General features: G+C 43.5%; 77 protein-coding genes and 1 pseudogene. 39 read left to right on the top strand and 39 right to left on the bottom strand.

The annotated features are described in order from the left end of the window. Window positions 1–45: 45 nt before the first annotated feature. Window positions 46–1,211, bottom strand: a protein-coding gene (locus W293_RS0105595; protein ID WP_156915601.1) for an IS3 family transposase whose coding sequence is annotated in 2 segments (ribosomal slippage) — window positions 46–953 and window positions 953–1,211 — 1,167 coding nt in all. Because the reading frame shifts where the segments join, the coding sequence is not laid out codon by codon here. Window positions 1,212–1,410: 199 nt separating this feature from the next. Between W293_RS0105595 and W293_RS0105605 the strand changes: the two genes are divergently transcribed. From W293_RS0105605 to W293_RS0105615, 3 genes are all read left to right on the top strand, one after another. Then, on the top strand, window positions 1,411–2,127 hold the full coding sequence (locus tag W293_RS0105605; RefSeq protein ID WP_010197939.1) for a response regulator: 717 nt from the start codon (window positions 1,411–1,413) through the stop codon (window positions 2,125–2,127). A 229-nt stretch (window positions 2,128–2,356) separates the two neighbouring features. Continuing rightward, window positions 2,357–4,045, top strand: a complete 1,689-nt coding sequence (locus W293_RS0105610) for an ATP-binding protein (RefSeq protein ID WP_025651492.1) — start codon at window positions 2,357–2,359, stop codon at window positions 4,043–4,045. A gap of 160 nt (window positions 4,046–4,205) precedes the next feature. After that, entirely contained in the window at window positions 4,206–4,385 is a 180-nt protein-coding gene (locus tag W293_RS0105615; RefSeq protein ID WP_025651493.1) for a hypothetical protein, read from the top strand. A gap of 45 nt (window positions 4,386–4,430) precedes the next feature. On the opposite strand, the gene W293_RS0105620 is transcribed toward W293_RS0105615, so the two are convergent. Next, window positions 4,431–5,948, bottom strand: a complete 1,518-nt coding sequence (locus tag W293_RS0105620) for an ATP-binding protein (protein WP_051395165.1) — start codon at window positions 5,946–5,948, stop codon at window positions 4,431–4,433. Window positions 5,949–6,434: 486 nt separating this feature from the next. Between W293_RS0105620 and rpsP the strand changes: the two genes are divergently transcribed. From rpsP to rplS, 4 genes are all read left to right on the top strand, one after another. Further along, window positions 6,435–6,704 carry a 30S ribosomal protein S16 gene (gene rpsP, locus W293_RS0105625; RefSeq protein ID WP_025651495.1) on the top strand — a complete coding sequence of 90 codons (270 nt, stop codon included), beginning with the start codon at window positions 6,435–6,437 and terminating at the stop codon, window positions 6,702–6,704. A gap of 173 nt (window positions 6,705–6,877) precedes the next feature. Continuing rightward, window positions 6,878–7,411 carry a ribosome maturation factor RimM gene (rimM, locus tag W293_RS0105630; RefSeq protein ID WP_025651496.1) on the top strand — a complete coding sequence of 178 codons (534 nt, stop codon included), beginning with the start codon at window positions 6,878–6,880 and terminating at the stop codon, window positions 7,409–7,411. A gap of 147 nt (window positions 7,412–7,558) precedes the next feature. Beyond that, a complete protein-coding gene (trmD, locus tag W293_RS0105635; protein ID WP_025651497.1) occupies window positions 7,559–8,329 on the top strand; it encodes a tRNA (guanosine(37)-N1)-methyltransferase TrmD in 771 nt (256 codons plus the stop codon). Between the two features lie 199 nt (window positions 8,330–8,528). Continuing rightward, a complete protein-coding gene (rplS, locus tag W293_RS0105640; RefSeq protein WP_025651498.1) occupies window positions 8,529–8,957 on the top strand; it encodes a 50S ribosomal protein L19 in 429 nt (142 codons plus the stop codon). 282 nt (window positions 8,958–9,239) lie between these two features. On the opposite strand, the gene W293_RS0105645 is transcribed toward rplS, so the two are convergent. After that, window positions 9,240–9,797, bottom strand: a complete 558-nt coding sequence (locus W293_RS0105645; RefSeq protein ID WP_025651499.1) for a DUF4442 domain-containing protein — start codon at window positions 9,795–9,797, stop codon at window positions 9,240–9,242. 553 nt (window positions 9,798–10,350) lie between these two features. Here W293_RS0105645 and W293_RS0105650 point away from each other — a divergent pair. Together W293_RS0105650 and uvrC are read left to right on the top strand one after the other, a co-directional pair. Then, window positions 10,351–11,877 carry a DUF3360 family protein gene (locus W293_RS0105650; RefSeq protein ID WP_025651500.1) on the top strand — a complete coding sequence of 509 codons (1,527 nt, stop codon included), beginning with the start codon at window positions 10,351–10,353 and terminating at the stop codon, window positions 11,875–11,877. Between the two features lie 160 nt (window positions 11,878–12,037). Beyond that, a complete protein-coding gene (gene uvrC / locus W293_RS0105655) occupies window positions 12,038–13,882 on the top strand; it encodes an excinuclease ABC subunit UvrC (protein ID WP_025651501.1) in 1,845 nt (614 codons plus the stop codon). Window positions 13,883–13,966: 84 nt separating this feature from the next. On the opposite strand, the gene W293_RS0105660 is transcribed toward uvrC, so the two are convergent. From W293_RS0105660 to lgt, 3 genes are all read right to left on the bottom strand, one after another. Beyond that, window positions 13,967–14,539: a dihydrofolate reductase gene (locus W293_RS0105660; protein WP_025651502.1), complete on the bottom strand. Its 573-nt coding sequence runs from the start codon at window positions 14,537–14,539 to the stop codon at window positions 13,967–13,969. 63 nt (window positions 14,540–14,602) lie between these two features. Further along, entirely contained in the window at window positions 14,603–15,490 is an 888-nt protein-coding gene (locus tag W293_RS0105665; protein WP_025651503.1) for a thymidylate synthase, read from the bottom strand. A gap of 91 nt (window positions 15,491–15,581) precedes the next feature. Beyond that, window positions 15,582–16,466: a prolipoprotein diacylglyceryl transferase gene (gene lgt / locus W293_RS0105670; protein WP_025651504.1), complete on the bottom strand. Its 885-nt coding sequence runs from the start codon at window positions 16,464–16,466 to the stop codon at window positions 15,582–15,584. Between the two features lie 303 nt (window positions 16,467–16,769). On the opposite strand from lgt, the gene W293_RS0105675 reads away from it, so the two are divergent. The 3 genes from W293_RS0105675 to W293_RS0105685 all read left to right on the top strand — a co-directional run bounded on the left by W293_RS0105675 (window position 16,770) and on the right by W293_RS0105685 (window position 21,220). Then, window positions 16,770–18,401 carry a DUF4139 domain-containing protein gene (locus W293_RS0105675; protein WP_025651505.1) on the top strand — a complete coding sequence of 544 codons (1,632 nt, stop codon included), beginning with the start codon at window positions 16,770–16,772 and terminating at the stop codon, window positions 18,399–18,401. Between the two features lie 488 nt (window positions 18,402–18,889). Further along, window positions 18,890–19,708 (top strand): NRDE family protein, encoded by an 819-nt coding sequence (locus tag W293_RS0105680; protein ID WP_025651506.1) that lies wholly within the window; start codon window positions 18,890–18,892, stop codon window positions 19,706–19,708. Window positions 19,709–20,125: 417 nt separating this feature from the next. Further along, window positions 20,126–21,220 carry an NAD(P)-dependent alcohol dehydrogenase gene (locus W293_RS0105685; RefSeq protein ID WP_025651507.1) on the top strand — a complete coding sequence of 365 codons (1,095 nt, stop codon included), beginning with the start codon at window positions 20,126–20,128 and terminating at the stop codon, window positions 21,218–21,220. 151 nt (window positions 21,221–21,371) lie between these two features. Here the strand turns inward: W293_RS0105685 and W293_RS0105690 are convergent, their stop codons facing one another. Then, window positions 21,372–21,893 carry an RNA pyrophosphohydrolase gene (locus W293_RS0105690; RefSeq protein ID WP_025651508.1) on the bottom strand — a complete coding sequence of 174 codons (522 nt, stop codon included), beginning with the start codon at window positions 21,891–21,893 and terminating at the stop codon, window positions 21,372–21,374. A gap of 512 nt (window positions 21,894–22,405) precedes the next feature. On the opposite strand from W293_RS0105690, the gene W293_RS0105695 reads away from it, so the two are divergent. Together W293_RS0105695 and W293_RS0105700 are read left to right on the top strand one after the other, a co-directional pair. Next, complete coding sequence (locus W293_RS0105695) at window positions 22,406–22,819, top strand: OsmC family protein (protein ID WP_025651510.1); 414 nt, start codon at window positions 22,406–22,408, stop codon at window positions 22,817–22,819. A gap of 14 nt (window positions 22,820–22,833) precedes the next feature. Next, window positions 22,834–23,259, top strand: coding sequence for an MAPEG family protein (locus W293_RS0105700; RefSeq protein ID WP_025651511.1), 426 nt, complete (start codon window positions 22,834–22,836; stop codon window positions 23,257–23,259). Between the two features lie 47 nt (window positions 23,260–23,306). Here the strand turns inward: W293_RS0105700 and W293_RS0105705 are convergent, their stop codons facing one another. The 7 genes from W293_RS0105705 to W293_RS0105735 form a co-directional block, all read right to left on the bottom strand. Beyond that, window positions 23,307–24,326, bottom strand: coding sequence for a tRNA dihydrouridine synthase (locus W293_RS0105705; RefSeq protein WP_025651512.1), 1,020 nt, complete (start codon window positions 24,324–24,326; stop codon window positions 23,307–23,309). A 64-nt stretch (window positions 24,327–24,390) separates the two neighbouring features. Continuing rightward, the gene (locus W293_RS0105710) at window positions 24,391–25,890 is read right to left on the bottom strand and encodes a UvrD-helicase domain-containing protein (RefSeq protein WP_025651513.1); all 1,500 of its coding nucleotides are present in this window, start codon (window positions 25,888–25,890) and stop codon (window positions 24,391–24,393) included. Between the two features lie 171 nt (window positions 25,891–26,061). After that, window positions 26,062–26,919 carry a twin-arginine translocase subunit TatC gene (tatC, locus tag W293_RS0105715; RefSeq protein ID WP_025651514.1) on the bottom strand — a complete coding sequence of 286 codons (858 nt, stop codon included), beginning with the start codon at window positions 26,917–26,919 and terminating at the stop codon, window positions 26,062–26,064. Continuing rightward, entirely contained in the window at window positions 26,919–27,617 is a 699-nt protein-coding gene (gene tatB, locus W293_RS0105720; protein ID WP_025651515.1) for a Sec-independent protein translocase protein TatB, read from the bottom strand. The genes tatC and tatB overlap by 1 nt, the downstream gene beginning before the upstream one ends. A 62-nt stretch (window positions 27,618–27,679) precedes the next feature. Next, window positions 27,680–27,949 (bottom strand): Sec-independent protein translocase subunit TatA, encoded by a 270-nt coding sequence (gene tatA, locus W293_RS0105725; protein ID WP_025651516.1) that lies wholly within the window; start codon window positions 27,947–27,949, stop codon window positions 27,680–27,682. 235 nt (window positions 27,950–28,184) lie between these two features. Beyond that, complete coding sequence (gene hisIE, locus W293_RS0105730) at window positions 28,185–29,039, bottom strand: bifunctional phosphoribosyl-AMP cyclohydrolase/phosphoribosyl-ATP diphosphatase HisIE (protein ID WP_025651517.1); 855 nt, start codon at window positions 29,037–29,039, stop codon at window positions 28,185–28,187. Window positions 29,040–29,192: 153 nt separating this feature from the next. Next, a complete protein-coding gene (locus W293_RS0105735; RefSeq protein ID WP_025651518.1) occupies window positions 29,193–29,636 on the bottom strand; it encodes a thioesterase family protein in 444 nt (147 codons plus the stop codon). 638 nt (window positions 29,637–30,274) lie between these two features. On the opposite strand from W293_RS0105735, the gene rpmI reads away from it, so the two are divergent. The 5 genes from rpmI to W293_RS0105760 all read left to right on the top strand — a co-directional run bounded on the left by rpmI (window position 30,275) and on the right by W293_RS0105760 (window position 35,697). Continuing rightward, window positions 30,275–30,472 carry a 50S ribosomal protein L35 gene (gene rpmI / locus W293_RS0105740; protein ID WP_025651519.1) on the top strand — a complete coding sequence of 66 codons (198 nt, stop codon included), beginning with the start codon at window positions 30,275–30,277 and terminating at the stop codon, window positions 30,470–30,472. Between the two features lie 123 nt (window positions 30,473–30,595). Continuing rightward, the gene (rplT, locus tag W293_RS0105745; RefSeq protein WP_025651520.1) at window positions 30,596–30,952 is read left to right on the top strand and encodes a 50S ribosomal protein L20; all 357 of its coding nucleotides are present in this window, start codon (window positions 30,596–30,598) and stop codon (window positions 30,950–30,952) included. A gap of 357 nt (window positions 30,953–31,309) precedes the next feature. Then, the gene (gene pheS, locus W293_RS0105750) at window positions 31,310–32,365 is read left to right on the top strand and encodes a phenylalanine--tRNA ligase subunit alpha (protein ID WP_037026232.1); all 1,056 of its coding nucleotides are present in this window, start codon (window positions 31,310–31,312) and stop codon (window positions 32,363–32,365) included. Window positions 32,366–32,469: 104 nt separating this feature from the next. Then, window positions 32,470–34,881: a phenylalanine--tRNA ligase subunit beta gene (gene pheT, locus W293_RS0105755; RefSeq protein WP_025651522.1), complete on the top strand. Its 2,412-nt coding sequence runs from the start codon at window positions 32,470–32,472 to the stop codon at window positions 34,879–34,881. A gap of 516 nt (window positions 34,882–35,397) precedes the next feature. Next, window positions 35,398–35,697 (top strand): integration host factor subunit alpha, encoded by a 300-nt coding sequence (locus W293_RS0105760; RefSeq protein WP_010197859.1) that lies wholly within the window; start codon window positions 35,398–35,400, stop codon window positions 35,695–35,697. A 180-nt stretch (window positions 35,698–35,877) separates the two neighbouring features. On the opposite strand, the gene W293_RS0105765 is transcribed toward W293_RS0105760, so the two are convergent. Continuing rightward, window positions 35,878–36,234, bottom strand: coding sequence for a hypothetical protein (locus W293_RS0105765; protein WP_025651523.1), 357 nt, complete (start codon window positions 36,232–36,234; stop codon window positions 35,878–35,880). 538 nt (window positions 36,235–36,772) lie between these two features. Between W293_RS0105765 and W293_RS0105770 the strand changes: the two genes are divergently transcribed. Further along, on the top strand, window positions 36,773–37,657 hold the full coding sequence (locus W293_RS0105770) for a neutral zinc metallopeptidase (protein WP_025651524.1): 885 nt from the start codon (window positions 36,773–36,775) through the stop codon (window positions 37,655–37,657). 128 nt (window positions 37,658–37,785) lie between these two features. Here the strand turns inward: W293_RS0105770 and W293_RS0105775 are convergent, their stop codons facing one another. The 3 genes from W293_RS0105775 to trxA form a co-directional block, all read right to left on the bottom strand. Continuing rightward, complete coding sequence (locus tag W293_RS0105775) at window positions 37,786–38,022, bottom strand: glycine zipper 2TM domain-containing protein (RefSeq protein ID WP_025651525.1); 237 nt, start codon at window positions 38,020–38,022, stop codon at window positions 37,786–37,788. Between the two features lie 298 nt (window positions 38,023–38,320). Further along, a complete protein-coding gene (gene rho, locus W293_RS0105780; protein ID WP_025651526.1) occupies window positions 38,321–39,589 on the bottom strand; it encodes a transcription termination factor Rho in 1,269 nt (422 codons plus the stop codon). A gap of 537 nt (window positions 39,590–40,126) precedes the next feature. After that, window positions 40,127–40,453 carry a thioredoxin gene (gene trxA, locus W293_RS0105785; protein WP_025651527.1) on the bottom strand — a complete coding sequence of 109 codons (327 nt, stop codon included), beginning with the start codon at window positions 40,451–40,453 and terminating at the stop codon, window positions 40,127–40,129. 460 nt (window positions 40,454–40,913) lie between these two features. On the opposite strand from trxA, the gene W293_RS0105790 reads away from it, so the two are divergent. Together W293_RS0105790 and W293_RS0105795 are read left to right on the top strand one after the other, a co-directional pair. Then, window positions 40,914–41,627: an RluA family pseudouridine synthase gene (locus W293_RS0105790; RefSeq protein WP_025651528.1), complete on the top strand. Its 714-nt coding sequence runs from the start codon at window positions 40,914–40,916 to the stop codon at window positions 41,625–41,627. Between the two features lie 77 nt (window positions 41,628–41,704). Continuing rightward, window positions 41,705–43,288, top strand: a complete 1,584-nt coding sequence (locus W293_RS0105795) for a flavin-containing monooxygenase (protein WP_025651529.1) — start codon at window positions 41,705–41,707, stop codon at window positions 43,286–43,288. 61 nt (window positions 43,289–43,349) lie between these two features. Here W293_RS0105795 and W293_RS0105800 read toward each other — a convergent pair whose 3' ends face one another. From W293_RS0105800 to W293_RS0105810, 3 genes are all read right to left on the bottom strand, one after another. After that, on the bottom strand, window positions 43,350–44,291 hold the full coding sequence (locus W293_RS0105800) for a D-2-hydroxyacid dehydrogenase (RefSeq protein ID WP_025651530.1): 942 nt from the start codon (window positions 44,289–44,291) through the stop codon (window positions 43,350–43,352). A 309-nt stretch (window positions 44,292–44,600) separates the two neighbouring features. Then, a complete protein-coding gene (locus tag W293_RS0105805; RefSeq protein ID WP_025651532.1) occupies window positions 44,601–45,557 on the bottom strand; it encodes a response regulator in 957 nt (318 codons plus the stop codon). A gap of 83 nt (window positions 45,558–45,640) precedes the next feature. Next, window positions 45,641–47,953: a sensor histidine kinase gene (locus W293_RS0105810; RefSeq protein WP_025651533.1), complete on the bottom strand. Its 2,313-nt coding sequence runs from the start codon at window positions 47,951–47,953 to the stop codon at window positions 45,641–45,643. A 925-nt stretch (window positions 47,954–48,878) separates the two neighbouring features. Between W293_RS0105810 and rapA the strand changes: the two genes are divergently transcribed. Then, the gene (gene rapA, locus W293_RS0105815; protein ID WP_051395144.1) at window positions 48,879–51,767 is read left to right on the top strand and encodes an RNA polymerase-associated protein RapA; all 2,889 of its coding nucleotides are present in this window, start codon (window positions 48,879–48,881) and stop codon (window positions 51,765–51,767) included. Window positions 51,768–52,157: 390 nt separating this feature from the next. Continuing rightward, window positions 52,158–53,060, top strand: coding sequence for an acyl-CoA thioesterase (locus W293_RS0105820; protein WP_025651536.1), 903 nt, complete (start codon window positions 52,158–52,160; stop codon window positions 53,058–53,060). Window positions 53,061–53,145: 85 nt separating this feature from the next. On the opposite strand, the gene mutY is transcribed toward W293_RS0105820, so the two are convergent. The 5 genes and pseudogenes from mutY to W293_RS0105840 form a co-directional block, all read right to left on the bottom strand. Then, window positions 53,146–54,384 (bottom strand): A/G-specific adenine glycosylase, encoded by a 1,239-nt coding sequence (gene mutY / locus W293_RS0105825; protein WP_025651537.1) that lies wholly within the window; start codon window positions 54,382–54,384, stop codon window positions 53,146–53,148. 67 nt (window positions 54,385–54,451) lie between these two features. Further along, window positions 54,452–55,390, bottom strand: coding sequence for a GIY-YIG nuclease family protein (locus W293_RS16140; RefSeq protein ID WP_037025955.1), 939 nt, complete (start codon window positions 55,388–55,390; stop codon window positions 54,452–54,454). A gap of 24 nt (window positions 55,391–55,414) precedes the next feature. After that, window positions 55,415–56,371 carry a ribosome biogenesis GTPase YlqF gene (ylqF, locus tag W293_RS0105835; protein ID WP_025651538.1) on the bottom strand — a complete coding sequence of 319 codons (957 nt, stop codon included), beginning with the start codon at window positions 56,369–56,371 and terminating at the stop codon, window positions 55,415–55,417. A gap of 124 nt (window positions 56,372–56,495) precedes the next feature. Beyond that, window positions 56,496–56,660, bottom strand: a pseudogene (locus tag W293_RS17205) (DUF2339 domain-containing protein); the annotation flags it as partial. Window positions 56,661–56,668: 8 nt separating this feature from the next. Beyond that, a complete protein-coding gene (locus W293_RS0105840) occupies window positions 56,669–57,214 on the bottom strand; it encodes an HNH endonuclease (protein WP_025651539.1) in 546 nt (181 codons plus the stop codon). 154 nt (window positions 57,215–57,368) lie between these two features. Here W293_RS0105840 and W293_RS16145 point away from each other — a divergent pair, with 154 nt between their 5' ends. Then, on the top strand, window positions 57,369–60,395 hold the full coding sequence (locus tag W293_RS16145; RefSeq protein ID WP_025651540.1) for an ATP-binding protein: 3,027 nt from the start codon (window positions 57,369–57,371) through the stop codon (window positions 60,393–60,395). After that, on the top strand, window positions 60,392–62,272 hold the full coding sequence (locus W293_RS0105850) for a response regulator receiver domain (RefSeq protein ID WP_025651541.1): 1,881 nt from the start codon (window positions 60,392–60,394) through the stop codon (window positions 62,270–62,272). Before W293_RS16145 ends, W293_RS0105850 begins: the two co-directional genes overlap by 4 nt. On the opposite strand, the gene W293_RS0105855 is transcribed toward W293_RS0105850, so the two are convergent. From W293_RS0105855 to W293_RS0105865, 3 genes are all read right to left on the bottom strand, one after another. After that, complete coding sequence (locus tag W293_RS0105855) at window positions 62,265–63,434, bottom strand: DNA cytosine methyltransferase (RefSeq protein WP_198015423.1); 1,170 nt, start codon at window positions 63,432–63,434, stop codon at window positions 62,265–62,267. The two genes, W293_RS0105850 and W293_RS0105855, sit on opposite strands and share 8 nt — an antisense overlap. A 151-nt stretch (window positions 63,435–63,585) precedes the next feature. Next, a complete protein-coding gene (locus W293_RS0105860; RefSeq protein WP_025651543.1) occupies window positions 63,586–66,690 on the bottom strand; it encodes a DUF2339 domain-containing protein in 3,105 nt (1,034 codons plus the stop codon). Between the two features lie 188 nt (window positions 66,691–66,878). After that, complete coding sequence (locus W293_RS0105865; protein ID WP_025651544.1) at window positions 66,879–67,619, bottom strand: dienelactone hydrolase family protein; 741 nt, start codon at window positions 67,617–67,619, stop codon at window positions 66,879–66,881. 161 nt (window positions 67,620–67,780) lie between these two features. Between W293_RS0105865 and W293_RS0105870 the strand changes: the two genes are divergently transcribed. Both W293_RS0105870 and W293_RS0105875 read left to right on the top strand, forming a co-directional pair. Further along, complete coding sequence (locus W293_RS0105870; RefSeq protein WP_025651545.1) at window positions 67,781–68,377, top strand: YcgN family cysteine cluster protein; 597 nt, start codon at window positions 67,781–67,783, stop codon at window positions 68,375–68,377. Window positions 68,378–68,422: 45 nt separating this feature from the next. After that, a complete protein-coding gene (locus W293_RS0105875; RefSeq protein ID WP_025651546.1) occupies window positions 68,423–69,220 on the top strand; it encodes a hypothetical protein in 798 nt (265 codons plus the stop codon). A 33-nt stretch (window positions 69,221–69,253) separates the two neighbouring features. Here W293_RS0105875 and W293_RS0105880 read toward each other — a convergent pair whose 3' ends face one another. Then, entirely contained in the window at window positions 69,254–70,537 is a 1,284-nt protein-coding gene (locus W293_RS0105880; protein WP_025651547.1) for a DUF4105 domain-containing protein, read from the bottom strand. Window positions 70,538–70,793: 256 nt separating this feature from the next. Here W293_RS0105880 and W293_RS0105885 point away from each other — a divergent pair, with 256 nt between their 5' ends. The 5 genes from W293_RS0105885 to W293_RS0105905 all read left to right on the top strand — a co-directional run bounded on the left by W293_RS0105885 (window position 70,794) and on the right by W293_RS0105905 (window position 78,467). Further along, window positions 70,794–71,693, top strand: coding sequence for a CBS domain-containing protein (locus tag W293_RS0105885; RefSeq protein WP_025651548.1), 900 nt, complete (start codon window positions 70,794–70,796; stop codon window positions 71,691–71,693). A 537-nt stretch (window positions 71,694–72,230) separates the two neighbouring features. Continuing rightward, on the top strand, window positions 72,231–73,805 hold the full coding sequence (gene lnt, locus W293_RS0105890; protein ID WP_025651549.1) for an apolipoprotein N-acyltransferase: 1,575 nt from the start codon (window positions 72,231–72,233) through the stop codon (window positions 73,803–73,805). A gap of 139 nt (window positions 73,806–73,944) precedes the next feature. After that, the gene (locus W293_RS0105895; protein WP_025651550.1) at window positions 73,945–74,370 is read left to right on the top strand and encodes a hypothetical protein; all 426 of its coding nucleotides are present in this window, start codon (window positions 73,945–73,947) and stop codon (window positions 74,368–74,370) included. A 323-nt stretch (window positions 74,371–74,693) separates the two neighbouring features. Next, a complete protein-coding gene (locus tag W293_RS0105900; RefSeq protein WP_025651551.1) occupies window positions 74,694–76,256 on the top strand; it encodes a peptide MFS transporter in 1,563 nt (520 codons plus the stop codon). A 393-nt stretch (window positions 76,257–76,649) separates the two neighbouring features. Continuing rightward, window positions 76,650–78,467, top strand: coding sequence for an aminopeptidase P family protein (locus W293_RS0105905; RefSeq protein ID WP_025651552.1), 1,818 nt, complete (start codon window positions 76,650–76,652; stop codon window positions 78,465–78,467). A gap of 257 nt (window positions 78,468–78,724) precedes the next feature. Here W293_RS0105905 and W293_RS0105910 read toward each other — a convergent pair whose 3' ends face one another. From W293_RS0105910 to W293_RS0105920, 3 genes are all read right to left on the bottom strand, one after another. Continuing rightward, the gene (locus W293_RS0105910; protein ID WP_025651553.1) at window positions 78,725–79,585 is read right to left on the bottom strand and encodes a hypothetical protein; all 861 of its coding nucleotides are present in this window, start codon (window positions 79,583–79,585) and stop codon (window positions 78,725–78,727) included. Window positions 79,586–79,713: 128 nt separating this feature from the next. Beyond that, window positions 79,714–81,090 carry a beta-ketoacyl-ACP synthase II gene (fabF, locus tag W293_RS0105915; RefSeq protein ID WP_025651554.1) on the bottom strand — a complete coding sequence of 459 codons (1,377 nt, stop codon included), beginning with the start codon at window positions 81,088–81,090 and terminating at the stop codon, window positions 79,714–79,716. Window positions 81,091–81,184: 94 nt separating this feature from the next. Beyond that, a complete protein-coding gene (locus tag W293_RS0105920; protein WP_025651555.1) occupies window positions 81,185–82,567 on the bottom strand; it encodes an anhydro-N-acetylmuramic acid kinase in 1,383 nt (460 codons plus the stop codon). A 224-nt stretch (window positions 82,568–82,791) separates the two neighbouring features. Here W293_RS0105920 and tyrS point away from each other — a divergent pair, with 224 nt between their 5' ends. The 4 genes from tyrS to W293_RS0105940 all read left to right on the top strand — a co-directional run bounded on the left by tyrS (window position 82,792) and on the right by W293_RS0105940 (window position 86,013). Next, window positions 82,792–84,003 (top strand): tyrosine--tRNA ligase, encoded by a 1,212-nt coding sequence (gene tyrS / locus W293_RS0105925; protein ID WP_025651556.1) that lies wholly within the window; start codon window positions 82,792–82,794, stop codon window positions 84,001–84,003. A gap of 94 nt (window positions 84,004–84,097) precedes the next feature. Beyond that, entirely contained in the window at window positions 84,098–85,225 is a 1,128-nt protein-coding gene (locus W293_RS0105930; protein WP_025651557.1) for an ImmA/IrrE family metallo-endopeptidase, read from the top strand. After that, window positions 85,225–85,770 carry a DUF4411 family protein gene (locus W293_RS0105935; protein ID WP_025651559.1) on the top strand — a complete coding sequence of 182 codons (546 nt, stop codon included), beginning with the start codon at window positions 85,225–85,227 and terminating at the stop codon, window positions 85,768–85,770. The genes W293_RS0105930 and W293_RS0105935 overlap by 1 nt, the downstream gene beginning before the upstream one ends. A gap of 15 nt (window positions 85,771–85,785) precedes the next feature. Then, window positions 85,786–86,013: a DUF1653 domain-containing protein gene (locus W293_RS0105940; RefSeq protein ID WP_025651560.1), complete on the top strand. Its 228-nt coding sequence runs from the start codon at window positions 85,786–85,788 to the stop codon at window positions 86,011–86,013. An 84-nt stretch (window positions 86,014–86,097) separates the two neighbouring features. Here W293_RS0105940 and W293_RS16150 read toward each other — a convergent pair whose 3' ends face one another. From W293_RS16150 to W293_RS0105955, 3 genes are all read right to left on the bottom strand, one after another. After that, window positions 86,098–86,856: an alpha/beta fold hydrolase gene (locus W293_RS16150; RefSeq protein ID WP_277235977.1), complete on the bottom strand. Its 759-nt coding sequence runs from the start codon at window positions 86,854–86,856 to the stop codon at window positions 86,098–86,100. A gap of 255 nt (window positions 86,857–87,111) precedes the next feature. Continuing rightward, window positions 87,112–88,083, bottom strand: coding sequence for an alpha/beta fold hydrolase (locus tag W293_RS0105950; RefSeq protein WP_025651561.1), 972 nt, complete (start codon window positions 88,081–88,083; stop codon window positions 87,112–87,114). A 77-nt stretch (window positions 88,084–88,160) separates the two neighbouring features. Beyond that, entirely contained in the window at window positions 88,161–89,072 is a 912-nt protein-coding gene (locus tag W293_RS0105955) for an ABC transporter substrate-binding protein (RefSeq protein ID WP_051395157.1), read from the bottom strand. A gap of 177 nt (window positions 89,073–89,249) precedes the next feature. On the opposite strand from W293_RS0105955, the gene W293_RS0105960 reads away from it, so the two are divergent. After that, a complete protein-coding gene (locus W293_RS0105960) occupies window positions 89,250–89,918 on the top strand; it encodes a hypothetical protein (RefSeq protein ID WP_025651563.1) in 669 nt (222 codons plus the stop codon). 24 nt (window positions 89,919–89,942) lie between these two features. Here W293_RS0105960 and W293_RS0105965 read toward each other — a convergent pair whose 3' ends face one another. Both W293_RS0105965 and upp read right to left on the bottom strand, forming a co-directional pair. Then, entirely contained in the window at window positions 89,943–90,695 is a 753-nt protein-coding gene (locus W293_RS0105965) for an SDR family NAD(P)-dependent oxidoreductase (RefSeq protein WP_025651564.1), read from the bottom strand. Between the two features lie 113 nt (window positions 90,696–90,808). Continuing rightward, window positions 90,809–91,456 carry a uracil phosphoribosyltransferase gene (gene upp, locus W293_RS0105970; protein ID WP_025651565.1) on the bottom strand — a complete coding sequence of 216 codons (648 nt, stop codon included), beginning with the start codon at window positions 91,454–91,456 and terminating at the stop codon, window positions 90,809–90,811. Between the two features lie 311 nt (window positions 91,457–91,767). Here upp and W293_RS0105975 point away from each other — a divergent pair, with 311 nt between their 5' ends. Beyond that, window positions 91,768–92,424, top strand: coding sequence for a DNA glycosylase (locus W293_RS0105975; protein WP_051395158.1), 657 nt, complete (start codon window positions 91,768–91,770; stop codon window positions 92,422–92,424). Window positions 92,425–92,466: 42 nt separating this feature from the next. Here the strand turns inward: W293_RS0105975 and W293_RS0105980 are convergent, their stop codons facing one another. After that, entirely contained in the window at window positions 92,467–93,348 is an 882-nt protein-coding gene (locus W293_RS0105980) for an IS982 family transposase (protein ID WP_025651136.1), read from the bottom strand. Window positions 93,349–93,352 lie beyond the last annotated feature (4 nt).

Consider the following 93,352-nt stretch of genomic DNA (forward strand, 5'->3'; position numbering starts at 1 on the left):
TGACCCCTGCCGTCAAATCCGTACAGTTAAACTTGGGAGATTTAATTACGCAGCTTGACGATAATAATCAAACCACACCTGTCTTGGCGATTTATAGCCCAAGCTCTTTTGAGTTCTCGTTTGGTTGTAATATAGTTCAATATATCCAATGATATCGGTAATGGCGGCAAATCTAGTTTTATAGTCTTGGTGATACACCAGCTCGTTCTTTAATATGCCCCAGAAGCTTTCTATGGGTGCGTTGTCAAAGCAGTTGCCTTTAGCACTCATTGAGCCTGTAAACTGATGCTGCTTGATGATTTTGTGATAAGCGTGGCTACAGTACTGACTGCCTCTGTCAGAATGCACAATCAGCCCTTTGCCTGGTCGTCTGTTCTTGATTGCCATATTTAGTGCACGACAGACTAAATCAGCAGTCATGCGTTTATTAATGGCGTAGCCAACCAGCTCTTTGGTGTATAGATCTTTGACCCCTGCTAAGTACAGCCAGCCCTCATTTGTCCAGATATAAGTAATGTCACTGACCCAAGACTCATTAGGACGCTTGGCATCAAACTGCTGATCGAGCACGTTTGGATAAACCAGCTTGTTGTGATTAGAGTCGGTGGTCACTTTAAAGCGCTTATGACGTCGGCATTTGATGCCGTGCTCTTCTTTGATGCGTCTCACCATGTATAGGCTAATGTCATGGCCTCGCTCACTTAGATGCGCATGCAGACGCTCATATCCATAGCGCTCCTTTGTTTCACTGTGCGCGGCTTTAACCAGCAGCTCAGACTGGTTGCGATGTATCTGTTGATCGCTGATATCACGACTCAGCCAGTCGTAGTAGCTAGAATGCTTAACCTTTAGTACACGGCACATAGCTGTGATACTAAATATCTGCTGGTTATCCTTAATAAAGGCGTACTTTACTAACTGTTTTTCGCGAAGTACGCCGTGGCCTTTTTTAATATCTCTCGCTCCTCCTCGGCAACTTTAAGTTGTCGCTTGAGCTGCTTTATTTCTTGAAGCGCTGTCATAAGATCAGGATCATATTGTTCTGTGCCGATAAGCTTGCCTTGATTGGCTTTGTTATGCCAATTTGATAGCGTTTGCATGGCAATGCCAAGCTGCTTTGCGGTAGCCGAGATATTGCCATTATTGTCTGATATCTTCTTGACAGCTTCTGCTTTAAATTCGTCACTGTAGGTTCTTACTTTCTTGGTCATGATAAACTCCGATTAATACGCTTAGTTTACCAAGTTTATCTCTACGGTTTCTTCAGCATAGCTCAGACTGTTTAATAGTATACTGTCCTACCAAGTTTGTAACAGCTATACCAACATCAATGGTGCCACTCAGTGGCGCTATTAATTTACCGCTCTTACTTTTACTGCTTTTAAATTAGATGTATTAGAGGATATAACAATGACAACGACTGAAGAAGACAACACCCCCCGAATTTTGATTGTTGAGGATGATGAGCGTCTGGCCATGTTAACCCAAGATTACTTGGTTAAAAACGGTTTAGAAGTGGCAATTGAGACTGATGGCAATCGCGCCATTCGCCGCATTGTCAACGAACAACCAGATTTGGTCGTGCTTGATGTCATGCTTCCTGGTAGCGATGGACTGACAGTTTGCCGTGAGGTACGCCCGCACTACCAGAACCCTATCTTGATGCTGACTGCTCGTACTGAAGATATGGATCAGGTACTGGGTCTTGAGATGGGTGCCGATGATTATGTCGCCAAACCTGCTCAGCCGCGCGTATTGCTTGCTCGTATCCGCGCTTTGTTGCGTCGCTCGGAAAATGCCCCATCAGAAGATGTACCACAGCGCCTAGAGTTTGGTGAATTGGTCATCGACAATGGTGGTCGTTCAGTCAATCTAGGTGATGAGTTGGTTGATTTCACCAGTGCTGAATATGATTTGTTGTGGTTGTTGGCTTCTAATGCTGGCCGTATATTGTCGCGCGAAGATATCTTTGAGCGTCTACGCGGTATCGAATATGACGGTCAAGACCGTTCTATCGATGTGCGTATCTCGCGTATTCGTCCAAAAATCGGTGATGATCCAGAAAATCCAAAACGTATCAAAACCGTTCGCAGTAAAGGGTATTTGTTCGTTAAAGAAGGCAACTAAGTCAATTTTGCTTCGGCAATGGCTTATTGCTCATTAGCGTGACCAAAGAAACCAGCAACCATGCTGGTTTTTTTGTGGCTAAATTTTAATTTTTGAACTTAAATGCTGTGTTATGTGGTTTAATTGAGCGATAATTATCGCTGTGAATTAAGTAAGCATAAGCTAAATAGTGCAGCAAATATTCAGCATTCATTAATATTTTTTCTTCATTAGGTTGGTCACGGCACGTATGTCATTAGTCTCTTCTTTAAAACATAGTATTTTTGTCCGTATTTATGCTGGACTACTTATCGTTTGTTTGTGTGTGGCACTATTCGCTCAATTATTGATGGATACCATTAATAAAGAGCGCGTACAATCCTACCGTGAAAACATGGCAAAGGGTGCTTTTCATCTGGTCAGTGAAGGGGTTGCGCATCAAGATAATGAGATGCAGCGTGACTATTGGCTGTCTGATGCTAGTAGCTTATTTGGCTCGACTTTTAGTATTGTGCCCATCGAAAAAATTGATTTTAACGCCAGTGAGTTGCGTCGTTTTGACAATGGCAATACCGTCGTGCGTTATATGACTCAACCTGTCTACGCAGATGTTTACTATCGTCTACCTGATAACAAAAGCGTGTTGACCGCTAGAGTCACGCAAGTCACTGAGCAGCAAGTGCGCGCCATTGCTGTATTCCTATTGGATGATTTGTCCTATCATATGACGCTGTCGGATAAACGTGCTCGCTTGGCTGAGCTGGAAGAGAAGTTTTCTTTTCCTTTAGCGTTCAAAGCAGTCAATACGCTAGAGTTGGACACGGATCAAATGGCGCGTTTGCGCCGTGATGAAGTGGTTATCTTATTGCAAGATACTAATAGTAGTAAGAGTAACTCATCTATCAAAGTCATTGTGCCCTCTGAAATCAACGACATGGCGATTTTGATTGGACCGGTGCCCTTATTTAATTGGTTCCCGCTCAATTTGATTATCAGTATGATTTTGATCAGTATGTTTTTGATCAGCTTGGGCGTCTATGCACTTATTTTCCCACTTGAGCGTAAACTGCAGTTGATTCAAGTCGGTGTCAATGAGGTGAGTCAAGGTAACCTTGATATTCAAGTACAGGTCATTGGACAAGATGAAATTGCTCGTTTGTCAGCGACTTTTAATGCGATGACCGCGCATATTAAGCGTTTGATTGAGTCGCAGCGCGAGCTGACGCGCGCAGTATCGCATGAGCTGCGCACGCCAGTGGCACGTATACGCTTTGCCGTCGATATGTTGGCTGATACCGATGATGAAGACTCGCGGTTTATGCAGCGTGATTATATCGATGAGGATATTGAGTCGCTTAACGGTCTCATTGACGAGATTTTGACTTACGCTAAGCTAGAAGAAGGGTCACCAAAACTCGATCTAGAACCCGTAAATCTCAAAGAGTTGCTCGAACAGATTGAGCGTGAAACCAATGCCTTGGGCAAACCTATCAAGATAGTGACCAACTTGCCCAACGCTAAAGTAACGGCGGTTGCCGATAGACGTTATCTACACCGTGTCATTCAAAACCTTGCGGGTAATGCTTTACGCTATGCAGAAACCACGATTATCATCAGTGCGGGCATCAGAAAAGGCAACGCTTTCGTCAGTGTAGAGGATGATGGCCACGGTATTCCAGAAGCCGATCGCGAAAAAGTTTTTATCCCATTCTCACGCTTGGATGATAGCCGTACACGGGCATCTGGTGGCTATGGCTTAGGGCTGTCGATTGTGTCGCGTATTGCTTTTTGGTTTAATGGTAGTATGAAGGTCGATGAAAGCCGTGAGCTTGGTGGTGCCAGATTTGTCATGACATGGCCTATCAAACCCTTGACTCAAGTGCTTGCCGCTGACCAGTTAACCCAAGAAAAGAGCGATCGTGATTTTGGCACTGAATAAGGTAAAATACTATTTCATGTCCGCAGCATGAAAAATACTTTCGCCAGTACAAAACAGATTAAGCGCTCAATATATAACGGATTAAGTTGAGAAACATTGGTTTGAACAGCCAATTTTTAATATTCAGTCTTATAAGTTGGAAACTAGAGGAGGGCAGAGGATGCCATATTTATTTGGTGGTTTGGTAGTACTGAATGCGTTGACGCTGGGTTATTATTTATTCTTGCAGCAGCCAACCATGACTCAAACGCTAAAAGCCGCGCAGGATGACATTACTCAGCCATTAGCGTTTACTAATAGCGCTGCGTACATTCCCCCCGTTATCGGTGCGCGTGAATAATTGTCATTGCTTAAATACTGAGACAGTTAAATAGTTACAGCGACTTTAAAGACGATTTTGCCATCGTCTTTTTTCAGCTTCTTTATTAGGTATATGATCTGCCATTTTTGCTTTGTCTGAATGAGCTGCTTCTATATTTTCTGTTAGTGTTTGCTCTCCTGCCACCTTGGATAATAGGGGAATACGCACACAGACTTGTAGGCCGCCATCAGGATGATTGATGGCCTCAACCGTACCATGATGCAAGTGGGCGATACGATCAACAATAGCCAGACCTAGACCACTACCTTGCGTGGTTCGCGCTGTTTCACCACGTTCAAAGGGCTGCATGATGCGCTCTAATTGATCTTCTTCTACTCCATCACCGCAGTCCCGTACACATATCATCAGCTGCTCTTGGGCTTGCTTATTAACTTCATTTTCAGACACCACGTCGCTGTCTTCTACGTCAGCTGTTTCTATGAAAGTCGGCACGACCGTTGCTGATAAATAAATAGGCGGCTTGCCATAACGATTGGCATTGTTGACCAGATTAATGACCAAGCGCTTAATGGATAATGGACGCACTGGCACAACCTTGTGACAATCCGATTGATAAATAAATTCCATGGGCGCGAATTGCACCATAATTTCATTAAATATCGTGTCCAAATTGGTCAAGCGCACTGGCTCATCCGAGCCGTCTTTCATAAATGAGATAAACTGCTCCAAAATGGCATCCATATCCTCAATGTCATAAATCAACCCTTCACGAAAAAAATCGTCCGGTAGCATTTCAGCGGTCAAGCGCATACGAGTCAACGGTGTACGCAGGTCATGTGAGATACCAGCAAGCATGATGGTACGTTCTTTTTGCGCTTGATTGAGCGTGGTAAATAAGCGGTTGAATGCCATATTTACCTGACGTATCTCTGTAGGCCCTTTTTGCGTTGGTAAGGATGTTGCGTGACCCAGTCGAATATAGTTGGTGGCCGCACGCTGTAAATACCTTAAAGGACGGTTTAATTGCCGTGCTAACAAAATAATGGTTAGCAGCGATAATATAGGTAATCCAATGAGGAATAGTACTAACAATCCTGGACTATATTGCGAATAATAAACCACGGGTTCGCGAATCCAAAAACTGGTGTCACGACTGTCTTGTACCCACAGCTGCGGGGTTGGTTTGAACTTGAAATACACTTCCACTGGTCGACCTAACTGTGCCCCTATTTCGCGTTGTAATACATCGGTAAAAACACCCGCAAAGGCTTTATCTGCTACTTGCGGGAAGTCACTGGGGTTATCAACCACCACCACGTGCGAATGCTGATATATCCATTGCCGCACCTCGGGGCTATCCTGCCAGTCTTTATTGACGCTATTCATCAAACGTAGCTCGCTGGTCAGATAGCGCGCATGATTTTTGAGCTCTGGCAAATAAAGACTGCGCCAAAAGAACACAATCGATAAGCCGACACTGATAATGACAATAAAAGCCACCATTAAGGTAGTCAGCCAACTGTTGGAATAAGAGCGTGGCAACCAACCTTTACGAGGTATTTTAGGGTTTGGGGTGGTCATATGCATCCAAGGTATAGATAAATAATAGGGTGATAAAATAGTGCCACGTCACAAAAACTGTAGCTCGTTTAGATTATCAAGTAAGCAAGCACATTGCTGGCGTTACGGTCTATTGTATACTGTTTTTATTGGGCTGTTATGAGTAGAAATAGAGCAGCACAATCAAGTAATCAAGTTACATGGATTTACTATGCACAATTTGAACACTTTGATTTGGCTAAGTCGTCCAAAATCACAACCTCACTAAGTACGATCTATAAAAGCTAGTTTTAATATTTTAGTTTTAATATTTTAGCGATTTGATACGGTCAGAAGCAGGGTATTAAGACTTTATAATCATGGGCAATTATTAATTTCAATTTACATACAAGCATATTTAAGCTATTGTTAATAAATAATTAAATAAGCATAGTTTATGTTTTCAATAAAATAAGACTGTGCTATAATTATGCCCTTTTTGGTATACCTGCGAAAGAGAGAATTCACATGGTTGTTATTCGTTTAGCACGGGGCGGTGCCAAGAAACGCCCATTTTATCAAGTAGTTGTTGCTGATCAACGCCGCGCGCGTGACGGTCGCTACATTGAAAACATCGGCTTTTTTAACCCACTCGCTAAAGAGTCTGAAGAAGCAGTACGTCTGAACATGGAAGCGTACAATGCGTGGATCGCCAAAGGTGCACAACCTTCTGATCGCGTTGCTTCATTAGCAAAAGCTTACAACAAGTCTACAGCTCAAACTGAAGCAACTGCTTAAGTTTTTCTTGCTGTTACTGAAATGCTGATAGTGTGATTATGGGCATAGCTCAGTAGACTTTAGAAGATATAGCGTAACTGGTCTGACCAGGGTGCGCGATTAACTGTTTATCGCTTTTGATTGCGTTTATCGCTTTTGATTGAAATGTTTTAATCATTGTTAGGTTAGCCGTTATGTCATCTATTCCAAACGCTAGTGCTCTTATGAAAATCGGTCAGCTTAAGAAGCCTTATGGCATCAAAGGTTGGCTTTGGGTATTTAGCGATACGGATGATCGTACGGCCATATTCGCCATGCAGCCGTGGTGGATGAAAACCGCTACTGGCATGAAACCTCTGACTGTGAAAGCTTGGCGTGAACAAGGCACAGGAATCGTGGCTCAATTTGAGCAGGTTCCTGATCGCAATGTTGCGGAGACTATGAATGGGGTAACCCTTTGGGTCGAGCAAGACGTCTTGCCAGAAACAGCGGAAGATGAATATTATTGGTCGGATTTGGTCAGCTTGCGCGTGATGAACGAGCAAGATGAGTATCTAGGCAATATCGCTGAAATGTTTGAAACCGGTGCCCATGACATCATGCGCGTGGCGCCTAATTCAGACAGTTTAGATAAAGAAGAACGCCTGATTCCATGGCATAAGCAAACCGTGATGCAGGTCGATATGACTGCGAAAACGGTGCTTGTGGCATGGCCAAGTGATTATTAATAATAAGCAATAATTAATCAGTAATGGTTAATAAGGTCTTATTAAGACAAGCTTTGCTGATATAAGTTTCGGCTTTATCGCTGAGCATCGTTAATAGTTACACCGATTCATTTAGCTTTTATTAGCCATTGTGCAAGTAGACATCAGATGTATTTTGCCGTCATTAGTATTTTTCCTGAGATGTTTGCTTCGATTCGTGAGTTTGGTATCACGGGTCGGGCAGTCACACAGGAGCAAGTGACGATTGAATGTATCAACCCGCGTGATTATACCACTGATAACTACCGCCGTATTGATGAACGCCCGTATGGTGGCGGTCCTGGGATGGTGATGATGGCTGAGCCATTATCAATAGCTATCGAGGATGCGCGCTTGCGAGCGGGTCAACATGGCTGCCGTGTCGACAGTGAGCATTGTCCGGTGATTTATATGTCGCCACAAGGACAGACGCTTAGCGAAAGTAGTGTGGTCAGTATGACTGAGTATGATGGCATGATTATATTATGTGGTCGTTACGAAGGTATTGACGAGCGCTTACTGGCGCAGTATGTCGACTTGGAAGTGTCGTTGGGTGATTACGTATTGACTGGTGGTGAGCTGCCAGCCATGGTGATGATGGATAGTGTGATACGTCGTCTGCCTGATATTATGGGTGATGATCAATCAGCTGAGCAAGACTCGTTCGTCGATGGCTTGCTTGATTGTCCACACTATACCAAGCCGCATGAGTTTGCGGGTATGGCGGTTCCTGAAGTATTACTTTCAGGACATCATGCCAATATCGCTAAGTGGCGCTTTAGTCAGCAAGTCAGTCGCACGCAAGCGCGTCGTCCCGACTTATGGCAAGCGTTCACCCCAACAGTAGAGCAAGCGAAATGGCTAAAAGCATTGGCAAAAGCAGATAAAAAGCCACGTTAATAGCGGTCAAAAACATAAACAGTTAAGCAATAAAATTTTGAGCAATAATAAAACGAGTCATAGCATAATGGCCGTTGGTTATAATCCATTTACGTTGTAGTTGTTATTAATACAAGATGTTGATAATAGCTATGATTAATTATTACAAACAGGTGATATGCGTTAAGCCTCTATTATCTAATGTGAGGAGATAACTCTCATGAGCAACAAGCATCCATTGGTTCAGGTCATCGAAAATGCTCAATTGATTGAGCGCCCAAGCTTTGCACCCGGCGATACCGTTGTGGTTCAAGTTAAAGTACGTGAAGGTGAGCGTGAGCGTCTACAGGCTTTTGAAGGCATTGTAATTGCTAAGCGTAACCGTGGTTTAAACTCAGCGTTTACCGTACGTAAAATCTCAAGCGGTGTTGGTGTTGAGCGTGCATTCCAATTGCATTCACCAATCATTGACAGCATTGAAGTGAAACGCCGTGGTGCGGTTCGCCGTGCGAAACTGTACTACTTACGTGAGCGCTCTGGTAAATCAGCCCGTATCCGCGAAAAGCTTGCTCCGCGTGCACCTAAAGTTGTCAAAGCAAAAACTGACGCTCGCGTTCCTGATGCAGTTGAAACTGCACCAGGTATTTAAGCAAAAGCTTGCCATCTTTAGTTGGCTGTATGATTTACAGTTGGCTAAAGTAAGGTAATAGTAGATACAAGCCCTTATTCATAGGTTTATCATATAAATAAGCGGGCCATACCAAAAAAGACAAAACCCCAATCTATGCACATGCTGGATTGGGGTTTTTGTATGTAGGGTTTGCAAATGTATGTAAGGTTCACAAAAATTATCAGTAGTTGCTTAACGGTCAACTAATCTTTTAAGCAACCAATTTAGCTGATAAGCAAATAAGAACTGCCTAAGTGCTGCCTAAGTATCGAGCACATCCATACGACTGCTTTGATTCTTTGATTTGCTGTGTTTGCGCAAGCGTATATAAATAGTCTTGGTGACAGTAGCGATCAACTTCTGCTGATCATCAAAGATATCCGCCTGATAGTCACGAAATACAGCATCACCGTCCTTGGCCAGTTCTTGAATAGTGATGAGTTCGGTGCTAGGAATTTTCATTCGGGTAATTACTTTACTGTTACCTGGTGCGACAAAATCGATATGTGAGCTTTTGTCCCACACCACATAACTACTGCCCAACTGGTGCATCAGCATCAGCATATAAAAGGGATCTACCATCGAATATAAGCTGCCGCCGAACTGGGTGCCGACGATATTCTTATTCAGGGCATTTAGCCCCATGCTGACCACGCACAAACCTTGATCGAGATTGATATGCTCAATTTTGATACCCGCACCAACATAAGGCGCGTAAGTATTGATGCGCAGTTTAAGTAAATGCGGTGCCAGTAGCGGCATGATGTTTTTTTTAGCCTTACGCTTTAGGGTCTCAAGGTTTTTTGGTAATAAACTCATAGATATGTCCTGTTGCCTTTTTCAATCTTGCCTGCTGGGCCATTTTTAGTTTATGAATTATTTTATCAAAAACGCATAAGCACCTGACAAGGGCAGGTTTGCTATTGATTCATAGCCATGCAAAAGATATTTATCATAGTAAAAAACCCCAACAGTCACCAGCGTTAAAGCGTAACTGATAGACGGATTTTCTACTATCTAAAAACCAATTTTACCCAGTAAATTCTTAATTATAGTGCAGTAGATAAGTGACAGAGTTTTTAAAGCCAATTTTTCATCTTAAAATATATCATAAGTACTCGATTATTTTCTATTAGTACGTTCGTTACACAATATCATACTTTTTTATTTTATCTCTTCATCACATGGTTATGTTCATCATCATATGCCATTAATAATGATACAAATGGTCTCTTTTAAACAATAAAAACTCGCATTATGGCGGTCGATGACTTACAATACCCGCAAATTTGCTTTGACCGATTGGATTTATCAGGCACTAGCCAAATAAATCGGTAGGGCATAAACCTATCAGTCGACATAAGGAAGTGTGATGAGTGACCTCCAGATTCCCGTTTCAGGGTCCGATGCGCAACCGCCAAATTCGTCCGATCACCACAACGACCTATCAGGCAGCTATGTTGATTTGCATAAGCCAAGCTCAAGCTTTGATAGCCGTGATGATTATCTCAATCATGAACTACAGATTATGCAGCCAAAACGCTGGCGCATGAACTTGCCGTTCCGTGATTATCGTTTTGAGTATGAAGATACCATTCCGGCGATGGCAGCGACCATTGGTAAAGTGGTTATGGTGGGCGCTATTGCCGCCACTTTTGCAGGGCCACTTGGGTTAAGCGATGCTTTTGTCCTAGAAAACGTCCGTTATGAGCTATTGATTGTCTCGTTCTTCGTTATTTTATTCTCAGGATTTCTGCTACCGACCGCCAACCTTGCTGGTACGCATGGTCCACTGATTCCGCTCATCCCTATCGTGGTTGCCGCTGGTGGGCATCCGATGGCTTTTGGTCTGCTCATCGGTGCTTTTGGCTTATTACTGGCGATTAGCAAAGGGGGGAGTCTACTGGCAAACTTGACCAGTAAAGGTGTGTGCGGTGGTTTATTGCTTTATCTAGGCTTTATTGGTACTACCTCACAAGTCAAAAACCTCTTTGCTTGGGCAGAAGGCATCGGCATGGCGCATATTGCCTTCGTAGTGATTTTATTGACCATTATACTGTATGCGGTGTTAGAGAACTTCCAAAAGCGTTGGCTGGCAGTGCCACTTAGCTGCTTGTTAGGTGGTGGAGTAGCCTTTGCCATGGGCGCACCCTTTGCTTTTGAAACAGGGCCAGGCTTACCAAATATGAGCCCAATGTATTGGTGGGGTGAAGATACAGGTTGGATGCTTGGTCTGCCAACCGTTGAAAGCTTTATCGTGGTGCTACCGTTTGCAGTATTAGCAGTGGCGATGTGGTCGCCAGATTTTTTAGGGCATCAGGTGTTCCAAAAAATCAGCTATCCAAAACGCACTGAGCGTGTGTTAATGGATATCGATGATACGATGACCAGTGCCTCTATTCGTCAGGTGGCAGGCTCAGTATTGGGCGGTGCAAACTTTGCCTCATCATGGGGTACATATATTGTGCCAGCAGCGATTGCTAAGCGTCCTATTCCTGCAGGTGCCGTATTGACAGGGTTGTTCTGTGTTATCGCAGGTATCTGGGGCTATCCAATGGACTTGGCTATTTGGGAGCCCGTGATGTGTGTGGCACTGATTGTCGGCGTTTTTATTCCGTTACTTGAGGCAGGTATGGAGATGACACGCGAAGGAAAAACCACGCAGTCTGCTGCGATTGTCGTCTTTGCATCGGCACTGGTGAATCCTGCGTTTGGTTGGTCGATTACCCTTGTGCTTGATAATCTAGGGTTAATTGGTTCTAAAGAACGTAGTGCGAATTTATCAAAGATGAGCCGTTGGATTATTCCTGTGATTACTTTTGTGATATTGACTGGCGTGATGGCTATTGTCGGTATGTTACCGGGTATTCCAGCGCTAATGTCTAATTTTCGCCACTAGCAGCGCTTTATAAAATACAAGTAGCATTTTAAACTATAGAAAAAGTCAGCTTGGTGCTGGCTTTTTTTCTGTCTGACGTTACACTGATAGTTGCCTTGCAAAACTTTCGCTATCGCCCCATAAACAGCTATATATCAGTATCTTGAGAGCAATAAATTCTATGGTAACCGTCTCAGAAACAAGTCCCGTCGATGATAAAAAAGCCCGTCTAAAGCATTTGATTCAGCGCCTGCCAAATTTGCCAGGTGTTTATAAAATGCTGGGTAAGAATGGCGATATTTTATATGTCGGTAAAGCCAAATCGCTTAAAAGCCGCGTCAACAGCTACTTCGCTAAGACGATTGACCACCCAAAAACACGGGCATTGGTGGCGCGGATACATAATATAGAGACAATCATTACCCGTAGTGAGACCGAAGCGCTACTACTCGAGCAAAACCTGATTAAAGAGTACCGTCCACCTTATAACGTGCTACTGCGTGATGACAAATCTTATCTGTATGTGTTTATTTCAGCGGATAAGCCTTATCCACGGCTGGCGTATGGACGCGGTAAGGGCAATCACCAAAAAGGTCGCTTCTTTGGGCCTTTTCCCTCTGCTCACGCGGCAAAAGAGACATTGGTTTTGATGCAAAAAATGTTTCAGATGCGCCAATGTACCAATACCTTTTTCAAGCAACGTAAGCGCCCTTGTCTTGAGTATCAGATTAAGCGTTGCCGTGCGCCCTGCGTGGGCTTGGTATCGCCAGAAGAATATGCAGAGGATGTGAATAACACCATTCGCTTTCTCAAAGGCGACTCTAGCGACATTCATAGTGCTTTGATTGAAAAGATGGAAGGTGCCGCCGAAGAATTAGACTTTGAAAAGGCGGTCTTTTATCGTGACCAGCTGTCTATGCTGCGTGAAGTCCAAGCTAAGCAAGCCGTTTATACTGTGCAGGGCGAGGCCGATGTGATTGCTATTGCCAGTCAGGCAGGCATGACCTGTGTCAACGTACTGACCGTCCGTGGCGGGCGTGTGCTTGGCGGTAAGAACTATTTTCCTGACGTCGATAGTAGCGAGCCGCTTGCTGATAATTTATCTGCCTTTATTACCTCGTTCTACTTTCAGGTGACGGATGACTTGCCAGCAGAAATTATGTTAACTCATGAGCTACCTGATCAAGTTGCAGTGAGTGAAGCGCTGGCCAGCCATTTTGGTAGCAAAGTCGTCATCAAAACCAACGTACGTGAACATCGTGCCGAATGGTTAGATTTGGCAAAATTGAACACGAATAATGCGCTTAAGACTAAGTTGGGTGATTATTTAGAGCTGCATTCGCGCTTTGGCGCATTGAAAGACGTATTGGCCGATGTCACTGAGCGAACGATTGATAGAATTGAATGCTTTGATATCTCGCATACGATGGGTGAGGCGACCATCGGTAGCTGCGTTGTCTTTGACCAAGGTGGATCACGTCGCCGTGATTATCGTCAGTATGCCATCCATGATATTGTCGGTGGCGATGACTATGCCGCGATGAAGCAAGTGCTGACACGGCGTTATAAGAAGCAGCCGCTGCCTGATTTATTGCTGATTGATGGTGGTAAAGGTCAACTTGGCATCGCTAAAGAGGTATTGACCGAGTTGGGTATTCTTAATGATACGCTGCTCATTAGTGTGGCAAAAGGTGAGGGGCGTAAGGCCGGACTTGAAGTATTGCACTTTATCGATCATGAGCCGCTTGATTTGCCAATGGATAGCAAGGCGTTGCATTTATTGATGCACGTTCGTGATGAAGCCCATCGTTTTGCCATCACAGCGCACCGTAAGAAGCGTGATAAGCGCCGTTCATCATCAGTGCTAGAGGTCATACCGGGGCTGGGTGAAAAGCGTCGTCGTGACTTGCTGAATCACTTTGGCGGAATTCAGCAATTGCTTGGAGCATCACAACAAGAGCTGGCAGGTGTGCAGGGGATTGGTCCCATTTTGGCGAAAACGGTTTATAAAGTATTGCATGAGTAATCTGATTGATCGTAAAAAAGGGCTGTCCTAGAAATATCTAAGACAGCCCCAATTTTTCAGTCATTTCTAATGAGTGAGCGACAGTTATTCAGCAGCTTTTATTTTATAAGTCACAAATCTAAAATCTAAATCACTCTTTTCATCGTGCATCTGCTCAGACTCTTCTGCCACTGTAAAGTCAGTTGGTATTTTAGGATAAAAGGCTTCACCATCAGCGATTTCGGTATCTACATGAGTCAGCTCAATGCGATCGGTATACATCATCGCTTCTTTAAATACCCGCTCACCGCCAATGACCCAAATCGTATCAAGGTGCGCACCATGTGCCAGACTTGCCGCCTGCGTTAAGGCATCATCTAAATTATGTACGACATAAGCGTTGTTTTTGCCCACAAGGCCTTGTTGATCAGCATAATCCATCTGAGTGCTGATGATAAAGCTTACCCGCTTTGGCAACGGCTTGCTGCCCATTGACTCAAAAGTCTTACGCCCCATAATAACGATACCTTGAATAGCGCCATCGTTATCTTTGGTCGTCATTTTTTTAAAGTGCTGCAAGTCTGCTGAGATATGCCACGGCAGTGCATTGTCTTTACCGATACAACGATTGCTACTGATAGCAGCAATTTGGGCGACTTCAGTGTGGGCATAACTCATAAGGTATCCTTTTTATTATCTCTAAAATGCTATTCTTATTTAAAATATTCAGTCAGACAAATGCTATACAGCAACCTTTGCTTTGATAGCAGGATGCGACTTGTAGCCATCGACGGTGATATCTTCATATTTAAAAGCAAAAATATCATCAACCTCAGGGTTAAGTGTTAATGTTGGAAGTGTATAGAGCTCACGTGTCAGTTGCAGCTCGACTTGCTCACGGTGGTTTTGGTAAATATGACAATCGCCACCCGTCCAGATAAATTCACCAACCTCTAGTCCGCAAACTTGCGCGACCATATGGGTCAACAGCGCATAGCTAGCGATATTGAACGGCACACCGAGGAATAAATCCGCTGAGCGCTGATAGAGCTGGCAGGACAGTTTATTGTCCGCGACAAAGAACTGAAATAGTGTGTGACAAGGTGGCAAAGCGACTTGCTCTGCTTCACCGGGATTCCAGCCGGAGACGATCAAGCGTCGTGAATTGGGATTGGTCTTGATTTGCTCAACGACTTGGGTGATTTGATCGACACCATCGTTATTATAGCTGCCATCGTCACGCTTACTCGCGCCATAATTGCGCCACTGATGACCATAAACGGGCCCTAAATCCCCAGCAGGACGCTTAAAGCGCGCCGTCTGCTCAGCCGTTGCCCATTCATTCCAAATACGCACGCCATTTGCTTGCAAGTAATCAACGTGAGTACTACCGCTTAAAAACCATAATAGCTCATAAACGATAGATTTGAAGTGGACTTTTTTGGTGGTTAATAATGGGAATCCTGATGCTAAGTCAAAACGCAGTTGCGCGCCAAAGTGACTTAGCGTACCAGTACCGGTACGATCGCCTTTTTCAGTGCCTTCACTCATAACCTGACGCAGCAAATCCAAGTAGGCTTGCTCATTTTTACTCTGCTTGTGGTGACTAATGGAGTTGCTAGTGCTCATAAAGTTACTCTTCTACGCTGCTAAAACGCATCATTGATATAGTGATTAACAGGGTTTTTGGGGCAAAGTACTGCTTTATACAAAATAATGCTTAATAAGCCGCTTGCTTACCCCAGTCATAGATACCGCGTTTGTAAGCATAAATCAGTAGGATGAAGCCTGCAATAATCATCGGTGCGCTGAGTATTTGACCTTTGGTCATCCAACCTAACAACACAAACCCTTGGTCAGCATCTGGCTGGCGGAAGAATTCGATGATAAAGCGGCTAATGCCATAACCCAACAAGAATACAGCCGTCGCAGCCATACGCGGGCGCGGCTTCGATGAATACCACCATAAGAAAAGGAACAATAGCAGTCCTTCTGCTAAGGCTTCGTATAACTGCGATGGGTGGCGCGGCAATAAATACTGTCCATTTACCTCAAGCATCAATTCTTGTAGCTCAGGATTGGTCTGTAATTGCTGCATATCAAAGGCAGCCGCTTGCGGGAAATACGTCAGCCAGTTATAGCCGCCATCAGAGACACGGCCCCACAGCTCCCCATTGATATAGTTGCCGATGCGACCGAACAGTAAGCCCGTCGGTACACAAGGAACGATAAAGTCAAAGACTTGAAAAGGTGTCTTCTTATATTTACGGGCGAAGAACCACATACCGAGCATCACGCCGATGAAACCACCGTGGAATGACATACCGCCTTCCCAAACCTTGAGAAGGTACGCCGGATTTTGCAACAGCTCGCCGAACTGATAAAACAACACATAACCGATCCGACCACCTAAAATGACACCAAGCGCGCCATAAAAGACCAAATCAGAGACCATATCGGTGGTCCAACTGTCGCGTTTGGTACTGCGATACCATGCTAGACCGAACGCCGCGGCAAAGGCCAATAAATACATCAGTCCGTACCAGTGTACTTCTACCGGACCCAAGGACAGCGCGACAGGGTCATATTGCGGATGAATCATCATAAGGATATCATTATTATTGATAATAGAATGTGGGTCATAATAGCAAAAATAGTTTGTTAGGCATACCAAATTACTATTAGGCGAATCCCATCGTAACAACTTATCTGCTACTGGTAACATCTAGAAAGAAAGATAGAAAACCGCTAAGATATAAAAAAGCTCCTTGAGAAAAGTGCTTTAAGAAATAATGCTTAGAATAACGATTATAATAAATATAGCATCATGTTTAATAAAGCGTTACAGAGCATGGGCTTGCGCTAATGAAACCTATTAATGGATTAAACGTACTTTTAAGGAATGATTATGCAAGCTGATTTATCCAAAGTGGCAATATCATCTAAGTTGATTGCTAAAACGCGGTTAATGTCGCTGAGTTTATTTGGCATAGCGGCTTTAAGTGTGACTCCTGCTCAGGCAGCCAATAGCAGTATTGAGCAAGTGACGATTTATCAAGGCTTAGCCAGTGTCACCCGTGCGTTACCCATTACTAATAGTGGCGAGCAAACACTGGTTTTTTCTTGTTTATCCCCTTATATCGATAAAGACAGCCTGAGTGTGCAAGCGGCTAATGGCGTTAATATTGGCGAAGTTAGCATTGAAACCTTAAGCGCTGAACAAGCGGCGCAGTGTCAATATCAAGGTGATGCCAACGTACAGACGCAGCAGAATAATTTGGACGCGATTAATGCGGAGTTAGAGGCGGCACGCTTAGCAAAAGCCTACTTGCAAAACCTTACCAAGGTCACGCAAATGAGTACAGAGGGTAGCCTTGCCGATAATGCGCGTGAGGTAGAGACGCAAGCGGCCAGTATCAATAAAAGAATTTTGAATATTCAGCAGCGCCAAGCGCGCGCGCAAGATACGCTGAACCAGCTGATGGCTGGCAGTACAACTCAAGCACAGGATAGTGTGACGCAAGTGAGTGTGCGCGTCGCAAGTCGTTCGCCAAGCAGCGTCAAGCTGCATTATCAAGTGCGCGGCGCCAGTTGGGAGCCGACCTATCAAGCACGTCTCAACACGGAGAGCAAACAATTAAACATCATCGCCTCTGCCGTTATTGCCCAGCAAACAGGGGAGAATTGGCTAAAGGTTCCTTTGGTATTAAGCTCAGTTAATCCCACTCAAACTACGACCAGCCAACTACCAAGAGTCGAGCGCTTGTCATTATATGAAGAACAGCCAAATAGTAAATTGTCACGCTATGCACAGCCTATGATGGAGTCTGCTCCAGTCGTTGTTGTAGGTAGTGATAGCTATGGCGGAGCAGGGGCTGCAGAGATGCCACCGCTACCGAGCTTTAGCGTGAGCAGTCAGAATAAAAACGGCATCACCGAATATCGACTGCCGCAGCGTATTAGTATTCCAAGTGATGGCAGGCGGGTACGGACGGTTATTGATGAGCAATCAGGCAGTAGCAAGCTGTGGATTCGTAGTACCCCGAGTGTGGAAGCCGCTGGCTACTGGTACGCATCCGCACCGTTTTTGACTCCGGCTTGGGTCGATGGCTCTTTGCAATTGTACCGTGATGACAACTATGTCGGGCAATCGCGCTATAGCTACCAGAATCTAAAAGAGCAGGGTATTGGTTTTGGCATCGATCCCAGTATGCTGGTCAAGCAACTCACTGATGAAGACAAACAAGGTGATAAAGGCGTGTTTAATCGTCAGCAAACCAGAACGACCATCCAAGCCTATCAGTTCACCAACCAGCACAATCGTAGCGTGCATTTACAAGTTTTGGGTAGTGAGCCGGTTAGTAGTGATGACAGTATCAAAGTCACTGCGATGCACACCCCAGCAGTGAGCCAAAAAGACTGGAATGACAATAAAGGTATGGTCGCTTGGGAGTTTGATTTGCCGAGTAAACAGTCGCAAGTGATGCAGTCTACTTATCAAATTAGCTATCCGGCTGATAAGCAGTTAAACACCAATTAATGCTAAATAAGAACTAGGGTCTGTTGAACATTCAAATAGTAGGACTGCTGATCGCTAAAATCGTCCCAAACCTTTTATCAAATCAGGCGTAAACCGACGATAATGTCGAGACCTTAGCTAGGTTTACAACAACGTTTGGGATGATTTTAGTATCAGCCCCAAGTATACAAGCAGGGGCAGGGCTATTTTTTGCCAATACATGGCGAAATTGTCTAACCTAGAACGACTAGTCGTCAAAAATTTCACTGCGTATTGTCTAAAAAATAGACGCTGCCAGTACCACATTTGAATGTTCATCAGACCCTATATAATCGATTCAATTGAAAAAAATATAATACCGATGGGAGTGCTGTTAGGATAAATTTTTTGAAGCCTCTGGAGTGCGAAGCGCACAGCAAGCTAGGAAAATTTATACCAGCAGGACGCTATTTTGAACGACCCTTTTTGATATCGGAACGATTATATAATAATCATATAAAAGGAATGCTATGTGTATCGTCGCCATTGCTTGGCAATTATTTGATGAGCTACCTTTGGTTTTATTGTCCAATCGCGATGAGTTTTTGCAGCGCCCAACCGAGCCGTTACATCAATGGGCTGATCACCCTATCTATGCCGGACGCGATAAACAAAGCGGCGGTACTTGGTTAGGTATCTATCAAAAGTCATATGACGATTTATATGAGCAAAACGGACGTTGGGCAGCGGTATTGAACTTTCGCGATGGCGTGCAGGCAAGTAATGACGAACGCTCACGTGGTGAACTGGTCACCGATTTCTTGACCAGTACGCTAAGCCCAATAGAGTTTGCACGGCAAATCAGTTTGCAAGACTATGCTGGCTTCAATTTAATTATAGGTGATGCGACCCAAGCGGTCCTCGTTAATAATCGTGGTCATGCTCCCACGCCCTTACATGCAGGATTGCACGTTATCTCTAACGGTCAGCCAGAGGATAGCTGGTTCAAAACTGAGCGCCTACGTGGCAGACTGCGGCAAGAAGTATTGCCCTTGATTGCTGAGAATAGCTCACCTGCATACTGGCAACAGGCGGCCTTTGAGGTGCTGTCAGATAATATCAAAGCACCAGCGGACAAGCTGCCAGATACTGGCATGACCAATGAGATTGAGCAAACCTTGTCTTCTATTTACATCGAGCCTGTCGCTTTTGGCGATAGTGCTAAGAACGTACCAACTTATGGCACTCGCACTCAAAGTATCTTAACGTTGCGTGATGAGGATAAAGGCTCAAATTTTACAGCTCAGATTGTCAGTCGCGAGTACCCACACTCAGCAGTTGGTGAATAAAACAATCACTTATTTTCAGTCATATGCACCCTTGTTCTCACACGAACCAGTAGGCAATTTTAAAAACCCTAAAGTAATTGTGGTTTTTGCTTTAAAGTGTCGCGCTTATGGCTTACACTCACTGAGTAGGGGCTTAGAATTTACTGCTAGTATCTAATGCAATTACTGACTATTAAATGACAGTCAGGGCGTGTTTTCAATTCATTCAATACTCATCTAGATGGGCTAAAAATGGATAAACCTTGCCAAACATTGTCAAATAGCTGGTTAATATCCCGATATTATCTACGCTATTTTTCTTGTTTGACGGCAATTGATCTCATTTTTATCACCATTTTTGAAATGAAGACACGCCCTAGTATGAATCAAATAAGTGTCAAAACAGTGTGAAAACAGTGTCAAAACAAGGAGTGTGACATGAGTATGATGAAATCACTAATATTTGTTGCGCCAGGTAAAATTGAAATTGCAGAGAAGAAAATTCCCGATGTTGGGCCCAATGACGCTCTTATAAAAATCACTACAACGACCATTTGCGGCACCGATATTCATATTTTTAAGGGTGAGTATCCCGTTGCTCAAGGGTTGACCATTGGTCATGAGCCAGTCGGTATTATCGAAAAGCTCGGTAGTGCGGTGATGGGTTATGAAGAAGGTCAACGAGTGATTGCTGGCGCGATTTGCCCAAGTTTTACTTCTTATGCCAGCCAAGATGGCTTTCCTTCACAAGATGGTGGTTACATCGGACCAGACGGGACTTGTCCTTGTCATGGTTATAAAGCGACTGGCGGATGGCGCTTCGGTAATATCATCGATGGCACGCAAGCCGAATACGTTTTAGTACCCGATGCGCAGGCCAACCTAGCGCCTGTGCCTAATGGGCTGACTGATGAGCAAGTGCTGATGTGCCCAGACATCATGTCTACTGGTTTTAAGGGTGCTGAAAATGCCAATATCAAAATTGGCGATATCGTGGCTGTATTTGCGCAAGGTCCAATTGGATTGTGCGCCACTGCTGGTGCCAAGCTGAGAGGGGCGTCTACCATTATCGCTATTGATGGCAATAACGAGCGCTTAGCGATGTCTAAGAAACTGGGGGCCGATATTACCCTCAATTTTAACGAAGTGGATATCGTTGACGAGATTATGAAAATTACTGCGGGTCGCGGGGTTGATAGCAGTATCGAAGCATTGGGCTTACAATCTACCTTTGAACAATGTCTGAAAATTTTAAAACCAGGCGGTACGCTATCAAGCCTTGGCGTTTATTCAGAAGACTTAAGCATCCCCATGTCACACTTTGCAGCAGGTCTTGGTGATCATACTATCCGCACCGCCTTGTGCCCGGGTGGTAAAGAACGGATGCGTCGTCTATTAAATGTGGTGGAGTCAGGGCGTGTCGATTTATCTGAGATGGTCACACATACCTACGCGCTAGACGATATTGTTGCAGCCTATGACTTATTTATGCATCAACGTGATGGCGTACTAAAGGTTGCCATCAAACCATAAATCTAGGGCGTGTCCTCATTTTCATCACCATTTAGATTGTTATCAGTTGAATTGAGGACACGCCCTAGCTATTTTAAATACAAAAAATCCTGCATCCATAATAGATGCAGGATTTTTTGTATTTACTACCAAACAAACAATAAACCAGAGGCTAGGTAAGAAGCAAATGGTTGGTCTGCTCAGGGATAATCAGTTCTTGTTTAAGCGGTAATTCACGTGCCAGCTCTTGCAAAGCACGACGGTATACCCCGCGTTTAAAGTGAATCACTTGTCCGAGTGGATACCAGTAGCTGACCCATTGCCAATGGTCAAATTCCGGTTTTCCCTCATCAAAGCGGATATGTTGAGTATTTGGCTCATCTAAGCGCAGCAAAAACCACTTTTGTTTTTGCCCAATACACAAAGGGTGCTGTCCATGACGCACATAGCGTTTCGGCAGCCGATAACGCAACCAATCTTGCGTGACTGCCAATAAATCTACATGACGCGGATGTAAACCGACCTCTTCCCAGAGCTCGCGATACATTGCATCCATCGGCGTCTCCCCGCGGTCGATACCGCCTTGAGGAAACTGCCAAGCGTTGTGACCAATACGTTTTGCCCACAGAACTTGCCCTTGTGTATTTGCCAAGATGATGCCGACATTGGCGCGAAAGCCGTCTGCATCTATCATGACTAACCCTTTTTAATTTGTCTAAAAATAGCTTATTTCAACATGACACAACGATAGCAATCATAATTATTATAGGGTGACAGTTATCAATATCAGGTAAAAATAAGATTCATTACCGTTATTAAACCAAGAAACAACCCAAATGTGTAACAGTATTTTGCTATAAAATGTTTCACGAGTTTAACCCTTTAAAATCAGACAGTTATAAATGGATTTTTGTAGGTAAGTTTTAGACGCCATAACGATAAATATAAGTTATATTTAAAAAAGCATATTCAGAGCAGAACGATAAATCTCACTAACCAAAGTGAACACTCAAAAATAGACTCATCAAACGCTCAGGGTAATAATCTAAGACAGTGGCTTTTTAAAATCTCGTTTTAGCTTATGCTACACTAGGGCGTGTCCTCAATCTGAACCCTAAATGGTAAGTGGGCTAATCTCAAGCAAAAATAAAATATTCAGCCAATAAAAAACGTTTAAATCACACATTAAAATAAGGGTAATCTAACATGTCAGAGTCAAAAGCAAGCGTTACGTGGCAAGAAAATAAAGCCTTTATGGGCGTGTCCCCATCGGGACATAACGTTCAAATCGATGCCGATAAAGAGAAGGGTTCCAGTCCCATGGAGCTAATCCTACTAGGGCTAGGTGGTTGTGCGAGCTACGATGTGGTAGCGATTTTACAAAAGTCACGTCAAGCAGTGACAGACGTGCGTTGTGAGCTGACAGCTCAGCGTGCTGAAACCGTCCCAGCGGTATATACTGATATTCATATGCATTTTGTGGTGACTGGTCAAGATATCAAAGATAAACAAGTTGAAAAGGCGATTCATTTATCAGCAGAAAAATACTGCTCGGCCAGTAGAATGTTGGTACAAGGTGGGGTGAATATTACCCATGATTTTGAAGTGATTGCAGGGTAGGGGCAAATAGACTAATGAATGCACTCTTTGGGTTGATCCCTAATACCGCAGCGTCAGCGATTTGGGCGATGGTGGTGGCAAGCCTGTTACCACTCGCGATGGCACTGACTGCGAAAGCCATTGGTGGCTTTAACTTGGCTGACAATGCGCATCCGCGTGACTTTTTACACAGTACGACTGGCGCAGCAGCACGTGCTAATGCCGCTCAGCAAAACAGCTATGAGACATTACCCGTATTTTTGGCAGCGGTATTGGTGGCGATGTTGTTCTTTGTACCGCAATCAATTATCAACACGCTGGCTTGGCTTTATGTGCTGATTAGGGTTGGCTATTGCGTGGCATATATTACTAATTTGGCAACGTTTCGCTCGATACTTTGGGTATTATCAATTGCCTGTTGTTTGATGCTTTTTTATCTGGCCATTCGGGTAAGCGTCTAGCGTTCGTTTTTTATCAAAAGACCAGTTTAGAATAAAGGCAGGTATTATTATCGGACACTCATTCGTAGTGCGCTAATAATAGCTGCTTTATTTTTTTCTCGCTTTATACGGTCCCACAATATCTTTGCCTCGCTATAGCCTTTGGTGAGCATCGCTAACCACTGCTTATAACGTCCGACCAATACCACATCGCTTTTTGCGGCACCTTCTAAAAACTTAATCTGATGCCCGATTAAGTCTTCCCAGACTAAGGCGGTCAATGTTTCTGCATCATTATTATGGCCATCAACCTGCGCAATCAAATCGGGACGAGTAACCGCGCCGCGACCTAACATCAAATGATTGGTCCCCGCTTGCGTCATACAATTCTGTGCATGCTCGGCGTTCCATATTTCACCATTGGCAATGACGGGAATATTAAGCGCATTAAAACTTTGAATCTTGTCCCAGTAAGCGGGCGGTTTATAGCCTTGGGTTTTTGTTCGTGCGTGAATGGTTAGCCAGTCTGCACCACTTGTAGCAATTGCAGCTTTGATGTCATCCATACGACTGGTGTCGGTATAGCCCAAACGTATTTTGGCTGAGACTGGAATGTCAGTAGGTACGGCTGTTCTTACTGTGTTGATTATCTCGTACATGACTTCAGGTTCATCAAGCAGCACTGAGCCACCACGATGGCTATTTACCGTTTTAGCCGGACAACCAAAGTTAATATCAATGGCCGGCGCCCCAAGCTCGGCAGCATAAGCGGCATTGTCAGCCATCAACTGCGCGTCACTACCGAGTAGCTGAATATGAATCGGCGTACCGGATGCAGTTTTGGCATCATAATGCAGCTCTGGCACGTACTTATAAAACACATGCGCGGGCAAGACAGTTTGGGTGACGCGAATAAATTCACTCACTGACCAATCATAAGGACGACCTAAATCTGTCGCAATTTGCGTTAGAATTTGCCGCATCAACGGATCGGTCAAGCCTTCCATTGGCGCGAGCAGGCGAACGGGATTAGCAAATAACTGTTGTATGGTGTTTTGGCGTGTCTGAAGTTGCTGATTATGATTCATGATCGGAGAGTCAACATTATAAATTGAGAATGACAAAGGCGATAAAGTGTGAGCTCGAGCAACATTAAGTATTGCCAAAAATCACTTTTTTACCCGTCTGCAATCCTGATATCAAGTCTTTGATATGATGGATGTCCAAATTACTTTGCGCGCGTGTGCAAGCGACATAGAGCAAACGCAATTCTTCTGGGCTGATTTTGACCGCATTAGTGGTCACATCATAATAAAAGTCATCATCTAATTGCACCTTTCCCCATTCAAGACCTTTCGCTTTATGCGCGGTTGAGATGACATAGTCAGCATTTTCAATACTGGATAAGCTGTTGACGGCTTGGCTCAAAACATTGGTGCCATGGTCGTCGACCAGTTTAACCAAGGTTTTAAGGTCACTGCCTTCGTTGGTTTCAGAGTATTCTTGTACGTCACCCCAATTATAAAAATATGCGAGCTCGGGCACGCCATACGCCGATTTACCATTTTTTAAGTTCTCGGCTGCCTGACAGAACTTAAGCATGCGATCGGTATCCGCTTGTAGTGCCACTCGGTGACCGAGTTTAAGACCAGTCAATAGCTGCGACATTGCTGCCGCATTGGTACGACATAGGATGGCATCTTTTTTACTGTGTACCATGCCTTTTTCGGTAGAAGACTGCTTATTGGGGTTGCCTTTTAACGGTACGTCTTCTTGCAAGGCTTTGAGCAAAGTATTGGCAATCTCAGCAATCGGTTCACCAAAGCGAAACGACTGCGTCAACAAGGTCTGCGGCAATGGCAGCTTTTTCATCGCATTGACCGCGCCGCGCCACTCATAAATCTGCTGATGGGCGTCGCCGACATAAATCACCTGCCGTGGCTGCTGGGTCAAAATCCCCATCATTAAGGGGTCGGCATCTTGCGCTTCATCAAACAAGATGAAATCCGCAGGAATACTGGGCTTGGATAATGCCCATAATTTAAGATAGATATCATGCCCAATACCAGCCGGATGGCGCGCATCAATCGATTGTAGCCAGCGTTGCTCAACGGCGGGGTAGAGCATCTCGCGCAGCTGCTCGGCATCAGAATCATCGAGCCAACTTGGAAATTCAATATGCCGTGGTGCAGGATAACTGGCATGCGTACTACAAAAATTGTTCACCGCATCACTAACGAAGCGCGACAAGCGTGCTGGCGTGAGGGTGATATATTTATTAACCCCATCCATTTGCCGACGTACTTGCACCGGTTGTAAGCCCAAATCATCACCCAGACGTTTGGGTGAAAAGCGTGGCAACGACAGTTTGGCGGTAATATCACGGGCGACATGACGATAGGCGAGTGAGTGAAAGGTACGGCAATCCACGTGACCGGGGAATTTTTGCCGCGCATCGTTGGCAATCGCCTTGTTAAAGGCTAGATATAAGCCGCGCCCACGTAAGCGTTCACCGATCAGCTTCAGCGTCGTTGTTTTACCTGCGCCTGCATAAGCGACCACTTTAAATGACTTGTGATCCATTGCCATATTAAGCGCGCTCAGCTGCTCATCAGTGGGATCGCTCATATAAGCTGGCATAGATGCGGACATAATAAAACTACCTAAAAGACTAAAAGTGAGTAAAAACCATGGGGGTAAAAAAAGCCACTGGATAAACAATGGCTGGCGGACAATGATGACGCTTAGTAAGGCTAATAACTACTAAGCTAATAAATGGGGTAGAGGACAGTCGAAAACAATTACTATAGGGGCTGTGTTTTTTTACTCGTTATCTACGGCTGCCGAATCAGAATTAGGCTTTTCTTTGATTAAGATTTTTGCTAATAGCAGCCCTAACTCAAACAATAGCCACATGGGAATGGCGAGTAACAACATCGACACACCATCAGGCGGTGTAACGACTGCTGACACGGCAAAACAACCCACAATAATATAGCGACGTTTCTCTTCTAGGCTTTGAATGGAGACAATGCCCACCAATATCAACAGTAAGGTCACCACTGGAATCTCAAAAGTCAGGCCAAACACCATAAACAGCTTAAGTGCAAAGCTTAAATAACTGTCGATATCCGTCATCGGCAAGACATTCTGCGGCGCAAACATGATAAAGAATTTCAACACGCCTTTGAGCACGATAAAGTAAGAAAAAGCCACACCCGCATAAAATAAAAAAATTGATGACGCAAGCACAGGAATCGCGATTTTTTTCTCTTTTTTATACAACCCCGGTGCGACAAATGACCAAATCTGATACAAAATATAGGGCATGGCACAGAAGGCAGCGACAAAAACGGTCAGGCGTATCGGCGCCATGAAATTGGAGGTGATATCCGTGGCAATCATGGTCGAATTGGCGGGTAGCTGAGCGACCAATGGATCGGATAAAAAATTATAGAGCTCGCGCGAAAACCCAACTAACGCTAAAAATATGACCAACACTGCCACGCATATTTTGATTAAATGCGAGCGTAGCTCAATCAGATGCTCAGTGATTGGCATATCAGCGAGTGAGGCTAATATGTCATTAGAGTCCTCATCAATCGCGGTATCAGCTACTTGCTCTCGGTCTGCGTCAGCGACTTTTTCTTGGCGACTCTTTTTGCGTTTAAATAAACCCACTAATCAGTCTCCTGCTTATTAACAGAAAGCTGTTTGTTTAAAGCGCTGTCTAAAGGCCGGTTTAGTAACATATCTGCTTTATAGTTTGGTAAATAGGGCGCTGCAGGTAAGCGTCGTGCCTTATCATAAGCGCCCAAACGAAACCACATGTTTTCCCATGGCTTGGTGGTGATGGCTTGAGTAATTGGTTGAGTATTAGCAATAGAGGCAGTTTTTGAGGTTTCGTCGTCAGTAGCGTGTTTCAGCAATTGCTCAGAATCTGTTGCTGTTTCGTCCTGACCGTAGGCGTAGTCGAATACCTTGGGCGTGATAGATGGCGTGTTTTTTTGACCGCTAGCATCTTGCTGGTGATTGCTTTTGTCATTATTAGCATGGTCAGCGTCTGGGTCATGCGCAGCTTTTAGAGTCTGGTTCTGTGAAGACTCAAACTCTTGCATACTGCCGCGCATTTCTGCCATCTCACGCCGCATCTCCGCCTCAGTCTCACGGATTTTAGCCAGCTCTTTTTGCATTTGTTGCCGCGTTTCAGCCAAGTCAAGCTCAGCCTCTATTTCAGACTGTAACGTAGAGACCGTACGGCGAATTTTAGCATACCATTGCCCAGCAGTACGCGCTGCTTGGGGCAGTTTTTCTGGACCCAAGACAATTAAGGCAATAACGCCAAAGAGCAGTAATTCAGAAAACCCAATATCAAACATAATGGTTGATTATCACTATCTAGATGCTAGCAGTATTATACCCAGCACTATACTCGGTATTATCAATGGTGCTTATCGTCAACAGGCACAGTGTCAATATCGCTATCTTTCACTTTATTGGTTGCGGCGCGATCTGTTGGGTGTGCATTGCCATCATGATCGAGAACCACCTGTTTTTTGGCATGCTCTGCATTTTCGTCTTTGACTGCCTCTTTAAAGCCTTTAACAGCACCGCCCAAATCCTTGCCTGCATTTCTAAGCTTTGAGGTGCCAAATACGACCACCACTACCACCAATAATATCAGCCAATGCGTAATGGAAAAACTGCCCATAATGGTATCCTTAATGTCTTGGTTGCGATATCTATATATGAATGCCTTTATTTTATAGAATATAGGTCTATTAAACAAAAAATATAGACGTAAGATGCGAAGCTAAAAAGAGCTATATTATAACCTACCATTGTGACAAAAAGGTGAAAGGTGACAAAAAGGTGAAAGCAATAATAATCAAACAAGGAAGATGCTTATTCTAGAGTTCCACAAGTTATCTTTGTGATTTCACAAGTTATCGAGCCGCTTTTTCATCGATGCCTGATAGTCCAAAGCGTCGTCCCAGCTCATTCAACACCGCGTCCGACTCTATATCGAACCATGCCAGCCCAACCAAAGTATGAAACCAAACGTCGGCCACTTCGTAGATAAGCTCGTGCCGCGCTTCGTCATATTGCGCTTTGTCCGTATTTTCATCACAATGGGCAAAATCTTTGGCAGCGATGATACTCTCTGTGCTTTCTTCGCCCACTTTTTCTAGGATTTTATTCAACCCTTTTGCGTATAAGCTTGCCACATAAGAGCTGTCAGCGTCTGCTTGCTTGCGCTCTGCCAATACCTTATCAAGCTGTTGCAAAATAGAGGTATTGTCCGTTTGGGTATTATGATTTTCAGCGGCGTTATTAGCATTATCCGCATTAAGCGCAGCAGTATCGTGGTTGTGATCAGTAGCGCTGGCGGTTTTATCTGATTGATAAATATCTGCAGGGTCTTTTAATACCTTATCGACAGTTTGCCATTGCGGCGTTTGCCCAGACAAATCCAAACGCTGATAAAAGCAAGACTCGCGACCCGTATGGCAGGCGATACCCCCAGCTTGAGTCACGCTCAACACAATCACATCGGCATCACAATCTAAGCGAATATCATGGACTGTCTGAGTATGTCCTGATGACTCGCCTTTATGCCATAACTTGGCACGCGAACGTGAAAAATACACGGCGGTTTTTGTTTGTGCCGTTAATTGAAGCGCTTCAGCATTCATCCACGCCATCATCAAAATGCGCCCCGACGCATGGTCTTGAGCAATCGCAGGAATCAAACCATCAGCGTTAAACTTTATGGCAGTTAGCCAAGCAGGTAAAGTCATAATCTGTCTGTCGTCTTATAATTAGGAAGTGGTCAATAATTAAGTGGTCAGCAATAAAAGTCAATATCAGTATTGGCTATCTACTGATAAGATAAATAAATAGCTTGCGTCTATTGATGGACTACGTAAATTGATGGGTTATATCAGTGTTTATCAGAGCTCGAACAACTGCGGATACAAGGCTTTTTTAATCGTATTATCCAGCGTGGTTACTTTATTAAGGCGAAAGTCATAATTGACAAAATGCTGTCTGGCCTTTGCCACTATTTCGCCATTGTGCATGCGTGTGGCTTTGAACACGATATTGCCGCCATTATCATAAAGTGGCTCAACGCCCACCTCAAACAAAAGCTCTTCACGCGCCCGTACACAGCTGAAAACATTCAGCTGTAACTCATTAATAATCAAGCCTTGATGATCAGCGTTAATCTCTTTAATACCTTTGGCGTATAAAAAACGCTGCATAGCTTCCGTCAGCAAACCGGTCAATGACTCTAGGGCTAAATGTTGACCCATATCAATTTCGGTATTGCGCACGCGCATCACCGTTTCAAACACAAATATTCCGTCATCAAAGTTTAATTCTTGGTTTGACAACGCTTTCTCCTAGAATGATTGTCCATAATCAATTTTTTGAGCGCTTGGCAAGCGAGCTTAGGGCGTGTCCTCAATTCAAGCGCTTGTCTCTAAATGGGCTAAAAATGGCTAAATTTTGCCAAACATCGTCAAATAGCTGATTAATATCCTGATATTATTTTCGCTATTTTCCTCATTTGACGGCAATTTATCTCATTTTTATGACCATTTCTAAAATGAGGACACGCCCTAGCAGTCCAAAAGCAACGAGCCGCGTATAATCCAAGACAAATATAGGCGATAAATGGCGTCGTTTATCGTCGCTTTAAGGTATAGCGCCGCTTAGTCTCTACTTAAGCACAGCTCAAGCTGACATTCAATCTATTTGCAAAAAAAATCATGATTTATTAGGGTCTATTGAACATTCAAATGTGGCACTGGCAGCGGCTATTTGTGAATGTTCAATAGACCCTAATAATAACCAGATAGAACCTATTAAGGTAGGGCCAAAACTTTCCTTGGCAAAACAGCGCACTATCTGCTAGAATAGCGCCTCCCACCTCGAGGCAAATAGAGGTTTAGTGGTTGTTTTTAAAGCCACTATTCGTTATTGACTATTTGACGACCAGGTTCTATTAAAGACAAAGAGGCAAATCATCATGAAAAATAAGATGAAAACCAGAAGCGGTGCAGCTAAACGCTTCAAAAAAACAGCGAATGGCTTTAAGCGTAAGCAAGCCTTCAAAAGCCATATCTTGACCAAGAAATCAGCTAAGCGTATTCGCCAGTTGCGCGGTCTAAAGATGGTGGACAAGTCTGACGAAGCAGCAGTTCGTCGCATGTGCCCATACCTCTAGTCGACTATCGTCATCTATTTTTAATTAGAATATATGACTTTGCAATCTGACAACGATGTCTGTTATTTACTAACATTCATTTCATAACATCGTTAATCGCTTAACAATATCTTGGAGTAATTTATGGCCCGTGTAAAACGTGGTGTACAGGCGAATCGTCGTCACAAAAAAATCTTGAAGCGCGCAAAAGGCTACTACGGTGCCCGTTCACGTGTTTACCGAGTAGCGGTACAAGCAGTGACCAAAGCTGGTCAATATGCTTATCGTGACCGTCGCAACAAAAAACGTACTTTCCGTCGTCTTTGGATTGCACGTATCAATGCTGGTGCACGCTTAAACGGTTTAAGCTACAGCCGCTTTATCAATGGCATGAAATTGGCTAACATCACTGTTGATCGTCGCGTACTTGCTGACATCGCTATGCATGATGCAGCAACTTTCACAGCCTTGGTCGAAAAAGCAAAAGCAGCCCTAGCATAAATATTAACTGTCCTTTAGGCATGCCGCTTGTTAAGTGATTATCTATAGTTACTTACTCATAAGGGATTATCTAAATGGATAGGACTAATATTGATTAATAGGTCGATATTAATAAAAGCTACCGCTGGTCGGTGGCTTTTTTTATATTAAATTATTTTACGGTCGGTTTTATTACCGTTATGATGCAAAACGCTTTTAGGGAAGTTGCACTTTTCATTGTCTAAATATTCAAGCCATTTCTGTAACACGTCTTTAATTTACAATGAATGGGTAAATGGTTTGCAATATTTGGTCAAATCTCTACAATTATAAATCACTATTACTAATAGTCCGTTTAAATCAGGAAGAATGCGTCTTATGACTACCCCTGCTGCTACCACCGATTTGTCGGCGCTACCGACCTTGTCTACAGAGCTCAGCGAGCTAACTGAAGCTCAGCTCACTGAGCTGGCCAGTGCTGCTGAAGCGTTGATCCTACAAGTAACTGATGTACGTGCGCTGCAAGATTTGCGCGTACAATTGACAGGCAAAAAGAGCCCGCTAACTGGCTGGTCAAAGCAGATGGGTAAACTCAGTAGCGATGACAAAAAAACCTATGGCGGCTGGTTACATCAAGTCCGTAGCCGTATTCAAGATGCATTGACGGCGCAGCAGCAGCAGCTAGAAGTGGCTGCACTAAATGCTAAGCTTGCAAGCGAAAGCATTGATATCACTTTGCCTGCTCGCGGTGGCCAAAAAGGTCACTTGCATCCAGTAACGATGATTACTCAGCGTATGCAGCAGTACTTTATACAAGCAGGTTTTAATGTCGCAACTGGCCCTGAAGTTGAAAGCGATTATTATAACTTTGAAGCGCTTAATATCCCTTCGCATCACCCAGCACGGGCGATGCACGATACCTTCTACTTCGATGCGCACTATCTATTGCGTACGCATACCAGTCCCGTGCAAATTCGTACCATGGAAAAGAATGAACCTCCGATTCGTATCATCTGTCCAGGTCGCGTTTATCGTAATGATTCGGACCAAACCCATTCGCCGATGTTTCATCAGTTAGAAGGTTTAATGGTTACTGAATCGAGCACTTTTGCTGAGCTAAAAGGCTTGATTAGTGAGTTCTTAGAAGCGTTCTTTGCTAAAGAATTGACTGTTCGTTTTCGTCCGTCATTTTTCCCATTCACTGAGCCTTCTGCTGAAGTCGATATCCTCGATGATAATGGTAAATGGCTTGAGGTCATGGGCTGCGGTATGGTACATCCACAAGTGCTAACCAACTGCGGTATTGATAGCGATAAATACACCGGCTTTGCTTTTGGTATGGGTATTGAGCGCTTTGCGATGCTGTACTACGGCATTGACGATTTGCGCCTGTTTTTCCAAAACGACGTACGCTTCTTAAAACAGTTTGGCTAGAGCGCTCCTTGTTCATATAAAAAGTGCTCCTTGTTAATACAACAAGTTGATTCGCCAACCTTTAATCCAAAATCTTTATTATAAAATTCTGATCCGAGATATTTATGAAAATTAGCGAACAGTGGCTACGTCAGTGGGTAAATCCAAACAATAGCAGTGAGCAATTGGCTGAACAACTTACCATGGCAGGGCTTGAGATTGACGATCGCTTTGCGGTTGCCCGTGCCTTTAGTGGTGTGGTCGTCGGTGAAGTCATCAGCGTCGAGCAACATCCAGATGCTGATAAACTGCGCGTTACGCAGGTGAATATTGGTGCCGCTGAGCTGTTACAAATCGTTTGCGGCGCGCCCAATGTCTACGTCGGTATGAAAGCACCTGTTGCGACCGTTGGGGCAGTGCTCCCAAGCGATGACAAGAAAGGCTTTAAAATTAAAAATGGCAACCTGCGTGGTGTCGACTCTAACGGTATGCTCTGCGGTGCTTCTGAAATTGATTTGGTGGACGATATCGATGGCCTGCTTGAGCTACCAGCTGATGCACCAGTCGGTATGGATATCCGTGAATATTTAGGTCTCGATAACCAAATACTGGATATCTCTATCACCCCAAACCGTGGCGACTGCTTCAGCGTACGCGGTATTGCGCGCGAGATATCGGTTATCAACGATTTACCGATGCAGCAGCCTAAAATTCCTGCCAACGTGGCAGTTACTGATAACGTTTCTACTACTACGCCAGCTGTCACAGTTAGTGCAGTTGAAGCGTGCCCGCGCTATTTACTACAATCAATCAGTAATATTGATCGTAGCATCGACACCCCAAGATGGATGCAAGATGCGCTAATACAGTCAGGATTACGCTCGCATAACTTCTTGGTTGACGTGACCAACTATGTATTGATGGAATTGGGTCAGCCGCTACACGCGTTTGATGCTGATACCATTGAAGGCGATATCGTGGTACGTTTGGCACAGCCTAGCGAGACCCTCACTTTATTAAATGAGCAAACCATTACTCTAACGGGTGATGAGTTGGTCATTGCTGATGATAAAGGTGCACTTGCGCTTGCCGGCATTATGGGTGGTCAACGTAGCAGTGTCACGGATAGCACCACCAATATTGTTGTAGAAAGCGCTTTCTTTAGTCAGCTTGCTATTGCCGCTCGCGCCCGCCGTTTTGGTTTGCATACCGATGCCTCACAACGCTTTGAGCGCGGGGTAGACTTTGAATTACCAGAGCTTGCTTTGGCACGCGCTGTTGATTTGATTACCAGTGTCACTGGTGGTCAAGCCGGGCAAATAGTAAAAGCAGAAAGTAATGAAAACCTGCCAGCACGTGCGCCCATTACCTTGCCAATCTCTAAAGTACGCGATGTCATCGGTATTGAGATTGAACCAGCAGTGATGGTACGTATCTTAACCCAATTGGGCTTTGAGGTAGAGCAGCAAGCGGACAGCCTGATTTGTACGCCGCCATCGTATCGCTTTGATATGAGTATTAAGGAAGACTTAATCGAAGAGATTGCCCGTATTTACGGTTATGACAATATTCCGAGTGTGTTGCCGCATTTGCAAGTCAGCATGGATTATGACGATACTGCGGACTTAACGCATGAAATGAAGCTGGCCTTGGTCAATAATGGCTATATGGAAGCCATTAGCTTTAGTTTTAGTGATGCAAAAATAGAAGCCTTGCTCGATGATAAAGCGCTTGGAGAAGTGTTGGCACTGGCCAATCCTATCTCTAGCGACTTGGCGGTGATGCGCCGTACTTTGCTATCAAGCTTATTGCCTTGTGTACAATATAACCTCAATCGTCAGCAGCCACGTGTCCGTTTCTTTGAAACGGGTCTTAGCTTTGTCGGTCAAAGTATTGGCGAATTGGTACAAACGCCAAGTATTGCATTGGTCGCAGTGGGTGACATTTGGGACGAGCAAGCGTATCAAAACCGTGCGTTAGACTTTTATGACCTCAAACACGACATCGAACAATTGCTACCAGCGCAAATCGATAGCGCCCGCATCCGCTATGAGCGTAGTGCGCTTGCCTTCTTGCATCCGGGTCAAAGCGCAAAACTCTATATCGATAATGAGTATGTCGGCTGGTTGGGTCAATTGCATCCTAACACCGCTAAGCAGTTAGATTTGCCAGCTACGTGGGTGGCTCAATTATCACTTGCGCCGCTACTAACACTTGCTCGTGAACAAGATGCGATTACCACGCCAAGTAAATTCCCACAAGTACGTCGCGATATTGCTATCTTAGTAGATAGCGATATTAGCTTGCAGACCTTAGAGTCGACGATACGCACGGCAGCAGGTGAGCTATTGACTGACCTATGGTTGTTTGACGTCTATCAAGGCGACAATGTACCAACTGGGCAGCGTTCATTGGCTTTTGCTTTGGTATGGCAGGATAGGTTACAGACCTTGTCTGATGAAGCAGTCAAAACCGCGACTGACAAAGTGGTACGAGCTTTAACTGAGCAACATGCTGCGAAGTTGCGTGACAGCTAGCATTTAGCATTAATAGTAGAGCATGCTCTGTAGCCTTTATAATTGTGAGGCTATAGGGCATTGCTATTTATAGCGTTTTTTGTCTTATCGATAGATTTTATTTGTAAAAAAAGTTAAGTGGTTATTAATAAAGGATTTTAATGCAGACTTTATTAAAAAGACGGTAAAAAACCTTTATAATGACTAGGGTCTGTTGAACACTCAAATATTAGGACTGCTGATCGCTAAAGTCGCATCAAACTAGGCGTAAACCGACGATAATGTCGAGACCTTAGCTAGGTTTACAACAACGTTTGGGGTGATTTTAGCATCAGCCTTTTAGGGCAGGGCTATTTTTTGCCAATATCTGGCGAAATTGTCTAACCTAGAATAACTAGGCGTCCAAAATTTCACTGCGTATTGTCTAAAAAATAGCTGCTGCCAGTGTCATATTTGAATATTCAACAGACCCTAAGATTAACCTGATACCGCTAATCCATGATATTCGACATCACGACATAGCATAGGAGTCGTACTGTGAGCACCTTAACCAAATCTGACATGATTGAGCATTTGATGAGTCATCTGAACCTGACACGCCAAGAAGGCCGCTGTTTGGTAGAGAATTTTTTTGATGAATTGTCAGAGAGTTTGATTGATGGCAACGAGGTCAAGCTTTCAGGCTTTGGCAACTTCGAGCTTAAAGATAAAAGCAGCCGTCCAGGACGTAACCCTAAGACAGGGGAGCCCGTGGCAGTATCAGCACGTCGTGTGGTCACCTTTAAAACAGGGCAAAAATTTCGTCAACAGGTTGATGAGCGCCTATTTGATGAGTAGTAAATAGCAGCTACTGAGTCCTACCTAACGCTTGCCATTGCGAGATCTTATAATATCGCGATGTTGTTAAAACTGACATGAGTGCTCTATAGTTGTAAATATACTAAATAGCAGACATAAAAAAAGAGAGCATAGGCTCTCTTTTTTTACTACAGTATGTTTACCGTCGAGACGATAAAATTACTGAGCTGGCTCTTCAACAACAACTTCGTCAGATGCTGCAACAGCAGTATCAGTTTCGCTAGCTACGTCTACGCTAGTAGTAGTACCGTCTACAGGAACTTCAGCGTCCATTTCGTCAGTAGCAGTTGCAGCTTGTGCATCAGCGATGTCAGCTTCAGCGCCGGCAACAGCAGCTTCAGCATCAGCAGTAACTTCGCCTTCAGCAGCAGCTTCGTTTAGCTCTTCAGAAGCATCTTGCACTTCTTCTTGCGCGTCAGATAAATCTTCAGCAGCGTTTTCTTTGTTGCTATCACAGGCAGTAAGGCCCATAGTTGCAGTCATGATACCAGCTAGAGCAAGTAATTTAAGTTTCATATGGTTTTCTCCGGAAAAATGAAATGAGCAGTAGCAGCGACAAAGGTTGAATGTCCGAGATGTCTCAGAATTCAACTAGTCTTAGTCACAGCTACTCAGCTTCCACGCATTCTATATGTTTTCTTTTCAAATGAAAAGACCTTGTACAATTGAGTAACAATAAAATTGTAAAAAGTATTTTACATAGCTCATCTAATATAATTTTTAATACAACAACTTCAATGAATCTACGTATAATTAACCAAAACCAAGCTGTTTTTAGACCCAATAAACGTCCATTATTGTTTAATATTTTCTTTTAAATATATACGCTTAGACGGATTACCTTAAATAGTACAGGCATAAAATTAATGTCTTATTAAGGCTAGGTAAATATTGTTAAGGATAGGTAAGTATTGCAAAAAGAAATGATAAAAATAGGACCAAGCTTTAGATAACTAACAAGCATGGTTGTAGCAAAAGCGATTCAAAAATTATATAACATGAATAACTATCCATACGAATAGCAGGATGTATCGTATGTTTCTGGAGTAAGATTATGAAATGGCAAGGCAGACGAGGCAGCTCCAACGTACGTACGAGTAGCGGCGGTGGCAAGATGATCGGTGGTGGTATTGGCGGTATTATTATCGCGGGTATTTTGTGGTTAGTGTTTGGGGTCAACCCCATGACAGCCTTACAGACGGGTCAAGTAGTGGCTGGTGGTAGTAGTACCTCGACTGAGCCGGCGACCAGTGATGACCGTGATACACAGTTTGTGAAAGTCGTGCTCGCTGATACAGAAGAAGTGTGGCATCAAATATTTAATGAGGGCGGTAGTACTTATCAGGAACCGTCGTTAATTCTTTTTAATGGACAAGTCAGTTCAGCCTGTGGCAGTGCCACGGCAGCGACAGGACCTTTTTATTGTCCAGGTGACCAGACGGTTTATTTAGATACGTCTTTTTTCGTAGAGATGCGTCAAAATCTAGGCATCGCAGGTGATCAGCAAGACTCTGGTGGTCAAGATAATGAAGGTAAGGCAGGTGACTTTGCCCAAGCCTATGTGATTTCACATGAAGTCGGCCACCATGTACAGACACTATTGGGTATTACTCAGCAGGTCAGTGAAGCCAGTCGTCAAGTCACGCGTGCAGAAGCCAATAAGCTCTCCGTGTTACAAGAACTACAAGCTGATTGCTTCGCAGGGGTATGGGCGCAGCGTAACCAAGCGCGTGTCCAGTTCTTAGAAGCAGGCGATATAGATGAAGCCATCAATGCTGCCAGCCAAATCGGTGATGATCGTCTGGCACGTGCTAGCGGTGGAGCGGTAGTTCCTGATAACTTTACTCATGGTACCAGTCAACAGCGCGTTCAATGGTTCACTCGTGGTCTAGAGAGTGGCAGTGTGCAGACTTGTGATACCTTTAGTGGCGCATTGTGAGATAGTAGCGCGTTGTAAGAATATTCTTAAAGTCATCAATGATCTATTAGACACAAAAAAGCCTGCAATGATTTGCAGGCTTTTTATTCTTACCGCTATCGCTTAATAGCTTCGATATTTATAACCAATTATTTGGTTTGGTCATAGATGTAACCACCAGCACCACCAAGTGCTGCACCAGCTAGTGCGCCACGTGCGATATCTTTGCTATCGCCTTTGCTTCTGATAAGGGCACCAGCAGCAGCGCCAGCAGTCGCACCTTTTACAGTGTTGCTTGCATTGCCGTATGGACCTGAGTTACAACCAGTCATGATTAGTGCTGAGCTAGTAATAGCTGTCATTGCAAATGTTTTAGCAAATTTCATAATGTCACCTGTTAAGTTGTTAAATTAAAAATACAATATACACGATATTTTTGAATACGTTTTACTACTTTTCATAGTAGTCGTTTAATACCTTTCTAGTCGTGGTAAAAACGCTAACCTTTGCAAATAGAGTGTAAAAGATGTTGCTTCACTGTATCGATGGTAGTGCTTTTGATGAGGTTTATTGTATTTGATTCGATAATACGCTAACTGTTTTCATCTCTATTACTTATGTGAGTCATAAAAAAGACCGCTTATAAGCAAGCGGTCTTTTTGTATAATAGCAACGATAAGACGATTAGTTTTGAGATTTACGTTTCATTTGCTCAAAGAACTCGTCATTGGTTTTCGCTTCTTTTAAGCGATCCAATAAAAATTCAGTGGCTTGTACACCATCCATCGGCTGCAGCAATTTGCGTAAAATCCAAACCTTACGTAGTTTGTCTTCGTCTAGCAAACGCTCTTCGCGGCGAGTACCAGATTTTTTGATATTAATCGCAGGGAAGACACGCTTTTCAGCCAAGTCACGCTCAAGCGTAATCTCTTGGTTACCAGTTCCCTTAAATTCTTCAAAAATGACGCTATCCATCTTACTACCAGTATCAATCAGCGCACTGGCAATAATGGTCAAGCTGCCGCCTTCTTCAACGTTACGCGCTGCACCGAAGAAACGCTTCGGACGCTCAAGGGCGTTGGCGTCTAGACCACCGGTCAATACTTTGCCTGATGACGGGATAACGGTGTTATAGGCGCGAGCAAGACGGGTGATGGAGTCAAGTAAGATGACCACATCTTGCTTATGCTCAACCAAACGCTTGGCCTTTTCGATGACCATTTCCGCCACTTGTACGTGACGTTGTGGCGGCTCATCAAAGGTTGAAGCAACCACTTCACCGCGTACCGTACGTACCATCTCGGTGACTTCTTCTGGACGCTCATCAATCAATAGAACAATGAGATAACACTCAGGGTTATTGCGAGTAATTGACTGGGCGATGGTCTGTAGCAGCATCGTTTTACCCGCTTTTGGCGGTGCAACGATGATAGAACGCTGCCCTTTACCGATCGGGGCAATCAGATCAATGATACGACCAGTCAAGTCTTCGGTTGTACCGTTACCCAGCTCAAGCTTTAACTGCTCAGTCGGGAATAGTGGGGTTAAGTTCTCAAAGATGAGCTTATGACGTGAGCGATCTGGCGTATCAAAGTTGATTTCGCCGACTTTTAATAGCGCAAAATAACGCTCAGAGTCTTTTGGTGGGCGGATAGTGCCAGCGATACTGTCGCCCGTTTTTAGGCTAAAGCGACGGATTTGACTTGGGCTGACATAGATATCATCAGGGCCTGCCAAATAAGAGCCTTCAGATGAGCGTAAAAAGCCAAAACCATCAGGGAGAACCTCAAGCACACCATCACCGTAGATGGCTTCACCGTTACGAGCATGGGTTTTTAGGATAGCAAAGATAATGTCTTGTTTACGGCTACGTGCCATATTATCAAGGCCCATTTCTTTGGCGATGGCCAATAGCTCAGCGATTGATTTTTTCTTTAATTCAGTTAGATTCATAGATAGGTCATTAGCAATTGATCAGATGAGAGATGCCATTAGCAGCACAAATCACGACAGTGATTAAAATAACGGTAATATGATGATATGGGTGTGTGCACAGCGCTGTAGTTTATGTAGTTTTGGTTTTATATGTCTGCTTATGTACGCATTGTCATCATTGGATGCAAGGTAATAAGAAATAAGGATAAAAAAGGCTACATAAGAGTCTGCGTCAAAAACTCAATATCAGTAATTGCGTTTAGTCATTTTGTTCAGCAATGGTGTTTATAATGACGATTGTGTTTTTGTTGATAAACACGAGGAGAATAGCGACAAGATACTTAGGAAAACAGTTGGTTTTCTCTTGTCAGCAGACTATACGGTCTTCACAATAGCGTTGTCAATAAATTTTGCCAAAAAAGTCGTATAATTGCACTTTTTGCATAAAAAATAAGCAAAAAAGCCATTATCTTGTATAGATAACGGCTTTTTTAATCGATCTGACCATCTATATGCTGACTAGTGTTTAAGTGATTTAAGACCAGCAAGGATCATTTATAGATGCTTATCTAGTACTTTAGCCAATTCAGCTTTTGGTTGTAGGCCCATGACTGAGTCAACTTTTTCGCCGTCTTTAAAGACAAATAGCGTTGGGATGTTACGAATACCAAAGCGACTAGCGGCTTGTGGGTTGCTGTCCACATCGACTTTGACGATTTTGACTTTGCCTTGGTACTCAGTCGCTAGATCTTCTAAAATAGGGGCGATGGCTTTACAAGGACCACACCATGGAGCCCAGAAGTCTACTAGTACAGGTACGTCTGATTGTAGAACGTCTTGATCAAAGTCTGTATCGGTAGTATGTACAATAAGGTCTGACATAATTTTATCTCTCTTGTTTTATTACTTCTATCACCACTCATCGACCTATATATCGGTTTAATAATAAATCAGTTGGTGGTCAAAGAATTGTTTAGAAGGGGTGAAAATGTGCCATTATATTAACATGTTTGGCAACGATTGGCAGACGCCAGCTGGTTAAATTGCTTAACAATTACTATTAGCACAATAAATCGAAACATAACTAAACAGGTTATGTTCTATCTGTCACTTGCATCCTCTGTTGTCATTTTAGTTTTGCACTCACACCTGACCTTGGCTTTGTGCGCTAAGATTGTTTTTATGCTCAGTTTCAGTTTCAACGTTAGCTAAAAGACTTAGTGTCAGTATTCAGTTTGTATACTTCAGTGTAGATAATTCAATTCAGATGCTATTGTCAGCTTGGCTTTTTGATACACGCTAGTCCCCAACTTTAAGTCCAATAATATAAGTAGCTTTTTTTATGCCTTTTACTGACGACAAAATCCTGACTCTTAACGCCCAAGAAAAGGCCTATCCGCTTGAATTTTTTCAAGAATTTGCGCAAGCCGTTACCGTCTATGAAGATGATGACATCTGGGTGGTCGATAAGCCAGCAGGATTATTAAGTGTCGATGGTAAAACCCTAAAGGTGAGTTTGCTCGCGCGGCTTGAACGTGCCAATCCTACGGTTAAATTGATTCATCGATTGGATATGGATACCTCAGGGCTGCTCATTTTTGCAAAAAATGCCGAGGCACAAACCAATATCAGTAAGCAATTTATTGAACGGTTACCACAAAAGAAGTACCAAGCACGGGTTTTTGGCGCGTGGGAAAGCGTGGGGGCAACAGGTAAAATCTCAGTGCCAGTGCGCTATGAGCCAAGCACCAAACCGCGCCATATCGTCGACCACGACTGGTCAAAGCACGCGCTCACTTTGTATGAAGTGCTGGCACATGAGGATTGCAATGGTCAGCCGGTCACGCGCGTGATGCTAAAGCCGGTCACTGGTCGTAGCCATCAGTTACGTGTCCATATGGTACACGTCGGTCACGTCATGATTGGCGATCCCATTTATGCTGAAGGGGAGGCCCTAACGATTGCACCGCGACTCAATCTGCATGCGCAGCAATTGCGCCTCAAACATCCTACGCTTGGCGCGTGGATGGATTGGGAAAGCCCCAGCCCTTTTTAAAAGCTCTGTCATTAAATTGATAATGTAAAAGCCATCATGCAAATTAAAACCCGTCATGTAAAAACAAGGATCGTATTATGCTTGGTATCAACGCCACCAAACAAGCCATCAACAAGCGCTTTAAACGCAAAAAATCACCAGCAACGCCGCCAGTAGATTGTGATGTGCTGATCATTGGTGCGGGGATTGCTGGCATCGGCATGGCGTGTCGTTTACAACAACGCAAGCCAAAGAAGCAGCCGCGTAAGGCGGCAAAAACGCCGCCATTTATCGTGGTAGAAAAACGCTCAGATTTAGGCGGCACGTGGGATTTATTCACTTATCCTGGGATTCGCTCAGATTCTGATGCGCTGACCTTTGGCTATAGTTTTAGACCGTGGTTGGATCATCGCATGTTGGCAGCGGGTGAGGATATTAAGCGCTATATCGCAGACACGGCGCGCGAATTTGGCGTGTCGGAACATATTCGCTATCAGCATGAAGTCCAGCAATTGTCGTGGTCCAGTCGCGATCAACGGTGGTCAGCCACGATTAAAAATCATGCAAGCGGCGAGATGTCTACCTTGAGTGCCAACTTCGTCGTCGGTGCCACGGGCTATTACGACTACGAGCAAGGCTATCAACCGTATTTTGAAAAGGAAGAAGATTTCCAAGGTCGTATTGTCCATCCGCAGCATTGGCAGAATGTCGATTATGATGATAAAAAAGTGGTCATTATCGGTAGCGGCGCTACAGCAATGACCTTGCTGCCTGCGATGGTCAATAAAGACGATGGTCAATGCGTGCGCCATGTCACGATGCTGCAACGTTCGCCGACTTATGTGGCAAGCGTACCCGGTGATGATTATGCGCTTGACTGGCTGTCTGCTAAATTTTCGCCTTTATCAAAACAGCAAGCTTATACGCTGCTACGGACGCGTAACGTCTTAAGACAGCAAGGTGTTTATCAATTTGCTACCCACGCACCGAAAGTGTTAAAAGCGCTGTTAACCCATGGTGTAAAAAAAGAGCTAAAGGGTAGTGGCGTGAAGGTTGATCATTTTGTACCGGCTTACAATCCGTGGGATGAGCGACTATGTGCGGTGCCAGATGGTGATTTATTTAATGCCTTGCATAGCAAACGAGCCGCGGTAGTCACTGATCAAATCAGCCACTTCACCAAAACGGGTATCATGCTTGAGTCAGGCAAACATCTCGATGCTGACATTATTGTCACCGCAACCGGATTGAAGTTGCAAATGCTCGGCGGTGCAGCCTTATATATCGATGGTCAGCCTGTCGATGTGGGCGCACGCATGACGTATAAAGCAGTCCTAGTTGAGGGCGTGCCCAATATGGCCGTGATGTTCGGTTACATCAATGCTTCGTGGACTTTAAAGGTGGACTTAGCCTCTCAGTATATTGTAAGACTACTTGATTATATGCAGACCCATCGTTATCAGGTCGCTGTGCCAAAAGCTGAGACCAAGCATGAGAAAGTGCAGGTTCAGCCTGATATGGTGATGGGTGCGCTATCGGCGGGCTATGTGCAGCGGGCGAAAGATGAGCTGCCCAAGCAAGGTGATCGTTATCCTTGGCACGTGACCAACAACTATGTCAGCGACCGTATCATGCTCAAGTACCGTAAAATAAAAGATGACTGGTTACGTTTTAGCCGTTAATTTGCGTTAGCGCCCATTCTTAGCGACAGTTCTTTGCTCACGATCTTTTATTGGTTGTCGTTTAGTGCTTATCGATAAAAGCAGCCACTTGTTTACTTAGCATTTCCCATAGGGTCTCTTGCGCGCTTTTACTGCCCCAAGCGTTATGCGGGCTAAAGATGACGCGGGGATGATCACTAATGCTGAGTAGTGGATCCTCGTCGGTGATAGGTTCTTGCTCAAACACGTCGCTAGCATAACCGATGATTTGCTCGCTATTAATGGCATCGGTCAGCGCTTGGCTATCGACAACGCCGCCACGAGCAACGTTGACGATAAGTGGTTGCTTAGCCATTTTTGCCAGAGTATCTGCATTAATAAGGTGCTGGGTTTGCTCGTTTAATGGACAATGCAAGCTCAGCACATCAGACTGCGCCAGTACCTCTTCAAACGCCGTATAATCCTCATTACGCGGCGTACGGTCTTGATGTTCTGCCCACAATACGCTCATACCAAAGGCACGGGCAATCTCGGTGACGCGCTTACCGATGGTACCAACGCCAATAATCCCTAGTGTTTTGTCTTCCAAATCTATCAACGGGATATCCAGTAGGCAGAAGTTACCGTTACCTTGCCAAGTACCATCGACCACTTTTTGATGATAGTGAATGCTGGCGCGCATAGCAGTCAGCATGAGCATAAAGGTATGTTCAGGAACGCTTTTGACTGCGTAACCCGCGACATTGTACAGTGCGACATTATGCTTATTACAAGCCTCTTGATCGACGTTATTCATCCCCGTGGCAGTCAATTGGATAAGCTTCAGGTTGGGGAGTTTACTTATTACTTCTGCATCAATTTGGACTTTATTGGTGATGATAATATCAGCGTCTTTGCAGCGCGCCAAAATAACGTCATTGTCTTTTGGCGTATCATCATAAGTCACATAATCACTGATGCCTGTCGGTGCTGGCAAGTCGACGCCATCAGAAAACGTACCTTTATCTAAAAAAACGGCTTGCATGGTTATTCCTTATTTATTATTGTCGTATAGATGGTCATCGGCTTAATGTATGGTCAGTGAAAAGTAATATCGAAACATCACGCACCGCTGATATCCATTTTTCTTGCTTGCTGTACCTGCGCAGACAGAGTCTACGAAAAATTGATATCAGCAATACCGCAGCGCTTTTAGGATATTTTGACTATAGCACGTTGCAGTCTTTAGTCAAAAAACCCCGTCAAAAAGCGTCCAGCAAAAAACCTCTATTTCATTGAAATAGAGGTTTTATTTTTTGAGACAGTCGTTTTTGTGCTTACGTCGCTTTTACGCTTATAAAGAGAAACGCTTACGCAATTTACCTATTAGACTACGTACGCGACTGCTTAAATCAATACGCACATCGTTTTCAGGGTCGTGCTCGACTTCATAGCGCTTAACCAATTCAGGACTGGCTTTCAGTTTTGTATGATGCTGGAACGCACGGTTGACGCTAATCTCAAGGAGGCTAGCGCGCATTGGTTTTGGTAAGCAGCGATAGACCTGACCTTTATTAATCAAATCAATCAACAAGCCTGCATCTTGGAATTCAGTTTGTACTAAAACCACCAAGTGCGGCGCATCTTGTTTCAAGGTAAAGATAATCGGCGCGATGTTCTCGCCGCTGACATTGATGTCGGTAATACAAACACCGATATCTTCATTCGCCAAATAATCATAAGCTTCTTCTAAGCCTTTAGCATGCAGGACTCTATAGCTGTTCGAAAACTGCTTACGTATTTGCTCAATCAGATCGTTGGTTTCATCGATGACCAATAGCGTTTGTTTGTTGCCTGAGCTGTCGAATTGTTCAGCGTCTTCGTCTGGATTATAGGTCAAAGCTATTTCGGTGGCGCGACCGACGACGGCAAGCAGCTCTTCAGATTTACAAGGTTTGGTCAAATAACGATAAATCTCTCCATCGTTAATAGAGCCGATAATCGCGTTCAAATCAGCATAACCGGTCAATAAGATACGCATGGTAGACGGCGATACTTCTTTGACTTCGCGCAAGATATCGACACCAACGCGCTCAGGCATACGCTGGTCACTGACCGCCACGTGTACGTGGTTGTTTTTGATATAGTCGATATATTCAGTCGGGTCAGTGGTGATAAAAACGTCATGCGTTTTACGAAACAGCAGTTTCATCGAACGTAAAATGCGTTGTTCGTCGTCAATAAATGCCAGTTTTGGCTTTGGTTCAGACCCTAACTCCGTGCTAGGGGTTTCCATTTCAAATTCATTCATGATGGTATCCTTATGATGAATAATAGTGCTATAGCTTTATATAATCATTAAAATATCAATTATAATAAGACAGAACCTAGCGTTTACGCTGCTAGGCTTTGTTCCGTTAAGTCATTATCAATCGGTAGCGTTAAGGTAAAGGTGGTGCCAACGCCTTCGGTCGAGACCGCTTGAATGTCGCCATTATGCTGCTCCATAATCTGCTGACTGATGGCCATACCAAGTCCAGTACCTTCGCCTGCGCCCTTAGTGGTAAAGAACGGCTCAAAGATTTGATTGAGAATCTCTGTGCTCATACCTTTGCCGTTGTCGCTGACATCGATATAGACATTGCTGTCATCAGAGCGCGTCCGCACTTCGATTTTGCCATCCGGTTTTTCTCCCATGGCTTGCGCAGCGTTATTCAATAGGTTGACCAAGACTTGGTTAATCTGTGACGGCGAGCATTTAATCTCAGGCGTTGGGGCAAAGTCTGTGACAATTTCTTGATGTCTGATAGAGTTGCCAGCGATTTTCAATGACGCTTCGATACACTCGCGTACATCGATGGTTTTCACTTTTGACTCATCAAGGCGGGCAAAATTACGTAGGTTTAACACCATTTCAGTGATTTGCTCAACGCCAAAGAGTGAATCTTTAATCAGCTCTTTTAGCTCAGACGACAAGTCATCTTCTTGGATTTCATCGGAAGCACGGACGATATCTGCCAATAGCTTATCAATTTTGCCATCAGCAGCGGCATCCGTTTTAACGGCTTTTAACCCTTGTACCAGTTCAATCAGCTCTTCGTATTGCTCAGTCAACTGACCGATAATTTCAAGGTTGTTTTGCACATAAGATAATGGCGTATTTACTTCATGAGCAACACCCGCAACCATTTGACCTAACGTCGCCATTTTTTCTGAACGAATCAACTGCAGCTGAGAGTTTTTCAGCTCTTTTAGCGTATCTTGCAGCTCAGCGGTACGTTCTTCGACTTTAATCTCTAGCTGCTGATTGATATTGGCAAGCTTACCTTCGTTAGATTGGATACGGCCTAATAGGTCATTAATAGAGCCGTTTACCAGTCCAATCTCGTTGCGACCTTCAGCGAATTTAACCTCGCTTAGCTTATTATATTGCTTATTGTTAATCAGGTTTTCCGCTTTAGAGATTTTATCGGTGGTTTCTTTCAACGGTTTGAATGCCAAGAATGTCAGCATAAAGTAAATCACACCCGCTGTGATTAATAGCGCCAAGGCAATCCAGTTAATCAAGTTTTCACTGAGATTATCGGCGATAGCGTTAATTTCAGCATCAGGCTGTACAACGATAAGCTTCCAATAGGTCTCAGGAATCTCAAACACGTACGCTTGACTGCCGTTGTAGAAGTTGTCTTTAGTCAGCTCAAAGCTCTGCAATAAGCGACTATCCATAGCGTTTTGCTTGTTTTCGCTATTATTGAGATAAGCGGCATAATTGACCAAATAATAACCTTTGGAATCACCCGTTTCTGCTTTATCAATCGTATTCAATACTTGCTGTACTTGCGGCGATACGCTAGCAGCAACTTGCTCAATAGTCTCGTTACGTTGGACATCTAAGAAATCAAGCACCGGTTGCCAAGCAGGGTCTGAGTTGATAACTTGCTTAATATCAAGTGGCGTGCCTGTCTTTTCATCAATATAGCTCAAGCGTTCAGGGTTAGAAGAAGCGATAACCTTGTCACTGTTATCCAAGAGTAGAATGTAACCTGAACCTGAGCTTTCACTTAACTGAACGATGTTTTCTTGTAGCTGGTTTAGGGTAAAGTTGACCGTACTGGCACCCCAAAACTGATTGTCACGCTCGATTGCCACACCGCAGCTCATCGCCAGCTCGCCTTTGGTTTGGCTCGCGCGTACATGGTTCCAGATACAGCTCTCGGGTTTGAGCAGCTTTAAGACGCTAAACCAATCTTCCTGATAATAAGGATTGGCTGGATTTGGGTCGCTCAACACCGCTTGATAATCGCCGTTTTGACGTACCATCAGGAACGGGTGGGTAGCAGTATTTGCCCCAAGCGCACCGTTATCAGGCCAAATACCACCACTGCCTAACAAACTATAATCACGCTTATCAAAGGCATTGGCGGTACTGGCTTGTAAAATCGCCTCTTCTGTTGGCAAGGTTTGTGCGCTTTGTTGCAGCAGCAACGCACTACGCATCACCCGATTGATATCAGCAGAGATACTATTGACTGCCGTATTACCACGTTCAGCCACCAGTTTTGCAGATTCAAGGCGGATTTTCTCATAGCCTTCTTTATCAACAACATAAACGACGACGGCGAGTACGATTGCAAAAGCAATAAATAGAATAGTAGTCACTTGGGTACTGACTTGATTAAAAAAGCCAACTTTTTTGGAGGCACTCATGGTGGTGATGGTCCTTGGATAATGGTGACCACAAAAAAAACTGCCAATACAATTTAGGGTCTGATGAACATTCAAATGTGGTACTGGCAGCGTCTATTTTTTAGACAATACGCAGTGAAATTTTTGACGACTAGTCGTTCTAGGTTAGACAATTTCGCCATGTATTGGCAAAAAATAGCCCTGCCCTAAAAGGCTGATGCTAAAATCACCCCAAACGTTGTTGTAAACCTAGCTAAGGTCTCGACATTATCGTCGGTTTACGCCTGATTTGATAAAACGTTTGGGACGATTTTAGCAATCAGCAGTCCTGATATTTGAATGTTCAACAGACCCTAACACCTAAAAGTATAAAAGTTATGGCGGTATAACTTAATCGACTGATTAAATTTAATTGCCATAACTTTAAGGACTATAATTTTAAAGACTATAATTTTAAAGACTATAAAAAGCCACGCTGTGCTTAAGAACATCGTAAAGCAGTTAATGACGAATAATGAGTATCTAAAGGGTATATTTAGAGGAGCGTTTGGACAGTTCAGATAATTCAGGTAAGAAAAAAGAAATGTTCTATTGCATTTGTTAACAATACAGAAGCAATTTTATAATGACAATATTTTTTCTTTACTTGCGAGTCCTTATCTTCTTGTTTTATATGACCAACTTATGCTTGGCATTGCGGTAATCTTGCACGAATCTGCTCTTGAAAACTCAACTAAACGCACTCATCTAGCCGCTAACGTTATATAATGGTCGGCTTTATCTTGCGACCTAGCTAATAAACTGATGCTGCCGGTATGGCCGGTGACCTATCAGACTATTGATGAGTGATATCTGATGAATGATATCGCGCTAGTGACAACCCTAGCGACTCTCATTGTGAGCTATCTATTTTTTCCTATTATCTGAGTACAAAAGACATCGCCTTATGACTATCTCTATTGCTTCATTGCACAGTACTGAATTCGCCGTTGGTCAACGTTATTTATCTGATACGGAGTCTGAGCTTGGCTTGGGGGTGGTCATCGATGTTGATGACCGCTGTGTGCATATTTTATTCCCGCAAAGTGAAGAGACGCGCGTCTACGCCAAAAATTCTGCGCCATTATCACGCGTGGTGTTCAAGGTCGGCGACAGCATTTATGACCAAGATGGCAAGTGCTACATGGTCAATGCCGTTGATGAGGTCATGGGTGTACTCAAATATGGTGTCGATGAGCATGAGCGCGGCATTATGGAAACCCGCCTTGCTGCCAATATTACCTTGGCTAAGCCGCTTGAGCGTCTACTTGCTGGTCGTATTGAGCGCGGCGATTGGTATGAGCTGCGCCAAGATATCCTGCGTATGCAATCGGCGCTGGCCGGTCATCCACTCAAAGGTTTGATGGGCGCGCGCGTCGATATTATTGAACATCAGCTTTATATCGCTCACGAAGTTGGCAAACGTATCGCCCCGCGTGTGCTGCTCGCTGACGAAGTGGGTCTGGGTAAAACCATCGAAGCGGGTCTGATTATTCATCAACAGCTGCTAACGGGTAAAGCTGAGCGTGTGCTTATCCTCGTACCAGACAGTTTGCAATATCAGTGGATGATTGAGCTGCGTCGTCGCTTTAACTTAAACTTTGCTTTATTTGATTTGGTACGTACGGCAGCCATTAAAGAACACGATCCTGAACAAAACGTCTTCGCCACCGAGCAATGTATCATTGCGGGTATGGATCTATTGCTCGATCATCCTGACTTATATGACCAAGCGATGGAAGCTGGTTTTGATTTATTGGTGGTCGATGAGGCGCATCATCTGCATTGGGATGAGGCACAAGGCGGCAATGATAAATATGACTTGATTGCTGACTTTGCCGAAGAGACGCCAGGGGTGATGCTATTAACGGCAACGCCTGAGCAGCTTGGCGCGCAAAGTCACTTTGCTCGATTGCGTTTGCTCGATCCAGATCGCTTTGATGATTTGGATGAGTTTATCGATGGTCAAGAAGCCTTTGCTGAAACGGCTGCCGTCGCTGCTGTGTTAATCGAAGACAAGCCTTTGAGCGACAGTCAAATTGCCGCGTTAAGCAGCTTGCTAGACATCAGCCTTGATGAGTTGGCAACGATTAATGATGACGAAAAACTGCGCACACATGCCCTTAACGAGCTACTAGATCGTCACGGTACGGGTCGTATTTTATTCCGTAATACTCGTGAGAGTGTCAAAGGGTTTTATGGTCGTAGCAGTCAGCCGTATCCACTGGCATTGCCTGAGGCGTGGATAGACAGCTATCAAACCAATGGTAAATTGCGCGAGCAGCTATGGGGCGAAGAAAACCAACCTGACGGCGGCTGGCTAGAAGACGACCCACGTGTGCCTTGGTTGATTGATATTTTGCGCGGTGAGCTTAAGCATAAAAAAGTGCTATTGATTGCCCGTAGTGGCGCGACCGTTGAAAGCTTGGAGGCGGTATTACGTCTGCATGCAGGCATTAAGACGGCTATCTTTACTGAGCAGATGACATTGCTTGAGCGTGACCAAGCAGCCGCATTCTTCGCAGACAGTGAAGGCGCACAGATATTATTGTGCTCGGAGATTGGCTCAGAAGGTCGTAATTTCCAGTTTGCCAGCCAGCTGATACTATGGGATTTACCCGCCAATCCAGATACCTTGGAGCAGCGTATCGGTCGCCTAGATCGTATCGGACAAACCCAACAGATTATGCTGCATGTGCCTTACGTACAAGGGACGGCGCAAGAGCGACTGTATCAGTGGTATCACGATGCGCTCAATATGTTTAATCAGATTTCACCGACCGCACAGAGCGTGCAAGAGCAGTATATTCAAGACCTAAAGCCGATGCTTGAAGGCGCGGATACCGATGCTAATCGTACGACCTTGCAAGATATTATCGAAGAAGCGCTACAAACGCGGTTGGGGCTGGAAGCACAGCTACAAGCGGGTCGTGATCGCCTATTAGAATACAACTCGTGCCGTCCCCGTGTGGCTGGTCGTATCGCTGATGCCATGCGTGATTTTGATGGGCATAATCTATTGCCACAGTTTATCGAGCGTTTCTTTGCTTCTGCCAATATTGACCATAATATCCAACGCGATGGCTCGTGGGTGATTGCCCCGATTGATAGCACTGAGATTAGTGATTATATCGATGGCTTGCCACTTGGCGATGAAGACGGTATGACCTTGACCTTTGAGCGTGAGCAAGCGCTACAGCGTGAAGATATCGAATTTATCACTCATGAGCATCCATTGATGCGCGCGATTTATGAGCTAGCAAGTACCAGTACCTTTGGTAATACCACGGTGGCGATGTTAAAAAGTGCTGCCGTACCACAAGGCATGGTGTTGCTCGAAGTGAATTTTCGCGTTGAAGCCATTGCGCCAAGATTGCTCAATTTGCCAGCGACTTTAACCACACAAAATATCCGTGTGTTTATCAGTGAGCAGGGCAGTGATTTATCCGCGCGTATCAGCGCCGATATGATTATGCCGCATATTGAGCGTTTGGATAAAAACCGTGCGCGCCAAGTGATTAAAGTGCGCGGCGATGTGATTGAGCAGCGTTATTATGAAGCAGAAGACATTGCCCGTCAGCAGCTTGCAGAGATTGGTGAGCAAGCGAGTGCCCGCTTTAGCCAGCAGTGGTCACGTGAAATCAAACGCCTAAAGCACCTGCAAACTATCAATCCTAACGTCCGTCCTGCAGAGATTGAACGTCTTGAGCAACTAAAAGCCCAAGGCGAGCAAGCCTTAAGTAATTTATCGCTAGTGCCAGACTCTATCCGCGTGCTAGTGGCAGTAAAACCATAAGTTAAAATTCTGATAAAAAAACGAGGTGCTTAATCGTCTCGTTTTTTTATGATTGATTCATGACAATGGATTTCGCCTATCTTATCTGTTATCCCAATACATGAGACAGAGACTGGCTAGTAAGTGGCTATTATCTAGCCAAAGCCCGCAATTTTGGGTAAGATGTTGGCCTTCTTGCCGAATAATGAATGTTTAGTCATCGTGCTACTACAACTGTATTTTTTGTTCTAGAATCTCCCTTGTGTCTTTCTAACAAGTGATTTCAAATTATTTTACATTCAACCGCAAAGGATCTTTCGCGATATCATATCGATATCGTTGAGTGCGTGTTTTTAGAGGCTCGTTTTTAGATGCTTAGCGTTTTTGATAAAAATAAGGAAACATATCGTCATGTCCGATTATTCGCAACTGATTGATGAGCTGCTGGCTACTGTAGCGCTTATTGAAGTTACCCCCGATGTCTTTGAGGGTAAGAGCCATGACTATGTTGGCAGTCGTATTTTTGGTGGGCAAGTGCTGGCGCAAGCGATCATGGCAGCGGCTCATACACTCGATCAAGAAAAGCCTTGTCACTCACTGCATGGCTATTTTTTGCGTGGTGGTGACATCAATCAGCCGGTGATTTATCAAGTGCGTCGCCTACGTGACGGTCGCAGTCTGTCTGCGCGCGAAGTAACGGCGATTCAATATAAAGAAGTACGTGGCAAAGCGCCGATCGAGCAAGTGATATTTTCGATGATTGCCTCGTTTTCGCCGATGGAAGAAGGCTTGGAGTATCAAGAAGATATGCCAGTCTATCCGCCGCCTGAAGATTTGCTCGCCGAGCAGGATTTAAAAGAAGAGTATGTCGGAAAAGTCCCAGACGCGCTAAAAGCCCGTTTTATGCGCCGTCGTCATGTTGAGATTAAGCCGGTCAAACCGCGTGACCCGATTCATCCAGAGCCGATGAAGCCTAAACAGGCGAACTGGTTGCGCATTCGTGAGCTTGGCAAGCAGCCTATTGCTATTCAGCAAGCACTGTTGGCATTCTCTTCTGATTTTTATCTGGTTGGTACAGGGCTGATGTCACACGGCGTTAGCTTTATGACCAGCGGCTTACAAGCGGCCAGTATCGATCATTCGATGCATTTTCATCGTAATTTTGATTTGAATAATTGGCTATTATATGACATGTGGAGTGATACCACGTCTAATGCCAAGGGCTTAAACCATGGCCAGTTTTGGCAAGATGGTCGATTGGTAGCAACGGTACAACAAGAAGGCTTGATGCGTTTGCGTGTGCCAAAGTCTTAATCTTCTAGTATTTCTTAAATAAAAAAAGCGACTCATGATTCATTGTGAGTCGCTTTTTTTATGAATTTTATTTAAGTGAATTCACTTATTGTTCTAAAATCTTAACCATCGCTCGTGGCAACCCAAGGGTTGCCTGAGCATCATTAGCATTTAACCAATGAATATTAATCTCTGCCGCTTGTAAGGCTTCGGTCATTTCGGCAGTTTGCTTAGCATTTAAAGTCACCGACTGTGGTGTCAAATACCAATGAAAATGGGTCAGCGAATGCTTAATAGGGGCATCGTCTAATAAAGTTTTACTGACTGTTTTTGCAACTATTTTATTGTTATTCAGCCACTCGTTAATAATCTGCTCAGCAGTGGTAAATTCTGTTTCATATACTTTTTCATTGCTAGTAACTTTTAATGGTTTATCCTCACTGGCTTCTGAATTTTTAGCAGTTGTTTTGCCACTTATTTTACCGTCAATTTTTTCAACAAACTGCAAAGGCAAACTCCACAGTCCGCCCCAAATACCGTTATCGGGGCGCTGTAACCACAGTATTTTGCCATCCGTATTTTTAATTAATAGCGCATTGCTATACTTACTGGGTTTAGGCTGCTTTTTCGCTTTGACTGGATAATCGGTTTCGCGACCTTGCGCATGGGCAATACAATCATCTTGTAGCGGACATAAAAGACAAGCAGGCTTGCTACGAGTACATAAAGTTGCGCCCATATCCATCATCGCTTGCGCAAACAATCCTGAGTTTTCCCTAGGGGTTAAACGTTCTGCCAATGCCCACAGTTCTTTGGTCGTGGCAGATTTGGTAATGTCGCCATCGATTGCCGCCCACCTTGTGATTACTCGTTTAACGTTACCATCACAGATGAGGCCATAACGATGTAGCCCCATCGCCATAATCGCGCCAGCAGTCGACGGGCCAACGCCAGATATCGCTTCCCAACCGGCTAAGGTTTGCGGAAACTCGCCCGTTTTATCGATTACCTCAACCAACTGCTTAGCACCTTTATGCAAATTACGTGCGCGCGCATAGTAGCCAAGCCCCGCCCAATGCTCCGCCACCATATCCCATTCTGCTGCGGCTAAATCTTGCACGGTCGGAAAGGACTCCATAAAACGGGCAAAGTAGGGCAGCACTGTCGTTACTTGCGTTTGCTGGAGCATGACTTCGGATAACCAAACGATATAAGGATTGGGCGTATCGGTTTGATGCTGCTGCCAAGGCAGGTCATGGCGACCATTTTCAGCAAACCAATCGAGCAGGCGTGGAGCGAAGGAGTCGAGGTTGGTGTCGGTATGGATAAAAGTAATAGATATCATAGGCAATGGGCGAGCAATTCAAAGAGTATGAGAGTTATATGAGGGTCGCATGTGGGGATTAAAGGCGTTATCGATAGATGCTGTCTAAAGTTTGACCTGCGGCATTTTTCCATTCAATCCAGCCGTTAGTCGAACGACCTGACACTAAAGAACTGGCTCCACTGGGTGTTTTAAATAAATGATTTTCAGTGAGCTTATAGCTTGTATCATTTACCGCTATGAGTTTGCCACTACTGAGTAGACTCTCTTTTAATTTAGCCACAAATGGTGGAGCTGATGACGTTTGTGTTTGTCGTATTAAAGAGCCTGCTAATACTACAAAGCCATCGTCATCATAATAGCCTTGTGCATCGCCATCTTTTACCTTGTAATAAAACAGGACTGGGATAGGTTTCGTTGGAGATATTTCAGCTGTTTTTTTAACTTTAACATCAGTGGGTGTGGTCAGTTTATGTGCATCAGTCTCGTTGCTATAAAGGCTATCGTGAATAGCTAAAGATTCAAAAATAGGTTGACCCAAGGTTGATAGTAAAACATCAAGGGTGTGAAACAACTCTTCGCAGTCAGCTTTTAATGGGTCGGGTGTATGCGGCTTATTACCACTATTACCATTTTTTAGCTCATAGCGCCCCACGTCAAGGGCAGTGGCAATTGCTTTATGCTCCATATACAGCGCATGGGTTTGGGTCATGGAATTATTGGTTGAAAGCATGACAAAAGCCCGCGTCCAAAAGTCTTTTTTATGATGTTGATTGAGACGAGTTTTCAAATCGCCAGTTTGCCCGATATAAAGTAATGGCTTATCTATACTGTCGGTGTCACCAATCAAAAAATATAAGCCAACTTGATTGGCATCTGGCATCGCAAAAAAATCATCAATATGAATGCGTGGAATCTCAATCAAACGCACCGTACGCGTGGTCATCTCTGCCAAGCGCAATCCGCGAGGATTACCTTTTGGCAGATAAATCTGAATGGTTTTAGCAGAGGGTATTAACGGATTCATAGTAGCCAATATTCTTTATGCAATTTATTTACGATTCTTCCGCGTTTTTAATCGACGTAAGCGCTTTTCTTCTTCTTTAGCAATTCTTTTCTCTTCAGCAGCCAGACGTTGCTCAGCGACGACGACTTCTTCAGCCTCAGTCATAGCTGGCGTCTCAAGCGTAATACGCCCAAGCTTACCACTACGCAGCTCATTAATCAGAATCTCAGACATACGGTAAGTATCGACTTTATTACCCGAACGTACACAGCCGCGATTACGTCCCGCAACTTCAAAAAACTCCCAATCAGTCTTCGGCAGCTCTTCAATTTTATAGCGAGTTTTTAGCAGCTCAGGATAGGCATGCATCAAGTACTCAGCGGTGTAACTGGCCACATCAGCGAAGTCAAAAGCGGTATCACGAATACCGCCGGTCGCCGCCAAGCGATAGCCAGAGTTTTCATTTTCGACCTTTGGCCATAGCATACCGGGGGTATCATAGAGCATGATGTCATCGTCAAGCTTAATCAGCTGCTGCGACTTAGTGACCGCTGGCTCGTCGCCGGTTCTTGCCACGGCGCGTCCAGCTAAGGTATTAATCAACGTTGATTTACCAACGTTTGGAATACCCATAATCATGGCTTTTATTTGGCGACCGGTGCCGACTTTATTGGGTACAAGTTGTTTACAGATGGCGATAATACGCTTTACATCATTGGCTTTCTCGGTATCACAAGCAATGGCTTTGACACCGCTTTGCTGCTCAAGATAGTCCATCCATGCTTGGGTCAATTCAGGGTCAGCAAGGTCGGCTTTGTTCAGGATTTTGATCACGGGTTTTTCGCCGCGTAATGCTGCGACCATGGGATTTTCACTGCTATAAGGAATACGCGCGTCAATCACTTCAATGACGACATCCATTTGCGGCATGATTTCTTTGATTTCATTGCGGGCCTTATTCATATGCCCAGGGAACCACTGAATACTTACTCTCTTATCCATCTGCTTTACTAACCTTTTATAAAAAATGCTCAAAGTAAGACGATCGTCATTTACTTTTTATGGCGTTCAGTTTACTACAGAACCACAGTGCTCACGCCACAATTTCGCCCAACCAGATGTGCGGCTACTCTTGTGCCTGATTGACGCTTTCCTCGCGGGCAGGCGGCAACGGTGCCAAATAACCAATTAATAATATTAAACTGCCTGCGCCAAGGAAGGATATGACTCGCCAAATTGCCTCAGTCTGTGACAAATCTATCAAGACCAGCTTGAGGACGACGATACCTATATAATTATTTATTTCACAAAGGCTTCATCTAGTTGTTTATACATATTGAGAGATTTCTCAGACTCTATCTTTATATTCTCGTATAAGCTGTTAGCTATAACCCTAATAGCGTGTTGCTCAGTCTCATTGAGCTTTGGATATTTGTACTTCTCAAAATTAGATAGTATCTTCATTTTTCTAGCTTCAAATAATTGAAGCTCATTTCTTCGTTCGCAAACCTTGAATAGGTGTTGCTCCCAATGACAGTAATGTTTATTTTCTAACCTTTCTCGCTTATTGCATGACTTACAACATGGAACAATATTACCAGGGTGATGAAGTCCATACTCTGTACGATTAAACATTAAAACATGTTCGATCTGCAGCGCATTAGAAGTATCACCACAGTAAGCACAGTAGTTGGCGAAGTCTTGATCTTTAATATTCTGCCAAATTGCTTTCCCTTTTCCACTACCCGTATTAAAGGAATGGCCTAAGTAATGCTCACCAACTTTTGTTAGAAATGCTCGTACAGCGGTGTTAGCTGAATCTGATGAACTATTGTATACTGCCATATATCTAATGGGCCTTAAAAGTAGACTATATAGTTTACCTAACTTATAAATATAAATTGAATATTTTATATACTTAGGTCAAAGCAAAATCGCTATTATCCAGCAATCGCTATTTTTAGAATAATTTTACTAACAATGGATGTAAGCATTTAATATGACTCTACAATCAGATAGAAAGTCAGTCTCATTTAAAGCACAGGCTCGAACTATTGATCATCTAGGCAAAGGTCAAATTGCTGATGCTCCTACTGCTGTTAGTGAATTATGGAAAAACTCATACGATGCTTACGCAAGAGATGTGGCGCTTCATTTATATGATGCAGATATAAAGTGTGGAGCGATTATCGACAATGGCTGCGGAATGACATTTGATCAGCTAAGTGACAGCTGGTTAACCATTGGTACTGCCTCAAAAACCACTAAAAAACTTCTTCCGGCAGAAGATCGTTTTGACTTACCTGATCGTTCTACGCAAGGTGAAAAAGGGATAGGTCGTCTTTCTACTGCTTTCTTAGCCCCAGTTACTCTAATTGTTACTAAAAAGAAAGACTCTCGCTTTTCTGCAGCGCTTATTGATTGGCGGCTCTTTGAGAACACTTACCTAAGCTTGCAGGATGTCAAAGTACCAATGAGTGAGTTTGATACTTTAGACCAATTACCTGAACTTTGCTCTGAACTACAGAACGATATGTTATCCAACTTAGCGCTAGAATCTTCAAAAGATGATCCTGATTCACTACTTCTAAGACGAGCGTGGGATAAGTTTACAAAAGATGAAAAGGAAATGTTTGATTCACATAAGAGTAATGAAAGTGCTAGCGAATTTATTTCAACAGAAGATCAGATAAAGCTTCTTAATAAGTCATTTTCTTTTAACACGCACTATTTGGACAGTTGGAAAGAAATGCTTGAAAAGGTTGAAGATTTAGATGGTTCAACGCATGGTACAGCTCTTTTTTTATTGGACTTGAATCGTGATCTAGAATTATTAACTAATAGAGGTGGCCTAGGAAGGGACTCAGATGAATTTATAGCGATTGAAGAAAACTTAGTTGATACACTAAGAGCTTTCGTAAACCCTTATGACAGAGAAGAAGAAGATGAAAAAGTTACTTTTCATTATGAAATAATACAGTTTGACCGCATGTTTTGGAAAACAGGAAGTTTCAGTACTATTTTAGATTATCGTGACGTGTTCGATTACCACGACTTTTCAAATTTAGAACATAAGGTTGAAGGTGTTGTAGATGAAAAAGGTTGGTTCAGAGGTTCTGTTAGAGCCTTTGGTGTAGAGTATAAAAATATTGAAATCCCATGCCGCTCTTCAGGAATGGCGGCATATACTCAAACCGGACCATTTGGTTTACAATTAGGTGCTTTTGAGTTTGAACAAGCTAAGTCAACTCACACATCAGAAGAGTTAACTGCTATAAAGGCTCAAGCAGAAAAATATTCGGGTTTTATGATCTCTCGAGATGGGTTACGAGTATTACCTTATGGTCGCATAGATAATGATTATTTCGAAATAGAAGAAAGAAGGTCCAATAGAGCTGGTCGCTACTATTGGTCAAGCCGCCGCTTATTTGGACATATTGCGCTTCATCAGCAAGATAATTACCGTCTTAAAGATAAGGCAGGACGAGAAGGCTTTATCATTAATCAAGCCGCAAGAGAACTTAAATCTCTGGTTACTAACCTATTAATAAATTTAGCAGACAAATTTTTTGGTTCAAAATCTGATAATCGTCAAGTAATGCTCGAAGCACTTTCCAAAGCCAAACAAAAACAGAAGAAAGCACAAAAGGCATCCGCTAAAACAAACGTTACAACCTTTACTTCCACACTTAAAAAAAATGAAAGCATATTAGGTGAACAAGTTGAAGAAGCAAAAATCCTACATAGTGAATTGAATAACGATATTGATATCTCACTTAATCAACTGGATAACCTTATCAAAAAAATTGATAAAATTGAAGCTCTAAGAACTGAACTCAAAGTACCTATTAAGCCAGCTAAAGTGAGAGACTCTCTTGAAGAGCAATATCGATCTTATCGAGATATGTTTGCTGAGCTTACTGAGCTGTTGCAAACTTGCAGAGAGAAGCTAAATAAGATTGAGGCTAAAGGTCAGTACTTTTCACCTATTCAAAGTGCTGAAAAGAAATATAAAAGTAGTGAGTCCTCGTTAAATAAGCAGATAAACAGCTATACGAATAATATAGATAACACTTTTGAGCGACTCAAGAATATCTGGCTGAACCAATCTAGAGAAGACAAAAAAGCTTTTGAGAAAGAAGCGCTTCCAATTTTAGATGCAGTGACTGAATCTAGTGATGTAGCATCCGTACTCAACAGTATAGATGCTATTTACATTACGCTAGCTGATGAATTTTCTTATAAATACGATGCATTCTTGCAAGCACTGGATAAGCTTGAAAACGGTATTGATTTAGATTCGGCATTCATAATTGCAGAGGAAGAGCGTGCTAATGCGGAGCAGGAAGTTAATCAAATTCGTAGTCTAGCGCAATTAGGTATCAGTTTTGAGGTGTTAGCACATGAGTTAAACGCGCAAGACCAATCTGTAACACGTTCTCTAAAATCAATGAGCACCAGTGCTCAGAGCGAGATTGGTTTTAAAAATGCCATGAAAGCCCATAAGCAATTTACTGAGTACCTACGTTTCCTATCGCCATTGAAGTTGTCTGGTTATCAATCACGTGACGATATTACTGGAACTGAAATACTCAAAAACATAGATACTTTCTTTAGAGATAGGTTTCAGCGTCAAAATGTAGAGTTCAAAGTAAGTTCGTCGTTTGAAAATATGGTAGTGGTAGATGTGAAATCACGCATTATTCCAGTGTTTGTAAATATAATAAATAATGCACTTTACTGGGTTGGCCTTGCAGAGAGTAGAGTAATAGAAATTGATATTGTAGATGACTTAGTAGTAATAGCAAACAGTGGCCCTCCAGTCGATCCGGATGATATAGATAGATTGTTTGAGCTTTTTTACAGCCGGCGTTCAAGTGGCAACGGTGTCGGACTTTATCTATCTAGGCAAAACCTAGCTGTAGCACATCATAAAATTTGGTATGCACAAAAGGAAGAGGAAAAGCTCATCAAAGATGGTGCCAACTTTATAATTCAATTTCGTGGTATGGAAATCAAAAAATGACAGTAGCTTATAAACAAAAAATAGTTCAAGCTTTCCGCGATAATGCTATTAGGTCTGTTTTATTAATTGATGATGAATATCAGCCGTATGAGACTCTTGTCAAAAATAGAGCTAACCTCGATAGAAAATTGAATGATTTAGTAAACTCAGATATTACTGATTTGACTAAGTATAAGGAAAGACTAGTCAATATACTTCAAGGTGAAGAGGTTCATACAGACAATAAAGTTGAAAGTTTTTTACGACGTAGCGATACAGCACAACAATTTGTTGAGTTTTTCCATTCTAAAAAAAGAATTTGTACAGTAGAAAGCGATGTGAGTCAGTTAGAAGTTGAAAAAATAAGAAAAAGTGACTTGGTAATTTTAGATTATCATCTCAACCCTGAAGATAAAGGTAATGAGGCTAAATATTCTTTAAAACTTATATCTGACTTATCAACTAATAAGCATATGAATATTGTTGTAGTTTATACGAACGAAGAACTTGAAAGCGTATGGCAGCAGATTGCATCAGTTTTGCATGGAGATAGATCCAATTCCATCGCTTTTCAAGATGAAGAGCTAGCAGCGTGGGAAGAGTATGCATTAGATTGGGAAAAAGAGTGGGAAAACGCTGTTTTTAAGAAATCGATGATTCATAAATACCTACTCGGTGATCTGGATTTAGATGCTTTACTTACAGAAATGAAGTCTTGCTTAGATGAAGAGATTAGAGAGTCTCTTCAAGTTTCTCATATTCAGAAATTAATCGAAATCTCATTGCTGAAACTTAATACTATTAAAGCTAACAAATCAAATTTTGTACTTCATGGTACTAAGGGTAAGTGGATTCAAGCTGGTTATGTATTTATTGCTTTGAAATCTAAAGAGGTAGAAGATAAACCTTCAGAAGTTTGGGATTGTATTCAAGACTCTCTTTGTGACTGGAAACCGAGCTTTTATAGGGTTATAACTTCAGAACTTCAAAACCAAATTGAAGACGCTAATTTATCAATGGAAAAGGTGCTATCTAAAGAAAAAATGGAGCAAATTTCTATGCTTTGGGGGGTTTTAAGAGTTGAAGAAAATAGCCGCAATGATGCTGCTAAAGTGATGTTGGGTAATCTGTTGCATGATGTCTCAGAAAATATTAGAAATGACTCTACACTAATAAAATTTGTAGTGGACTCCGTAAATAATACTTCTGAAGAATTACCTAAATTTATCGATTTCAAGGAAAATTATGTTAAGCACAGCAATTTTATTAATAAAATGCTTGATATAGCAGCAGAAAACTATGAAGTAGGCATTGCAGGAAACATTGATACTGACTTTCGATGTAATGTAGTTCATGCTTTTAATGAGCAGCTTTGTACTGTAAAAGAAGATGTAAGTCATATATCTACAGGCGTTATTATTAAAGATATTGATGAAGGTAGCTATTATTTGTGCATAGCGCCAAGCTGTAATACGGTTCCAAATCAAACTACTGGAGGTAGTCTGGCAAAAGCTATGACACCTCATCGCGCAATGAGATTCATCAAACTGAAGATAGAAGATAACTTAAAAAAAGCATTAAAAACTGCTCATCAGTCTGATACTATTTTTATAAGTGATAAAGACAGAAGATTAGCTTTAAAGGTTTATGAAACAGAAGGAACTCCTGCTATAGATCAAGGTTTTGTAGTAAACCATGACGATGAAAAAATAAGTATAGGATCAACTAAGAGAATAAAATTTGTGATCACAAATAGTGAAAAAGAATTAGAAATAGTTGAAAAAGAGTTCTTACCGATAGCTAAATTAAGAGCTGGATTTGCATCTCGTTATCAAAATACTCAATTACAGTATGAAGCTAGAATTGGAGTGGATTTTATCAGCGCAGTTATTACTTAGTGCTTTCTTCTAAAACTAATTTTATATGGCTTATCAGCACTTGTGCCATTGTAATAGGAACAGCATTACCTATTTGCTTTGCCATGGCCATTGAGCCACCAGTAAATATGTAATCATCTGGAAAGGTTTGTAGGCGTGCAGCATGACGCAAAGTAATGCCATGATTTAACCAGGGATGTACAAAGCGTCCTTTCGAAGGGTTGTTACATCCCGCTGTAATTGTATTTGCTTGTATATGTGGATAAATACGGCCATAGACATCTTTATGGCCTTTGTAATTTTTGTGACAGTTCAGCTCTCTACCTGACTCTTCTCTATCACCTAATAGTGGTGTATTTTCAAAAACTTTAGTCAATGCTTCAGAGTGAGTCATACTTAAGTTACATGAATCTTGAGCCTTAAGTTTTTCGCCCCATTTCAAGGATTTAATTATCTTAGCTGACTCTTCTTTAGAATATCCAAACTTTTCTGCAAGTCGTTCTTTGAAGATATCTAAGATTTTTGAATTTGGCTTTTCAAAAGCTAATGAGGCAGCTAACCATGGAGAGTTACCAGATTTATGGTGGGTCGGGGGTGGTGGCCAATCGATATCTTCTTGCATTACATCATCGCGAAGTGCAAATATAAAAGCACGTCGACGATTTTGAGGTACGCCATAATCACGTGCGTTCAAAATAAGCGGTTCACCAGCAACGATTGTATAACCATGCTTCTTGGCAAGATTTAAAAAATCATTAAGGTATTTTTCGTGACGAGGCCACAGTAAACCAGGGACATTTTCTACTAAGAAAGCCTTAGGCTTTAAATGTTCTACAAAATCAAAATAACGAATGAGTAGGGCGTTTCTTGGGTCATCTTTGCCTGAGTCGTTAATACGATGAGAAGAGAAACCTTGACATGGTGGGCCACCCAGTAGAATATCTAAATGTCCCTTTTTAATACCTTGATATCGCATTATTGAATCAATATTAACTTTCGTTATATCTTCAGCAAAAACTTGTGTTTTTGCCTTGAGTCGATCTACCAAATTTTTTTGATAAGTTTCGGCTGCGTATTGGTCAAATTCAATCGCAGCAAGTACATCCACGCCAGCATTATGAGCTGCAAGCGAGAAACCACCTGCGCCTGAAAATAAATCTATTGCTGTCAACTTCTGTACCATTTCACACTCTCAACAATCAAAACGATGACAATTATACTGAAGTTATAGCTCCATGAGTAGCTAATCCCGCTACTGATGAATTCGAGTTTGTAAAGTATTAGCGATTATCTTTCTCAGCATATTTTTTTAAATTGTTATACGTTTTTGAATGCTACTCTTGAGCCTGATTGACGCTTTCCTCATGTGCGGGTGGTAAGGGTGCCAAATACCCAATCAATAGTATCAAGCTGCCTGCGCCAAGGAAGGAAATGACTCGCCAAATCGCCTCAGTTTGTGATAAATCAACCAAGACCAGCTTGAGCACGACGATGCCTAGCAGCCCAATACCCATAAACCAAAGTGCACGCTGCCAGTAGCGACTGGCGATGATGGTGGCGATTAATGCCAACAGTGTCCATAAAATGGTCAATCCTGTCTGAACTTGCTCGCTTTGCCATGCGCCGCCCTGAGTACTGTCCCATAGCGGCGTGCCAATAGTGGCATGTAAGGTTCTGATGAGCATGCTCGAGATCAGCCAAAAGCTGATAGAACCTAATATGACCAGTAGATTGTCAGCGGTAAAAATCCTGTTGCTACTATCGTTAATAGTGATATCAGCATTCGCTATACTTAGCTTTTGGTTATGCTGCTGATTTAGGTAATAAACACCAAAGCCAACGAATAGCGCCAGAATAGAGCTAATATCATATAGGTTCAGTAGCGGAAAATAAGACAGTCCCCAGATCACACCGTCATAAGACCAGTTGGTAATGACGACCCAAAATAAGGCGATAGATGCGAATATAGCAGCGCATTGGAATAGCGCTTGTTTCCAATCAAACCAGTACAGAAAACCTTGATTTGACACTTCATGCGTTTGCGTGTTTTGCTGACGATAACCGGAATCACGATAGCTGAACCATAATCCTGCTAATATCAAAACAGCTGGAATCAAGATAGCCATCACCCCAGCTGAATCTGCGAGTCCATAGTGAGCTGCGGCAGCGATGACTAAAATGCCAGCGCCTAACCAGCTCGCGCCATCGTAGCGTGACAATTCTGAATACTCGTACCACGTCTTTAACCACAACTGTCCGATGACCAACCCACCAATGATTAGGCCAGTAAATAACAACCAATCTGTTGTCTGCCATGCTAAATGGAATTCGAATTTTTGCGGTAGCTGCAGGATGAGCATTATATAAAATACTACTAGTAAGCCATGACTCAGCTGTCTGATCTCTGCCCACAAGCGATAACGATTGATGGTCCAATAAGTGCCCAAGCTGATGAGTGCTGCGATTGCAATCAAAGTCGTCGTTGCCAATCGCCAACTGGTAAGCCAGTGATTAAAATCAAGCAATAATACTTGTAGTAGCCAAGCCATAGCAGTAAAAGTTAAAAATCGTATTAATAGAGGACTGCGCCAAACAAGGTTAAAGATTTTGCTTTGGCTATTGATTGAGGTTAGCCACTGCTGCGCGGCTTGGGTGCTGATGCCCAGTGCATTGGCGTAGGCCGCTACTGCATCTGATGTGATGGTTTGCTCTTGAGAGTACGCTAGGTTGCTATTTAAGTTGCTATCTAAGCCGACGTTTAAAATAACTGGCGAGTTGCTAGCGCGCAAAATAAATACAGTGCTTAGATAAGCGATAGCCGAAATGGTTAAGGCCAATATTGGGTAGTCTTGGATAGCAAAGACCACATTTAGTATCAGCATGCCGATACTAATTAGCTGCAATAATAAACCAAATAATACTGACCAAGCGCGTAGTGAGCGCCGTCCGAACCACACCAATGCCAATCCTTGTACCGACCAGCCAAAAGCAATCCATTCAGCATCGAATGCCAGCGGAATGACCAACGCCAAAAAGCCAAACCCTAATGCCAACATGCCCTCGGTAATTAAAGCATAACGCTGACTGTGCTGGACAAACAACCAGCCAAGTCCTAAATAAATGACTGCTAAAACTGCGCTAGTAATGGTTAAAGCGTTAGGGATGTCATCTAATAAGGCAGTAAATAAGCCAAATGCTAATATCGGTACTGAAAACAGTAAGCCCGTATCAATGGGAAATACATAGCCGTTATTTTTTGAATCAACTTTGCCCGTGTTATCTGCGTTGTTTGCATTATCTGTATGAGAGGAACTTTTTTCATTAAGAGTGTTGTAAGCGATGATTTGCTGCGCGTAGCGAATGACGACAAACAGATAAAGCAGTAAATGTAAGGCGACCAGCAACACTAAAAGCCAACGCTGTGATGTAACCACAGCATTTAAATTTTCGCTCATGCCCCAGTAATAGGCCAGCCCAAATGTCACGACCACCCCGAATAGGTTGAGTATCTTCCAAGGGCGGTAATGCGCGATAATCGCAATCGTCACGTTCAAAAGTAAATAATAGCTGAACAATGTCACTAAGCTGCCGGTATCGTTACCGGTCAAAATAGGCGCAAAGAAAGCACCCGATAATGCCAACAACGCTAAAGGAAAAGCGTTTTGACGTACGGCTAGAGCAATAGTAATGGCAGATAACAACCCGAGTCCAATAAAGCTCGGTAAACTTGGGATAATTTGATAGACACTATAAGCAAAAAAGGTGCTCAGATAAGCAATGGCTAAGCCTGCACCTTGTAAAGTAATGCCATACGAGAAACGTTTTGCCGTTAGCTTTAACCCTAGTGCTGCCAATCCCAGTCCTGCAATACCGATAGTCATGAGCTTTGCAGTAATCGAAATCTCTATATACTCGCTCAGCAAGCGTAGCAGTAGCACCACACCTACTAGTAATACTAATACGCCAACGCGCACGACCAAATTGCCACCAAAAAACCAGTTTTTGATTGAATGAATCAATGAGGTGACGATAGGTAGAGAGCGTTCATCAGGCTCTATCGGTGATAGATTTTTTAAGAGATTAGCGTACGCGTCATCGTCCTTGTATACCGTATTACGGGTAGCTTCAGTTTTAGACAGTGAAGCCACTTCCTCAAATAACTCTTCAGTAGTAAATTGGCTAATATCATTGTCGAGCAAGGCTGTTGGTGCTTCAATATTATTATAAGTATTAAGAGGATTATCAAGTTCAGCGCTAGCCTCAACATCGTTGTCTTTATCGAATATAGGGGAGCGAAACCTTTGCTTTTGTATCTGCAACTCATTTTTCAGTTGCGTGATATCTTTTTGTAGCAGATCAAGGCGGGTTCTTAATTTATTATAAAGAACAACAATAACTGCCAGGCAGATAAATAGTACAAACCAACTGATATCAGACATGATCTTGGCGCACCGTTACTCAATATTAAATGAGAAGATAATGACTCGATTTAAGAACAAACACAAGTAACGCATTCACTTAAACAAAAAGGCTAGCCTGATATTATTAGGCTAGCCTTATTATATTAAGAAACTGTTTACTACTTACTGCGAAAAACTGTTACTACAAAAAATGAGTCTTAAATACCCTATGATCCTAAGTTGGTTTTCATAAACTCAAGCATATTTTCCCAGCTTTGCTTGGCAGCGGTTTCATTATAGCCAAGATCAACGTCATTTTTCGCTGCACGCTCATCGGCATGTGGGTTGGTAAATCCGTGCTTAGCATTGTCATAAACATCAACTGTATAATCAACGTCAGCCGCATCTAGCTCTTTTTTCAGACCTTCTATAGCGTCCATCGATACCATCGAGTCATCGCGACCATGAGCGACTAATACTTTGGCTTTGAAGTTTTTGTCCGCTGGCTGTTTGGCTGATGGGTTACCGTGGAAGGTAGCAACTGCCTTTAGTGGCATACCGTCACGCGCCATATCGAGGACGACTTTACCACCGAAGCAGTAACCGATTGCCGCTAGATTATCACCATCAACCGCCAATTGATCGCTAAAGTCATTGAGAATCAAGCGGCAGCGCGCCATTAGCATATCTTGATCTTCTAATACTTGTTCCATCCACATGTTGGCTTGGGCTGCATCGGTGGTCAGTTTGCCTTCGCCATAGACATCCATAGCGACTGCTGCATAACCTGCTGCTGCCAAGCGTTCGACCACTGATTTTGGATGATCGACCACGCCCCACCATTCTGGAGCCACTAAAATACCTGGCACTGGCGCGTCATCTGACGCATTTTCTGGTAGCGCTACGTAGCTGATAAGCTCAACACCATTTTCGGTTGTACTGATTAATTCGAAAGTTTTAATTGACATATTATTGTCCTTTTTTATGTTGTAAGTTTTATTTATTCGTCATTGTGAGGGTTCGTTTTTCTGACTTGTACTACCTTAACGCCCATATCCAGCAAAAACAGCTATAATACTGTAACGCTCTTTATCAAAATGTCTCTTTATAAAAAATCGACTACAATGCTATGACTATTAACTTGTTAAATCAATCTGCTGCTAATTTAAACGCTGATGCTGCTGGGCCGCTGAAACCAGACACAATCGTGAGTCTATTTCCTGACAGCGAATCAAATGCAGCGTCTGAAACACTGCGCCCACAGTTTTGGGAACGCTTTACGTTGGCAGAGCTAAATCATAGCGAATGGGAAGCGTTGTGTGATGGCTGTGGCAGTTGCTGTTTGATTAAGTATATCGATGAAGATGAGCATGGCGATGTGGACGAGGAGTTGGTCGAGTACACCGATGTCACCTGCCAGCTGATGGACTGTGCGACGGGCTATTGTCAGCACTATGACACGCGCCAAGAACATGTTCCCGATTGTATTCAGCTGACCATGGAGAATTTGCCGCAAATGATGTGGCTACCATCGCACTGTGCTTATAAGCGCTTGTATAAAGGACAAAATCTGCCAAGTTGGCATCTGTTGTTGACTCAAAATGCAGTAGAGACTCAGCAGAAAATGCGCGCTGTCAATGTGGGCGTAGCAGGTCGCTGTGTGTCGGAGATTGGTATGTCTGATGAAGAGATGGAAACGCGCGTGGTGAATTGGGTCAAGCCGTAGTTAATTATTTGCTGATATAAAGGGTTATGATTTAAGGGTTGGAATATGCATAAAATTTGCCTTACAACAAGTTTGATATTCAGTGCTGCTTTTTTGTCAATCGGCTGCTCAAATATATCTCACTTGTCTGAGACTAATTTTCCTACTCCTCAAACGGTTCAAGCTATACCTGTAAAGGGTATGTCAGCACCAGTGACTGCTCCTAAATCAGCTGCAATGGTTATTGTCAACTGGCAAAAGATAGAGGCAGCCGCAGATAAAAAATATGAAGACGAGCCATTGGCTGATTATTATCTGAATATTTTATCCGAGGAAGAAAGGAATGGTGCTCCTTGGTTTTATGCACAAGATTTTAATGTTTCTATTGAAGAGGCGCAGCGTCGATTATTATTGCAAAGGATTAGCTTGCCATTGAATGAAGCAATTTCAGAGCAATTAGGCGCGAATATTGCGGAATTTTATTATGATAACAATGACCCTGATGAGTTTTCTATTAGGGTGACGACACTAACCAAAGTTAAAGCCGTCCCGCCAAAATATGTGTATCACTTTAAGCAAAAGGAATTTGAAAATTATTCCTTTCCTATTTATATCCAAGCCATTAGTGATAAAATGCGTCAGCTGATTGTTGCAATACAAGAAAAAGCGTGGCCTGAGGTATTAAAGCGTTATCCTGACGCTCAAAGTATTGGCTTTAGCCCAATGACCAATACTATTAATGTTACGATTTACCGCCCAACACCCAATGAAACCGAGCGCCAACGTATAGAGGCTGAGTTGAATGATATTCTCGATTATTTGGTGATGGTTGAATTTACACAACATCGAATAACTACGCTTTAATGATGAGTACTATTTAATATATGATCAATACTATTATTGAGACGCTTGAGCTGCTGACTTGGCCTGCTCTTCAGCCTCTGCTTGCGAATCAGCCAGTGGTGGTATCGGAATATCTTGACGAATTTGCCGAGAGAACTCATAGCTATTGGCAATAGAGTGCAGGTTATTGAAGCCCATAGATTTTGGATTAATATGGGTGCGCTCATACCACGTATCCATCGACCAAGGCTGGTTTTGCTTTTCAGGCGCAGCGTCCAGCATGCCGACATCATAGAGATAGTTTGGCAGCCAGCCAGAGACCCAAATTCGGTAATCCCACGGTAGACGATCGCCACTGACCAGCCGCGCCATATAAAAGATAATATTGGTACAGTTACTGGTCAAGGTGTTATACCATGCAGGCTGCGCATTCAGCTCATCGGCAGCAGTCAGATAAGACTCAAATAATGACTTGACCTCATGCTGCTGCAAATGACTGATTGGCAATAGATAGACTTGCTCACCGCGCGCATTGGTCCGTGTATAGATAATATCGCGCTCTTCTGCTGCAATCAGGCTCAGCTCATAACGTCTAAAAAATCCTGCGAGCGCCGAAAAAGACTCGCCTTGTTCTTTGCGAATCTCAAAGGAGAAGGCGAGGGGTCTATCATCTTCAAAACGAAAGCTCACCAAGGTATGGGCAATCAGTGGTCCCATCCAGTAAGAGTTCGCCACATCGACGCCAGACAATTTTGACATATCAATCGTTCGCGTCTCCCAGCGTGCCGTCGCGTCATCTTCGGTATGCCAATCAAAGTTTCGGACATTGGTAAGCGTAATCAAATCAGGATTGTTTGGATCACGCTCATAAGTGATTTTTTGACTGACTTCAGGCATCCAGTCGCGTTGTTGCTCAGGGGTAATAGACATAAACCAGCCGACACCTGCGAACCAAATCGCCGCGTACAGTCCGACTAGCCATTTAATCTTTGCTTTCTTAGTTGTCGTTTTTTTGCCAGTAGCTTGTCTATCCGCTGTTATATTATGCGGTGCTTTCTTAGTATCAGGCGTCCAATAACGTGTGGCAAACAAGGCGCTAAGCAATCCAATAATGACGATTATGGCCAACCACGTTAGCACTGAGCGCGCGCCAAACTGATACCAAATCGCCATCAGTAACCAAACAGCGGATAGCAGTAGGGTGGTAATGATTAAAAATTGTACAAGGTAATATCGCCATGTCGGCTTTTGCTGGTTGTTATGAGCCACACCACTCTCTGAACGATGGTTGTTTGAGTGCGGCGTGAGCAGTCGAGAAAAAAAGGAGCGTAAGGACATAGTGTTTGTTATTGATAAATAAAGGCTTTGACCATAGCAAAGTTTATAACACACTGACAATACAATTTGCGTGAATTTGTCGTTGAATGTCTTTAAGCCTTGCGATAAAGTGAAGCTAATTTAAACTGGTCTAGGTATTTATTAATTATTAACGACTGGTTTTATTTAGTACTTTCATCCCCATCTACGTTTTTACGCTATTAATTTGTCAACAATTAACATTTGCCAATAACTAAAGAGGTTAAATCACATTACCATGTCTGACGACACTCCAAGCCCGAGTAGTTGGTCGATGCGCGGCTTAAAACGCTGGCTATCGACCGCCCCCGAAACCCGTGATGAACTGATTCGTTTGGTACAGGACTCGCGCCAGTTCTTAGAGCCTGATACCGTGGATATGTTAGAAGGCGTGCTCGATCTGCCTGCGACCCAAGTGCGCGAAATCATGACTCCACGCCCGCAAGTGATTGGCCTGCACGAGAGCACCAGCCTTGCCGAAGTGATGGATATTATCCTTGAGACTACGCATTCGCGTTATCCCGTCTTTGACAGTCAAGATGATGATGCGGTCATTGGTATCTTATTGGCCAAGGATTTGATTCCTATATTAGTGCACATGGTGCGCGATCAAGAAGACAAAATCGATAGCAAGCGTCTAAAAGATTTGGTACGTCAGCCGCTCTATATTAGTGAGACGGCGCGTTCTGATACCTTGTTGCGCTCATTGCAGCGTACCCAAGTACATATGGCGATTGTGGTCGATGAATTTGGTAACTTTGGCGGTGTCGTTACTATGGAAGATTTGCTCGAGGAAATCGTCGGTGATATCGTCGATGAACATGATGACTTCGATGAAGACAGTGACATTAATAATATCGTCGCCGACCCCGACAAGCCAAACACTTGGCGTGTGCAAGCGTCGACCGTGATCGAAGACTGTAATGATGAGCTTGGTAGTCGTTTTGATGATACCGATGTCGATACGATGGGCGGTCTGGTCATGCAGGCACTGGGTTATGTAGGTGACCTAGAAGGCGAGAGCGTGGTGATAGACGATTGGCAAATTACCATTACTGATGTAGAAGGTCGTTTTATTCAAAACCTAGAACTGACCAAAACCAATCCTGAGCAGCACCTATTGATAGGCAGTCATTAATGTATTTTTGACGTCATTGTCATACGTGCCATTCATAAGTTTTATAACGCACTGATAATTTCTATAAAAACACGATTGCGATCGTGTTTTTTGCTGTCTGTCTGTCATTCACTTTTAGTAGCCACTTTCAATAGCCACTTTTAGTAGCTACTTTTATCAGTCGCTTTTAGCAGTCATTTTTTTACTACTCAAATTTACCCATTGATTGGCGCAGACTGGTATCATGGGCGGGTTTAATTTTTAGACGCTGTATTTATATCAATCTTATATAGTCAGTGAAAAGTAATATTGAGAAATCACGCACTGCTGATATCCATTTTTCTTGCTTGCTGTGCCTACGCAGACAGAGGCTACAAAAAATTGATATCAGCAGTATCGTCGCGTTTTTGGGGTATTTTGACTATATTTATAAGACGATTATCAAACAATACTATTGAAAAGATAGGGCGTTTATAGCCATTGAGCAAGCTTTAGGTTAAATATCGGCTGAATACTAAACATGTAACATTTTAGATACTATGGTTTTGGATAACTGCTATGCGTCTGTCTACTGTTGATTTGCAAAAACGTCTGAACCCCGAAAAACCGAAAGGTTTGCCTATGGGTTTGGCCATATTGATTGCTTGGCTGGCAGGGGCAATATTTATCTTTGCCCTCGCACCTTATGGCATTTGGCCAGTAGCACTGGTATCGCCAGCGATTTTATACGCGCTATTGATGCCTGAGATGACAGGTCGCCGAGCCTTTTTTATCGGCCAAGCATACGGCACGGGGCTATGGTGCGTGGGTGCATTTTGGCTCTATACGTCCATCCATGTCTATGGGGCGACGCCCGCATGGCTGGCGTTGATTATGATTGCGCTGATGGGTCTAGGCATGGGCTTGTTTCATGGATTTTTGGCGTTAATTTTTAATCGACTGGTTGGCAAGCAGCCCTTGGCTTTTGCGGCACTTTGGGTGTTGCAAGAGTGGATGAAGACTTGGCTGTTCACTGGATTCCCGTGGTTGTTCGTCGGTTACGCCTTTACCGAGCAATATTGGCTGTCGTCATTAGCACCCGTTGCCGGCGTATTTGCTGTTTCATTCGTTGCTATCCTGTTGGCGGCAAGTGCCGTTGAGCTGTTGCGTCGCCGTGGTGGTTATATGATTGCGACGGCTGCCTTGCTGGTGCTTAGCGTCTCGTTATGGTTGATAAATCCACAATGGACGAAACCTAAAGGCACGCCTGATTTATCGGTATCACTGGTTCAAGGCAATATTCCGCAAGATCTAAAATGGCTGACCGAATATCAAGTAGAAACCTTAAAAATCTATGCAACCTTGACGCGTACTGAGTGGGGACGTGACATTGTTCTGTGGCCTGAATCGTCGATTCCAATGTTTCAGACCGAAGCTGTAGGGTTTATCAGTGAAATGGTAAAAATGGCCAAAGCCACCAATACCACGTGGGTCACCGGTATTCCTTACAAGGATGAAGCAGCATTTGATCCGAGCACGGATAAATACCCACCGTTTTATAATAGTGTTATTGCGTTAGGTGCGGATGCAGAGGGCATGTACAAAAAGCAACGGCTAGTACCTTTTGGTGAATATATTCCGTTTGAAGGTCTGCTTGATATTTTACCCAACTTAGCTGGTAGCCAAGAGATTATGAGCTATAGTCGCGGTAGCGACAATCAGTCACCACTGCGTGTACGTGGGCACAACTTGGGCGCGGCCGTTTGTTATGAAGTTGCTTATCCCGATACCACGCGTAAAAATGCGATTGGAACCGACTTTTTATTGACCATCTCAAACGATGCCTGGTTTGGCACCTCGGCGGGTCCACTGCAACATCTACAAATGGTACAAATGCGCGCGCTTGAGAATGGTCGCTGGTTTATGCGAGCGACCAACACTGGTGTGACCGCTATCATCGACCATAAGGGCCGTATTGTAGAGCGTGCCCCGCAGTTTGAACGGACGGTACTACGCGGTGATATTCAGGCACGGGTGGGTAATACACCATTCATGCGTTTTGGTAATTACCCGATTTTGTTCATTATAGCGCTCCTATTGTTATTGAGCTATCTTGGCAAGCGCGCGACCCCTCGAAGCCGTTTGGTCAGCTAATGAATCAGACTAATAGCGGCTAATTTGAATAATTTATTCGATAATAAACCCTTTAAATAGTTAAGGGTTTTAACAAATCGACATAAATTGCGATATAATAGCCAAATATTTCAAATATTTTGTGTAAGGTGGATAAGGTATGTCAGAACATATTGTCGAAAACAACCCTAAGAAAGAGTTCTTATTTGCTTTAGGCGGTGTTGCCTTATTTTTAGGTATCGTCTTACTCATTGGTGTTTCAGCATTCTTGCGCCCAGCAGGAGAGCACATTACGGCTGAGACGGCAGAAGAATCTGTTGCCACTGATACAGCCCCCGCTGAGACCGATAGCGCAGCAGCGCCAGTAGAAGCAGGCACTGATACAGCAGCACCGGCTACGGCTGCTGATGCAACGGTCACACCAGCTGCAGATACCAGTGGTGCGGTAGTGACAGCGGAAGCAGGTACGGCATCAGCATCAGGTACGGTAAACCAAGCCGCTGTTGGCGATGCTGACTTGAGCGCAGAACAAGCTGATGGCGACCTAGACGCTGGTAATACCGAAGAGACAGCAACCGCAGAATAAGCGTGTCCTTACCCATACTGAATGCTATTCTTATAAGATTAATTTTGCAGAGCAACTTTTGACAAACAGCGTTTTCAAGAATGGCTAGTCTTATTATTAGTGCTCTATAAAACAGTTGACCGCATTTCTTCATTGATAATCCCAACAAAAACTCGCTCTTAGCGCTTAAGAGCGAGTTTTTTTATGGGTATTTGTGTAATTATTAGCCAACTTTTTCTTTACTTGGTTATAACCAAGTGAAACAATGTTCCGCCTATATGACCGTTCATCTGCGTAATTGGGTAGTTGGTCATCACTAATATGATATTTAAAGGAATAAATGTATGAGCAGAGAATCAAAGTTAGGGGTTGGTGCTGCTGAACTGGAAGCGCTAGACAACGGCTTTATGGGACATCCAAAACCATTACGTCCGCTATTTTTTACGGAAATGTGGGAGCGCTTTTCTTATTATAGTATTCGCCCACTACTCGTACTATTTATGGTGGCGACGGTAGGCAGCGGTGGTTTTGGTTTTGATGATGTTACCGCATCGGCCATTTATGGTATTTTTGCGGGTTCGCTATATTTAGCAGCAGTACCGGGCGGTTGGTTAGCCGATAATTGGCTAGGTCAGGAGCGTGCTTTGTGGTGGGGTAGTATCATTATCGCCCTTGGTCACTTATGTATTGCGCTCTCCGCATTATTTGGCATGACGCTGTTTTTCGTCGGCTTGATGTGTATTGTTATGGGTTCAGGACTATTTAAAACCTGTATTTCGGTGATGGTTGGGGCGTTGTATTCTGAAGGTGATGTACGTCGTGATAGTGGTTTTACCTTATTTTATATGGGTATCAATATCGGCGCATTATTAGCCGCACTCATCGTCGGTATCTTTAAAGAAAAAGGTATGTGGCACGTTGGCTTCGGTGTTGGTGGTCTTGGGATGTTGGTCTCACTACTCATCTACCGTTTTTCTGCTCAAAAAACGCTAACACACTATGCGCAAGCGAAAGGCATCACGCCTGAGTGGGAGCGCTCCAATGACCGTTATAAACATATAGGCCGCTGGGTCGCTGGATTCTTAGCGTTGCTAGTGGCAGTCGTCGTTTTAGTCTCTACAGGTCTGATGCCGTTTCAACCGCAGATGGTGGCGGAGTATATGACTTATATCATTGCAGGTGTAGTGATACTGTACTTTGCCATTATGTTCATCTCACCTAGGCTTGATAAAACCGATAAGCTGCGTCTATTGATTTGCTTTATTTTAATTATCGGCTCAACGCTATTTTGGTCAAGTTTTGAGCAGCAGCCGACGTCTTTTAACTTATTTGCTGACCGTTATACAGATTTGGATGTTTTGGGGTTTGAGATACCGAGTATTTGGTTCCAATCATTAAATCCTTTGTTCATTCTACTGCTAGCGCCAATCGTCAGTATTATCTGGGTTAAGCTTGGTAATAGAGGTGTTGAACCTAGTAGTATGGTGAAATTTGCTCTTGGTATGTTACTTGCCGCTGCAGGTTTTGGCTTGATGATTGTGGCCTCGAAAAGTATTTTGACCAATGATAGTGGGTTGGCATCACCTTTGTGGTTGGTAGGTAGTTTGCTACTACTCACCCTTGGCGAACTGGCACTTAGTCCTGTAGGTCTGTCTTCAATGACTAAGCTTGCCCCAAAAGGGATGCAAGGGCAGATGATGGGACTTTTCTTTGCTTCTTTAGCCATGGGTAATTTGGTTGCCGCATTTTTCGGTGGCAATGTCTCAGCTGATAGAATTGAAGGCTTGCCAGATTTGTTTACGACGATGGCCGTTTTATTGGTCGTCACTGCCGCCTTATTATTGGTATTGGCGAAGCCTATTAATAACATGCTACAGAAAAGTGAGCGTGCCGATAAAGTTAGCTAATCAATAGGGTTTTCAATAAGTCGTTGAGCGAGTGTAGCGCACAAGTCGATGACAGAGGATGAGACGTGTTACCATTGCTGGTAGCACGTTTTATTGTTTCATTCGGTGAGATATTTGCCTCAGGCCATTGAAAGCCTGTTATCTGCCCAGACATCTAATGATATTCTATTGTAATTCTATTTTGCTGAAATAATAGTTGATCTCATTTATGGGATATCCAGCTATTTACACCATTTTAATTCTCAAACTATTGAATGTGGCTGATTCAAGTACTGATCATTTAATTAAACTTTAAATCGATTTTAAGCGCCCAAATAAGACGGCTATCCATAGTCGCCTCATAGTAGTATTTTTTTAAATCTAATTTATATAAAATAAATAAGGACACATTCAATGAATAAACCAATCATTCATGACCGTATCGACAGCTTGCGTAAAAGCTTGGCTGCTCAAGACCTTACCGCGATTATCGTCCCCTCTGCTGATCCGCATTTATCTGAGTACTTACCAGAATATTGGCAATCCCGTTTATGGTTGTCGGGGTTTACAGGCTCTGTTGGCACGCTCGTCGTTACCGCTGATTTTGCCGGCATGTGGACCGATAGTCGTTATTGGGTACACGCTGCTGACCAATTGGAAGGTACAGGTATCACTCTAGAAAAGCTGGCACCCGGTCAGCCCAATCATATCGATTGGCTAGCCGAACATTTGCAGGAAGGAGATAGCGTAGCAGTCGATGGCAATGTGCTGTCTATCGCCGAGCAAGATAAGCTGCTAGACGCCTTTGATGCTAACGACATTACCTTGATCACTGAGCGTGACGTATTGACAGAAGTATGGAGTGATCGTCCAGCGCTGCCATCAGCAGAGTTGTATGCCCACGATGAGCAGTTTCTCGCCCAGTCCGCTACCTCAAAACTTGCTGCCGTGCGTGCCGGTATGGCGGATGCAGGCGCAACGCATCATTTGCTTTCCAGCTTAGATGATATCGCTTGGTTGACCAACTTACGCGGCGCTGACGTCGATTATAATCCGGTGTTTTTAGCGCATATGCTGATTAGTGCAGACAAAGCGACGTTGTTCGTCGATAATAATAAGGTTAGTAGCGACATTGAAAAAGCCCTAAAAGATAGCGGTATTGCCCTTGCTGATTATGAAGCGGTACAAGAGGCGTTGGGCGCCCTGACGCCAGAAGATTTGCTGCTATTAGACTCAAGCAAAGTCGCAGTGGGTACACTATCAAAGATGGCAGACGATGTGGGCTTTATCGAGCAAATGGCACCGAGCACGTTGCTAAAATCGGTTAAATCTGACGCCGATATCGATCATGTACGTGAAGCCATGCGTCAAGATGGTGCTGCATTAAGTGAGTTTTTTGCCACATTTGAGCAGCGTCTAGCAGATGGCGAGCGCTTAAGTGAGCTTGATGTCGATAGCATGCTGATTGAGGTACGTAGTCAGCAGCCGCATTATGTATCGCCGAGCTTTCCAACGATTGCAGGTTTTAATGAGAACGGTGCACTGCCGCATTACCGCGCAACGCCAGAAAAATTCAGCTACCTTGACGTCGCTGAGGGCGAGGGCGGCTTATTACTGATTGACTCAGGGGCGCAGTATCAAAACGGCACCACCGATATCACACGCGTGGTCGGTATTGGCAAAGTAAGCAGCGAGCACAAGCGTGACTTTACCACCGTGCTCAAAGCCCATATTGCCTTAGCAAAAGCGCATTTCCCTGATGGTATTGCTTCACCACTGATTGATGCGATTTGCCGTGCGCCATTATGGCAGGCACAGATGGACTATGGTCATGGTACTGGTCATGGCGTTGGTTACTTCTTAAACGTCCATGAAGGCCCGCAAGTCATTGCTTATAGTGCCAGCACGCCAAAAGAGCGGGCGATGAAAGAGGGTATGATATCGAGTAATGAGCCGGGTTTATATCGTGAAGGTAAATACGGTATTCGTATCGAAAACTTGATGGTAAATAAACGGGTTGCTCAGCCAGTAGAAACGGAATTCGGTAATTTCCTTAACTTTGAAACAGTGACTTACTGCCCCATTGATACCCGTCTGATTGAGCCGTCATTGTTGGATCAAGTAGAGATTGATTGGCTGAATGAATATCACAGCCAAGTCTTTGCTGAGCTAAAAGACCGTGTTGATGGTGCGGCATTAGAGTGGTTAACTGAGCGTACACAAGCTATCTAGTTATAGTCAGAGCACTTTTAAACCGCTACGGTGTTACCCGCCCTAGATGTACTCAGTGTACTATCTGCGGTCAGTCGCCTTGTAGCGATTCTGAAATTCCTTGACTATACAAGCTTTGCAACTACCAACCTGAAATAAAAAAAGCCCTGTAAACGATTTACGGGGCTTTTTCTTACGTGAATACTACTTATTACCTGAATACGGATTATTGGCTAGGTGCTGTTATCCAGATGCCGTTTATTATCCAGATGCTATATTTAACTTTTTTGCACATCTTTATGAGTTACTGATTTATCTTGCTCACCCAAATGTTGAGTCATCTCAGCACGTAGCCAAGATTTTAGATTTTCAGACATCAACATCATTTGCTCACTAAGATAGTCATCAATCTGCATCTCAAGCTCACGGATCAATTCTTGATGCGTTGCGCTTAGTTTTGCATCTTTTAATGCCAGTTTGATGGCGGCGCTGGCTTTATCATTGACAGCTTTGATACTGTTGTCATTTTTAATGTCATTATTATTTTTGATGCCATCATCGTTTTTGCTAAGAGTATCGTTAACAGCGTCATTTTTTGCAGCATCTGATGCTTCGGCGACTGTGCTTTCAGAAGAATTATTTGCAGCGCTATTGGCAGTATTGTTATCAGTATTTGTCTGGCTACTATCGGTAGGGGCAACTTTATTATCAAGGCTATTTTTATCGGCTACTAGCTGTTCATTTTTCAGTTGTTCTTTTTGTGCAGCTTTTGCTTCTTCATGCAGTCGGGCTTCTTCTTTTAATTTTGCCTCTTCTTTGAGCTTAGCATCCTCTACCGCTTTGACTCTTTGTTCTTCTTCGAGACGTTCTTTTTCAGCAGCGGCGCGCACTTGCGCTTGTTTGTCGGCGATGGCTTGGGCAATCGCTTGCTCGGCTTCATGATTTTCATAAAGCTCATCGACATGCGCATCTAGATCATGGGTGCTAAAAACAAAGCTCTCAAACGGCGTCTCGGTTTGTAAGAGGGTGGTGATATCCTTTAGCTCTTGGGTAATGGCTGCGCGAATAGGCTCAGGCGCACACGTCCAGCGCTGGTAAAACTGATGGGAAAATGAGTAGCTTGACATGGTATCTTCCATAAATATTCCAAAAATTACCCCTTATCATACGCAAGTACGATAAGGGGCTGCAAGTGGACAAACGTAGCAAATCTGACACCAAGGTTACAATGGATTGCCTCACACGCTTTTAGGCGTTCTTTTTTGCTTTAGGGTTGAACTGGCCAGCGCGCAAATACTAACGAGCCATTGGTGCCGCCAAAGCCAAAGCTATTGGACACCGCATATTGCAGATTTTCAACTTTACGTGATTGGTTAGCCACGTAATCAAGGTTGCAGTTATCTTCGACATTGTCCAAGTTAATGGTTGGCGGTACCTGCTGATGTTGCAGAGCAAGGACAGTAAATATCGCTTCGACACCACCAGCAGCACCTAGCAAATGACCGGTCATGGATTTGGTTGAGCTGACCAAAATGCTGTCCTTGACGGGCGCAAATACCCTTTCGATAGCAATTGATTCAGCGACGTCACCAGCAGGGGTGCTGGTACCATGAGCATTGACATAGCCAACGGCGGCAGGCTCAATGCCTGCATCATTTAAAGCGTTTTTCATCGCTCGTGCCGCGCCGCTACCATCTTCTGGTGGCGCGGTAATGTGGCTGGCATCATCGCTCATACCAAAACCTACCAGCTCGGCGAGGATCGTGGCACCGCGCGCTTTGGCATGAGCAAGGCTTTCTAGCACTACCACGCCTGCGCCGTCACCGAGCACAAAACCGTCACGATCTTTGTCAAAGGGACGCGAGGCTTTGGTCGGTTCATCGTTGCGAGTAGAGAGGGCGTGCATGGCACCGAAGCCTGCTATGCCCAGTGGGCTAGAGCCTTTTTCACTGCCCCCTGCCAGCATGACATCGGCATCACCGTAGGCGATTAAGCGCGCAGCGAGACCGATAGCATGAGTGGCGGTCGTACAGGCAGTCGACGTCGCGAGATTTGGGCCTTTTAAGGTATGTTTAATCGCGACCAATCCTGCTGCCATATTGACAATAGAGCCAGGGATAATGAAGGGTGAGACTTTGGTAGCGCCTTTTTCACGTAAGGTATCACGGCTGTTTTCGATGGTTTGTATACCACCAATCCCTGAGCCTAAAATAATGCCACAACGCTCTTGATCCACGCCTTGCACAGGGGCGTCAGCAGCGCTGACTTCGTCGATAAAGCCAGCGTTCTGTAATGCCATACTAGAGGCAGCGATGCCATAATGAATAAACTCATCATAGCGGCGTGCGTCTTTGGCGTTCATATATTGTTTGGCGTCAAAGTCCTTGACCACACCAGCGATTTGCGCACGATATCCGGTCGTATCAAAGTGGCTAATTGGGGTAATACCACTCTCGCCATTGAGCAATTTCGTCCACGAGCTGTCAACGTCCAGACCCAGTGGCGTAATGGCACCCATGCCAGTAATCACCACGCGCAACTCATCAGAGCGCTCGTAGTGGGGCGGCTTATGACGCGGTTTGTGCGCCGAGGTTGCGCTAACTTGATCAGCTTGCGAAGTGGTTGAACTGCTGTGTTGACTCATGCGATATATCCTGTACTTACGGTCCTAAGAGGATGTTATTTCAGAAGCCATTATAAAACACATAAGTGCACGCATGTAAACTAAAATCAGTAGACTATGCAAAACACACTTGTCCCAACACCACATTTTTACTCGCGCCAGTTACTGCAGGCAAGTTACCCGTTTCACCCATCAAGGTCTGCCGTGCCAACCAAGCAAAAGCAACGGCCTCTACCCATGTAGGCTCTAGTCCTAAGCTGGCTGTAGTTTCCACACTGCACTGAGGCAAATGCGTGCGCAAACGGCTCATTAGGTAGTCATTTAAGGCACCACCACCACAGACATAAACTGCACTGTTTTTATTATTTTTGATAAATTGGGTGATTTGGCTACTGGCGCTGATAGCGGTCAACTCGGTTAAAGTCGCTTGCACATCGGCTGCTGAATAGCGGATATCGGCAGTGGTCTGATCGAACGTCTGTAGCTCGTCTTGTAGCCAAGCTAAGTTAAAGTCTTCACGCCCCGTGCTTTTCGGATAAGGTTTTGCAAAAAATGGATGTTCCAACAGTTGGTTGAGCAGCGGCTCAATGACTTGACCAGACTGCGCCCATGCGCCACCAGCGTCATAATCTTTGCCCGTGTGCAAGGCCGCCCATGCATCCAATAATAAATTGGCAGGGCCAGTGTCGTAACCCACAACGCCATAGCCAACGACATTACCTTCGACATTATCTACAATATTGTCTGGTTGATTTGAGGAGTTATCGGAAGCTGCTGGCAAGACAGTAATATTGGCAATACCGCCCAAATTTAATAACACTCGCGTACTGTCAGGTGTGGCAAATAAAGCTTGGTGAAAAGCAGGAACCAAGGGCGCACCTTGACCACCGACTGCCATATCACGACGTCGAAAATCGCTAACCACGCTGATGCCTGTACGCTCAGCGATGATATTGGCATCGAGTAACTGTAAGCTAAAACCCATCTGCGGACGATGGCGTACGGTTTGCCCATGACAGCCAATAGCTAGCACTAGCTCTGCGTCGATATCTGCTTGTGTTAATAAAGTATTGACCACCTCGCTGGCAAACTCACCATACTCGCGGCTTGCCCAACCGAACCAGTCCAATTCGCTATGGTTTTCACTGTTGGGCTCAGCATCGCTGGCTATCAATTCCTTGACACCATTGGGCTGACATAAGGCTAATAACACTTCGCGCAGTCGTGGCGGGAAGTCTTGGCTATGAGTTGCTAACAGTCGCATCGGTGCTTGGCTATCTTCTTCAGCACTACTATCATTACTGAATTGACACAATACGGCGTCCATACCATCTAAGCTGGTACCCGACATCATGCCGATATATAAACCCTCATCGAAGCTTTCAAATACCGTCTGTTCAAGGGTTTCGGCGAGCGATAAAGCATCTGAATTTTCAGGTACACTTGAATCTGAAAGATCGTTATTTTTATTATCAATCGTTGACCGAGGCTTGGTCATGGCAATTTTCCTTAAAAAACGCTAGTATATCTGCCAAATTCTAACATTTTTTGCTGGCTACGAAACTTTAATCCCGTTCCCAAAAATCAGAGTAGCAAGAAAAACGAGCGCAAGTACTATATCTAGTGGACTAAACGAGTTTGACGCCGCTAATCGTATTTTGGGGCTTGGGATAAATAGGCCAAACGCTTTACCCTTTTAATAAAGACAATAAAGAGATCATCATGACCACGCAAACTTACACCCTAGAAGAACAACTTGCCCTAATTCAACGCGGTACGCAAGAAATCCTATCTGAAGAGGATTTAATTGCTAAGCTTAAACTCAATCGTCCACTACGTATCAAGGCAGGCTTTGATCCTACTGCCCCCGACTTGCACTTAGGTCATACGGTATTGATTAATAAGCTGAAGCACTTTCAAGACTTGGGTCATGAGATTTACTTTTTAATTGGCGATTATACCGCCAAGATTGGTGACCCCTCTGGCAAAAACAGCACGCGTCCGCCATTGACTGATGAGCAAATCAAAGCCAATGCGACTACTTATGCTGAGCAAGTATTTAAAATTTTGGACAAAGAAAAAACTCGCGTAGTCTTTAACTCTGAATGGTTCAACGATATGTCAGCCGCTGATATGATTCAGCTGGCCAGTCAGCAAACCGTCTCGCGTATGCTTGAGCGTGATGATTTCTCTAAACGCTATGCTTCACAAACACCTATTTCTATTCACGAGTTTCTCTATCCATTGGTGCAAGGTTATGACTCTATCGCCCTAAAAGCCGATGTCGAGCTTGGCGGTACCGATCAGACTTTTAATCTATTGATGGGGCGCACGTTGCAAGGTCGTTATGGTCAAGAGCCACAAGTGTGTATTACCGTACCGATTTTGGAAGGCTTAGATGGTGTTAATAAAATGTCCAAATCATTGGGCAACTATGTCGCTATTTATGATGCACCGGGCACGATGTACCAAAAACTGCTATCGATGCCAGACACTCTAATTCGCCGTTATTTTGAATTTTTAAGCTTTAAGCCGATGGAGGAAGTCGAAGGCTTAATGGCAGAGATGGAAAACGGTCGCAATCCACAAGAAATCAAACGTATTCTTGCCGAAGAATTAATCGAGCGCTTCCACGATGCTGAGGCGGCTGCTAATGCACACAAGTCAGCGGGTAACGTGCTTGCTGATGGCGAATTGCCAGTTGATCTGCCAGAAGTGACCTTAGAGTTGGAAGGGCAGGACGCATTATTTATCACGCAGATATTGAATCAAGCAGAGCTTGCCAAAAACAGCTCATCGGCTAAAGATATGATTAAGCGTGGTGCGGTAAAAGTAGATGGCGAAGTCATCGATGCGGGCTTTAGCTTAACGTCTGGTCAGACAGTCGTTATCCAAGCAGGCAAAAAGGCGTATGCGAAAGTGACGGTGGGTTAGGTTAAAGACAATTCTTTTATAAAGTTTAATTTAAAATAGGGCTATAATATTAATTATAGCCTTGTTTAACTCTAAAAGGATATTCTAGGAAGTTATGACAAATCGTCAATTAGTGAGACATTCTCCAATAGCATTGAGTCATTACCGACAACAGATGTCGCTATCTGTAGATTTGCTTGCCAAAAAAACCTCCATTCCTTCTAAAAAAATTGAAAGTGCTGAGGTCGAGAATAATGTTTTCACAATTAAACAGCTCAATAAATTAGCTGACATACTTCTAGTACCAGTTTCTTATTTAACTTTTGATTCAGTCATTAGTCGTGAATTACCTAAAGTCATTGATTTTAGAAATAAGTATGAAGATATATCAGGAGAAGATGAAGAGCAAAGTTATCAATTCCAAAAAGTAGCTCAGGAAGCATATATCGACAGAGACAATCTATTAAGTATTTATGAGTCTTTAGATGAAAATATAAGTAATTTTGGTTTAAATCTCTTAGGAAGTAATGCACAGCACGATGCACAATTAATCATAGATTTCTTAAATTTAGAGGAAGAAAATCTTTTAGAGTCAGGCTCTGATTATTATAAGTCTTGGCGTACTATAGTGGAAAAAAATGATGTAATTGTTTTAGAGAAATCAAATCCTTCTTTAAGCTCAGAAGGTATGTCTTTGTACTATGATAAATTACCTATCATAGTGATTTTAACTACGGGACAGTCACCCGCACGTCGACTTTTTACTCTAATACACGAACTGGTACATTTAGGTTTGAAGCAAAGTGCTTTGGACGGCAACTTGATATATTCTAACTATACTGAAGAGGTTTATTGTAATGAGGTTGCAGGATATGTTTTAGTCCCTAGTTCAATTGTCTATAAATATTACTCTTCGAACTTATCTCTAAGTGAGAACATACTAGCAATTCGAAAGGTTACTAAGGCTAGTCGACCAGCTGTTGCTATTCAGCTTAAACAATTAGGTTTAGTAAAACAAATAGAGCTTGAAGACTACCTAAAAAGCCTTCAAGTTGAAAACTCTGGAGGTTTTGGGGTTAAGAAGAGACACACCACATATAATCATTTTGGTAAAGTTTATTTACAGCAAGTATTTTCAGCTATTTGGAAAGAAGAGCTAACTATTAACTCTGCAATGGACTTGCTGAGAATTCCTAATCGTATTGAGGATTTGAAGTACTTAGAAGATAAGGCGTTTTCTTGATGATAAGAGTCTGTTTAGATACTAATGCTATTATTGATATTTGCTATCGATATTATCCTATTGAAATATTCAAAACAATTTGGGATTCGCTTTTAAACTCGATATCTGCTGGACTTATTAAATTTGTCGTTTCTGAAGATATTAGACAGGAAATTTACGGTCGAGTAGCGCTTTTCGATGGGTATTCACCTATAGTTTTGGATGATTTTTTCAAATCATTCAACATTGAAGTAATAAGAAAGACGACATATCAAACTCAACTTTTATCTCTACAAAATCAAATGATTGAAGAATTACCATTCTTTCAGAACATGAAGGTAGAGAGGCGTTTAAAGAAGGTTAATGGGATTAGTAATGATCTATCTAATATAGCTGTTGCTATAAGCAAAAATGCTTGTGTTTTGACAAGTGAGCAAGGGTTTAACAAAGATATATCTAAAGAATTAGTAGGTGACATAAAGATACCTGATACATGTAAATATAAAAGCATAATATGTTATACATGGTTAGATTTATTTAATTACCTCGGAATCAATAAAATTTAATGAGAAAATGATTTTATGACCCAAACCATCCCCCAAGGCATTTACCGCCACTATAAAGGCAGTCTTTACCAAGTTTTGCATACCGCGCAGCATTCAGAAACAGAAGAATTGCTAGTGGTTTACCGCTGCCTATACGGTGAGTATGGCGTTTGGGTGCGACCATTAGCGATGTTTACTGAAACTGTGATAAGTGACGGTAAGGAAGTGCCAAGATTTGAGCTGATTAAAGCCTTAGTGGATTAAACTGGACAATTTTCTGACAACTTATAATAAAAAAAAGCGACTTATCAAGGTCGCTTTTCTTATTTAATTCAAAGCCAAAGCTAATCAGCTATTTAAGAAGTCAATCAAAGCCTTATTAAATTCATCTTTATGAGTGACATTAATGCCATGTGGGCCACCTTTAACCACATGTAATTGGCTATCATTAATCATATCGTGCGAGCGTTGACCACTAGCTTCAAGTGGCACGATTTGATCGGCATCGCCATGAATAACTAAGGTTGGCACATCGAATTTCTTCAGATCATCACGGAAGTCGGTGTAGGCAAAGGATTTGACGCAATCATAAGTCGCCTTCGCTGAAGCAAACGAGGCGATATCGCGGTTATATAAACGCATTGGTTTGCTAACTAGTAGCTTACCCTCTGCTGGCGTAAAGAAATTCTTGGTAAAGTCGTTTAAGAAGGCAATACGATCGCCGCTGACGCCATCTAAGAATGCTTGAATATCTGCTTCTGCTAAGACCCCATCAGGATTATCATCAGCTTTGAACAGATAAGGTGGAACAGAAGAGGCGAGTACCGCTTTGCTAATGCGTTCTGAACCAAAGTTGCCCAAATAGCGAGCGACTTCGCCGCCACCCATAGAGAAGCCAACGATAGTAGCATCTTGCAGATCCAGCTCATCCATCAATGCTTTTAGATCTTGCGCTAAGGTATCGTAATCATAACCTTCCCATGGCTTAGACGATTGACCAAAGCCGCGTCTATCATAAGTAATGACTTGATAACCAGCTTCAACGAGTGTCATCAATTGCGACTCCCAAGCGCGTCCACTCAGCGGCCAGCCATGGATTAATACCACAGGCTTGCCGCTACCTTAGACCTCATAATATAAATCGACAGCTTGATTGTCTTGCTGTGCAACGCTAACGTAAGGCATACATTGTTCCTTTTAGAATTATTATTAAAAAGTATTTTATTTTAACGTTACTGCGCTTACACAGCTAACGTCAGGTTTTTAGTATAAAAGGTGGATAGAGCGATTACTATGACGGGTTGTACAGTAACAGTGTCGATTATAGAGTGGTTCTGTGACATCGCAGTAAGTTGCACTGAGCTAGCGATTCTGCAAAAACTCTTTTAACACTCGATAAAACCCAATCGGCTCATCCAAGGGAATGGCGTGACCTGAACGTGGCAAAATAACTTCAGTGGCGTTAGGCAGCATTTGGGTAATCTTCTGCTGCCATTTGGGATCATAAAGCTTAGAGCGACCACCGATGAGATTGACCACAGGAATAGTCACTCTATCTATGGCACCGCGAAAATCGTAAGGTAAGACCAAATAGGCTTGCAAGCAGCGCATTTTTTGATGCCAAATGCTATGGTCGTAAAGCGCGAGTGTGTGGTCGTTTTTATGAGTCATCGCTTGTATGAAAGCTTTTGAACGCGTGCGATTAACGGATAATAAAGAAAACAGCCTTTCGACATCGGTTGCATGGCGCTTAAGCGCAAAGGGCAGATGGGTAAAGCTATTAGAGTCTGCATAAGGTAAGGTCAGATCGATTACTTCTTGAAAGATATCGAACACTTCTTGTTGCCGTGTGCCAAATAGTCCTCCTTGCCAGTCATCTTGATTATGAATCGCTAGATTTTGATCAATATTAAGATAGCGACTGACTCTTGAGGCACCAAAACGCTCAAAATAAGCCCACATGACTTGCGCGCCCATCGAAATAGCTGCCACTGGCAACGTCTCTATTTGACGCCATTCACAAATTTGCTCAATCACAGCGTTAGTATCATCCGCATATTGACGGACAAAATCAAACTGTTCCATCATGATATCTTTTGCGGCACCAAAACCACGCAGATGCGGCAAATAAAAAGTATATTTACCCGTCAGTGCCAAGATAAAAGGTAAGAACTCGCGTGCATCCATCCCATAGGCATGCAGCATTAGCACTGGCGTACCTTGACCAATGACTGAAACGGGCAGCGACGTACCGTCAGCAGCAGTAACGGTCAGCGTTTGCAACTGGTAACGCGACTGGTAGCGACTGGGCAACGTCATTAAATTGGTCATCATAGCGTCGTATTTCCGTGATAAATATCGTAACTGTTAAAAATAAGCCAAAAAACAAGCCAACTATTTTGACTATTGTTTTACTGCCACAGCTTTGCATAATCCGCATCGCTGAGCGCAGCGATATCAAGTGTATTTAACATATCTCGTAGTGCCGACCAACGACCAGCGTTGGGTTCAATAGGCGTTATCAAGCGCTTGAGCGTATCATTGATAATGTCATCCATCAGTGCCGACGCTGATTCACCTGTGTAACCATAATAAATCGCGCGTGCTTGCTCTGGATCATTGATACATAACTGGCCCATCTCAGTAGTGATCTTGACGAACTGCTGCAACGCTTCTTTTTTAGCGTCCCAAATACTATGCGTCGTCATCAGCTCAAGCGCTGAAAAGTTGGGATAGGGCGATAAGTTTTGATCAATAAAGGTGTAGTCCAGTCCAGCGTGATTGGCCTCAATACCTTCAAAGTTATAAAAGCATAACCAAGCGCCATCGAATTCGCCCTGACCTTTAGGGTTGCCATCGCCTTCCTGCAAATGCTTTAAATGCTGAAAGTCCGTCTCGACGAATTCAACATTATTACGATCCAATTCAAAGTTATTCTGCTTGGCATAACGATGCAGAATCTCAAAGCCGATTTTATTGGTAATGGGATTGGCTGCTGGCGTAGTAATACGTATTGGCTGGTTTTGCTGTAGCTTCTCCATGCTACTTTGCTTCATCAGCACGCCGCCATCGGTCACAAAAAAACAGCCGAGCGCTTTTAGGTCATCAAAATAATGTTCAAATAAATGAATCGGCTCATTGACGTGCAGGTCGATATTGCCTGCTTGCAACTCGGCAAAGCCATCATAATGCTCCGTCGGTTCAATCATGGTGATATCGAGTCCAGCTTTTTGATACGCACCGGTCTGAATCCCTGCGATAAACGGTAAATGGTCAGGATTCAAGAACCATTCTAAGGTCAAAGTCAGCGCATTATTCGTCATAAAATATCCTTATCTTATCGATGGGAGCTTGTTATAGTAAAATCTGCATTAATAAAAACAGTGCTCATAAAAAATAGCTAAGCTGACCATAGCATAAAATGAATAGACAGTAAGTGACGCTTGTGATTAAGAGTCATTATCTCAATTTGAAATATAACAATAAAGGGGCGATGCTTTATGAGCATATCGACATTGGCATCACTTGATAGCAGCCTTTACCCGCAAGTTTGGGAGCAGCAGACTTTTACCGATGCGCACAGCTTATTGATAGCCATGTTAATGGGTAATATCACACCAGATGCCAAGGCTTTTTCCGATATTTTCACTAGGCAATTACTGGCTAATGATACTTATCAAGAATGGATTAACTTTACGGTATTTGGCGGTTATCTGCAGCGTAACTTTATTGCTTTTTATCGGCAGACAGAAGACAGTTTTAATGCGGATATGCCAGCGTTATTTCGCCGAGAGTTGATACGTCATGCTCAGTATTTACCACTTGCGCAGACGTTGTTTTTGGGAGGAAGTATGCCAAAAATTGCGCGCTTAGATAAGCTGTTAACCACGACTGTGAATCCTGCCACAGCAGTCATCAATGCGCAGCAAGCCCATAAAAAATCTGTCATGGATCATTCAGAAGCAGTGATTAATCAGATAACCATCGTCGGAAGGCAGGTGGTAGGATTTCCGATACGTCACAATAAGCGCACCAGTGAGCGCACACGCAATGAAGTATTGATTTTAGATTTTCAGGAGTTACGCTTGGTCAATGAAGAGAATGTCATCAGCAAAAAAAGAAGCAACATAGGTGAGACTACGTTGCTTCGTTATTATGAATTACGTTAATGAGTCGAACGCTCGGCTAAACGTTTAAGAGTCTTGCTTAGCAATCGTCAGCCCGTTATAGGTTTGTGCGACTGGCATGACTTCTAAGCGATTGACGTTGATATGAGCTGGCGATTCAATCAGCCATAATAAGATATCGCCGATATCCTCACCCGTCATGGTTTTGAAGCCATCATAAACTTGAGCAGCTTTATCGTCATCGCCATGATAGCGCACGTTTGAAAATTCAGTGCCCGCAACATTACCCGGTTCAAGGTTGGTCACGCGCACTTGCGTACCGATTAAGTCCGCTCGCAGATTTAAACTAAACTGTTTGACGAATGCTTTGGTCGCGCCGTAAACGTTACCGCCAAAATACGGCCAGCTGCCTGCAATCGAGCCAACATTAATGATATAACCGCTATCGCGTGCCACCATCGCTGGCAAGACCGCGTGAGTGAGCGCCATGAGACCTTTAATATTGGTGTCGGTCATGCGCATCCAATCATCAAGACTGGCTTTGTGCGCAGGCTCTGTACCGAGCGCCAGCCCTGCATTGTTCACCAGCACATCAATTTGCTTAAAGGTATCAGGCAGATCAGCGATAATTTGCGGGATAGCTGCCGTGTCACTCACATCCATCACCACGGGTAAGAATGCCTCACCCAGCGTTTCTGCCAGATTATTAAGTTTATCTAGACGCCTAGCACAGCCAATCACCCGATGACCGTTGGCAACCAAACGCTCAGCCAACGCTTTACCGAAACCGGCGCTTGCCCCTGTAATCAATACGTTCATCTTCTATCCTTATCGTTGATACCATATTACTGTTATAACAACTATTATGAAGACTGCTTATCTTATCTATTTTGGCTTAATGATTATCATCTTAATGAAAACTAAGTTAATAGTTATCTGTTTGATAGTTGCTTACCAAAGATTTTGTCACCCGCATCACCGAGGCCTGGAATGATGTAACCGTGCTCATCCAAATGGCTGTCGAGGGCAGCGGTATAAATGGTCACATCAGGGTGTGCTTCATTGACCAAACGGACACCTTCAGGTGCCGCAACCAATACCAACGCTTTAATATTAGTACAGCCATTTTTCTTGAGCATCTCGATAGTCGCAACCATTGAGCCACCCGTCGCTAGCATTGGGTCAATGATAAGGGCAGGGCGTTTGTCCATATGGCTGACGAATTTTTCAAAGAATGGCACAGGTTGCAAGGTTTCTTCATCACGTTGCAAACCAACCACAGAGATTTTTGCCGTAGGAATCAAATCGAGCACACCATCAAGCATGCCAATACCGGCACGTAAAATCGGCACAATCGTTGCGGTCTTACCGATGATTTGCTCACCAGTGATTTCACCACACCAGCCTTCCATCGGGAAGGTTTCAATTTCAAAATCGCGACTCGCTTCATACGCCATCAAGCGTGCAAGCTCTTTAGTCAATGTACGAAACTTATAGGTGCTACAGTCTTTTTCGCGCATGAGGCTGAGTTTATGACGGACTAACGGATGGTCGATAACGGTGATTTTTAAGTCGTTCATAAGGTCTCTCTTGGTTTTGGTCTGATGCTTGCGCAGTTACTGCGGTTGCTATTAGTATAAAAGATACAAACACTTACCGCACTTCAACCCTATCTTTAGCCTAGCAATAGTAAGCTTAATGCTTCAATTAAAAGTAAGCCAAAGACATTTTTAGTAAGGCTATTTTCATTTAGACCGACTATGTTTGACTATAATAGCGTCATGATAGATGAAGTAGTGTTTAGGCCTGCTATGATAGCAAAAAAACCGCTTTTCTGATGAAGAATCTTATGACTACACAACCATCCAATACTTATAATAATGCTAATAAAATGGATAATAATTCGATATTGTCCGCAGCTCGAGCAGCAGAAGTAGAAACCCATCCGTTCGGTCCAGTGTTACCACCCGATGCCACCGTGATGATGATGGGCACATTTCCACCGACCGCTGATAAATGGGCCATGAGTTTCCATTATCCGAACTTTTATAATGATATGTGGCGTATTTATGGCAAGGTATTTTTTGACGATGTGGATTATTTCAGAGTCGGTGATGAAAAGCGCTTTGACCCTGAGCGTATTCGCGCCTTTATGTTCGAGCGCGGCATTGCTTCTTGTCCTACCGTTACTCAGGCTATCCGCGAGACCGGCAATGCCTCAGATAAAAACTTAACCGTTGTCACCCCAGTTGATCTAGATAATATATTGCCACAAGTACCAAAGGTTGAAACCTTATTTACCACTGGCGGTAAAGCGACAGAAGTATTGCTCAATTTATTAGCTAAGCCACCTGCCAAATCCAAATATCCTAAGACCAACCAAAGCATGGATTATCCTTATGAATGGCAAAACGAGCATAATAAAAAAGCCGAGGTGAACAATCTTACCTTATATAGGTTACCGTCAACCTCGCGCGCATACCCGTTGGCGTTAGAGAAGAAAGTCGCTGCTTACAAAGACTTCTTTAAAAAGATAGGTAAACTATAAAAGCGTTATGTATAAAAGAAGAGTATATAGACAACCCCACTCTCAACTTGAAATAAGCAAATCAAACTGAAGAGGCGGATTACCAAGTTTTTTGTTGAGTACAAAGCACAGATTGTGTGAAAGAATCTTACGAATCAATCGATGAGACAAATGCCATAAATCTCTTGCTCGTACCCTTTGTATATTAAATCGTTCTGATAGCTGACCAATGACTGTTTCAACGATACGGCGGGCTTTCATTAGCCGCCTTACCACAGGTTTGGGTCTATCCTCTTTCATGTTGGCTCTGAGTGGCGTTTGTAAATCCACGCCTTGAGCGTCGTAGTACGATGTCAGACTAGGGCTGATATACCCTTTATCAGCGCCAAGCAGCCCATGAATATGAGTGGTGATTTCTGGGGCAACCGCTCTTTCATCAACATTGGCAGGAGCAAAGGTAAAGCCTTTAATCATGCCCGATAAGTTAACAAGCAAATGGCCTTCAAAGCCATAGTACCTCTCTTGCTTAGCGGCACAGTAGCTAAAAGCTGCTAAGTCTTGATAATTCTTATGCCGATAAGCGCGTCCATAATGACAGACGGGTATCGGAAAGCCATCCATAAAATGAATGTTGTCACGGCCTTCAATTTGACTGACGTTATCTTGTATCCGCTGTTTGACTTGCCACAGATTTGCGCAATGCTTTGCGAAGTTAGGGTATGAGCCGATGGCTGGAAACCAGTCTTGCCAATGCTGGGTAAAGTATTGCCAAATTTGTTTGTCTTGATCAAGGTGTAAAAATTCACCGACCATCTCCATGCAAATGACCTCAGGATCACTTAGCTTTGGCGCGTAACCTGCACTTCGCAAGGGTTTGGTGACGACTATTTTGTAATATTGCTCTACCATTAAATAGATATTGATGATAAATTCGTCTATGGGCATCTCA

The organism is Psychrobacter sp. TB67 (assembly GCF_000511065.1).
Taxonomy (GTDB): Bacteria; Pseudomonadota; Gammaproteobacteria; order Pseudomonadales; family Moraxellaceae; genus Psychrobacter; species Psychrobacter okhotskensis.

What these genes read in the sequence shown, in the direction of transcription:
- W293_RS0105605 (WP_010197939.1), top strand. Translation starts at nt 1,411, where the DNA reads ATGACAACGACTGAAGAAGACAACACCCCCCGAATTTTGATTGTTGAG.
- W293_RS0105610 (WP_025651492.1), top strand. Translation starts at nt 2,357, where the DNA reads ATGTCATTAGTCTCTTCTTTAAAACATAGTATTTTTGTCCGTATTTAT.
- W293_RS0105615 (WP_025651493.1), top strand. Translation starts at nt 4,206, where the DNA reads ATGCCATATTTATTTGGTGGTTTGGTAGTACTGAATGCGTTGACGCTG.
- W293_RS0105620 (WP_051395165.1), bottom strand. Translation starts at nt 5,948, where the DNA reads ATGACCACCCCAAACCCTAAAATACCTCGTAAAGGTTGGTTGCCACGC.
- rpsP (WP_025651495.1), top strand. Translation starts at nt 6,435, where the DNA reads ATGGTTGTTATTCGTTTAGCACGGGGCGGTGCCAAGAAACGCCCATTT.
- rimM (WP_025651496.1), top strand. Translation starts at nt 6,878, where the DNA reads ATGTCATCTATTCCAAACGCTAGTGCTCTTATGAAAATCGGTCAGCTT.
- trmD (WP_025651497.1), top strand. Translation starts at nt 7,559, where the DNA reads ATGTATTTTGCCGTCATTAGTATTTTTCCTGAGATGTTTGCTTCGATT.
- rplS (WP_025651498.1), top strand. Translation starts at nt 8,529, where the DNA reads ATGAGCAACAAGCATCCATTGGTTCAGGTCATCGAAAATGCTCAATTG.
- W293_RS0105645 (WP_025651499.1), bottom strand. Translation starts at nt 9,797, where the DNA reads ATGAGTTTATTACCAAAAAACCTTGAGACCCTAAAGCGTAAGGCTAAA.
- W293_RS0105650 (WP_025651500.1), top strand. Translation starts at nt 10,351, where the DNA reads ATGAGTGACCTCCAGATTCCCGTTTCAGGGTCCGATGCGCAACCGCCA.
- uvrC (WP_025651501.1), top strand. Translation starts at nt 12,038, where the DNA reads ATGGTAACCGTCTCAGAAACAAGTCCCGTCGATGATAAAAAAGCCCGT.
- W293_RS0105660 (WP_025651502.1), bottom strand. Translation starts at nt 14,539, where the DNA reads ATGAGTTATGCCCACACTGAAGTCGCCCAAATTGCTGCTATCAGTAGC.
- W293_RS0105665 (WP_025651503.1), bottom strand. Translation starts at nt 15,490, where the DNA reads ATGAGCACTAGCAACTCCATTAGTCACCACAAGCAGAGTAAAAATGAG.
- lgt (WP_025651504.1), bottom strand. Translation starts at nt 16,466, where the DNA reads ATGATGATTCATCCGCAATATGACCCTGTCGCGCTGTCCTTGGGTCCG.
- W293_RS0105675 (WP_025651505.1), top strand. Translation starts at nt 16,770, where the DNA reads ATGCAAGCTGATTTATCCAAAGTGGCAATATCATCTAAGTTGATTGCT.
- W293_RS0105680 (WP_025651506.1), top strand. Translation starts at nt 18,890, where the DNA reads ATGTGTATCGTCGCCATTGCTTGGCAATTATTTGATGAGCTACCTTTG.
- W293_RS0105685 (WP_025651507.1), top strand. Translation starts at nt 20,126, where the DNA reads ATGAGTATGATGAAATCACTAATATTTGTTGCGCCAGGTAAAATTGAA.
- W293_RS0105690 (WP_025651508.1), bottom strand. Translation starts at nt 21,893, where the DNA reads ATGATAGATGCAGACGGCTTTCGCGCCAATGTCGGCATCATCTTGGCA.
- W293_RS0105695 (WP_025651510.1), top strand. Translation starts at nt 22,406, where the DNA reads ATGTCAGAGTCAAAAGCAAGCGTTACGTGGCAAGAAAATAAAGCCTTT.
- W293_RS0105700 (WP_025651511.1), top strand. Translation starts at nt 22,834, where the DNA reads ATGAATGCACTCTTTGGGTTGATCCCTAATACCGCAGCGTCAGCGATT.
- W293_RS0105705 (WP_025651512.1), bottom strand. Translation starts at nt 24,326, where the DNA reads ATGAATCATAATCAGCAACTTCAGACACGCCAAAACACCATACAACAG.
- W293_RS0105710 (WP_025651513.1), bottom strand. Translation starts at nt 25,890, where the DNA reads ATGTCCGCATCTATGCCAGCTTATATGAGCGATCCCACTGATGAGCAG.
- tatB (WP_025651515.1), bottom strand. Translation starts at nt 27,617, where the DNA reads ATGTTTGATATTGGGTTTTCTGAATTACTGCTCTTTGGCGTTATTGCC.
- tatA (WP_025651516.1), bottom strand. Translation starts at nt 27,949, where the DNA reads ATGGGCAGTTTTTCCATTACGCATTGGCTGATATTATTGGTGGTAGTG.
- hisIE (WP_025651517.1), bottom strand. Translation starts at nt 29,039, where the DNA reads ATGACTTTACCTGCTTGGCTAACTGCCATAAAGTTTAACGCTGATGGT.
- rpmI (WP_025651519.1), top strand. Translation starts at nt 30,275, where the DNA reads ATGAAAAATAAGATGAAAACCAGAAGCGGTGCAGCTAAACGCTTCAAA.
- rplT (WP_025651520.1), top strand. Translation starts at nt 30,596, where the DNA reads ATGGCCCGTGTAAAACGTGGTGTACAGGCGAATCGTCGTCACAAAAAA.
- pheS (WP_037026232.1), top strand. Translation starts at nt 31,310, where the DNA reads ATGACTACCCCTGCTGCTACCACCGATTTGTCGGCGCTACCGACCTTG.
- pheT (WP_025651522.1), top strand. Translation starts at nt 32,470, where the DNA reads ATGAAAATTAGCGAACAGTGGCTACGTCAGTGGGTAAATCCAAACAAT.
- W293_RS0105765 (WP_025651523.1), bottom strand. Translation starts at nt 36,234, where the DNA reads ATGAAACTTAAATTACTTGCTCTAGCTGGTATCATGACTGCAACTATG.
- W293_RS0105770 (WP_025651524.1), top strand. Translation starts at nt 36,773, where the DNA reads ATGAAATGGCAAGGCAGACGAGGCAGCTCCAACGTACGTACGAGTAGC.
- W293_RS0105775 (WP_025651525.1), bottom strand. Translation starts at nt 38,022, where the DNA reads ATGAAATTTGCTAAAACATTTGCAATGACAGCTATTACTAGCTCAGCA.
- rho (WP_025651526.1), bottom strand. Translation starts at nt 39,589, where the DNA reads ATGAATCTAACTGAATTAAAGAAAAAATCAATCGCTGAGCTATTGGCC.
- trxA (WP_025651527.1), bottom strand. Translation starts at nt 40,453, where the DNA reads ATGTCAGACCTTATTGTACATACTACCGATACAGACTTTGATCAAGAC.
- W293_RS0105790 (WP_025651528.1), top strand. Translation starts at nt 40,914, where the DNA reads ATGCCTTTTACTGACGACAAAATCCTGACTCTTAACGCCCAAGAAAAG.
- W293_RS0105795 (WP_025651529.1), top strand. Translation starts at nt 41,705, where the DNA reads ATGCTTGGTATCAACGCCACCAAACAAGCCATCAACAAGCGCTTTAAA.
- W293_RS0105800 (WP_025651530.1), bottom strand. Translation starts at nt 44,291, where the DNA reads ATGCAAGCCGTTTTTTTAGATAAAGGTACGTTTTCTGATGGCGTCGAC.
- W293_RS0105805 (WP_025651532.1), bottom strand. Translation starts at nt 45,557, where the DNA reads ATGAATGAATTTGAAATGGAAACCCCTAGCACGGAGTTAGGGTCTGAA.
- W293_RS0105810 (WP_025651533.1), bottom strand. Translation starts at nt 47,953, where the DNA reads ATGAGTGCCTCCAAAAAAGTTGGCTTTTTTAATCAAGTCAGTACCCAA.
- rapA (WP_051395144.1), top strand. Translation starts at nt 48,879, where the DNA reads ATGACTATCTCTATTGCTTCATTGCACAGTACTGAATTCGCCGTTGGT.
- W293_RS0105820 (WP_025651536.1), top strand. Translation starts at nt 52,158, where the DNA reads ATGTCCGATTATTCGCAACTGATTGATGAGCTGCTGGCTACTGTAGCG.
- mutY (WP_025651537.1), bottom strand. Translation starts at nt 54,384, where the DNA reads ATGATATCTATTACTTTTATCCATACCGACACCAACCTCGACTCCTTC.
- W293_RS16140 (WP_037025955.1), bottom strand. Translation starts at nt 55,390, where the DNA reads ATGAATCCGTTAATACCCTCTGCTAAAACCATTCAGATTTATCTGCCA.
- ylqF (WP_025651538.1), bottom strand. Translation starts at nt 56,371, where the DNA reads ATGGATAAGAGAGTAAGTATTCAGTGGTTCCCTGGGCATATGAATAAG.
- W293_RS0105840 (WP_025651539.1), bottom strand. Translation starts at nt 57,214, where the DNA reads ATGGCAGTATACAATAGTTCATCAGATTCAGCTAACACCGCTGTACGA.
- W293_RS16145 (WP_025651540.1), top strand. Translation starts at nt 57,369, where the DNA reads ATGACTCTACAATCAGATAGAAAGTCAGTCTCATTTAAAGCACAGGCT.
- W293_RS0105850 (WP_025651541.1), top strand. Translation starts at nt 60,392, where the DNA reads ATGACAGTAGCTTATAAACAAAAAATAGTTCAAGCTTTCCGCGATAAT.
- W293_RS0105855 (WP_198015423.1), bottom strand. Translation starts at nt 63,434, where the DNA reads ATGGTACAGAAGTTGACAGCAATAGATTTATTTTCAGGCGCAGGTGGT.
- W293_RS0105860 (WP_025651543.1), bottom strand. Translation starts at nt 66,690, where the DNA reads ATGTCTGATATCAGTTGGTTTGTACTATTTATCTGCCTGGCAGTTATT.
- W293_RS0105865 (WP_025651544.1), bottom strand. Translation starts at nt 67,619, where the DNA reads ATGTCAATTAAAACTTTCGAATTAATCAGTACAACCGAAAATGGTGTT.
- W293_RS0105870 (WP_025651545.1), top strand. Translation starts at nt 67,781, where the DNA reads ATGACTATTAACTTGTTAAATCAATCTGCTGCTAATTTAAACGCTGAT.
- W293_RS0105875 (WP_025651546.1), top strand. Translation starts at nt 68,423, where the DNA reads ATGCATAAAATTTGCCTTACAACAAGTTTGATATTCAGTGCTGCTTTT.
- W293_RS0105880 (WP_025651547.1), bottom strand. Translation starts at nt 70,537, where the DNA reads ATGTCCTTACGCTCCTTTTTTTCTCGACTGCTCACGCCGCACTCAAAC.
- W293_RS0105885 (WP_025651548.1), top strand. Translation starts at nt 70,794, where the DNA reads ATGTCTGACGACACTCCAAGCCCGAGTAGTTGGTCGATGCGCGGCTTA.
- lnt (WP_025651549.1), top strand. Translation starts at nt 72,231, where the DNA reads ATGCGTCTGTCTACTGTTGATTTGCAAAAACGTCTGAACCCCGAAAAA.
- W293_RS0105895 (WP_025651550.1), top strand. Translation starts at nt 73,945, where the DNA reads ATGTCAGAACATATTGTCGAAAACAACCCTAAGAAAGAGTTCTTATTT.
- W293_RS0105900 (WP_025651551.1), top strand. Translation starts at nt 74,694, where the DNA reads ATGAGCAGAGAATCAAAGTTAGGGGTTGGTGCTGCTGAACTGGAAGCG.
- W293_RS0105905 (WP_025651552.1), top strand. Translation starts at nt 76,650, where the DNA reads ATGAATAAACCAATCATTCATGACCGTATCGACAGCTTGCGTAAAAGC.
- W293_RS0105910 (WP_025651553.1), bottom strand. Translation starts at nt 79,585, where the DNA reads ATGGAAGATACCATGTCAAGCTACTCATTTTCCCATCAGTTTTACCAG.
- fabF (WP_025651554.1), bottom strand. Translation starts at nt 81,090, where the DNA reads ATGAGTCAACACAGCAGTTCAACCACTTCGCAAGCTGATCAAGTTAGC.
- W293_RS0105920 (WP_025651555.1), bottom strand. Translation starts at nt 82,567, where the DNA reads ATGACCAAGCCTCGGTCAACGATTGATAATAAAAATAACGATCTTTCA.
- tyrS (WP_025651556.1), top strand. Translation starts at nt 82,792, where the DNA reads ATGACCACGCAAACTTACACCCTAGAAGAACAACTTGCCCTAATTCAA.
- W293_RS0105930 (WP_025651557.1), top strand. Translation starts at nt 84,098, where the DNA reads ATGACAAATCGTCAATTAGTGAGACATTCTCCAATAGCATTGAGTCAT.
- W293_RS0105935 (WP_025651559.1), top strand. Translation starts at nt 85,225, where the DNA reads ATGATAAGAGTCTGTTTAGATACTAATGCTATTATTGATATTTGCTAT.
- W293_RS0105940 (WP_025651560.1), top strand. Translation starts at nt 85,786, where the DNA reads ATGACCCAAACCATCCCCCAAGGCATTTACCGCCACTATAAAGGCAGT.
- W293_RS0105950 (WP_025651561.1), bottom strand. Translation starts at nt 88,083, where the DNA reads ATGATGACCAATTTAATGACGTTGCCCAGTCGCTACCAGTCGCGTTAC.
- W293_RS0105955 (WP_051395157.1), bottom strand. Translation starts at nt 89,072, where the DNA reads ATGACGAATAATGCGCTGACTTTGACCTTAGAATGGTTCTTGAATCCT.
- W293_RS0105960 (WP_025651563.1), top strand. Translation starts at nt 89,250, where the DNA reads ATGAGCATATCGACATTGGCATCACTTGATAGCAGCCTTTACCCGCAA.
- W293_RS0105965 (WP_025651564.1), bottom strand. Translation starts at nt 90,695, where the DNA reads ATGAACGTATTGATTACAGGGGCAAGCGCCGGTTTCGGTAAAGCGTTG.
- upp (WP_025651565.1), bottom strand. Translation starts at nt 91,456, where the DNA reads ATGAACGACTTAAAAATCACCGTTATCGACCATCCGTTAGTCCGTCAT.
- W293_RS0105975 (WP_051395158.1), top strand. Translation starts at nt 91,768, where the DNA reads ATGGATAATAATTCGATATTGTCCGCAGCTCGAGCAGCAGAAGTAGAA.
- W293_RS0105980 (WP_025651136.1), bottom strand. Translation starts at nt 93,348, where the DNA reads ATGCCCATAGACGAATTTATCATCAATATCTATTTAATGGTAGAGCAA.